Below are 112,746 nucleotides of genomic sequence, written 5' to 3' on the forward strand. Positions count from 1 at the left end.
CGCTCGTCCGCTCGGTCGCCTTCTTCGACGGGGGCGGCGCGATCTCGCACCTCGTCGTCCTCGCCGTGTGGATCGTCCTCGGCGTCGCGCTCGCGGGTCTCGGGGTCGCGCGGCAGGGGCGTGGCACGCACGTCGCGACGGCCGAGCGCGAGGAGGCGCTGGCCTCGGCCTGAACCCGATGTGCCATCACCGTGGCATACTTGTGGCATGGCCAAGGTCAGGGTGAGCACGACGGTTGACGCCGACCTCCTCGAGCGGGCTCGCGCGGCGCACGGGGCAGCGACGGATGCGTCGCTGGTCGAGGCCTCCCTGCAGGCCCTGCTGCGCACCCACCGGGCGGCCGAGATCGACGAGGCCTACCGCAGGGCCTACCGCGAGACACCTGCAGACCTGTCGGACGACTGGGGCGACCTCGGGTCCTTCCTCGACGAGGCGGCGAGGCGCTGAGGGTGGCACTGCCCGCGCGAGGTGAGCTGTGGTGGGCGGACCTGGCGGATGCCGGGGCCAGGCCGGTCGTGGTGCTCAGCCGGGGGGCGGCCATCACGGGTCGCCGCCGGACCCTGGTCGCGCCGTGCAGCACGGTGGTCCGCGACCTGCCGAGCGAGGTGCTCCTCGAGCCCGGCGAGGAACCGGTCGACCGTCTCTGCGCGGCACAGCTGGACGCCGTCACGGACCTGCCGGTGGCCCTCCTCACGCGACGGCTCGGGCGACTGAGCGACGAGGCGGTGCGTCGGCTGTGCGCCGCGCTGGGGGTGGCGACCGGCTGCTCGGACTGACGTCGGCGACCTGACTCGTAGACTTCATCCGATGACCACCTACCTCGACCACGCGGCGACCACGCCGATGACTCCCGCTGCCCGGGAGGCGATGGTCGAGCAGCTCGGGCTCACCGGCAATGCCTCCAGCCTCCACGGCCCCGGGCGCGACGCCCGCCGGGTCGTCGAGGAGTCGCGCGAGCGCATCGCGACCGCCCTCGGGGCCCGACCGAGCGAGATCGTCTTCACCTCCGGCGGGACCGAGGCCGACAACCTCGCCATCACCGGCTCGCTCCGTGCGGCCCGTGCGGCGGACCCCCTTCGCCATCGGGTCGTCGTGAGCGGCGTCGAGCACCACGCCGTCCTCGACGTCGTCGACCACGCGGTGGAGCACGAGGGCGCGCAGGCGACCTTCGTGGCGCCGGGGGAGTGCGGCACCGTCCAGCCCGACGCGGTGCGCGCCGCGATCGAGGAGGACCCCGCGAGCGTCGGTCTCGTCTCGGTCATGTGGGCCAACAACGAGGTCGGCACGGTCCAGGACGTCACGACGATGGCGGCGATCGCCCACGAGCACGGGCTGGCCTTCCACACCGACGCGGTCCAGGCGGCGGGCCACCTGCCCGTCGACTTCGCCGGCAGCGGCGTCGACCTGATGAGCGTCAGCGCGCACAAGTTCGGCGGGCCGCTCGGCATCGGGGCGCTCGTCGCCAAGCGCGATGCGCGGCTCGTCGCCCTGAGCCACGGCGGCGGCCAGGAGCGCGGCGTGCGCTCGGGCACGCTCGACGTGCCGGCGATCCGGGGCTTCGCCGTCGCCCTCACCGAGGCCGTGGAGCAGCGCGAGGCCGAGGCGGCGCGCGTCGGTGCGCTGCGCGACCGCTTCCTCGCCGGCACCCAGGCCCTCGACCTCGGCATCCGGGTCACCGGCTGCTGGGAGCCCGGGGACGTGACGACCCGGCTGCCGGGCAATGCCCACATCACCATCCCCGGGTGCGAGGGCGACTCCATGCTCTACCTGCTCGACGCCGCGGGCATCGCCGTCTCGACCGGCTCGGCCTGCCAGGCCGGCATCCCGCAGCCCTCGCACGTCGTGCTCGCGATGGGGCGCTCCGAGGAGGAGGCACGCGGCTCCCTGCGCGTGTCCTTCGGCTGGACCTCGACCGAGGCCGACGTCGACGCCGTGCTCGCCGCCCTGCCCGAGGCCATCGCCCGCGCGCGACGGGCCAGCGGGGCCGCGTGATGCGCGTCGTCGCCGCGATGAGCGGGGGCGTCGACTCGGCAGTCGCCGCCTCGCGGATGATCGAGGCCGGGCACGACGTCGTCGGGGTCCACCTCGCCCTGGCCAAGAACGCCAAGACGCTGCGCGAGGGCGCCCGCGGCTGCTGCACCATCGAGGACGCCGGTGACGCGCGACGGGTCGCCGACCGACTCGGCATCCCCTTCTACGTCTGGGACATGGCGACCCCCTTCGCCCGGGACGTCGTCGACGACTTCGTCGCCGAGTACGAGGCCGGCCGCACGCCCAACCCCTGCCTGCGCTGCAACGAGAAGATCAAGTTCTCCGCGCTCCTCGACAAGGCGCTGGCCCTCGGCTTCGACGCCGTGGCGACCGGTCACTACGCGCAGATCGTCGACGGTCCCCACGGTCGCGAGCTGCACCGTGCGGTCGACTCCGCCAAGGACCAGTCCTATGTCCTCGGCGTGCTCGACGAGGAGCAGCTGGCGCGCGCCTTCTTCCCCCTCGGCGACACGACGAAGCCGCAGATCCGCGAAGAGGCCGCCGCGCGCGGCTTCGCCGTGGCCAAGAAGCCCGACAGCCACGACATCTGCTTCATCTCCGACGGCGACACCCGGGGCTGGCTGACCCAGCGGCTCGGCGAGCAGCCGGGCGAGATCGTCGACGAGGGCTCCGGCGAGGTCGTCGGCGAGCACCGCGGGGCCTACGGGTTCACCGTCGGTCAGCGGCGCGGGCTCGGCCTGGACCGCTCAGACCTCGACGGCCAGCCGCGCTACGTCACCCGGGTCGAGGCCGCGTCCAACCGGGTCTTCATCGGCACCGCGGACCTGCTCGGCACCGACGAGATCGAGGCCGACCACGTGCGCTGGTGCGGGCCGGCGGCCTCAGGGCGGCACCGCCTCGGCGCGCAGATCCGGGCCCATGGCGAGGAGATCGCGGCGACCGCCGAGGTGGTCACCGATGCTGCTGCCGAAGGGGGTCTTCGTCTCGTGGTCCGTCTCGACGAGGCCGTGCGCGGTGCCGCCCCCGGTCAGTCGATCGTCCTCTACGACGGCACCCGTGTCGTCGGCTCGGGCACCATCGCGCGCGCCGGGCGCGCCGGGCGCGCCGCGAGGGCGAGCGCGTGACCCGGGCGTCCGGTGTCGGGTCCTGGCCCGGCACGCGATCCCGCGAGGCCGTCGTCGCCGTCCGCGACCTGCTCGGCGACGGCATCCCGCACCTGCCCGAGCTGCCGGCGCGGGGCGTCGGCGCCGACATGGTCGGCCGGGCCGCGGCGCTGCTCGAGGGGCTGCACGTCGAGACCCAGCCCTACGGGTGGCGCTTCGCGGGTCGTCCCGGCCATGACGAAGGGAGGGCCCGCGCCCTCCTGCGCGAGGACCTCGACGAGCTCGCCGAGGCCTACGACGGGTGGACCGGCCCGCTGAAGATCCAGGTCACCGGACCGTGGACGCTCGGCGCGACGATCGAGCTGCCGCGCGGTGAGCGGGCGGTCGCCGACCACGGTGCGCGCCGCGACCTCGTCGGGTCTCTCGCCGAGGGACTGCGCGCGCACATCGCCGACATCGAGCGCCTCGTGCCCGGTGCCGAGGTGATCGTCCAGGTCGACGAGCCGGGGCTGCCGGCGGTGCTCGAGGGGCGACTCCCGACCGCCTCGGGCTACGGCACGCTGCGCGCGGTCGACCGCTCGGAGGTCCGTGACGGGCTGCGCGAGGTGCTCGCCGCGGCCGGGGAGCGGACGACGCTTGTGCACTGCTGCGCCGGCGAGGTGCCGGTGCAGCTGGTGCGGGAGAGCGGTGCTCGTGGCATCTCGCTCGACACCTCGCTGCTCGACGGCGCCCGCTGGGAGCAGACCGCCGAGGCCGTCGAGGCGGGCCTGACCCTGTGGGCCGGCGCCGTGCCGACGACCGGCGGCGACTGGCGCACGGCACGGGAGCGGCTCGTCGGTGCCTGGCAGCGGATCGGCCTGCCGGTCTCCGCGCTCGCGGACGTCGTCGTCACACCGGCGTGCGGACTGGCGGGGGCCTCCCCTTCGTCCGCCGTGGCCGTGGCAGCGGTGCGGACCACGACGGATCTTGCCTCGGCCCTCACCGACCTCGCCGCCGGCTGAGCCACCTGCCCCGGCCGGGAAAACTGCGAATGGCCGGGAAAACCGCAGATGACCGCGCAATTGCACGGTCATCTCCGGTTTTCCCGGCCAGCTCAGGATTTCCCGGCCAGAGGCTCGCGGGCCAGAGGCGTCAGGCGGTCGGGGCGTGGATCTCCCGCTTGAGGATCTTGCCCGTCGGGCCCTTGGGCAGCTCGTCGAGGACCCAGACGGTGCGCGGGTACTTGTAGGCCGCGACCCGGTCCTTGACGTACTGCTTGATCTCCTCGAGGTCACCCGAGGCGCCCTCGCGCAGCGACACGGCGGCGCCGACGTCCTCGCCGAGCTCGGGGTGCGGCACGGAGACGACCGCGCACTCGAGGACGTCGGGGTGGGTGTAGAGCACCTCCTCGACCTCGCGCGGGTAGATGTTCATGCCGCCGCGGATGATGAGGTCCTTCTTGCGGTCGACGATCGTGTAGTAGCCGTCCTCGTCGACGCTCGCGATGTCGCCGGTGCGGAACCAGCCGTCCGGGATCGCGGCCTCGGTCGCCTCCGGCTTGTTCCAGTAGCCCTTCATGACGTTGTCGCCGCGGATCGCGATCTCGCCGACGCCCTCGCCGGGACCGACCGCCTGGCCGTCCTCGCCGATGAGCTTCATCTCGCAGCCGGGGATCGCGCGGCCGATCGTGCCGGGCTTGGTCGGCTGGTCGAGCATGTTGAAGGACGCGACCGGCGAGGTCTCGGAGAGGCCGTAGCCCTCGAGGAGGCTGACCTTGAAGGTCTCCTCGAACTCGCGCAGGGTCTCGCCGGGCAGGGACGAGCCACCGGAGACGCAGGTGCGCAGGCTCGAGGTGTCGGTGTCGGCGACCGACGGGTGGTGGAGCATCGCGCCGTACATCGTCGGCACGCCCTCGAAGATCGTCACCTGGTCGCGGGCGATGACCTCGAGCGCCTTGCCGGGGTCGAAGCGGGGGATGAGGGTCAGGGTCGCGCCCTGCAGCACCGCGGTGTTGAGCCCGCAGGTCAGGCCGAAGACGTGGAAGAGCGGCAGGCAGCCCATGATGACGTCCTCGGGCCGGATCCCGATGATGTCCTCGGCGGAGCGCTGCGCGTTGAGCCGCAGGTTGTCGTGGGTGAGCTGGGCCCCCTTCGGCCGGCCGGTGGTGCCGGAGGTGTAGAGGATGACGGCGTCGTCGTCGCCGGCGCGCTCGGTGGGCACGGCGATCGGCTCGCCGGCCGGCAGCGCGTCCTCGGCCGGGCCGACGGGGCCCGAGACGATGACCTGGGTGTCGGTGCCCTCGGCGCCGGCCTGCGCCTCCGCGGCGAAGTCGCCCCAGACGAAGGAGAACTTCGCGCCGGAGTCGGTGTAGAAGTACTCGATCTCGTTGGCCTTGAGCAGGGGGTTCATCGGCACGACGACGCCACCGGCGAGGAGGGTGCCGTAGAAGAGCACGGGGAAGGCCGGGATGTTGGGCAGGATCAGCGAGACCCGGTCGCCGGGCTCGAGGCCGGCAGCACGAAGGGAGCCGGCCGCCTTGGCCGCGAGGCCGTGCAGCTGTGACCACGTCAGCTCGGCATCGTCGAGCTTGATCGCCACCTTGTCCGGGTGGGCCTGGGCTGTGGTGACGAGGTTGCTCGCCAGATTCGTCATCGTCGACTCCTGAATGCTGGTTCGGGTGGACCCATCCAACACGGTCTCCCGCGTGGAGGGAAGAGGTGTCGGGGGTGTGCGGCAGGATGGTCCGGTGAGCGAGATCCCCGAGACGGACGAGTCCGCAGCGCACGCGCAGCCGGAGACCCCCGCCGACGTGCCCGACGAGCTGCGTCAGGAGTGGACCGACCTCGCCGAGCAGGCGACGGCCGCGCAGTTCGCCTACCACGTCAGGGACGCCCCGACGATCAGCGATGCCGAGTACGACCGGCTCATCCGACGGCTGCAGGAGATCGAGGAGGCGCACCCCTCCCTTCGCACGCCGGAGTCGCCGACGCAGCAGGTGGGCGGGGCGATCTTCTCCACCGACTTCACCGCGGTCGACCACCTCGAGCGCATGCTCAGCCTCGACAACGCCTTCGAGGGCGACGACCTGCTCGCGTGGGCGCAGCGCGTCGAGGCCGAGGTGAGCGGCTTCCACTACCTCTGCGAGCTCAAGATCGACGGCGTCGCGATCAACCTGCTCTACGAGGGCGGCAAGCTCACCCGGGCCCTGACCCGCGGCGACGGGCGCACTGGCGAGGACGTCACGCTCAACGTGCGCACCATCGAGGGCATCCCGACCCAGCTCGACGACAGCGTGCACCCCGTGCCCGACCTCGTCGAGATCCGCGGGGAGGTCTTCTTCCGGCTCGAGGACTTCGCCGAGCTCAACGCCGGCCTCGTCGAGGCCGGCAAGGCCCCCTTCGCCAACCCGCGCAACTCCGCCGCGGGATCGTTGCGGCAGAAGGACCCCCGAGTCACGGCCCGCCGCTCGCTCCACATGCTCGTGCACGGCATGGGGCGCCGCGAGGGCTTCGACATCGACAGCCAGAGCCACGCCTACGAGCTCATGGCCGCGTGGGGGCTGCCGACCTCGGCGCACTACCGCGTGCTCGACTCGATCACCCAGGTGCGCGACTTCATCGCCGACGTCGAGCGGCAGCGCCACGACTACGACCACGAGATCGACGGCGTGGTCGTCAAGGTCGACGAGATCGCCGTGCAGCGCCGGCTCGGGTCGACCTCGCGGGCGCCGCGCTGGGCCATCGCGTGGAAGTACCCGCCCGAGGAGGTCAACACGACCCTGCTCGACATCCAGGTCAACGTCGGGCGGACGGGGCGGGTCACCCCCTTCGGCGTCATGGAGCCGGTGACCGTCGCCGGCTCGACCGTCTCGATGGCGACCCTGCACAACGGCCACGAGGTGAAGCGCAAGGGCGTGCTCATCGGCGACACCGTCGTGCTGCGCAAGGCGGGCGACGTCATCCCCGAGATCCTCGGTCCGGTCGTCGAGCTGCGCGACGGCACCGAGCGGGAGTTCGTCATGCCGACGCACTGCCCGGCCTGCGGGACGAAGCTCGCCCCGCAGAAGGAGGGCGACAAGGACATCCGCTGCCCCAACTCGCGCACCTGCCCGAGCCAGCTGCGCGAGCGGCTCTCCTCGCTCGCCGGGCGTGGGGCCTTCGACATCGAGGCGCTCGGTTGGGAGGGCGCCGTCGGGCTGCTCGACTCGGGCGTGCTCACCGACGAGGGAGGCCTCTTCGGCCTCACGGCGCAGGACGTCGCGCGGGTCCCGCTCTTCACGCGGGCCGCCAAGAAGACCGACCCGGAGGAGGCCGTCCACGACGGTCGGGTCCTCTCGGCCAACGGCGCCAAGCTCGTCGACAACCTCCAGCAGGCCAAGCAGCAGCCGCTGTGGCGGGTGCTCGTCGCGCTGTCGATCCGGCACGTCGGGCCGACCGCGGCCCGGGCGCTGGCGCAGCACTTCGGCTCGATGGCCGCGATCCGCGAAGCCGACGAGGAGGCCCTGGCCGACGTCGAGGGCGTCGGGCCGACGATCGCGGCCTCGGTGCGTGAGTGGTTCGACGGCGAGGGCAATGACTGGCACCGCGGCATCGTCGACCAGTGGGCGGCCGACGGTGTGCGCATGGAGGACGAGCGCGACGAGTCGATCCGGCAGACCCTCGAGGGTGTCACCGTCGTCGTCACCGGTTCGCTCGAGCGCTACTCCCGCGACTCCGCCAAGGAGGCGATCCTCGAGCGCGGCGGCAAGGCCTCGGGCTCGGTGAGCAAGAAGACCGACTGGGTCGTCGTCGGCGACAACGCCGGCACCAAGGAGGCCAAGGCCCGCGAGCTCGGCCGTCCGATCCTCACCGAGGACGAGTTCACCGAGCTGCTCGAGACGGGTGCCGTGGCGCGTTTCGCCGACGGTGATGGCGAAGGGGGCGACCGCGCCGGTGACACGGGTGGCGCCGACGGATGAGCGGCATCGACCGGGCCACCGCCCAGTGGTACGTCGACACCGCCCTGGCCAAGCTGCTCGCCCGGGCCGACGAGCTCGCCGACGCCGGGGGAGACGAGCTGCTCTGCCGGCGGCCCGACGTCGAGGGGGCCAACAGCGTCTACGCGCTCGTCGTCCACTGCTGCGGTGTCATGGAGCGCTGGGGCGGCGAGACGATCGCCGGTCGCGAGATCCATCGCGACCGGGCTGCGGAGTTCACCGCGACGGGCAGCATCGACCAGCTCGAGGCGCTCGTCGCCGCGCAGCGGCGGCGCTGGGTCGAGGACCTCGCCGACTACGACGCCGGCGCGGCGCCGCGGGGCCCCGACGGCTGGGAGGAGGGCGACCCCGAGCCGACGACGCAGGGCTTCGTCGTCCTGCACGTCATCGAGGAGCTCTACCAGCACCTCGGCCACGTCGACCTGACCGTCGACCTCGTGCTCGGCCGCTGAACCCGGGAGCGGGTCACCCTGCAAAACCCTAGGGTCGTGCAGGGTTGGAGCCGGACGACGAAAGGGGATGGGCCCCCTTCGCCAACCCCGCCGTTGGCGCACAGGGGCCCGACCTCACTACGGTCGGGGGGTGAGCACCGAGAGCACGACCCCTGACGCGCCCGAGACGACCGAGACGACCGAGCCGGAGGGGCCCACCTTCGCCGACCTCGGCCTCGACGATCGGGTCGTGCGGTCCCTGCGGGACATCGGCTACGAGCGGCCATCTCCGATCCAGGCCGCGACGATCCCGGCGCTGCTCGAGGGACGCCACGTCGTGGGCCTCGCACAGACCGGCACCGGCAAGACGGCGGCCTTCGCGCTGCCGGTCCTCAGCCGCCTCGACCCCAAGCAGAAGGCGCCGCAGGCGCTCATCCTCGCGCCGACCCGCGAGCTCGCGCTGCAGGTCTGCGAGGCGATCGAGAAGTACTCGGCCCGCATGCCCGGCGTGCGCGTGCTCCCGGTCTACGGCGGCCAGGGCTACGGCGTGCAGCTGAGCGCCCTGCGGCGCGGCGTGCACATCGTCGTCGGCACGCCGGGGCGGATCATGGACCACCTCGACAAGGGCACGCTCGATCTGTCGCAGCTGCGCTTCCTCGTGCTCGACGAGGCCGACGAGATGCTCAAGATGGGCTTCGCCGAGGACGTCGAGACGATCCTGTCCGCGACGCCCGAGGACAAGCACGTCGCCCTCTTCAGCGCGACGATGCCCGCGCAGATCCGCCGGATCTCGAAGAAGTACCTCACCGACGCCCTCGAGATCACCGTCGAGCGCAAGACGACGACGGCGCCCAACATCACCCAGCGCCACCTTTTCGTCTCCTACCCGCAGAAGGTCGAGGCGCTCACCCGCATCCTCGAGGTGGAGAACTTCGAGGCGATGATCGTCTTCGTCCGCACGAAGAACGAGACCGAGATGCTCGCGGAGCGGCTGCGGGCGCGGGGCTTCTCCGCCGCCGCGATCAACGGCGACGTCGCGCAGGCGCAGCGCGAGCGGACGGTCAGCCAGCTCAAGTCGGGCAAGCTCGACATCCTCGTCGCGACCGACGTCGCCGCCCGCGGTCTCGACGTCGAGCGGATCAGCCACGTCGTCAACTACGACATCCCCACGGACACCGAGTCCTACGTCCACCGCATCGGCCGCACCGGTCGCGCCGGCCGCTCCGGCGACGCGATCTCCTTCGTCACCCCCCGCGAGCGGCACCTGCTCAAGGCGATCGAGAAGGCCACGCGCACGACGCTGACCGAGATGTCGATGCCGAGCGTCGAGGACATCAACGCCAGTCGGCTGGGCAAGCTCGACGACCGGATCACCGCGGCCCTCTCCTCGCCCGACCTGGCGACCTTCCGCGACGTCGTCGGCCACTACGTGCGTGAGCACGACGTGCCCGAGGGCGATGTCGCGGCCGCGCTGGCGATCGTCCTGCAGGGCGACGAGCCGATGCTCCTCGACCCCGACCCGGTGCGCCCGCCCCGTCGCGAGCGCGACGACCGTGCTCCCCGACGTGACCGTGAGGGCGAAGGGGGGCGCCGCGGTGACCGTGGTCCGCGCGGCTCCTCGGGCCCCATGGGGTCCTACCGGATCGCCGTCGGCCGCCGGCACAAGGTCGAGCCGCGGCAGATCGTCGGTGCCCTGGCCAACGAAGGGGGTCTGCGTCGCGAGGACTTCGGCCACATCGACATCCGGGGTGACCACTCGATCGTCGAGCTGCCGGCGACGCTGCCCGAGGGCACGGTCGAGCGGTTGCGCAGCACGCGGATCTCGGGGCAGCTCATCGAGCTGCGCGAGTGGCAGGAGCGCGGTGGCGGTCGCGGCGGGCCGCGCCGTGACAAGCCGCCCTACGGCAAGAAGTCCTTCGACAAGAAGCCGCACCGCAAGGGCCGACGCGACTGATGGTCGCCGAGCTCGACCCGGTGGACCGGCTGCTCCTCGACGAGCTGGGTGAGGTCCCCTCCGGGCGGGTCGTCGTGCTCGGCGACGAGACCGGGGCTCTCGCCCGGGCGCTCGTCGAGCGGGCCGGGGCGTCAACTCTGCAGGACCCTAGGGTCTTGCAGGGTTGGGCGGGTGCAGGGGAGCAGGTCGTCGCGCACAGCGACTCGCTCGTCGCCGAGCGGCAGGTGGCGCAGGCGCTCGCCGGTGCATCGGGCGGGGGCGAGGTCGTGCCGGACCTCGCCGAGGCCCTCACCGGCGCCGCGCTCGTCGTGCTGCGGCTGCCGAAGTCGCTCGACGCCCTCGACGAGATCGCCCGCACCGCAGCGTTGCTCGGCACGGACGACGTGCGCGTCGTCGCCGGTGGTCGGGTCAAGCACATGACGCCGTCGATGAACGAGGTGCTCGGCGCGAGCTTCGAGCAGGTGCACGCCAGCCTCGGCCGGCAGAAGTCACGTGTCCTGCACGCCGCTGGCCCGCGGACCGTCGAGCAGGTCTGGCCGAGGCAGCGACACCACGCCGACCTCGACCTGACGATCCACGCGCACGGGGCAGCCTTCGCCGGCACACGCATCGACGCGGGCACCCGGCTGCTCCTCGGTCAGCTCGACCGGCTCTCCGGCACCGACGGCACCGTCGTCGACCTGGGTTGCGGCACAGGGGTGCTCGCGTCCGTGCTCGCCCGGCGCTTCGACGACGTCGTCGCGATCGACGTCTCCGCGGCCGCGGTCGCGTCTGCGCAGCTGACGACCGCAGGGGCAGCCGACGTCCGCCGAGGTGACGGGCTCACGGACCTGGCCGACGCGTCCGTCGCCACGATCGTGAGCAATCCCCCCTTCCACGTCGGCACCGCGAAGGACTCGACCCCGACGCTGGCGATGATCGCCGACGCGAAGCGGGTGCTGCGGCCCGGCGGCGAGCTCGTCCTCGTCTACAACTCGCACCTGCCCTACCTGCCGCGGCTGCGCGAGGTGGGGCCGACGGAGATCCTCGCCCGCGACCGCAGCTATCTCGTCACCCGCACCGTGCGGGCATGACGAAGGGGGGCGCACCGACCGGTGCACCCCCCTTCGCTCTCGTGGAGTCGGGTCAGCCGAGGGCCTTGACCGCGGCGTCGTAGTCCGGCTCCTGGGTGATCTCGGGAACGAGCTCGGTGTGCAGGACCTTGCCGTCGGCGTCGACGACGACGACCGAGCGGGCGAGCAGGCCAGCCATCGGGCCGTCGGCCATGGTCACGCCGAAGTCCTCGCCGAAGGAGGAGCGGAAGGCGGAGCCGACCTTGACCTTGTCGATGCCCTCCGCGCCGCAGAAGCGGGCCTGGGCGAAGGGGAGGTCCTTGCTGACGTTGACGACCGTCGTGTTGTCGAGGCTCGCGGCGAGCTCGTTGAACTTGCGCACGCTCGCGGCGCAGACGCCGGTGTCGATGCTGGGGAAGATGTTGAGGACGACGCGGCCGGGCACGTCGGCGGTGGTCAGCGCGGACAGACCGTCGCCGACGAGGTCGAAGGACGGCGCATCGGCGCCGGGGGCCGGCAGCTCGCCGACGGTGGTGACGGGGTTGCCCTTGAATGCGGTGGTAGCCATGCCCCCATGCCTACACCCCGAAGGGGGTCGTGGCCACATGCGGTCTGCGGAGCGGTCAGCCGACGAGGGCCTTGATGCCCAGGGCGAGGGGGACGAGCAGGAGCGCGGACAGGCCCATCGCGCCCATGACGAGCGCCCCCTTCGTCTCGGAGTCGAGCGCCTCGCGCCAGCCGGCGCGCCGCATGATCTCCTTGACCGGCACGTTGATCTCGGCGGTGGAGAAGTCGTAGTCGACCTGCTTCTTGAAGCCGTCGAGCCCGAGGCCGTACTCCACCCGCCTGGTGCGGCTGAACTCGCGGCCGGAGCGGACCTCGATCTGGGCGCCGAGGCCGGTGGCCCCGGCGTGCGACTCGACCTGCCGCGACTCGTCGGTGCGCTTGACGACCCCGGGCTTGTCCGTGGGGGTGAAGCGGGCGACGAAGGCGTGCTCGAGGTGGCGCCGGGTCGCCAGGTGCTGCCAGCGCGCGTCGGCCAGATCGGCGTGCACGAGCACGGAGTGGCCGTTGGAGCGCACGACGTAGGGCGTGCCCTCGAAGGCCGTGGCGAGCGCCGGTGCCAGCCACTCGTAGGGCCACGGGGCGCTCTTGTCGGTCGCCGGGGGCAGGGGTGTGGTCGGCGGCGCCACGACGACGTGGTCGCCGGCGATCCCGTCGGGGTTGGTCTCGCGGAGGAAGCCGATGAAGGCGACGAGGGTGACGGTGACGACGGTGCCCCAGAGGACGCCCCAGAAGAGCGCGGGCCAGACGTCGCCGGAGGAGAGGAGGAGCCACACCCCACCGACCCCCGCGAAGCCGAAGGCGGCGATCGCGGCGAGGAAGGTGAGCAGCTTGCTCAGGCGGGACGTCATGCGGGCAGTGCCCCCGGGCCGGGGACGTGCTCGCCGTGGCCGTCGGCCCGCAGGCGCGCGCGCAGCCGCTCGGCGGCGGCCTCGAAGCGCTCGTCGCTGACGTCGCGCATCGGGGCGTGCGGGTCGAAGTCTTCGGGGGAGAAGGCCGGCCAGGTGTGGATGTGCAGGTGCGGCACCAGGAAGCCCTCGAGGAGCATGCCGACCCGCGGCGCCTCCCACTCGGCTTGCTGGGCCCGACCGACGATGCCGGCCACGCGCTGCAGGTGCGCCCAGGTCTGCTCGTCCGCGTCGGTCCACTGCTCGATCTCGGCGCGCGGCACGATCATCGCGTGGCCGTCGGTCAGCGGCTCGATCGTCAGGAAGGCCACGCAGGTCTCGTCGGACCACACGAACCGTCCGGGAATCTCACCCTCGATGATCTTCGTGAAGAGAGTCGCCATGCCGCCCACCCTAAGGTGGAGGCATGCCGCAGGTCAGCGCAGATGTGCACGTGCCGGTCCCGCCGGAGCTCGCCTACGCCGTGTCGCAGACGACGGGGTCGGTCCGCAGGCGATGGGACCCCTTCATCCGCGAGCAGCACTTCCTCGACGGGGCGAGCGAGCCGGGCGTGGGGGTGCGCACCTTCACCCGGACCTCCTTCCTCGGACCGCTGTCGCCGTCGATGGTCAGCGAGTACGTCTCGTGGCGCCCGCCGACCTCCGTGGGCATGACGATGGTCAGCGGCCCGTGGTTCTTCGAGCGCTTCGGCGGCGGGTGGCGCTTCCAGCCCGACGGCGACGGCGCGCTCGCGGTCTGGAAGTACACCTACGACGTGCGGCTGCGTCCCCGTCTGCTCCAGCGGATCGCCCACGCCATCGGCCAGCGGCTCCTCGGCCGGGAGATCTCCCGTCGCATCGAGGGCTTCGCGGCCGGGTGCCGTGACGAGGTGGTGCTCGCCGCGGCCCGGGCGGACATGGCCCGTCGTGCCGGGGCCGACTCCAGTTCGAAGGGGGGAGCAGCGTGACCTCCCCTTCGTCCGTCATGCGTCTGGCCGGATGCCAGTGGTCCGCCACCGGTGACCCGGCCGCCAACCTCGTCACGCTCGGGGAGTGGACCGCCCGGGCCGCGGACGCCGGTGCCCGGCTCGTCATCCACCCCGAGGCGGCGATGGCCTCCTTCGCCGGTCGGCTCGACACCGCCGCCGAGCCCCTCGACGGGCGCTTTGCCGACGGGGTGCGCGAGGTGGCTGCGCGGCACGGCGTGACCCTCGTCGTCGGCATGTTCACCCCCGCCGACGAGATCACGACCGCCGAGGGCAGGGGGCGCTCGCGGGTGCACAACACGCTGCTCGTCACCGGCGGTGGCGTCGAGGAGACGACCTATCGCAAGATCCACCTCTACGACGCCTTCGGCAGCCGTGAGTCCGACACGGTGGCGCCCGGCGACGAGGTGCGCACCGTCGAGGTCGACGGCTGGTCCGTCGGCCTGGCCACCTGCTACGACGTGCGCTTCGCCGACCACTTCACCGAGCTGGGTCGGCGTGGTGCCGAGCTCGTTGTGCTGCCCGCCTCGTGGGGGGACGGGCCCGGCAAGGCGAGCCAGTGGGACCTGCTCACCCGGGCTCGCGCGCACGACGCCCAGGCCTGGTTGCTCGCCGTCGGGCAGGCCTGGACCCCGGAGTCGGTGCGCGGTCCCTATGGCATCGGTCGCTCCGCGCTCGCCGACCCGACCGGCGAGGTGCGGGCGCGGCTCGGTGGCGGGGAGGACCTGCTCGTCGTCGAGGTCGACCACGAGACGGTGTCCCGCACCCGCGAGACCATCCCGGTCCTCTAGCGAGCGCCCGTCGCTCCCGCAGACCTGCGTCCCGGGGTTGCCTGCGGGTACGACGATCAGGTGCCGACATGAGTGTGCCGGGGCCCCTGACCTTCCAGGGGTTGTTCGGAGGTGTTGCGCAGAGGTGATCGTCGTACCCGCAGGTCACTCCGCTCGGCCTGCGGGCAGGTCTGACCGTGGGCTGTGGACAAGCGGGAGCACGCGGGCGGCCGATGCCCGCAAGATCGAGGCATGCAGCCGGAGGAGGTCATCACACAGCTCGGGGGAGTTGCCACGCGAGCAGAGCTGCTGACCCATGTCACCGAGGGTGCACTGCGTCGGGCCCTGGCCGGGCAGCGCGTCGTCCGGCACAGCCGGGGCCGCTACGCCCTCCCCTTCGTGCCATCGATCGGGGAGCGCGTCTCGCTCGAGGACGTGGCCCAGACCGCGCGCCGGGCCGCTCACCAGATGTCTGGGACGGCGGTCCTGCAGTCCGCGGCGGCTCGCTGGGGGTGGCGGATGAAGTGGTATCCGACCCGCCCACAGGTGGCCGTGCCTCGCGGGCGTGCCGTTCCAGCGAGCGTCCGCCGGCGCATTGACGTGCGGTACCGCGATGTCCCCGCAGGTGATCGCGACGACGGCTGGGTCACCGACCGGGTCCGGACCGCGCTCGACTGCGCCGGTCAGCTACCCCAGGACGAGGCGCTCGCGATCGTCGACTCGGCGCTGCGCGAGGGCATGGTGACCCAGGACGAGCTCCTGCTGGCTGCTGCAGGTCTGCCCAACCTCTACCGCTCTCGTGCCGAGTCGGTCATCGGCATGGCCAGCTCCGAGGCCGCCAATCCCTTCGAGTCCGTCCTGCGCTGGATCGTGTCGGACATCCCCGGTCTGCAGGTCAGACCACAGGTGGAGATCCATGACGACGAGGGCAAGGTCGGCACCGTGGACCTGGCGGACGAGGAGCTGCGTCTCGTGCTGGAAGCGGACTCCTTCGAGTGGCACGGCCAGCTCGACGGCCTCGAGAAGGACTGCTATCGCTACGACCGGTTCATCGCGCAGGGATGGTTGGTGCTGCGCTTCACCTGGGAGATGGTGATGTACCGGCCCGAGTGGGTGCGGGCGGTGGTCATCCGCACCATGGAGCAATGTGACCTGCGGGTACGACGACCAGGTCCCGGTCGCCGACCCGGCGAGCCCTGACATCCCGGTGGAGAGTCGGGCCCCTCCGACGCAGGTGATCGTCGTACCCGGAGGTCACCTCTGGGTCCGCGACGACCGGGGACGCCGCCCCCTTCGCCGGAACCTAGACTGTCCTTCATGGCTGACCTCTCTCGCGACGACGTGGCCCATCTGGCCTCGTTGGCCCGTATCGACCTCTCCGACGCCGAGCTCGACCGCATGGTCGGCGAGCTCGCGACCATCATCTCCTCCGTCGAGGCCGTGCAGCAGGCTCCGATCGAGGGCGTCGAGCCGATGAGCCACCCGATGCCGATCGTCAACGTCACCCGCCCGGACGAGGTGCGCCCGTCGCTGACCCCCGAGGAGGCCCTGGCCATGGCGCCGGCCTCCGAGGTCGAGCGCTTCGCCGTGCCGCGCATCCTCACCGAAGACTGAGCCGAAGGACCCCACGTGAGCGACCCCACCCGCATGACCGCTGCCGCGCTCGCCGACGCGCTGGCCTCCGGTGACCTCTCCTCCGAGCAGATCACCCGCGCCCACCTCGACCGCATCGAGGGTGTCGACGAGCAGGTCGGCGCCTACCTCCACGTCGCCGGCGAGTCCGCCCTCGCCGAGGCCCGCGCCGTCGACGAGCGCCGGGCGAAGGGGGAGAGCCTCCACCGCCTCGCCGGTGTCCCGATCGCCGTCAAGGACGTCATGACGACGACCGGCATCCCGACGACCGCCGGCTCGAAGATCCTCGAGGGCTGGATCCCGCCCTACGACGCGACCGTCGTCAGCAAGCTCAAGGCGGCCGGCCTGCCGATCCTCGGCAAGACCAACATGGACGAGTTCGCCATGGGCTCCTCGACGGAGCACTCGGCCTACGGCCTGACCCGCAACCCCTGGGACCTCGAGCGCATCCCCGGCGGCTCCGGTGGTGGCTCCAGCGCGGTCGTCGCCTCGTGGCAGGCGCCGCTGGCGACCGGCACCGACACCGGTGGCTCGATCCGCCAGCCCGCGGCCGTCACCGGCTCGGTCGGCGTCAAGCCGACCTACGGCGGCGTCTCCCGCTACGGCCTCATCGCGATGGCCTCCTCGCTCGACCAGGCCGGCCCCTGCGCCCGCACCGTCCTCGACACGGCGCTGCTGCACGAGGTCATGGCCGGGCACGACCCGCTCGACTCGACCTCGGTCGACCAGCCGGTGCCCGATGTCGTCGGTGCCGCGCAGCGTGCCGACGTCGCCGGGATGAAGATCGGCATCGTCCGCGAGCTCACCGGCGAGGGCTTCTCGCCGCTCGTCCAGGCGCGCTTCGACGAGTCGGTGCAGCACCTCGTCGACGCGGGTGCCGAGGTCGTCGAGGTCTCGATGCCCAACGTCGTCCACGCGCTCGGCGCCTACTACCTGATCATGCCGAGCGAGGCGAGCAGCAACCTCGCCCGCTTCGACGCGATGCGCTACGGCCTGCGGGTCGGGCCCGAGGGCGTCGACGCCCCGAGCGCGGAGCAGGTCATGGCCGCCAGCCGTGACGCCGGCTTCGGCGACGAGGTCAAGCGCCGCATCATCCTGGGCACCTATGCCCTCTCGTCGGGCTACTACGACGCCTACTACGGCAGCGCGCAGAAGGTCCGCCGCCTCATCGCCGACGACTTCGCGCGGGCCTTCGAGACCGCCGACGTCCTCGTCTCGCCGACGGCCCCGACGACCGCCTTCCGCTTCGGCGAGAAGTCCGACGACCCGCTGGCGATGTACCGCGGCGACATCGCGACGATCCCGGCCAACCTCGCGGGCGTGCCCGGCATGTCCCTGCCGAGCGGTCTCGCCGAGGACGGTCTGCCCGCGGGCTTCCAGGTCCTCGCGCCGGCCATGGCCGACGACCGCCTCTACACCGTCGGCGCCGCCCTCGAGCAGCGCCTCGTCTCCGCCTGGGGTGGGCACCTGCTCGAGCAGGCCCCAGAGCTGGCCATCACGAAGGGAGCCTGAGACATGGCGACGACCACCACCGACGCGGTCCTCGGCTACGACGAGGCCCTCGCCACCTTCGACCCCGTCATGGGTCTCGAGGTGCACGTCGAGCTCGGCACCGCGACGAAGATGTTCTGCGGCTGCGCCACGGTCTTCGGCGCCGAGCCCAACACCCAGACCTGCCCGGTCTGCCTCGGCCTGCCCGGCGCGCTGCCGGTCGTCAACGCGACCGGTGTCGAGTCCGCGATCCGCATCGGCCTGGCGCTCAACTGCCAGATCGCCGACTGGTGCCGCTTCGCCCGGAAGAACTACTTCTACCCGGACATGCCGAAGAACTTCCAGACCTCGCAGTACGACGAGCCGATCGCCTTCGACGGCTACCTCGATGTCGAGATCCCGGCCGCCTCGGGCGAGGGCACGGAGACCTTCAGGGTCGAGATCGAGCGCGCCCACATGGAGGAGGACACCGGCAAGAGCATGCACATCGGTGGCTCCACCGGTCGCATCCAGGGCGCCGAGTACTCGCTCGTCGACTTCAACCGCGCCGGCATCCCGCTCATCGAGATCGTCACCCGCCCGATCGTCGGCGCGGGCGAGCGGGCTCCCGAGGTGGCGAAGGCCTATGTCGCCGCGCTGCGTGATCTGCTGCGCGCCCTCGACGTTTCCGACGTGAAGATGGAGCAGGGCTCGATGCGCTGCGACGTCAACCTCTCGCTTCGCCCGAAGGCGGGCGACCCGGCTGATCCCTCCAACCAGGCCCAGCTCGACGTCCCGCTCGGCACCCGTACCGAGACCAAGAACGTCAACTCCCTTCGCTCCGTGGAGCGCGCGGTCCGCTACGAGGTCTGCCGCCACGCGGCCGTGCTCACCGAGGGCGGCTCGATCCTGCAGGAGACGCGCCACTGGCACGAGGACACCGGCGTGACGACGAGCGGCCGCGAGAAGTCCGACGCCGAGGACTACCGCTACTTCCCCGAGCCCGACCTCGTGCCGGTCGCCCCGAGCCGTGAGTGGGTCGAGGAGCTGCGCGCCACCCTGCCCGAGCCGCCGGCGCAGCGCCGCAAGCGGCTGCAGGGGGAGTGGGGCTACTCCGACCTCGAGATGCGTGACGTGCTCAACGCCGGTGCCACCGAGCTCATCGAGGCCACCGTCGCGGCCGGCGCCAAGCCGCAGGCTGCCCGCAAGTGGTGGCTCGGCGAGCCCTCGCGTCGCGCCAACACCGAGGGCGTCGACCTCGCGACCTATGCCGAGCAGACGGGTGTGACGCCCGAGCACGTCGCCGAGCTCGAGTCGCTCGTCGGCTCCGGTCGCCTCAACGACAAGATGGCCCGTCAGGTCCTCGAGGGTGTCCTCGACGGCGAGGGCACCCCGACCGCCGTCGCCGACGCCCGCGGGCTCGAGCTCGTCCAGGACGACGGTGCGCTCGAGGCAGCGATCGACAAGGTCATCGAGGCCAACCCCGACGTCGCCGACAAGATCCGCGGCGGCAAGGTCCAGGCCGCGGGTGCGCTCATCGGTCAGGTGATGAAGGAGATGAAGGGCCAGGCCGACGCCGGCAAGGCCCGCGAGCTCATCCTCGCCAAGCTCGGCGCCTGACGCAGGCAGCACGAAGGGGGGGGGCGGTGCCGGGTCGACCCGGCACCGCCCCCTTCGTCGTGGAGCCGGCCGTGGAGCGGTCAGCCCCCGCGCGGCTGTCCGTCCGGCAGCAGGAGGCGTTCGACCGCCCCGGTGGGAACCGACGGCGGCAGCGGGATCTCGAGGATGTGCTCCTCGCCGCGGAAGACGCTCACCCCACCCGATCGGTCGGCAGCCACCTCGCCGTACGTGCCGTCGTGCCGACGCACCCAGGTGATCTGCGACAGCGGCAGCGTCTCGTCCCCGACGCTGACCGTCGTGGCCGTGACCCGGACGACGGGCTGCTCGCCTCTGACGACCTGCCGCGCGAGGACAGGGATGCCGAGGACCCCGAAGAGGAGGACCCCGGCCCACATGAGCGCCGTGCGCAGCCACCAGCCGTCGCCACGGAGGAGGACCCAGACGCAGACGGCGGTGAGCCCGACGACGAGCAGGAGGTAGCCGACGGCCTGGGCGCGGCTCTGCCGGATGACGACCGCGTCCCCTGCGGCGATCGTCGCGCGCCAGGCGGCGAGGGTCTCGTCCGGGTCCGGGGTGCGCGACATGGCCACAGGGTAGGCGACGTGCCGTCGGCGGGGAGTGCTCCCCATCGTCGTGGACGGTCCCGATGGCTAGCGTGGTCCGGGACGATCGCAGAAGGAGAGCGCATGACCGTCACGCACGGGATGGACCCGGTCCGGGTCCGGCAGATCGGTGGCCAGCTGCGCCGCGAGGCGCGTCGCGCCGCAGAGGTCGGCGAGGCGGGCACGGCCGGGCTGACCACGTTGCAGGGCGCGTGGGAGGGGCCGGACCTCGAGGCCTTCGCCACGAGCTGGGCGCGGGCCCAGCCAGCGCTGGAGTCAGCGTCTGCGCGCCTGTCGAGCTTCGCCGACCAGCTCATCGAGCAGGCCGACTCGCAGGACACGACCTCGCAGGGCAGGGGGATCGGCGGTGGTCCCGGCGGTGGGCTCCACGCCGGCCCCGGTGGCCTGCCGGCTGGCCCGGGCGGTCCCGGCTCGGCCAACACGATGTGGGACGACGTCGGCAACATCCTCGACCACCTCGGCTTCGGGCTCGACCGACTCGGCGACCTCGGTGGCATCCTCGCCGGCGTCGGTATGTGGAAGTACGGCCAGTTCAACCCCCGTGGCCGCCTGCCCAACGGCCGATACGGCTTCCTCGGGCACAAGCCCGGCAGCCCCTTTTCCAAGCTCCCGTGGATGCAGCGCGCCTCGCTCTTCGGCAAGGACTCCAGCTGGATCCCGAAGGGGGGATCGCAGGCGGCCCGCAACGTCGCCGGCTTCGCCCGGTGGAGCAAGTTCGCCAAGGTCTCCGGCCCGGTCGGTGCGGGCCTGTCCGGTCTCATCGGTGGGTTCGGGCAGTGGGCCGAGGACATGGGCGACCCGTCGATCGGTGACGCCGAGCGCGGCACCCGGGCGGTGACCAACGGCCTGGTGTCCGGCGGCACCACGCTGGGCATGGCCATGGCCGGGGCGAAGGGGGGAGCCATCGTCGGTGGACTCATCGGCGGCCCGGTCGGAGCCGCCATCGGTGGCGTCGCCGGAGGCATCATCGGTGGTGTCGCGGGCAGCGAGCTCGGCTCGGCCATCGGCAGCGCCGCGGCCGACGGCGCCTCGTGGGTCGGCGATAAGTTGGGCCTGTGGTGACCGACGAGCTGCAGCGACGCGACATCCCGTCGATCGGGGCGAGCCTGCTCGTCCCGGCAACCTGGGAGGACCTCAGCGACGACGTCGACGACGTCGTCGCGGCGTGGGGCGCCCCCTTCGAGCCGGTCGCCTTCCGCAGCAACGTCGTCGTCACCCAGGACCAGGTCCCCGCGGACACCCCGTGGGCGACGCTCGCCGAGCAGACGTGGCAGGCGATGGGCGCCATGCTCACCGATGCGCACCTCGTCGACGAGACGCAGTCCGACGCGAGTCTCGTGCGCTGGGTCCACCACCGGGTCGCCGAGGTGGGCGTCGTGCTCCACCAGGTGACCCTCCGGCAGGGCGACCGCGTGATCACCACGAGCGTGACGGTGCCGGTCCTGGCCCTGCCCGATGTCGTGGACGCCGTGCGCGAGGTCGCCGCCGGTCTGCGCGTCGACAGGGAGGCGCAGGCATGAGCGGCACGACCGGTGTGCGCTTCGACGACGGCCGCCTGCTCGTCGACGACGACGGCTGGGTCGCGCTCGTCGACACCGCGGCGGCTCCCGACCCCGAGGCCTTCGCGGCGCTGCTCGGCGCCGATCAGTCCTCGCCCGTGACCAGCGAGGTCCACTGGAGCCTGCGCGCCCACATCGAGGCCACCCTCGGCATCGACATGGTCGGTCGCAGCAGCGACGGCGTGGCGGTCGGGGCCTCGGCGAGCTCCGACGGCGCGCGGGGACTGCTCCTGCTCGACACACAGCCCGGCCGCTGGGACGGCGGCGGGGCCGAGGTGCCGGAACAGGAGCGCCAGGTGCTCCCCGTGCTCGCGACGCTCCTGCCGATCTCCCTGCTCGAGATGATGCAGGTGGGTGCCCGGCGCGGCCTCGGGCTCGGCGAGGCCGTGGCCCTCCCTTCGTCCCAGGTGACCGCCCTGCTCTGGCGCGACTCCGAGGTGGCACTGCCCGCAGACGCGACCGCCGGGCAGATCGCGATGCTGCTGCAGCAGGAGTCGTGGCGCCACTGGCGGGTGCGGGTGACCGGCCGCCTCCCCGACGGGGAACTCGTCGAGGACGGTCTCGACGTCGTCGTGCTGCGCAACGGGGTGCTCGCGATCGACGCCGTGGGCGGTGACGCGCTCGAGATCCGAGAGGTCAGCCCCGTGTCCGTTCTCGTCCGGCTCGTCGAGGCGATGCGTCCCGGGCTGGTCACGGGTCGGACGCCGCCGCCTGCGTGACCTGCGCCACCTAACATGGCGCGCATGGTCACCGTCTCCTTCCCCGACAGCAGCTGGCGCGACGCGGTGGGTCCGGTCGACGGCGTGAACTCCGTCGTCTGGGACCCGCAGGAGGCTCCGCCGCAGGAGCCGGTGGACGTCTACATCGCGCCCTACATGACCAAGCCCGCGGGCGTCGCCGTCGTGGCCGAGCAGCCGTCGGTGCGGCTCGTGCAGCTGCTGTCGGCCGGCTTCGACAACATGCTGCCGGTCCTGCCGCAGGGCGTCTCCCTCGCCAACGCGAAGGGGGTCCACGACGCGGCCACCGCAGAGCTCGCCCTGACCCTCGTCCTCGCCTCGCAGCGTGGGTTCGACGACTTCGCGCGCGCCCAGGCGCAGGGGGAGTGGACCTCCCGCCACGTGCGCCCGGGCCTGGCCGACAAGCGGGTGCTGCTCCTCGGCTACGGCTCGGTGGGTCGGGCGATCGTCGAGCGACTCATGCCCTTCGAGGCGTCGGTCACGGCGGTGGCCTCGCGGGCGCGCGCCGGGGACGACCTCGTCGAGGCGGTGCACGGGGTCGACGAGCTCGCCTCTCTCGCACCGCAGCACGACATCATCGTCTCGGTCCTGCCCGGCTCCGACGCGACGCACCACATCCTCGGCGAGGAGCTGCTGTCCTCCCTGCCCGACGGCACGCTCGTCGTCAACGTCGGCCGCGGGCCGGCGCTCGACACCGAGGCGGCCCTGCGCCACGCGGGCCGGTTGCGCTTCGCGCTGGACGTCACCGACCCCGAGCCGCTGCCCGACGGCCACCCGCTGTGGAGCGCGCCGGGCGTCATCATCAGTCCCCACGTCGGCGGTGTCACCGAGGCCTTCCGCCCCCGGGCGGTCGCCATGCTGCGCCGTCAGCTCGCCGCGCTCGGTGCTGGCGAGGCCCCGATCAACATCGTCCACGCGGGCTGATCCGCCGCACGACGCCCGCCGCATGACCTCGGCGGCGTGCGCGCCGGGTTGAGCAAACGTCGTCCCCGGCACGCAGGCGCACCGGGGACGAGTCGTGGGTCGGCCGCCTCGTGGGTCAGCCCTTGACGAACCAGGCGTAGCGCGGCGAGGACTGCAGCGAGCGGTCGCCGACGGTGCCCCGCAGCTCGTAGGGGTCGCCCTCGTGCGCGAAGATCGACAGCTCGACCCACAGGTCGCGCTGCGCCGTGGAGTTGACGCTCTTGCCGCGCACTTCGCCGATCTGCTGGGCCGACCGGCCCGTCGAGCTCACCGTGCCGATGTCATACGGATACCCCTCCTCGACGAAGTTGACCAGCTTGTATGTCGAGCGGAGGGTGCAGCGCGACGAGGCCCAGGTCGGCGTGATGCTCGCACCGCTGGGGCAGTACCACGAGCGGATCTTGCTGCCGCTGTCGATGTTGCCGTAGGTGGTGCTGAGGGCGAACTGGTGGCGGTTGCCCCTGAAGCCGTCGATCGACCCCACGACGACTGCCTCGCTGTAGGTCGAGTTGGCGAGCTCGGAGGTCTGGGCCTGGGCCGGGGTGGCCGCTGCGGCCAGGCCGGCGGCGACGGCGGTGGCGGACAGGACGGTGGCGGCGGTGCGCGTGAGCTGCATGGTGTGTCTCCCTGATGTCATCCACCGAGCCCCTTGCTCGGTGTGTCGGCAGGGGAGACGTCCTCGGCGCGGGTTCGGTTGCGCCGCAACGAAAACCTGACTGATTGCTTACTCTTCAGTCCAGCGGGTAGACGCGGGTGCCGACCCGCAGCACACCCTCGGCGATGCTCGAGTCGCCCTCTGGCCCGGCGCCGGCCCCGTCGAAGGGCCCGTGGACCGTGCCCTCGGGCGAGACCGCCCAGGTCGAGGGGATGCGCGTGCCGACGGCATCGGTCGTCTCGCCGACGACGGCGGCCCAGCCGCTCGTGTCGGCCTCGGCGACGTCGATGCGCTCGGTGCCGGGCACGGTGACGACCCGGCTCGTGCCCACCTGCCACAGGCCGGCCCGGCCGGGCGCGTGCACCGGCTGCCAGAGCACGTCGGCGCGCTGGCGACCGATGGTGTCGCGGTCGACGGTCCAGCCGGCCGGCGGCGCCGAGCGGCCCTCGTCCCCGGTGTGCAGGTTGAGCGTGCGGTAGGCCTCGATGCGACCCTTGCTCTCCTCGGCCACGTAGATGACCCCGCCGGCATCGGCGAGCTGCACCTCGCGCAGGCTGCCGGTGTCGGGCCGCTCCCACGTGACCTCGCCGGTGAGGGCCGAGCGGCCGATGAGCCGGTCGGTCCCGTGCTGGACGATCGTGGAGTCGATGACCCGGCCCGCGTCGGCGCAGCCGAGGTCGCGGGCGATGGCGGTGCCGTCGCTGACCCGCACGGCGTCGACGGTCGTCGACCCCCGCAGGGACGAAGGGAGGAAGACGGCCCGTTGCTCGAGGTCGGCCCCGCTGATCCGGCGGGGTGCACCATGTCGGCACTCGGTGCCGCCCACCCGTGGGGTGGTCCACACCTCCACGCCGGAGGCGAGGTCGAGGCCGGTCGTGCCGCGGCGCGAGGTGACGACGAGGACACCCTCGAAGTCCGCGACCGCCGCGACCTTGGCCCCCACCTCGGCCCACCAGACCTGGTGGCCGGAGTCGAGCTTGCGGGCGATGACCCGCGGCTGGTCCGGGTCATCGGTGGGCTCGCTGAGGATGACGACCTCGTCCGTCGTCGTGAGCACCCGGCTGCCCTTGGGCACCCGCCAGAGCACGGTGCCGGTACTCACCTCCTGGGCGGTCCCGTCGTTGAAGAGGACGTTGCCGTCACGGAAGGTCCCCTCGGCGAGGTGCCGGTTGCCGGTGGTCGTGTCCTCCCAGTGGTCGGGCTCGCCCGGCAGCCCGTGCAGACCGAGCCAGGCCCCGGCCCCGACGACGAGGGCGACGGCGACGCAGGAGGCGAGCAGGGCCGTGCGGTGGCGGACCAGCCGCACCAGCACGAGGCACAGACCGGTGGCCAGCAGGACCGCACCGGCGACATAGGGCGCCGGGCCGAGCTGGGCGGCGACGGCCGCGACGAGCAGTGCCGCGCCGAGGATCGCGACGCCGATGCCGCCGAGGAGGGCGTGCCGCTCGAGACGGTCGAGGGCAGCGCGCTTCATGGTGCCCGAGTCTAGGTCTGCTGCCGCGCGCTTCCCGGGCGCCGCGCCGCGCCGCGGCGCCCGGGTGCGACCACCCGGCGCCACACCTGCGGCCCGGCTGTCAAGGAGTGGCGCGCTCGTGTGCTCCGGGCCACACTCGGATCATGACGACGTCAGCAGAGGACCGGACCCTGATCCTGCTGCGGCATGCGGACCCGGAGCCGGGCCGCGCCGGCCAGGACGATCGCGAGCGGCCGCTCTCCGACCTCGGTCGGGACCAGGCCCAGGACCTCGGCCGGTGGCTGCGCGAGCAGGGGCTGGGGTGCGACGAGGTCATGTGCTCGCCCTCCCTGCGGACCCGCGAGACGATGCAGGAGCTCGCGGCCGCGGGATGCCCCGAGGCGGAGGTGCAGATCGAGCACCGGCTCTACAACGGCGATGCCGACGACGTGCTGTCGGTGATCCGCGGCTCGACCAACGACGCGAGCGTGCTGCTCGTCATCGGGCACGCTCCCGGTCTGCCAGCGGCGGCCAGCCTGCTCGCCGACGGCGAGGGCAGCGAGGAGGCGCACGACCGGCTCAGCGACGGGTTCCCGCCCGGCGCGGCGGCGGTCCTGCGATTCTCCGGGCACTGGGAGGACCTCGCCTTCGGCGCGGCGGCCCTCGACGACTTCCGCACCCCCTGACCGACGCTTCGTGGTGGCCGACGTCCATGGGGAGCGCTCCCCATGGACGCCGTCGTGACCGGGCGCAATACTGCGCGTGGCGGCCACAGGGGACGCCACATCACTCGGGGAGTCACCACATGAAGTCACTCATCACCCGCGCCGCAGTGCTCGGCGCCTCCGTCATGACCGCCGCCACGCTCGCCACGCCCGCCCAGGCCGCGCCCACCGCCGAGACCACGGCGACCCGCAGCTACTACGGCGCCATCGCCATCAACTCCCGTACGCTCGCCGTCGGGCTCATGAACGACTCGTCGACCCGCTCGGGTGCCGAGCGGCTCGCGCTCACCCGCTGCAAGAACTACAGCTACTCGTCCTACTGCAAGAACGTCGTGTGGGTGCGCAACGGCTGCGCCGCCGTCGCCGTCAAGTACGACAGCAAGGGCCGCCCGGTGCGCTACGCCAGCGCCTACGGCTCGTCGAAGTGGCCCACGATCCGCCTCGCGCAGAAGCGCGCCAAGGGCTACTCGACGAGCGGCACGGTCAAGACCCGCGCCTGGCTGTGCACCACGCGCTACTACTGATCGGCCGCGCTCCGCACGCAGGGCCGCCCCGGCACCACGCCGGGGCGGCCCTGCGCCGTCCCGTCAGCGGGCGAGCGTCGTCGCAGCGGCCAGACCGCCGAGCTTGTGCGGGTTGCGCACGATGTAGACGGCGCTCACCCGCCCTTCGGTGAGGGCGAAGGTCGCCACGGCCTCGAGCTCCCCGTCGATCTCGAGACGAAGGGAGGGGGAGCCGTTGACCTCCACCGCCTGGGCCCGCGTCGCGGAGACGTAGACACCGCGGAGGAAGCGCAGCACCTTGTCGACCCCGAGGATCGGTCGCAGCGCGGCCTGCTTGACCCCACCACCGTCGGTGAGCAGGACGACGTCGGGAGCGAGCACGTCGACGAGCGACTGCAGGTCGTCGCCGGCCACGGCGGCGAGGAAGCGCTCGACGACCGCCGCCTGCTCGTCGGCGGTCACCTCCTGTCGTGGGCGACACGCGGCGACGTGCTGCCGGGCGCGGTGGGCGGTCTGGCGCACGGCATCGGTGCTCTTGCCGACCGCCGTCGCGATCTCGTCGTAGGGCAGGTCGAAGACCTCGCGCAGGACGAAGACCGCCCGCTCGATCGGGGCGAGGGTCTCGAGGACGAGGAGCATCGCCGTCGACACGCTCTCGGCGAGCTCGACGTCCTCGGCGACGTCGCGGGTGGTGAGCAGGGGCTCGGGCAGCCACGGCCCGACGTAGTCCTCGCGCCGCCGGCTGGCCGAGCGCAGGTGGTTGAGCGCGAGGCGGGTGGTGATCCGCACGAGATAGGCCCGGGGGTCGTGGACCTCGTCGGTCACCCGCGACCAGCGCAGCCACACCTCCTGCAGCACGTCCTCGGCGTCGGCGGCGGAGCCGAGCATCTCGTAGGCGACGGTGAAGAGCAGGTTGCGGTGGGTGACCCAGGCGTCGGTGGCGCGGTCCGTGCTCACCCGATCACCGTCCCACGTCGCCGGAGGTGGGTGCGAGCGGCAGCTCGCAGACGTCGGAGTAGCCCTGGCTGGCCAGTCCGGCGGCGGCGTTGAATCGGGAGCGCTCGTTCTCCACCGCCACCATCATCGTCAGCTCGACGAGGGCCGCGGTGCCGAGCTGCTCGCGCAGGCTGTCCGACATCTCGTCGGTGACCTGCGGCGGGGTCGCGGTCATCGCCTCGGCATAGCCCATGACCTCGCGCTCGAGCGGGGTGAAGACCGCCGACTCGCGCCAGCGCGGCACCTCGCGCACCTTGTCGAGGTCGAGCCCGTCCTCGTGGGCCGTGTAGTAGCCGAAGTCGAGGCACCACGAGCAGCCGATCGTCGCCGCGGTGGCCATGACGGCGAAGGCCTTGAGGTGGGGGTCGAGCGCGTCCCACCGGGCGACCTTGCGCTCGAAGCCGAAGACGCTCCACGCCACCTTGCGGTCGTGCGCCAGGACGTAGGCGTTGTCGGGCACCTCGCCGTAGAGACGTCGGCAGATGGCCACGACCACACGGCCGAAGGGGGAGGACATGTCGTTGCGGGGGATGCGGAAGGAGCTGGGCACGGTGGTTTCCCTTCGTCGGTGCGGGCCCCGGTCGGGCCGCTCGTCATGGAGACACCGCCCGCCCCGCCCGTGTGACAGGAGGCCGTCGCTCAGACCGGCAGGGCGAGGCGGCGGAAGGTCGCGGTCACCTCCATGCCAACGTGCTCGTAGAGCCCGAGCGCGCCGGTGCGCGAGTCGGTCGACAGGCCGGACCGGGGCAAGCCGCGCCGGCGCCCCTCGGCGAAGGAGTCGGCGAGCAGGGCGCGGGCCAGGCCCAGGCCCCGACGGTCGGCGCGCACGGCGAGCTCGTCGACCCAGAGCATGCCGTCGCTGCTGCCGATGACCATCGCGACGCCGACGACGACACCGTCGGGGTCACGGACGACCCGGCAGTGCCACGGCGCCGCCTCGTCGCCGTCGAGGAAGTCGGCGGCCCACTGCTCGTAGGTCGTCGGCTGCCGTCCCGGCCACTCGCCGAAGGCGTCCTCGATGACCCGGTGGACCGTGGTCATCTCGTCGGGCCGCCCCTCGCCGAGGTCGTGGCCGTGGGGGAGCGGTTGGGGCTCCAGCCGACGCTCGGCGGGCAGCTCGAGCACCCACGCGTCGAAGTCCGGGTGCGCCCCGGCAGCGACGAGGAAGGCCTCGGCCGCGCTGCCGACCGGCACCGTCTGGGCGACCTCGCGCTCGCCGAGGGCAGCGGCGGTCGTCCGCGCCCAGCGGTGCAGCGCGGTGCCGATTCCTCGACCGCGCAGGCGGGCCGGGACGACGGCGTCGAGCCGACCGTGCCTGCCGACGACGACATAGGCCACGAGGTCGTCACCGTCGACGAGGCCGAGGCTGCGTCGCCCGAGGTCGGCGTCCGGCGCCCGCCACGAGCGCTGCACGTCGACGAGCTCGGTCATCGGCTCCGGCAGGGACTCCGCCTCGTCCGCACGGGCGAGGGCGACGACCGCCTCCGCGTCGTCCGGCCGGAGCGGCCGGGGGTGCAGGTCGATCCCACGGGGGAGCGCGAAGGAGGTGCCGGTGGTCATGGGAGCCAGCGTCCTCCCTTCGTCCTGCTGTCGTCACCCGAGTTTGCGTGGGGACCGCGCAGCCAACTCTGCAAAACCCTAGGGTTTTGCAGAGTTGGGGTGTCCCCATGGGTTGCGTCAGGCGCCTGTGGCTGGGTGGTCCCAACAGCCGCGTCCCACATGGTGGGCGCGGTTGTCTCATTCATTGACACGGTGGCCGCGGCGGGAGAGAGTGTCCGCATGGCCCTCCTCCTCGTACTTCCCCGGCGCGCTGCCTGAGCGACGACCCGTTCGTCGACGCAGCGCGCGCCCTTCACGTCCGGACCAGGACTGAGGGGCTTTTTCATGCCGGGAGAAGATGTGAGGAGCAGGACGGATGGCACGGCAAACCGAAGGACACACGGTGACTGACACGACCAGCAGCGCCCCGACCCCGGCAGCGCTGGCGCGCCGGGCGGAGGCCCGACCGACCCCAGAGCAGGTGACCGGAGCGCAGAGCCTCGTCCTCGCGCTCGAGAGCGTCGGTGCCGAGGTCGTCTTCGGGATCCCCGGCGGGGCGATCCTGCCCGCCTACGACCCGCTCATGGACTCGGTCAAGGTCCGCCACATCCTCGTGCGCCACGAGCAGGGCGCCGGCCACGCGGCCGAGGGCTATGCCTCCGCGACCGGCAAGGTCGGCGTGTGCATGGCGACCTCCGGCCCGGGCGCCACCAACCTCGTCACGGCCATTGCCGACGCCCACATGGACTCGGTCCCGATGGTCGCGATCACGGGGCAGGTCGCCTCGAGCTCGATCGGCACCGACGCCTTCCAGGAGGCGGACATCCGCGGCATCACCATGCCGATCACCAAGCACAACTACCTCGTCACCGACGCCGCGGAGATCCCGCGGGTCATCGCCGAGGCCTTCCACATCGCGAGCACCGGCCGACCCGGCCCCGTCCTCGTCGACATCTCGAAGGACGCGCTGCAGGCCACCACCACCTTTGCGTGGCCGCCGCAGATCGCCCTGCCGGGCTACCACCCGGTGACGCGTCCGCACGCCAAGCAGATCCGTGAGGCCGTGCGCCTCATGGCCGGCTCCCGCCAGCCGATCCTCTACGTCGGTGGCGGGGTCATCCGCGCCGGTGCCGATGCCGAGCTGCGTCGCCTGGCCGAGCTCACCGGCATCCCGGTCGTCACGACCCTCATGGCGCGTGGGGCCTTCCCCGACGGCCACCCGCTGCACCTGGGCATGCCCGGCATGCACGGCTCGGTCGCCGCGGTGACCGGGCTGCAGCGCAGCGACCTGATCATCGCCGTCGGCGCGCGCTTCGACGACCGGGTCACCGGGCAGCTGTCGTCCTTCGCGCCGGGGGCCAAGGTCATCCACGCCGACATCGACCCGGCCGAGATCTCGAAGAACCGCGTCGCGGACGTCCCGATCGTGGGCGACGCCAAGGCGATCATCAGCGAGCTCATCGCCGCGGTCGAGGCGGGCGAAGGCGAGGGCGCCGGCATCGGTCCTGACCTCTACCGCGAATGGTCGGCGACGACGACGCGGTGGTCGCAGGACTACCCGGTCGGCTACACCTCGCACGGCGAGGGCGCCCTCATGCCGCAGCAGGTCATCGAGCGGCTCGGCGAGATCGCCGGCCCCGAGGCCGTCTACGCCGCGGGCGTGGGCCAGCACCAGATGTGGGCCGCGCAGTTCATCGGCTACCAGCGCCCGAAGTCGTGGCTCAACTCCGGTGGTGCCGGGACCATGGGCTACTCGGTGCCCGCGGCCATGGGCGCCAAGGTCGGCGAGCCCGACCGGGTCGTGTGGGCCATCGACGGCGACGGCTGCTTCCAGATGACCAACCAGGAGCTCGCCACCTGCGTCATCAACGACATCCCGATCAAGGTCGCGATCATCAACAACTCGAGCCTGGGCATGGTGCGCCAGTGGCAGTCGCTCTTCTACAACGAGCGCTACTCCAACACCGACCTGCACACCTCGGTCGGCAGCCGGATTCCCGACTTCGTCAAGCTCGCCGAGGCCTACGGCTGCGTCGGCCTGCGCTGCGAGCGCCCCGAGGACCTCGACGCGACGATCGAGCAGGCGATGGCGATCAACGACCGCCCGGTCGTCATCGACTTCGTCGTCGAGCGCGACGCCATGGTCTGGCCGATGGTTCCGGCCGGCGTGAGCAACGACGCCATCCAGATCGCCCGTGACGCCGCGCCCGTGTGGGACCGCGAGGAGTCCGAGGCCATCGAGCAGTCCACCGACGCCGACCACGACGGCAAGTGAGGTAGCGACCCGTGAGCACGAAGCACACCCTCTCCGTCCTCGTCGAGAACAAGCCCGGCGTCCTCGCCCGGATCTCGGCCCTTTTTTCCCGCCGCGGGTTCAACATCGACTCCCTCGCCGTCGGCCCGACCGAGCACCCCGAGGTCTCCCGGATGACCGTCGTCGTCGACGTCGACCAGCTCCCGCTCGAGCAGGTGACCAAGCAGCTCAACAAGCTCGTCGAGGTGCTCAAGGTCGTCGAGCTCGACCCGCTCGCCTCCGTGACGAGCCAGATCGTCCTGGTCAAGGTGCGCGCCGAGGCGAGCAACCGCAGCGGGATCCTGGAGACCGCGCAGATGTTCAAGGCGAAGATCGTCGACACGACGACCGACGCGATGACCCTGCAGGTCTACGGCAACTCCGACAAGATCGCCGCGATGCTCGAGATCCTCGAGCCCTACGGCATCAAGGAGCTCGTCCAGTCGGGTGTCGTGGCCATCGGCCGCGGCCCCCGCTCCATCACCGACCGCTCCCGACACTGACCCCCTTCGTCCCTCGTCCGACGTGGCGGGAGACGATGACGACCACCCCACGACTGCACCACCACGACACCAGGAGAATCACCATGGCCGCCGAACTGATCTACGACGACGACGCCGACCTGTCCATCATCCAGGGCCGCAAGGTTGCCGTCATCGGCTACGGCTCGCAGGGCCACGCCCACGCGCTCAACCTGCGCGACAGCGGCGTCGACGTGCGCGTCGGCCTCAAGGAGGGCAGCAAGAGCCGCGCCAAGGCCGAGGCCGAGGGGCTGAAGGTCCTCACGCCGCGAGAGGCCGCCGCCGAGGCCGACGTCATCGTCATCCTCGCGCCCGACCAGGTGCAGCGTCACCTCTACGCCGACGACATCGCGCCGGAGCTCAAGGAGGGCGACGTCCTCGTCTTCGGCCACGGCTTCAACGTGCGCTTCGGCTACATCCAGGCGCCCGAGGGCGTCGACGTCATCCTCGTCGCGCCCAAGGCACCGGGTCACACCGTCCGCCGTGAGTACGTCGACGGCCGCGGCATCCCGGACATCATCGCCGTCGAGCAGGACGCCTCCGGCACGGCCTGGGACATCGCCGCCTCCTACGCCAAGGGCATCGGCGGCACCCGCGCCGGCGTCATCAAGACGACGTTCACCGAGGAGACCGAGACCGACCTCTTCGGTGAGCAGGCCGTCCTCTGCGGTGGCATGTCGCACCTCGTCCAGGCGGGCTTCGAGACGCTGACCGAGGCCGGCTACCAGCCGGAGATCGCCTACTTCGAGGTCCTCCACGAGCTCAAGCTCATCGTCGACCTCATGTGGGAGGGCGGCATCGCCAAGCAGCGCTGGTCGATCTCCGACACCGCCGAGTACGGCGACTACGTCTCCGGCCCGCGGGTCGTCGACGCCAAGGTCAAGGAGTCGATGAAGGGCATCCTCGCCGACATCCAGGACGGGTCCTTCGCCAAGCGCTTCATCGAGGACCAGGACAAGGGCGCCGTCGAGTTCCAGCAGCTGCGCGAGCAGGAGGCCGGTCACCCGATCGAGGCCACCGGCAAGGCGCTGCGCTCGCACTTCGCGTGGCAGTCCGGCGACGACGACTACACCGAGGGCTCGGCCGCTCGCTGATCCTCCACGCTCCCTGAGGTGCGAGGCCGTCCACGGCCGAGCCTCGAAGGGACGGCGACCCGAGATGTCCCGCCCGCACACCCCGCGGCGGGTCCCCGACGGGGGCGCCCACCGGCTCACCAGCCGGGGCGCCCCCCTTCGTCATGCCGGGACGTGGCGAATGCCGGGCCTCCTGCGCACGGTCAGCCGGCGAGGTGACCCCACGTCGGGGCGAGGTCGGCCCACGGGCCGCTGGCGGCGGCCCGGCCGCCGACGAGGACGACGACCCGGTCGGCCTGCTCGAGCGCCGCGCGCTTCGAGGTCGCACCGATGACGGTGGCGCCACGCTCGCGCAGACCCCGCCACAGGGCGATCTCGGTCGTCGCGTCGAGCGCGGAGGACACGTCGTCGGCGAGGAGCAGCTCGGCCTCGGTGGCGAGCGCCCGCGCCAGGGCGAGGCGCTGGACCTGCCCACCGGACAGGCGCACACCACGGTGACCGACGACCGAGTCGGGGCCACCGGCCGCGGCGACGTCCTCGCTCAGCCGCGCGAGGGCGACCGGCTCGTCGAAGGGGCGCTCGTGCCCGAGCCGCACGTTGTCGACGAAGGTGCCGGACAGCACCCGCGGCACCTGCGCGACGTGGGCCACCCGGCCCGGGCGCAGGGTGCGCTGCGCGTTGGTGACGGGAGAGCCGTTCCACAGCAGCTGACCACGGTGGTCGACGAGACCGGCGAGGGCCGCGAGCAGGCTCGACTTGCCGGAGCCGACCTGGCCGACGAGCAGCACGAGCTGACCGCGCTCGATGCTCAGGTCGATGTCGCTCGCACCCACCGTGCCGTCGTCGTGCACGACGCTGACATCGCGCAGCTCGAGGCGCCGTAGCGGCTCGCGCTCGCCGGCGACCGGCGTGGGGGCGGTGCCCTCGACGAGGTCGACGCCCTCGGGCAGGTCCATGAGGTCGACACCGCCGGCGAAGCGCGCGGTCTCGACCTGCCAGGCCCGCGTGCCGGGGGCCTCGGTGACGACCATGCTCGCGACGCGGCCGAACCAGTCGAAGCCCATGACCGCGCCCGAGACGAGGATCGCGGTGCCCAGCCCCCAGCCGCCGGAGACGTGGATCCACCACGTCGCGACGACGCCGCACTGGACCATGACGAGCGGGACGGCGTCGAGCACGGCCTGCACCCGGTGCTCGCGCACGGCCGCGTCGACCCGGCCACCGTCGACCTGCCGCAGGTGACGGCGGACGAAGGGGGTCGCCGCGGCGAGCTTGATGGTGCGCACCGACTCGAGGGTGGAGACGACCGCGCGGCCGAAGCGTGCGCGGGCCGCCGACGCCGCGGCGGCGGAACGCCCGGCGATCGGCCGACCGAAGGTCGCGGCGACCGCCGAGGTCACCATGACGGCGAGCAGCACGGCGCCGGCGACCCACGTGCCCGCGAGCACCGCGGTCAGCGCGGCGATGACCATGCCGTTGATGAAGTCGACCCACCGGTCGGCGTAGCGCGCGTAGCGGTCGGCATCCATCGAGCGGGCGACGACCTCGCCCGGGGGCGTGCGCGGCAGGCGCTCGGTGCGGGTCTGGCCGACGAGCACCGCCATGCGGGTGCGCAGCATGACCTCGATCCACCAGCGCGGGTAGCGGAAGAAGGCCGATGCGGTGAGGAAGGGCACGACGAGCAGGCAGCCGACGAGCACACCGCCGAGCAGGGTCGGGGTGCGCCCGGCCTGCAGGTCCTCGACGACCGTGCCCCAGACGAGCCCGGTGACCGCACCCTGCGCGCCGAGCACCGACATGAGCAGGAAGCACAGCGCGCCCGCGATGCCCCACGTCGGCTTCACCGACAGCGCGTGCGCGATGCCGCGGGCGAGCGTCGGCCCGGAGCCGACCTCGGGCAGGTCCGGGGGAGTGGTCGTGCGGCGGCGCCCGCCGACCGGGTCGAGGTCGGCGTGGTCGACGTCGGGGCCGGACGAAGGGGGGCGCTCGCCCTGCGCGGACGCCGACGCGTCGACGTCGGCCTCGGCACGGCTGTCGAGCAGGAGCGTGCGGAAGGGGCCGTCCGCCTGGGCGAGCTCGGTGCGGCGCCCGTGCTGGATGACCCGACCGTGGTCGAGGACGACGACGTGCGGTGCCCGCTCGATGGTGTTGAGCCGGTGGGCGATGAGGATGCCGGTGCGCCCGACGAGCAGGCGGTCGGCGGCCGAGACGACCCGGCGCTCGGTGAGCGGGTCCATCCGGGCGGTCGCCTCGTCGAGGACGACGACGCGCACGTCGCGCACGAGCAGCCGGGCGAAGGCGACGAGCTGCTCCTCGCCGGAGGACAGGGTCGTGCCGCCGGGGCCGAGCAGGGTGTCGAGCCCCTCGGGCAGACCCTCGACCCACTCGCCGAGCCCGAGCTCGCGCACGGCGTCCTCGACGTCGGCGCGCGGGGTGTCGTCGAAGAGGGTGATGTTGTCGGCCAGGGTGCCGGCGATGATCTCGGTGCGCTGGGTGACGACGCCGACGTCGGTGCGCAGCAGCTGCAGGTCGATGTCACGCACGTCGACCCCGCCGACGAAGACGCTGCCGCGCGGCGGCTCGACCGCCCGCGAGATGAAGGAGGCGAGCGTCGACTTGCCCGAGCCGGTGCGCCCGACGAGGGCGACCGTCTCGCCCGCGGGCACGTCGAAGGTGACCTCGCGCAGCGCGAAGCTGCCCTCGGCGTAGGAGAAGTCGAGCCCACGCACCTCGACCGCGAGCTGGGCGCCGGCGGGGACGGGGGCACCCCCCTTCGGCTCCGGCTCGACGGCGAGCATCTGGCGCAGTCGGATCACCGCACCGAGCCCGGCCTGCAGGTCGGGCAGGTGGTGCGAGAGCTGGCTGATCAGGCCGACGAAGGTCGAGGTGACGATGAAGAGGGTGACCAGCTCGCCGACGGAGATCGCCTCGGTCACGGCGAGCGCGATGCCGGCCACGCCGATGCCCGCGAGCAGGGCGTGGAGGAGCAGGCCGGCGCGACGGGCGAGCCGGCTCTCGAGGACGACGACGTCGCAGAAGCGGGCGTGCACCCGGGCCGTGAGCGTCGCGAGGCGCTGGACCATGTGGGCCTGACCCAGGCTCGTGCGCAGGTCGTCACGCCCGGCGATGCCCTCCTCGAGAGCGCTCGCGTGATCGGTCCAGGCGGCCTCCTCGATGACCTTGCGCCGGGCGATCTCGCCGAGCAACGGGCGCACCGCGAGCCAGGTGAGCGCGGCGAGCAGCGGGAAGAGCAGCCACGCCGGCCACCACGTCACGCCGGCGACGATCCACATCGGCAGGACGGAGAAGGCGGTGCGGGCGAACATCCACACCTGCCACCGCATGAGGTTGCCGACCTCGTGGGTGTCGTCGTCGACGCGGTCGAGGATCTCGCCGGCCGCCTGCTCGGAGAGGGTCGCGACCGGCTGGGCGAGTGCGGCGTCGAGCAGGTCGTCGCGCAGGACGCCCTCGGCCCGGTCGGACAGGCCGACCCACACGACCTTGCCGATGTTGTCGACGAGGGCGCCACCGATGACGAGGACCGCGAGGAGCTGGACGAGGGAGGTCGACGGGGTCTCGGCGAGCCGGCCGACGACGACCGTGCCGAGGGTGAGCGAGATCGCGGCCAGGGCCGAGCACACCAGCGCCGCGGCGGCGGCGGGCGAGCGCATCCGGCGCCAGTCGACGGTGCGCTCCGGGGGCTGGGGCTCGGCGGTGGTCTGGGGCGTCGCGGCGGTCCGCTCGAGGGTCTGCGTCATGGCCTGTCAAGGCTATGTCCGCCCACCGACACCGCGCCTCCGATTTTTCGGCCCCGGTGCCCACGGTGTGGGCGTACCAACTCTGCAAGACCCTAGGGTTTTGCAGAGTTGGTGGCCCGGCGGCACCCTGCTGGGGGTCGGCTCCCACCCCGCGAGACGGCCGTCCAACGACTGGACCGGGGGTTCCGTCCACTCACCCGGCCCGCGTACCGTCGGACGATCGGCGCCACACCCGGCTCCACCCCCTTCGCACCCGCGGCACCCCCACCCACGTCGTGCCTGACCTGCACCACCGCACGACCACAGGAGCCGTCATGAGCGACGAGGCCAACGAGGCACGCCGCGCCCTCCAGGAGAGCCTGGACCGCCGCGACAGCGGCGAGTGAGCGCAGCCCGCAGCACCGGGCCGCCCCCGCACCCTCGAGGTGCGGGGGCGGTCTGCATGTGAGACGCGGTATCAACCTCCGGACCGGCGGCATACCGTGGATCCCATGCCGCAGCTTCGATCCCGCACGACGACCCACGGACGCAACATGGCCGGTGCCCGTGCCCTCTGGCGCGCCACCGGCATGGGCGAAGGGGACTTCGGCAAGCCGATCGTCGCGATCGCCAACTCCTTCACCCAGTTCGTCCCCGGGCACGTGCACCTCAAGGACATGGGCCAGCTCGTCGCCGGCGCCGTCGAGGAGGCCGGGGGAGTGGGCAAGGAGTTCAACACCATCGCCGTCGACGACGGCATCGCGATGGGCCACGACGGCATGCTCTACTCGCTGCCGAGCCGCGAGGTCATCGCCGACTCCATCGAGTACATGGTCAACGCGCACTGCGCCGACGCCCTCGTGTGCATCTCCAACTGCGACAAGATCACGCCCGGCATGCTCCTGGCCGCGCTGCGGCTGAACATCCCGACCGTCTTCGTCTCCGGCGGCCCGATGGAGGCCGGCAAGGCGATCATCGGCGACGACGGCGAGACCTACACCCGGCTCGACCTCGTCGACGCGATGGTCAAGGCCGTCGACGACAACGTCAGCGACGACGAGATCACCGCGATCGAGCAGTCCGCCTGCCCGACGTGCGGGTCCTGCTCGGGCATGTTCACCGCCAACTCGATGAACTGCCTCACCGAGGCCCTCGGGCTCTCCCTGCCCGGCAACGGCTCGACGCTCGCGACCGCCTCGGCCCGCCGCGACCTCTTCCTCGACGCCGGCAAGCTCGTCGTCGACCTGTGCCGCGACTACTACGACGGCGACGACGAGTCCGTGCTGCCGCGCTCGATCGCGACGAAGCCCGCCTTCGCCAATGCCATGCGCCTCGACATCGCCATGGGCGGCTCGACCAACACGATCCTCCACCTGCTCGCCGCGGCGCAGGAGGCCGAGGTCGACTTCGACCAGAGCGACATCGACGCCCTCTCGCGGGTCACCCCCTGCCTGGTCAAGGTAGCGCCCAACAGCGGTGACTACTACATGGAGGACGTCCACCGCGCCGGCGGCATCCCCGCGATCCTCGGCGAGCTGTACCGCGGCGGCATGCTCGACGCGAGCGTCCGGTCCGTGCACAGCCCCGACCTCGAGACCTGGCTCTCCGACTGGGACATCCGCAGCGGCGCCGCCACGAGCAAGGCCACCGAGCTCTTCCACGCCGCGCCGGGTGGGGTGCGCACGACCGAGGCCTTCTCCTCCACCAACCGGTGGGCGAGCCTCGACACCGACAGCGAGGACGGGTGCATCCGCTCCGTCGAGCACGCCTACACGAGCGAGGGGGGCCTGGCGGTCCTCCACGGCAACCTCGCGCCGGACGGTTGCATCGTCAAGACCGCCGGCGTGCCCGAGCACCAGTGGAACTTCTCCGGTCCCGCCCGCGTCGCCGAGTCGCAGGAGGCCGCGGTCGAGATGATCCTGTCCAAGCAGGTGCAGGAGGGCGAGGTCGTCGTCATCCGCTACGAGGGCCCCAAGGGCGGCCCCGGCATGCAGGAGATGCTCTACCCCACCTCCTACCTCAAGGGCACCGGCCTCGGCCCCAAGTGCGCCCTGATCACCGACGGCCGCTTCTCCGGTGGCTCGTCGGGTCTGTCGATCGGGCACGTCTCCCCGGAGGCTGCCTCCGGTGGCGCGATCGGCCTGGTCCGCGACGGTGACGTCATCGAGTTCGACATCCCCGGTCGCCGGGTCAACCTGCTCGTCGACGACGACGAGCTGCAGCGTCGCCGCACCGAGCAGGACGCGAAGGGGTGGGCACCCGCCGCCCCCCGGCCCCGCCAGGTGACCCCGGCCCTGAAGATCTTCGCGAAGTTCGCCCAGTCCGCCGACAAGGGCGCCGCCCGCAAGGTCGACTGACCACTCTTGCCCCTTGGGTCCGCAGGTGGGCCGGGACGTCGCCGGCCACCTGCCGCAGGACGAAGGGAGATGTCGGCGCACATCAAGCCGAAGTCGGGCACGACAACTGCCGCTCCTCCACGATCGAAGGACTTCGGCGGGCGCCGACATCTCCCTTCGTCCGGAGGCGCCACACCGGCAAGGAAGGACCACAGAGGCGGCGCCCACATGCCGGGACACGGATTTCACATGTCGGGACGCGCGCCTAGCCTGAGGCCATGAGCACCGACGCAGCGCAGACCAGCTTCGACATCGCCGTCATCGGGGGCGATGGGATCGGCCCCGAGGTGGTGGCCGAGGGGCTCAAGGTCCTCGGCGCCAGCGGTGTCGACCTGCGGACGACCGAGTACGACCTCGGCGCGGCCCGCTGGCACCGCACCGGCGAGACGCTGCCGGACTCGGTCGTCGAGGAGCTGCGCGGCCACGACGGCATCCTGCTCGGCGCCATCGGCGACCCGACCGTGCCCTCAGGCGTCCTCGAGCGGGGCGTGCTGCTCCCCCTTCGCTTTGCGCTCGACCACTACGTCAACCTGCGCCCGGCCAAGCTCTTCCCCGGCGTCACCAGCCCGCTCGCCGAGCACGTGACGAGCAAGGGACTCGACTTCGTCGTCGTCCGCGAGGGCACCGAGGGCCCCTATGTCGGCAACGGCGGCGCGCTGCGCGTCGGCACCCCGCACGAGGTCGCGACCGAGGTCAGCGTCAACACCCGCTTCGGCATCGAGCGCGTCGTGCGTGACGCCTTCGCCCGCGCCCAGGCCCGCCCGCGCAAGCACCTGACCCTCGTCCACAAGCACAACGTGCTCACCCACGCCGGCCACCTGTGGCGCCGCACCGTCGAGGAGGTCGGCGCGGAGTTCCCCGATGTCGAGACCGCCTACCAGCACGTCGACGCGGCGACGATCTTCCTCGCCACCGACCCGGCACGCTTCGACGTCATCGTCACCGACAACCTCTTCGGCGACATCATCACCGACATCGCCGCGGCCGTCGCCGGCGGCATCGGTCTCGCCGCGAGCGGCAACATCAACCCCACCCGCGAGGCCCCGAGCATGTTCGAGCCGGTCCACGGGTCCGCCCCCGACATCGCCGGCCAGGGCAAGGCCGACCCGACCGCCGCGATCCTCTCCGCGGCGATGCTGCTGGACCACCTCGGCCTCGCCGACGACGCCCAGCGGATCGAGGCCGCCGTCGCCGGCGACCTCGCCGAGCGCGCGGGGGAGCGGTCCACGAGCCAGATCGGGGATGCCATCGCTGCCCGCGTATGACGTGTCCCACATGGTGGGACTACCCTGCGAGCAGACCCGCACCCCCGAGGAGACGTACCCCAGATGACCGCCGAGCTGACCTTCACGACCACCCGCAGCGACGCCCCCCTTCCTGACGCCGACCGCGAGGCCGTCCTGGCCAACCCCGGCTTCGGTTCGACCTTCACCGACCACATGGCCGTGGCCACGTGGACGAAGGGGGAGGGCTGGCACGACGGGCAGGTGCGGGCCTTCGGTCCGCTGCAGCTGAGCCCCGCCGCGGCCGTCCTGCACTACGCGCAGGAAGTCTTCGAGGGGATGAAGGCCTACCGCCACGAAGACGGCTCGGTGTGGACCTTCCGCCCCGACCGCAACGCGGCCCGCATGGCCCGCAGCTGCGAGCGGCTCGCGCTGCCCGTGCTGCCGGAGGAGGACTTCGTCGGGGCGATCCGCGCGCTCGTCCAGGCCGACGAGACGTGGGTCCCCGCCTACGGCACGGGGGAGACGAGCCTCTACCTGCGGCCCTTCATGTTCGCCTCCGAGGCATTCCTCGGGGTGCGCCCGGCCAACGAGGTGACCTTCTCGGTCATCGCCAGCCCCGCCGGCGCCTACTTCTCCGGCGGCCTCAAGCCGGTCAACCTCTGGGTCAGCCAGGACTACGCCCGCGCCGGCGAGGGCGGCACGGGCGACGCCAAGTGCGGTGGCAACTACGCCTCCTCGCTCGCCGGCCAGCTCGAGGGTCAGGCCCAGGGCTGCGACCAGGCCGTCTTCCTCGACTCCTCGACGCACACCTACATCGAAGAGCTCGGCGGGATGAACCTCTTCTTCGTCACCAAGGACGGCCGCCTGCGCACCCCCGCGCTCACCGGCTCGATCCTCGAGGGCGTCACCCGCGACTCGATCCTCGCGCTCGCGCCCGACCTCGGTCTGACGCCCGAGGAGTCGCGCATCGAGATCGACTGGTGGAAGGAGGGCGTCGCCTCCGGCGAGATCACCGAGATCTTCGCCTGCGGCACCGCCGCCGTCGTCACCCCGGTCGGCGAGCTGCGCTGGGCCGGCGGCTCGGCCCCGTCCACCGGTGGCGAGGGCGGTGGCGAGATGACCCGCACCATCCGCCAGAGCCTGCTCGACATCCAGTACGGCGTCGCCGAGGACACCCGCGGCTGGATGACCCGCCTCGTCTGAGCACCTCAGCACCGCACCGAGGTAGCCAGGTGACCCCTCGCCTCATCGCCACCGATCTCGACGGCACCCTCCTGCGCAGTGACGGGACCGTCTCCGCCCGCTCGGTCGACGCCCTTCGTGCCGTCGCCGACGCGGGTCTCGAGACGGTGCTCGTCACGGCCCGCCCGCCCCGTTGGCTCGACGAGCTCGCGCATGTCGTCGGCACGCGAGGGGTCGCCCTGTGCGGCAACGGCGCCTTCCGCTACGACGTCGCCGAGCGGCGGGTCTTCGGGGTGCGCTCGATCCCGCGCGAGGTCGTCACCGAGGTCGTGCGCGACCTGCGGGAGCAGCTGCCGGGCACCGGCTTCGCCGCCGAGAGGCACAGCGGGCTCGCCGCGGAGAGCATGTTCGCCGCGATCCACGACCACCCCGAGGAGCTCGTCACGACGCACGCCATCGAGCACCTCACCGACGCCGGCGTCGGCAAGCTCCTCGCCCGCAACCCTCACCTCGACGACGAGGAGTTCATCGTCGCGGTGACCGAGATCGTCGGCGACCGTGCGGTCGTCGCCTTCAGCGGCGCCGGTGGCCTGGCCGAGGTCTCGGCGAAGGGGGTCACCAAGGCCGCCGCACTCGCCGGCTGGTGCGCGGAGCTCGGGATCGACGCGGGGGAGGTGTGGGCCTTCGGCGACATGCCCAACGACCTGCCGATGCTCACCTGGGCGGGGCGCTCCTTCGCCGTGGCCAATGCCCACGACGACGTCCTCGCCGCCGCCACCGACCGCGCCCTGGCCAACGACGAGGACGGGGTCGCCCAGGTGCTCGAGGGGCTCCTGCGTCCATCCGGTCCCTGAGGGGCTCGCGGTTCCTGAGGAGGCGCGCCAGCGCCGTGTCGAAGGGCTGCGAGCGTCTCGCAGGGCGGACGCGGGATGACCGACTCGTGGGACGGTGCCATGGTGGTCGGGTGATGCCCCAGATGACGACCCGAGCTGCCACCGCAGCCGAGCTCATTATCTAGGCGCGACGAGCCACCTGCTCGTCGCGCGGACCTCCCACACCCGGGGGGTCTTTCGCTTTTCTCGGGCAGGGGACGAGACCAGCGGACGGGTCCGGAGCATCACCCCCGCCACGGACGGGCGCGACGAGCAGGTGTCACACTCCTCGAGGAGGCGAGCACGCCTCCCTTCGTCCGAAGCGAGAGATCCACATGCACGGCTTCCACGTCTACGACACGACGATGCGCGACGGCGCCCAGCAGGAGGGGATCAACCTCTCCGTCGGGGACAAGCTGACCATCGCCCGTCACCTCGACGAGCTGGGCGTGACCCACATCGAAGGGGGCTGGCCCGGGGCCAACCCCAACGACACCGAGTTCTTCCGCCGGGCCCGTACCGAGCTGGAGCTGCACTCCGCGACCCTCGCTGCCTTCGGCGCGACGCGCAAGGCCGGCGGCTCCGCCGCCACCGACCCGCAGGTGCAGGCGCTGCTCGACTCCGGCGCCGAGGTCATCACCCTCGTGGCGAAGATGCACCCCGGCCACGTCGAGCGCGCGCTGCGCACGACCCGCGAGGAAAACCTCGCGATGATCACCGACACCGTCGCCCACCTGCGCGCCCAGGGGCGCACGGTCATGGTCGACGGGGAGCACTTCTTCGACGGCTACCAGCTCGACCGCGACTACGCCCTCGCCTGCGTGCGCGCCGCCCACGAGGCCGGCGCCGAGGTCATCGCGCTGTGCGACACCAACGGCGGCATGCTGCCCGGGCAGGTGCGCGACGCCGTCGCCGACGTCATCGAGGCGACCGGTGCGCGGCTGGGTATCCACTGCCACAACGACACCGGGTGCGCCGTCGCCAACACGATGGCTGCCGTCGAGGCCGGCGCCGACCACGTCCAGGGCACGGTCAACGCCTACGGCGAGCGCACCGGCAATGCCGACCTCATCACCGTCGTCGCCAACCTCCAGCTCAAGCTCGGCATGGACCTTGTCGAGCCCTACCGGCTGCAGGACGCCACCCGGATCGCGCACGCGGTGAGCGAGGTGACCAACTTCCCGCACTTCTCCCGGCAGCCCTATGTCGGCTCGGGGGCCTTCGCGCACAAGGCCGGGCTGCACGCGAGCGCGATCAAGGTCGACCCCGACCTCTACCAGCACATCGAGCCCAAGGACGTCGGCAACGACATGCGCATGCTCGTCTCCGACATGGCCGGGCGGGCGACCGTGGAGCTCAAGAGCCGGGAGTTCGGCGTCGACCTCGCCGGCGACGACGCGGCCCTGACCCGCGTGCTGGCGAAGGTCAAGGAGCTCGAGCAGCGGGGCTACACCTTCGACGCGGCCGACGCGAGCTTCGAGCTCCTGCTGCGGCGCGAGCTGCAGGAGGAGGCGCTCGAGTACGCGCAGGTCGAGTCCTGGCGGATCATGATCGACGCCCGTGGTGGCGACGACGCCCTCTCGGAGGCGACGGTCAAGGCGGTCGCCGGCGGTCAGCGGCTCGTCGCGACGGGGGAGGGCAATGGTCCGGTCAACGCCCTTGACCAGGGCCTGCGGCAGGCCCTCGTCACCGTCTATCCCGAGGTCGAGCAGATCGAGCTCATCGACTACAAGGTGCGCATCCTCGACGCCGCCCACGGCACCGACGCGACGACCAGGGTGCTCATCGAGCACAGCGACGAGCACACGTCGTGGACGACGGTCGGCGTCGCGCCCAACATCGTCGAGGCCTCGTGGGAGGCGCTCGTCGACGGCATCACCTATGGCCTGATGCGCGCGGGTGTACCGGTGCGCTGACCGCGGGGTCACTGAGCAAGGGAAACTGCCCCTTCGCAAGAGTTTCAAACTCTTGCGAAGGGGCAGTTTCACGGGTCACCCGGAAATCGTTGGGCCGGTGGGGCCGGTGGGGCGGCGGGTCAGCCCGCCACGTGGCCGAAGCGGTGACGGGTGGTGCTCACCGCCTGCTCCCGGACGAAGGGGAGGACCTCACGTCGTCCCGTGGCCAGGACCTCGCCGGTGATGACGTCGACGCCTGCGGCGACGAGCTCGTCGACGAGCGTCGGGGTGACCGCACCGATCGCGCGGACGCGCGCGTCGGCACTGCGGGAGGCGCGGGCGACGAAGGCCGCGTCGTCCTCGCGCACGACCTGCACGTGCCCGATGCTGCTCGGCAGGTCGAGGCCCGGAGCCGCCGAGACGACGACGTGGGCGCCGGTGAGCGTCGCCGCGGCGACGAGGCGCAGCAGCTCGACGACCCGCGTGCCGTCGCCGGCGCGCACGAGCACCCGCGGGTGCGGGCGGTAGCGGAAGACATTGGACTCCACGACGAGGGCACTCTCGTCGTGCTCGACGCCGAGCTCGTCGTCCCACGCGGACGCGTCGCTGGCGAGTGCCGCGTCGAGCCAGGCCCGCTCGTCGTCGCTGACGGACGAGCCGAGGGTCGCGAGCTGGGCGTCGACGGTGCTGCGCACGGCGGAGGCGACGGGCGCCCCCTTCGTCGGCAGGCCGTTGCCCGTCCACGTGCCGAGCTGGGCGATGTAGTTGGGGCCGCCGGCCTTGGCGCCGGGGCCGATCGAGCTGGCCTTCCACCCGCCGAAGGACTGGCGGCGCACGATGGCGCCGGTGATGTGCCGGTTGACGTAGGCGTTGCCGACGGCGACCGCCTCGGTCCAGTGGGCGATCTCGCCCTCGTCGAGGCTGTGCAGGCCGCCGGTGAGGCCGAAGTCGGTGGCGTTCTGCAGCTCGATCGCCTCGTCGAGAGAGTCGGCGCGCATCAGCCCGAGGACCGGGCCGAAGACCTCGGTGAGGTGGAAGAAGGAGCCCGGGCGCACGCCGTCCTTGACGCCCGGCGACCACAGCCGGCCGGTGTCGTCGAGCTGGCGCGGCTCGACGAGCCAGGTCTCACCCGGCTCGAGCGTCGTGAGGGCACGACGCAGCTTGCCGGTCGGCGCCTCGATGACCGGACCCATGCGGGTGCCGAGGTCGGCGGGCCAGCCGACGGCGATCGACTCGACGGCGTCGACGAGCTGACGGCGGAAGCGCGGGCTGTCGGCGATGGAGCCGACGAGGATGCCGAGGGAGGCGGCCGAGCACTTCTGGCCCGCGTGACCGAAGGCCGAGCTGACGAGGTCGGCGACCGCGAGGTCGATGTCGGCGGAGGGGGTGATGACCAGGGCGTTCTTGCCGGAGGTCTCGCCGAGGACGCGGGCGCCGTGCTCGCGCCCGGCACGCCAGCCGGCGAAGAGCCGTGCGGTCTCGCTCGCGCCGGTGAGCACGACGGCGTCGACGTCCTCGTGCGCGACGAGGTGCTGGCCGACCTCGTCCTCGTCGGTGCGCACGACGTGCAGCACCTCGCGCGGGATGCCGGCGTCGTGCAGGGCGGCGACGGTGACCTCGACGCACACGGGCGTCTGCGGGGCGGGCTTGATGACGACCGAGGACCCGGCGGCCAGGGCCGCGAGGACGCCACCGATCGGGATGGCGACGGGGAAGTTCCACGGCGGTGTCACGAGCGTCAGGGCGAAGGGGATGAAGCTCGCCCCGTCGACCATGGCCCCGTCCTCGAGCTCGAGGGCCCGGTCGGCGTAGTAGCGGGCGAAGTCGACCGCCTCGGAGATCTCGGGGTCGGCCTCGGCGACGGTCTTGCCGGCCTCGGTGGCCATGACCGCGAGGATCTGCTCGCGCCGGGAGTCGATCTCGCGAGCGGCCTTGCGCAGCAGGTCCGCCCGCTCGGCGGCGGGGCGAGCCGCCCAGCCCGCGTGCGCGGTGCGCGCCGTGGCGACGACCTCGTCGACCGCGGCGGTGCTCGTCAGGTGCGGGGAGGTCGGCTCCGGCCGGGCCGCGGCGACGGCGCGGGCGGCCCACGCGCGGTGGCCGGGCAGGGCGGCGTCGGAGTCGGGCGTGTTGTCGAAGGTGTCACCGATCGGCGGGCGCTCGGCGGAGCGGCGCGGGCCGACAGGGGTGTCGCCGATGGCCTCGACGCTCGCCCGGAAGCGGGCCTCCTGGTCGGGGATCGCCGCGGCATCCTCGGAGAAGAAGGCGTGGATGTAGTTCTCCGGGGAGGCGCTCTCCTCGAGGCGGCGCACGAGGTAGGAGACGGCGGCGTCGAAGTCCTCGGGGGCGACGACCGGCGTGTAGAGGATGACCGTGCCGACCGCGTCGCGCACCGCGCGGGCCTGCGCCGGCGACATGCCCTGGAGCATCTCGATGTCGAGGCTGTCCTGCACCCCGCGGTCGGTCGCGAGCAGGTGCGCCGCGGCGACGTCGTAGAGGTTGTGCGAGGCGACACCGATGCGCAGCGCGCCGACGGCGTCGGGGCGCAGGGCGCGCTCGACGCAGCGCAGGTAGTTGGCGTCGACGTCGGCCTTGGTCGTGTAGGGCGCCTGCTCCCAGCCGTGCATGACGGCCTCGACGCGCTCCATCGCGAGGTTGGCGCCCTTGACGAGACGCACCTTGATCGGGGCGCCACCGGCGGCGCGACGGGCGACGGCGAAGTCGATGAGCCGCTCGAGGGCGGGCAGCGCGTCGGGCAGGTAGGCCTGCAGGACGATGCCGGCCTCTAGGTCGTGGAACTGCGGCTCGGAGAGCATCCGGGTGAAGACCTCGATGGTCATCTCGAGGTCGCGGTACTCCTCCATGTCGAGGTTGACGAAGGAGTGCGGGCTGGACGACTTCGCGGTCTCGTAGAGCGGGCGCAGCCGGGTCAGGCAGCGCTCGACGGTGCCCTCGGTGTCCCACGTGCTGATCTGGCTGACGAGCGAGGAGACCTTGATCGAGACGTAGTCGACGTCGGGGCGCTCGAGCAGCTCGCGGGTGCGCTCGGTGCGGCTGGCGGCCTCGCCCTCGCCGAGCACGGCCTCGCCGAGGAGGTTGATGTTGAGGCGGAACCCGTCCTCGAGGGCCTTCGCCAGGTGCTTGCCCAGACGCGGGTCGCGGGCGTCGACGAGCAGGTGGCCGACCATCTGCTTCATCCGGGCGCGGGCGGCGGGCACGACGACCTTCGGCGCGATCTTGGCAGCGCGGGCGCCGAGCCCGAGCAGACCGCGGTCGACCGGGCCGAGGAAGGAGGCCGAGTCGGACGCGGTGATCCGGCTGAGCGCGTTGGCAGCGACGCGGTCGTCCTCCGGCCGCGCGACGCGGTCGACGAAGAAGACCGCCATGTCGAGGCCGGCGTGGTCGGACAGGAGCGCGGCGAGCTGACCGGTCGACTGCGCCTCACGCTTCGTCTCGCCGGCGTGGGCGGCGGCGGCCCAGCGGTCCGCGAGACGCACCGCGTCCTCGACGAAGGGGGCGAAGGCGGCAGTGGCCGGGTCCGTCAGGGAGGGAGTCGTCGTCATGCTCTCGACGGTAGGCGCGCGACGTGGCGATGACCACAGCCAGATGTTTGCCCCAAGCCGTCCATCGACATACATCTGTCTGATCGGCACGGTCGGCGGGCCTGTGTGAGACGCGCCCTGTCTCCACCCCTTGGGAGGTAGTGCCTCGGGCACCCCGTGCCTAGCGTCGAAGGGAGACGTCGACCCGGCCACGGGTCTGCTCAACGTCGCCAGCCTGAGGAGCTCATCTCGATGCCCACGACGAAGCGCACCACCTCCCACGACGCGGATGCACCTGCCCACGACCGCGTCGGGGCCGGCGGCGAGACCCACCAGCGAGCAGGCGGCGATAGCCCGGTCATGACGTCGGCGCACGGCGTCCCGATCGAGGACGACAACAACTCACTGCGAGCGGGTGAGCGTGGTCCGACCCTCATGTCCGACCACGCGTTCCGCGAGAAGCTCTTCCACTTCGACCACGAGCGCATCCCCGAGCGAGTGGTCCACGCGCGTGGCTACGGAGCTCACGGGGTCTTCGAGTGCCACGAGTCGCTCGCCGACATCACGCGTGCCAGCATCTTCGCCTCGGCCGGCAAGAAGACCGAGACCTTCGTCCGTTTCTCCACCGTGGCTGGCAACCTCGGCTCCTTCGACCTCGCGCGGGACGTGCGCGGGTTCGCCACGAAGTTCTACACCGACGAGGGCAACTGGGACCTCGTCGGCAACAACATCCCGGTCTTCTTCATCCAGGACGCCGTGAAGTTCCCCGACCTGGTCCACGCAGTCAAGGAGGAGCCGGACCGCGGTTTCCCGCAGGCGCAGAGCGCCCACGACACCTTCTGGGACTTCGCCTCGCTCATGCCCGAGTCGACCCACATGACGCTGTGGCAGATGTCGGACCGAGCCATCCCGCGCTCTTTCCGCATGATGGAGGGCTTCGGTGTCCACACCTTCCGCTTCATCAACGACGCCGGCGACAGCTCCTTCGTGAAGTTCCACTGGAAGCCCGTGCTGGGCATGCAGTCCGTGGTCTGGAACGAGGCGGTCAAGATCAACGGCGCCGACCCCGACTTCCACCGCCGCGACCTCTTCGACGCCATCACCGCCGGCGACTTCCCGCAGTGGGAGCTGGGTGTGCAGGTCTTCGACGACGCCTTCGCCGACGAGTTCGACTTCGACGTCCTCGACGCGACCAAGCTCATCCCCGAGGAGCTCATCCCGGTCCGGGCTGTCGGCACGATGACCCTGAACCGGCTCGTCGACAACGTCTTCGCCGAGGTCGAGCAGGTCGCCTTCATGACGCAGAACGTGCCGCCGGGCATCGACTTCAGCAACGACCCCCTGCTCCAGGGCCGCAACTTCTCCTACCTCGACACCCAGCTGAAGAGGCTCGGCAGCACCAACTTCAGCCAGCTGCCGGTCAACGCGCCCCGGTGCCCCGTCGCTCACTTCCAGCGCGACGGTCACATGCAGATGTCACCGCAGCCTGGTCGGGCGGCCTACGAGCCGAACTCCTTCAGCGGCGAGGACCGAGGGCCGCGCGAGGTGGGTGCGCAGGGGCAGCAACCCTTCCCCGACGAGGTCGAGGGCCAGACCCGGCGCGTGCGCAGCGCGTCCTTCGCCGATCACTACAGCCAGGCCCGGCAGTTCTACGTCAGCCAGACTCCGGTCGAGCAGGAGCACATCGTCCTCGCGTACACCTTCGAGCTGGGCAAGTGCGAGATCCCGGCCATCAGGTCACGGATGATCGCCAACCTGCGCAATGTCGACGAGGACCTCGCCGCTGGCGTGGCCGCGGGCCTGCGGATGCCCCTCCCGGAGGCCTCCGTCCCGGCCGCGGAGCCCATCAGGGATCTGCCGCCGAGCCCCCCTCTGAGCATCCTCGCCAACGCCAAGGAGACCTTCGCCGGCCGCAAGCTGGGGCTGCTGGTCGGCGACGGCGCGGACGCGGCCGCGGTCAAGCGTCTGCGCAAGGCCGTGACGAAGGCAGGCGGCATCTGCGAGGTCGTCGCCAAGGCCGTCGGGGGCGCCACGCTGTCCGACGACTCGCTGCTCGAGGCGACGCAGGCCGTCGCCGGTGCCCCCTCGGTGCTGTACGACGCGATCGCCGTCCTGACAGGGCCCGACGGTGGAGCCGTCCTGGCCGACGAGCCAGCAGCGCGTGACTTCCTCACCGACGCCTTCAACCACTACAAGGTCATCGGGCTCGGCGGCGCCACCGATGCTCTCGTCGCGGCGGCCGGTCTCAGCGACAAGCTCGACGCGGCCTGCTTGGGCCTGGACACGGCCAACGACAACACGACATTCCTGTCGAGGATCGCCGGACCACGCCAATGGGACCGCGACCTCGACGCCTGAGGCACCACGACAGAGAGGCACCACATGAAGGCACTCACCTGGCAAGGCCGAAGCAACGTCCGCATTGACGACGTCCCCGACCCTCGGATCGAGCGCCCGACCGACGCGGTCATCCGTGTCACCTCGACCGCGATCTGCGGATCCGACCTCCATCTCTACGACCCACTCGGTCCCTTTCTGTCGAAGGGAGACATCCTCGGCCACGAGACCATGGGCATCGTCGAGGAGGTGGGGTCGGAGGTCACCCACATCTCGGTGGGCGACCGGGTCGTCGTCCCCTTCAACATCTCGTGCGGGCACTGCTGGATGTGCCAACGCGGATTCATGGCCCAGTGCGAGACCACGCAGGTGCGCGATCAGGGCATGGGGGCCTCGCTCTTCGGCTTCACCGAGCTCTACGGCTCCGTCCCGGGGGGCCAGGCGGAGTACCTGCGCGTCCCGCAGGCACAGTTCGGCCCGATCCTCGTCCCCGAGGGCGTGGCCGACGAGCGGTTCCTGTACCTCTCCGACATCCTCCCGACCGCCTGGCAGGGGGTGGAGTACGCCGACGTGCCCAACGGGGGCAGCCTCGCCGTCATCGGGCTGGGACCAGTCGGCCTGATGGCGGTCGCCATCGCGACCCACCGTGGCCTGCAGGTCATAGGCGTGGACAACGTGCCGGAACGGCTGGCACGGGCGCGCCAGTACGGCGCGACAGTCATCAACACCGACGAGACCGATGACGTGCCCGGAGCGATCCGCGAGCTCACCGACGGCCGCGGGGTCGACGGCTCCCTGGACGCGGTCGGGATGGAGGCCCACGGCGCACCAGTGGCCGAGACCGCCATCAAGGCCGTCGGCCTGGTCCCGGATGTCCTGGCCAAGCCGATGATGAAGACGGTCGGCATCGACCGCCTCGCCGCACTGCGCACGGCGATCGGCGCCGTCCGACGTTCGGGCACGGTCTCGGTGAGCGGGGTCTACGGCGGGATGGCCGACCCCCTGCCGATGATGGAGATCTTCGACAAGGGTCTGGCTCTGCGCATGGGCCAGTGCCACGTCAAGCGGTGGATCGACGACATCATGCCGCTCGTGCTCGAGGACGGCGACCCCCTCGGTCTCGAGGCGTTTGCGACCCACCGCCTGCCGCTGACGCAGGCCTCTGACGCCTACTCGATGTTCCAGAAGAAGCAGGACGGCTGCATCAAGGTCGTGCTGAAGCCGTGACCGCAGCACGAGTGGCCGGGGCCTCACGGGCCTCGGCCACTCGTGGCTGTGGCCGCGATCGACCTGACGCTGGGCGGGCCGATCCACCTGTGCCTGTCCGTCCTGCTCCTCTCGATCCCGGCGCAGAGGGCCGCTCGACGACTCGTCGACGCGGTGCTGGCCGGTCGCTCGCCGATCGAGCTCACACCCCTGTCGTGGGTGGGCAGGCCGGTACACGGTCTCGCGCCGCGCGCCGGCTCAACCCGATCGATCCGGGCGAAGGGCCCGCAGCGCGCAGCGCGTCGGGTCAGTAGTCGGCGGGCGTGGGCGGCGCCTCGAGGACGATCCGCTTGCGTGTCGGGGCCATGCCGTTGTCGATCCCCCAGAGGACGGCTTGGCTCCGGCTGTCCACGCCCATCGTCCGGTACGCGGAGCGGATGTAGGACTTGACCGAGTTGATGCTCAGGTACGTCCGCTCCGCGATGGCGTTGTTGCTCAGCCCGGCGGTCACGAGAGCGATGATCTCTGACTCACGAGGCGTCAGGCCCGCCGCGCGGCCGGGCCAGGAGTTGGTGGGGAGCGTGGGGTCCGGCTCGAAGGGGATGACCCGCAGATGCCCTTCGTGAGCCCTGGTCAGCTCCATGACGAGATCCTCCGCGCCGACCGACTTGGAGATCGCGGAGGTGACCCCGCGGGCCCGAGCTGACTCGATGAGCTCCTCGGAGAGATGCCAGGTGAAGAGGACCACCTGCCCGATGTGGGGGGCGGCGCACAAGACGTCGAGGTCGTCACCGTCGAACCCGGTGCGGGCGTAGGTGTCGTACAGCGCGATGTCGACCGGTTGAGCGACCGTGGTCCCTGCATCCAGCTCGACGACCCTGACGACGTCGGCGTAGGGCTCGAGCATGGCGGCGACTCCTTGGATGATCAGCTCGTGATCGTTGATCAGGGCGACCCTCAAGGGGCCACGTGCAGGGGCGCTCATGCCCTGACCATAACCGCGGCTACCGACTGAGTCAGGCTCGGGTCTCGTGACCGTCCGCCCTCGCGACGAGCACGATCTCGCCGGGACGACGGATGATGCGGCCCTGCCTTTCGAACTCGTCGAGCCACCCCGACATGGGCCACTCGTGCCAACGTCGCCAGTAGATCGATGCATTGCGCACGATGTCGACGAGGTGCTCGACCGGCGGCCGTGACACCGGGTGATGCTGGTGGTAGGCATGGGCGCCTCCGACCCAGACCAGCTCGACACCTCGCTCGCGGGCGACCCGACCGAGGTCGGTGTCCTCGGCCCCGTAGCCGACGTACTCCTCGGCAAAGCCTCCCAACAGGTCCCAGGTGGACGCTTTCACCGCGAAGCTCAATGACCAGAAGAGCTCGTGCGAGCCGTCGCGCTGGATCGTGCCGGGCGATGGTGCCGGCCGGGCGGGGTGGGGGTCGGTCAGGTCGTCGAGCCGGCGGGCGTCGTCCGGGACCCGGACGCCTTCGTCGAGGTAGGTCACCGGTCCGCAGAGCAGGGCCTGAGGAACTCTCTCGGCAGCGCTCTCGTACGAGCTCACCAGACGTGGTCCGGGCACACAGTCCACGTCGAGCAGGACCACCAGGTCCGCGCCGGAGCGCAGCGCTGCCCGCACCCCGATGTTGCGTGCCCGCGCGAGGGGGAGACCGCGAGGATCGCGCTCGACGTGCATGACGGTCACGCTCGGCTGACCAGCGACGACGTCGTCGATGGCGTGGTCGTCCATGGCCACGATGATGTGCGGCATCCCGGGGGAGACGTCGCGCAGGATCCTGCGCTGCTCGCGCAGGTGCGCGTGCCGACCGTGGACGACGGTCACGATCACGATGTGCTCAGCCACCGGCCACCGCCTCGACCAGTGCGGCCGCCCGCTCGACGGCACCTGCGCACTCCCACCGCACCCACCCCTGGCCGCCTCGCGCCAAGGCCGTGTCGAGCGCGCAGGCCCAGTCGATCGTGTCGAGGTCCTCGGGCCGGACCGCGGTCGCGAGACCTGCGGCGTCGAGGGTCGCGGCCATGTGGTCCTGCTCGTCGTGGGGCCGGCGCTGTGGCACGACCAATGCCGCCACACCGGCGGCGGCGACGTCAGCCACGGCGTTCTGCCCGCCGTGTGTGACCACGACGTCCGCGCGAGCGATCAGGCTGCGCACGTCGGGGACCCAGACGTCTCCGCCCGCGACCTGCCAGTCGAGGTGTGGGGCCGAGCGGACGATGGTCATCGGCAGGTCTCCCCGGTCGAATCCCTCGGAGCCCGAGAGGATGAGACCCCTGGCGCGACGCACGCCGTCCCAGGCGTTCGTCCGGTGCCGGTCTGCCGAGGCGATGGCTGCGCGCGGGCTGCGGGCGAGTCCTCCCACGGCCACGACGCGGGCGGCGGACGTCCCGGTCGACCACAGCTGCGTGTGGGCCCACTCCGGCCATGGGGCGAGAACGGCGGTGGCTGCGGCCAGAGCGCTGTGGTGCGGCGCGTCGTGCCGCAGTCCCGGCTGTGCCACGACGATGACCGGGACACCGAGGAGCCGGACGAGCACGGTCACCTCGCACGAGACGTCTACGACGACGACGTCGGGCTGGTGCACCTGGATCCACCGTGCGATGGTCGTCATGCGCTCGCTGAATCCCCGGTGACCCAACGGTGCCCAGTGCATGAGGCCGCGCATCGTCACGTCGGCGTCGCTGGCCGATGTGCCTTCTGCGAGAGGAGCGTCGTGGGCCAGTAGCACGGACTCGAGTCCGGCGGCTCGCGTGGCGGCCTGGTCCAGCTCTGAGCCGAGGAGGGTCACATCGACCCCGTCCGTGGCCAGCCGACGGCCCACGATCATCGCTCGGGTGCGGTGCCCGGAGCCGTGGTGGTGCACGTACCAGCCGACCTTCACGCTCGGCCTCGTCCCGAGCCGACGAGCTCGCGGTACAGGCTCGCGTACTCGTGCACCATCCGCTCCCAGCCCAGGTCCCTCAGGGCGGCGAGGCGAACGCCCTCGCGGGGGAGCGAAGCCGCTGCGTCCACGCCGTCACTCAGTCCCCGGACGATGCTGTCGGCGTCCCCCCGGGCACTCACGAGAACGCCGATCTCTGGGGTGACGAACTCTGCGAGACCACCCCGATCCAGAGCGATGACCGGGGTTCCCCACGTGGCGGACTCCGCCGCGACGAGGCCGAAGGGTTCTTCCCATCGCGGGGTGACCAAGGTCGCCGCGCTGGCGCGCACGAGCGCGGCCAACTCGGAGTGCGGCAGATGTCCGGCGTACCTCACACGATCGTCGAGCTGGGGCGCGATGACGTCGTCGAACCACGCCCGCTCGCTCACCGGGCCGACGATGGTCAGACGCCTCCCGGCTCGTCGCGCGGCGGAGATGGCGAGGTCGCATCCCTTGGTGTGCGTCAGGCGGCCGACCCACACCAGGTCGTCGCCCCCTGCGCCCGAGCCGCCGCCGTCGTCGTCGACCCCGTTGTGGATGACCCTCGGGCGGGTGGGCAGCGTGCTCCAGTCTGCCGCGTTGGTGCGGCTGACGCAGACGTACTCGACGCGCGGGCTCGCCAGGGCGACCCCGAGCTCCATCCAGGGGAAGGGGGGAGTGTGCAGTGTCGTCACCAGTGGTGCGGCCACCGCTGGGCTGAAAGCCAGCGGGAGGAAGTTCAGGCTCTGGTTGTGGACCACGTCGACGGGCCTGGCGAGGAGGTCGACGACAGCCGCGGTGAAGGCCGCGTGGTCGCGCAGGAAATCGGGCTCGGGCAACTGGGGGTCGAGCGCGGCCACGGCACTGAGGTCGGGCAGACCGCGATAAGGGACGAGCTCGTCGGCGACACCGGGGTCGCTGCCCGCGGGCGCGTACATCCGGACGTGGTGCCCGAGCTCGCGCAGTCCGCGCGCCAGCAGCGCAGTGTGCGACTCCTGGCCACCGGCATAGGGCTCGGCGACGGGGTGACGCGAGGTGGCGAGCATGGCGATGCGCACTAGCCCACCTCGTCCTCGAGGTCGGTGAGGTACCCCGCAAAACCACCGTGGCACCGACCGGTCCGACGGGCCGAGGAGGACACTCGCACCGTGTCCGTCGCCACCCATGACGGCGTGTGAGCGCGGATGCGCCGCACGAGGTCGACGTCCTCGTCGCTCGCCATCGCGCGGAACCCTCCGATGGCGAGGTAGGTGCTCGCACGCAGGCCCAGGTTGGCGCCGTGCACGTGAGGGTGCCCTTCGACCAGGTGGTGCCGGGCGCGCCATTCCATCAGCACGCGGGAGTCGGTCAGACCGCGCGGCTCGACGGTGCCGATGACCGCGTCATGAGTCCGGGAGAGGTCGATGTGTCCGACCAGCCAGTGCGGGGGGACGACGGTGTCGGCATCGGTCGAGGCGAGCCAGAGGTCATCGACACCGACCTGAAGGGCCGTGGCGGTTCTCAGGGCAGCGGTGGCCCCACTGCGTCGGGCGGCGCCGACATTTCCGTGGTCGACGCTGAGGCTGCGGACACCCGCTCGGCGGACGACCGACGCGGAGCCGTCGACGGAGCGGTCGAGCACGACCGTGACGTCGATCATCACCTCGGGATGGACGATGCTCGCCCGGCGCCGAGCGGCGTCGATGCTGGCCAGTGCCTCGGGGAGCAGCACCTCCTCGTTGCGTGCGGGAACGACGACGTGCAGGGCGCGGATCATCGGGACGCCTCGTAGACGTCGATGAGGACGTCCTCCTCGACGAGGGTGACCACCGACCAGCGGTCACACACGGCGCGGACCTGAGCGTGCACGCGGGGGCCGTCCAAGGGGATCTCGCGGGTCGCGTGCCGCCAACTCACCAGGACGAGCTCACCGCCGGGAGCGAGCCGCTCGATGAGACCGCCGAGGGTGAGCCACAGCTCGAAGGGCGTGAGGAAGTAGCCGACCTCGGACATCACCACGAGGTCGAAGGGTCCGCTCAGCTCGGTGATGATGGAAGGGGCCTCGCCCCTGATCCAGGTCAGGCCGCTCGGTGCGTCGCGAGCAGCGATGTCGAGTGCGCGCTGACTGACGTCGATCGCCACGACGTCACCGGACCGCGACGCGAGGTCGCGCGTGAGCGTACCCGTGGAGCAACCGAGGTCGAGCACCCGTTCGTACCGCTCGCGTCGCAGGACGGCAGTGGTCAGGGCACGTTTGCGCCGCTCGTACCAGGTGTCGCTCGACCAGGGGTCCTCGCCGCAGTCGAACATCGCGTCAAACGTGGCGGGTCGCTGCGAACTTGGCGCATCGGGGCGCAGGTTGCCGCGCTCGGACAGGACCAGGGTGGTGAAGCCACGCACGGTCGGCGCCAGCACTGCGTCCGTCAGCAAGGCCTCGTCACCCGCGGCCGTCGAGAGCGGCTGGACCTGGCTGTGATGCCGCCGGACCGCCCGCGTGCGACGGGACTGGGCGTCCAGGGTCGCGTCGACGGCGACGAGGTCCGACCACGGCAGCAGGTCGGGTTCGCTCCAGTGCCAGAACCACACCAGGTAGTGGGCCAGGCTGACCCCCGCCTCTCCGGCAGACGTCCGGGAGAGGACCGCGGTGCGGGTTGCGCGACCAGCAGCGTCATGATCGGGGTGTCCGTCCGACGTCCACGGGGCCAGGACGAGGGTGCCCGTGGAGCAGAAGGAGGCGACGGCAGCCGAGATCTCCTCCTGGCGCTCAGCGAGGCCGCCGTCGGGGAGCCCGACGTGCACGACGTGTGCGGCCGGCGCGAGTTCAGCGGCGGCTCGCTCGCCCTCGGCGCGCCGACGAGCACCCAGGTCCTCACGGCTCACCGTGGAGGAGCGAGGGTGCGACGCCTCCCCGCTGGTCAGGATCAGCAGCGTCACGTCCACGCCGAGCGCGGCGGCATCGGCGATGAAGGCCCCGGCGCCCAAGCACTCGTCGTCCGGGTGGGCTGCCACGACGAGCAGGTGGTGGTGGTGGCCGATGACGGCACGCGTCGTGGGTGTCGTCACCGATGACCATCGAGGGTCGCCCACCCACCGCAACTCGCCGTCGGGGTGGTCCAGGCGTGGTGTCCGGGTGGTCATCGTGCGGCTTCGACGAGCATCGCTCCGGTGCGCGCCAGGTCGCGGTCGCCATGGTGCTGCCGGACGTAGACGGTGAGGTCCGCGACCCGACGGGCGTGCTCCTCGTCGAAGGTCAGCGGAGCCGGCCCCAGCGCCCGAGCCACCTCGGTCAGGCAGACGTGGGCGGCGGACGCCGCCGCGTCGCGGGCGCGGGCGGCCATGAAGGCGCCCGCCGCACCCGCGGCCGTCCCCGCGTCGATCGCGGCGGCTGCCGCCCGCAGCTCGAGCTCGGCGGCCCGCAGAGCCCGGTCGAGGCGACCGAGGTGCCAGGTCGCGATCTGGTCGGGCTCCCGACGACATGCAGCGTCGAGCACGCGCTGCGCGAGGGCTGCCGCAGCTCCGAACCACACGGCCGCCACGGCGACCCCACCCCACGCGAATCCCGGTCGGGTCAGGTACCACCCGGCCGGGCCGACGGGGGTCGCGGGGACGTCGTGCAGGTCCAGGCCGGTGCTGCGCACGTCCACGAGCCCGCGCGATGCCCAGGACGCGTCGTCCCGTCGGACGCCGGGGTGCGACAGGTCGACGGCGAAGGCCTGCCGCCGCTCGTCGGACACGTGCGCGGTGATGATTGCGTGGCTGACGTGGGCCGCGAGCGAGCACCACGGTTTGCTCCCCGACAGACGCCAGCCCGCATCCGAGCGGGTGGCGTCCAGATGGGTGTCCGGGGAGTGGGCCGCGTAGACGCCCCAGGTGCTGCCCCGTGGTGCGCTGACGGTCACGTCGGCGCCAGGGTGTGCGTCGGCCGCCTGCTCCAGGATGCTCAGCGCATCGAGGTGCGGCTCGACGACCCGGGCGACGGTGAGATCGCCGGCGCCGAGGGAGCCTAGGGATCGCAGGTAGGACCACGTGCTCGTCCCCAGGTGGGAGGAGAGCGGGCTCAGGTCGATCGCCAGCGACAGTGCCGCCGGGATGTCTGCCGCCACATCGCGGGCTGCAAGGACGAGGTCCTGGTCCGCCCAAGCCAAGAAGCTGAAGGGCCGCGAGGCGGCGGTGCTGGTCGTCATGAACGTCGCAGCGACGACGCGCGATCGAGGAGACCAGCCGGACCACGCTGCTGCTCGCCGAGGGCGGCGTCCAGGACGAGCAGGCCGCCCGTCGCCATCGGGGTGGCCCACTGGAGCCAGCGCATACGGGCAGAGAGGTCGCGGACGCGCTGGGCCGACTCCGGGTCCCGGTCGCCGGCCTCTTGGGCGCGACCGAGCCGGGCGCCCTCGCGATACGCGGCGGCGCTCGCGACCAGCGCGATGCCGGTGAGAGCCGTCTTCACGACGACTGCAGCTGTGGTCGGTGGGTGGACCGCGACGCGCCGCTTGTTGTCGGCGACGATCGCCAGCCCGCTCAGGAGGTGCACGCCGATCGCGCCGGCCTGCACAGGTCCCCACGAGGTCCACCCTTCGTCGGCGATGCGGGAGCGCTCCTGAGCGCTGTCGCCCACTCGTGATGCGGGGTTGAGAGCGACGGCGCCCATGAGCGAGCCGCCGAACCAGGCGGCGTTGGTGACAAGGTGCGCGGCCCGGACAGTGGTGCTGTAGATCGTCATCTCTCGACAGTAGGGAGGGCGGGCTCGGGCTGCACCACCCCTAAGGGTGGCCTGGTGCAGTGGGCCGCTCCGCCTACATTTGTCCGATGGCCGATGTGCAGGACCTCGTCGACGAGGCATCCGCGATCCTCCTCGCCCCGGTGACCCTGGAGGACCGTCGTTTCCGGCTGCTTGCCTTCGCCGCGCACGCCGGTGACGTCGACAGCGTGCGGGCCGAGACGGTGCTCTCCCGCGGAGCGCGCCCGCGCACCCGTGAGTGGTTCGAGAGCTTCGGCATCGCGCGGGCGAGCGCGCCGGTCCACGTGCCCGGCGACCCGGAACGTGGCACGCAGGCGCGGCTGTGCCTGCCTGCACGGTGGAGAGGGGTCACCCAGGGCTACCTGTGGGCGGTCGAGCCCCCCGAGGGGCTGACGACCGACCGGGTCCGTGCCGCAACGGTGCTCGCCGACCAGGCGGGGGAGCACCTGGCCCGGCTCACCTCCCGTCGCCGCGAGACCGAGCGTCTCGTCCTCGACCTGCTCGACGCGGAAGCGGGCTCGCGCAGCGGCCCCGCCCGCGAGCTGGCCGACGAGCTGGCCGTGGACCCCGGCGCCCGGGCCGCGGTCGTCGTCCTGGGCGCAGCGCCCGGTGTCCGGCTGCGGGTCGACGAGGTGCACGGGCCTGGAGGTCTGCCGCGTCGTATCGGCGTCGCCGAGCGCTCGGGCGACCTCGTGCTCGTCGTCCCGGCGGCGACGGACCTGGAGGTCCATGACGCTGCCGAGTCGGCCCTGCGCACCCTCGGTCGGGTCGTGGAGGAGCACGTCGTCGCCGGGGTGGGCGATCTCGTGCCGCTGGTGGATGTGGCACGTTCCCTGCGCGAAGGGCGCGCCGCCCTGCGCGTCGTGCGTCCGTCCACCCCTGACCCGCCCGGCCAGTGCGCCGCCGCGCGAGTCCATGCGTGGTCGTCCCTCGGCATCGAGCGCCTGCTCGGCACGACGGCCGGCGACGACCTGCTCGAGGCGGTGCGCACCCCCGCGGTCGCGGAACTGCTCGCGGCCGCACCAGAGCTCGTCGAGACCGCCTGGGTCCATCTCGAGGAGGGTTGCTCAGTCGGCATCACCTCGGCTCGCCTCGGCCTGCACCGCCAGAGCGTCTACGCGCGGCTGCGGCGGATCGAGTCCGTGACCGGACTCGACCTCTCCCGTGGTCGCGACCGCCTCGAGCTGCACCTCGGCCTGCTCGTCCTGCGCCCCTGAGGCTGCATTGCCGTAGGGCAATGCAGCCTCAGGGGGTCGTCGCGCGGGTGACGAGGCGTTCGGCGACCTGGTAGACGCCGGTGAGCAGGGCGACGGCCGCCGTCACGTGGAGCAGCAGGGCCAGGGCGACGCCGGCGATGATGCCCGCGGCCCGCAGCCGCCCCCACGTGAGGCCGATCAGCACGGGGACGACGACGGCGCCGGCGGCACCGGTGAGCAGCTCGACCCACCAGGCCCGCTCGCCCATCCACGGCACGCCGCCGACGAGCGGCACCGCGACGTCGAAGAGGTCGAGCGTGGCCAGCACCCCCAGCACGGCGACGAGCCCCAGGGTCACCACGGCCGTGACCTGCCGGCGCAGCCGCTCGCCCGCCGACCACGTCCCGCTGCGGTCCTGGAAGATCGTCCCGAGGGTCACCGCGGTCCACATCAGCCACCGCCGGATCAGTCCGGTCCCGGTGTCCGCCATGGCCGCCCGGAAGACGAGGTCGGCGCGCTCGCGGTCGATCCGCACGCCCGGCGCCGCCACGAAGGAACCGCGCACCAGTCCGTCGTGCAGCAGGGCCGCGGGCAGGTGTCGGCCTGTGCGCGGCACGAGCCAGAGGAAGACCGACGGCACCGAGGTCAGGTCGGTCGTGAAGGTCGTCGGGTCGACGGGCACGAGCAGCTGCCCCAGCTCACGGTCGCGGTAGCCCAGCCGTCGCCCCATGCGGAACTCCTCGACCGACATGTCGAGCGTGCGCTCGAGGACGATGAGCGGCGGCGACGTGGGGTCGGGCTGCCCGTCGGGCGGCCCACCGTCGTAGAAGCGTCTCGCCTGGGTCTCCAGCGGCCGGTCCATGACCCCAGCGTGGCAGCGCGCGGTGTCAGCGGGGGAGCAGTCGGTCGCAGACCTCGACGATCCGACGACGAAGGGAGTTGGACGTCACCATGAGCTCGCGCTGGCGGGCGACGTACTCGGCCTTGCCCTCCGGCGTCTCGATGGCGACCGGGTCCAGCCCGAGCCCCGAGACGTCGTAGGGCGAGGCCTGCATGTCGAGGCGCCGCACCCGCAGCGCGTGCCGGAAGGCGTCGAGGGTCACCTCCGACGGCACCGCCGGCGCGAGCTTGAAGGCCCACTTGTAGGTGTCCATGCCCGCGTGCAGGCAGGCGGGCTGCTCGTGCTCGACCTGCTCCTCGCGGGTCGGGCGAAGGGTGTTGTGCCCCAAGGCCTCTGGCGTGAAGAAGCGGTAGGCGTCGAAGTGGCTGCACCGGATCCGGTGCCCGTCGACGACGGCGTCCGTCGCCTCCTGCCCCAGGCGAAGGGGGAGCCGCTCGTGCCGCTGCTCGCCGGGCTGGAGGCGGTAGACCATCGCCCACTCGTGCAGGCCGAAGCAGTCGTGGGTGCCGGGTCGCGACAGGGTCGCCGTGAGCAGGTCCCGGACGAAGGTGACGGTCCGCCCCCTTCGCCCGACGAAGTCGTCGACGTCGAGCCGGGCGCTGCCGTCCGCGTCCACCGTGTAACCGGACCGGCCGGCGAAGTCCTCGCCGGCGTCGAGCAGGGTCACGCCGGGGCCCGGGTGCCACCGGCGCAGGTGCGCCGGACGATGTGCGTAGTACTCGAAGAGGAAGTCCTCGACGGCGTGACGCTCACCCCGTGACCGGCGCTCACGGTGGCCGGCCGTCAGCTCGTCGACCGCCTGCTCGTGGGCGCGCGCACTGGCGGTCCACTCCTCGCGGGTCAGGGTCGTCATCGGGGCAAGGCTAGGCGGTCACTAGGGTGGTGCCGTGCGCATCGCGAGATACACCGAAGGTGACGACCCCGTCTACGGGCTCGTCGACGCAGACGGCAAGAAGATCGCCGAGGTGACCGGCGACCCGCTCTACCAGCGGATCGAGCTGACCGGTCGCACGACGACCGTCGACGAGGTGCGGCTGCTCGCACCCGTCATCCCCCGCAGCAAGATCATCGGCATCGGGCGCAACTACGCCGACCACGCCGCCGAGATGGGCAACGAGGTCCCGGCCGAGCCGATGATGTTCCTCGTGCCCAACACCGCGGTCGTCGGTCCCGGCGACCCGGTCGTCATCCCGACGGAGCTGACGTCCAAGGTCAGCTTCGAGGGCGAGCTCGCGGTGATCATCGGCCGGATGTGCAAGGACATCGAGCCGGAGGAGGCCAAGAAGGTCATCTTCGGCTACACGATCGCCAACGACGTCACCGCGCGCGACCTGCAGAAGGGCGACGGCCAGTGGGCCCGCGCCAAGGGGATGGACACCTTCTGCCCGCTCGGTCCGTGGATCGAGACCGACCTCGACCCGCAGGACGTCTCGATCGTCACCCGCCTCGACGGCGAGGTGGCCCAGGACGGCCACAGCTCCGACATGGTCCACGGTGTCGCGGCCCTCATCAGCCACGCGTCGAAGTCCTTCACCCTCCTGCCCGGCGACGTCATCCTCACCGGCACCCCGGCGGGCGTCGGCCTCGTCGACCCCGGGCAGCGGGTCGAGATCGACATCGACGCGATCGGGACTCTGTCCAACCCCTTCGTCGCCTCCGAGTGACGCGAAGCTGACGTGGACGTCGCCCGGTCGGTCCCGCTCTTCGTCCTCGCCGCGCTGCTCGAGATCGGCGGCGCCTGGCTCGTGTGGCAGGGTCTGCGTGAGCACCGCGGCTGGCTGTGGGTCGGCGCCGGTGTCATCGCACTCGGCCTCTACGGCGCGGTGGCGACCCTCCAGCCGGATGCGAGCTTCGGGCGGATCCTCGCCGCGTACGGCGGGGTCTTCGTCGCCGGGTCCCTGCTCTGGGGCATGGTCGTCGACGGGTTCCGCCCCGACCGGTGGGACGTCGCTGGTGCCCTCGTCTGCCTCGCCGGCGTCGCCCTGATCATGTACGCGCCACGCTCCGCCTGACCTCCCTTCGCTCCACGTCGACGCAGGGGGCCTCGAAGGGGAGTGCTCCCCATGTGCACCTTGTCACCTCGTCGCTAGCGTCGGGTCATCCACGGCGGGAGACCCTGATGACCCTGACCCACGGCGCCGATGCCGATCGACTGCGTGACATCGCAGCCCAGCTCGACGACCAGTCGACACGGATGACCCGCGTGGGCACGGAGGCGAGTGGCCGACTCGTCGTGCTGCGGGGTGCGTGGGAGGGCCCCGACCTCGAGGACTTCGACCGGGAGTGGCGCCTCGCCCAGCGCCAGGTCGAGGAGTGCGCGGCGCGGCTGGCCACCGCCGCGCGGCAGCTCACCGCGCAGGCGGACGAGCAGGGTGAGACGAGCGCCCAGGTCGGCGGGGGAGCGGGTGGCCATGCCGGTGCGCCGACGTCTCCCGGGCCGTCCGCTCCCGGGCCGCAGGCGCCGCCGTCCCAACCGGCACCGGGCGGCTCGAGCTTCGACGACGACGTGCGCGGCACCGAGGGGCAGCGGGTCGATCGTGACCTGTGGTCCCTGGCCCACCACGTCTACGGGAGCGACAACGCACTCTACGACGACCCGCTCATGCACGACGGGCAGCCCGACCTGCCGCCGGGCTACACGATGCCGACCGAGGACGAGATCCGCGCCCTGGGGCTCGACCCGGCGCAGTTCAACGACGACTCCTCGGGCCTCCAGTCGAGTCTCTACCGCACGCCCGACGGCGGCTACGTCCTCGCCTTCCGTGGCAGCGACGCCGACGAGCTGTCCGACTGGGTGGACAACGGCCTGCAGGGTGCCGGGCTGCCGGCTCGCCAGTACACGCAGGCCATGGAGCTGGCCGCGCAGGTCAACGCGGCGACCGGGGGCGAGGTCACCTTCACCGGGCACTCGCTCGGCGGTGGGCTCGCCGCCGCGGCGGCGATGGCGACCGGCCAGCCGGCGGTCACCTTCGACGCGGCGGGAGTCCACGAGCACACCGCCGAGGCCGCCGCCGCGCTGCGCGCCGACGGGTCGACCGGCGCGTCCGTCATGGCCGAGACGAGCGAGGGGCAGATCCGGGCCTACAGCACCTCGACCGACATCCTCACGACCCAGCAGCAGAGCGGGCCGCTCGCCGGCCTCCTGCCCGACGCCCCCGGCACGCAGATCGTCCTGGAGACGCCCCAGAGCGAGCGAGGCGACGCCGCCGCGCGGACGGGCGCGATCATCGGCTCCGTGGTCGGCGCCGTCACCTCCGGCTTCGACCTCAACCCCTTCGACACCGCGCGCGACATCGCCGAGGGTGCGCAGACCGGTGCCGACATCGGCACGGGGGTGTGGGGCCACCACTGGGACCCGATGGAGGAGGCGCTCGCGGAGCGCTACCCCGACTGACGCCGGACCCCCCTTCGTCATGGTTGCGTGCAGACGGGGATGGGGCGCGGTGACGGCGATACGATCGGGCCATCATGAGCGACTCCTCTGCACCCTCCACCGCCCCCGCACCGACCGAGGCCACCGCCCCTCGCCTGCGCGTCGCGCCGTCGCCGACCGGCGACCCGCACGTCGGCACCGCCTACATGGCCCTGTTCAACCTCGCCTTCGCGCGGCAGCAGGGCGGGCAGTTCGTCCTGCGCATCGAGGACACCGACCGGGCCCGCTTCAACGCGACGAGCGAGCAGCAGCTCTACGACACCCTCGGCTGGCTCGGCCTGCGCTGGGACGAGGGCCCCGACGTCGGCGGCCCCTACGCGCCCTACCGGCAGAGCGAGCGGCTGGAGACCTACCGGCCCTACGTCGACAAGCTCGTCGAGGACGGCCACGCCTACTACTGCTGGTGCTCCACCGAGCGCCTGACGGCGATGCGAGAGAAGCAGCAGAAGCTCAAGCTGCCCACCGGCTACGACCGCATGTGCCTGGGCAAGACGCGTGAGGAGCGCGCCGAGCTCGAGGGCTTCAACGAGACGCCGGTCGTGCGCATGCTCGTGCCCGACGACGCCCCGACGACCTTCGAGGACGTCATCCGCGGCACCGTCTCCGCGCCGCGCCCCGACGACCAGGTCATCCTCAAGGCCGACGGCTTCCCGACCTATCACATGGCCGTCGTCGTCGACGACCACGAGATGGGCATCACCCACGTCGTGCGCGGCGAGGAGTGGATCTCCTCGACGCCCAAGCACGTGCTGCTCTACCAGTGGCTCGGCCTCGAGCCGCCGAAGTTCGCGCACATGCCGCTGCTGCGCAACACCAACAAGTCGAAGATCTCCAAGCGCAAGAACCCCGAGGCGCGCCTCACGTGGTTCCAGGAGCAGGGTTACCTGCCCGAGGCCGTCGTCAACTTCCTCGGCCTGCTGGCCTACCCGCCGGCGAAGGGGGAGGACGGCCAGGACGTCGAGAAGTTCACCTTCGAGGAGTTCAGCCGCGACTTCGCCTGGAGCAAGGTCAACACCGTCGGGCCGATCTTCGACCTGAAGAAGCTCGAGTGGCTCAACGGCGCGTGGATCCGCGACCTCGAGCTCGGCGACTTCACCTCGCGCCTGCTGCCCTACCTGCAGGCCGACGGCGTCCTCGGCGACAACCCCTCGCTGGGCGAGCTCGCCCGGCTGAAGTCCGTCGCCGAGCTCATCCAGACGCGCATCGCGCTGCTCACCGAGGCGAGTGCTCTCGTGCGGCCCTTCTACACCGCCGACGCCGACCTGCAGATCGACGAGGACGCGCGAGCGGGCCTGAAGGACAACGCTGCCGAGGTCCTCGACGCGGCGATCACCGCGCTCGAGGCGCTGCAGGTGCCGGCCGGTGTCCTGTCGCAGGAGAGCCGCGACGGCAACGAGTGGCACGCCGAGCGGATCGAGGCGACGCTGCGCGAGGTCATCGTCGACGGTCTGGGCATCAAGCCGCGCTTCGCCTTCGGGCCGCTGCGCACCGCCGTCTCGGGGGCGCGGATCAGCCCGCCGCTTTTCGAGTCGATGGAGATCCTGGGCCAGGCGTCGACGCTCGAGCGGCTGCGCTCGCTGCGCTCCTCGCTGGCCTGAGCCGCGATTTGGGGAGTCGCCGATCGACGGGTAGCATCGTCTCTCGGTTCACAGGCCGCGCGGACTTCGGTCCAAAGGGTCGGTGATACCCCCTTGGGGTATGGTGTAATTGGCAACACGGCTGATTCTGGTTCAGTTGTTCTAGGTTCGAGTCCTGGTACCCCAGCGCTGAGAGCGGTCCGCCGCTCGATTTCGGAAAGAGCCCCCTTCGGGGTTAAGGTTCTCTCCGTTGCCCAGCCGGTCCGCCGGCCCGGGAAGCACATATGGCCCCGTTGTGTAGTGGCCTAGCACGCCGCCCTCTCAAGGCGGTAGCGCGGGTTCGAATCCCGTCGGGGCTACATCGGACGAAGGCCCCCGCTCGTCAGAGCGGGGGCCTTCGTCGTGTCCGGCCTCTCCCAAACCCTGCAGGACCCTAGGGTCTTGCAGGGTTGTGAGCGTGGGCGAAGGGGATGTCGAGGATGGGTCAAGAAGCTGGTCGCGGCGCCACCTGGGTGGGGCGGGCCCTGCTCGTTGCCTCGGGCGTTGCGCTCGGGGCGGTCAACGTCGCGGCGAACTTCGGGCTGGTGCCGGGGTCGTTCTGGCTGGCGAAGCTCGTGGGTGTTGCGTGGGGTTGGCTGATCGCAGGCTTTGCCGCGTGCTGGGCCGGGCGCACGTGGCGTGAGGCGTTCGCGCGGTCCATGACCCTGCTCCTGCCCGCCGTGATCGTCTACGTCATCGCTGACGCGATGATGATCGCCCGCACCGTCGACGACACTGGCCCCACGCCTGCTGCGGTCATCATCGAGGGCATCTTCTGGAGCGTCGCGTCGGTGGGTGCCTCCGCGGGCTTGGCGACGATCCGCCGCCTGATCCGAGTCGACGGACCCATCGGGGTACTCGCTGCGGCAGCGTTGCCGACCTACATCGCCTACTCGGCGTGGAGTGTCCGACGCGACCTCGCGCGCATGGACGGCGACGATCAGGCGATGGTCGACGTGGCCACCTTCCTGCTGCCGGCTGCAGTGGTCGTCGCGATCGTGGCCGCAGCAGCTCGAGGGCTGGCGTCACGCGACAGGTGACGCCCGAAGGCCCAGGCTGAGCTGACCGCACGCCGAGCCTGGCGTCGTTGTCGTCGCCCGGTGGCCCTTCTCCGGTCAGCCAAGTGGCGTCAACGACGACAGGTGCGCATGACGACGACAGGCAGGGCGAAGGGGGAGCGCCCCCCTTCGCCCTGTGGTCCCGTCGCGACCTCTCGTCACTCGGTGTCGCGGTCGGCGGCCTCGGCCGCCCTGGCGTGCTTCTCCAGGACCTCGGTCAGCTTGTTGGCGCCGGCGATGACGGTCGCGGCGTGCAGGCGACCGGGCTGGCGGGAGAGGCGCTCGATCGGGCCCGAGATCGACACGGCCGCGATGACCCGGCCGGAGGGGGAGCGGACAGGTGCCGAGACCGAGGCAACGCCCGCCTCGCGCTCGCCGACGCTCTGCGCCCACCCGCGGCGGCGCACCGCCGAGAGCATCGTCGCGGTGAAGGCCGCCTCCTGCAGGCCACGGTGCAGCCGGTCGGGCTCCTCCCAGGCGAGCAGCACCTGGGCCGCGGAGCCGGCGTGCATCGACAGGGTCGCGCCGACGGGGATCGAGTCGCGCAGGCCGACGGGGCGCTCGGCGGCCGAGACGCAGACGCGGTGCTCGCCTTGCCGGCGGAAGAGCTGGGCCGACTCGTTGGTGTGGTCACGCAGGGCACCGAGCACCGGGCCGGCCGCGACGAGGAGCTTGTCCTCGCCGGCCGAGGCGGCGAGCTCGCCGAGGCGTGGGCCGAGGACGAAGCGCCCCTGCATGTCGCGTCCGACGAGCCGGTGGTGCTCGAGCGCGACCGCCAGTCGATGTGCCGTGGGGCGTGCCAGTCCCGTCGCCGCCACGAGCTGGGCGAGGGTCGAGGGACCCGCCTCGAGAGCGCCCAGCACGACGGCTGCCTTGTCCAGAACGCCAACTCCGCTACCGTTGTCCATGGAGTGATACTGACATCTCATGTCGTGAGACGCAAGGTCCGGGGGGCCGGTGACGTGCGAATCTCGATGTGGGACACGGCCCACAGGCCGTGACAACCACCGCCGGGATGGGAAGAGAGAGATGGCTGGAACGCTGGCCGAGAAGGTCTGGGACGCACATGTCGTCCGACGCAACGACGGGGAGCCCGACCTCCTCTACATCGACCTGCACCTCCTGCACGAGGTGACGAGCCCGCAGGCCTTCGAGGGTCTGCGCCTCGCCGGCCGACCGGTCCGCCGCCCCGACCTCACCCTCGCGACCGAGGACCACAACGTCCCGACGACGCCGGGCCCGATCACCGACCCGGTGAGCAAGATCCAGGTCGAGACGCTGCGGGACAACTGCGCGGAGTTCGGCGTGCAGATCTATCCCATGGGTGACGCCGAGCAGGGCATCGTCCACGTCGTCGGCCCCCAGCTGGGTCTGACCCAGCCGGGCACGACCGTCGTCTGCGGCGACAGCCACACGAGCACCCACGGTGCCTTCGGCGCGCTCGCCTTCGGCATCGGCACGAGCGAGGTCGAGCACGTGCTCGCCACGCAGACGCTCTCGCTCAACCCCTTCAAGACCATGGCGATCAACGTCACCGGCCAGCTGCAGCCGGGCGTGACGGCCAAGGACATCATCCTCGCCGTCATCGCCAAGATCGGCACCGGCGGTGGCCAGGGCTACGTGCTCGAGTACCGCGGCGAGGCCATCGAGGCGCTGTCGATGGAAGCACGCATGACCGTGTGCAACATGTCGATCGAGGCCGGCGCCCGCGCCGGCATGATCGCCCCCGACGAGACGACCTTCGAGTACCTCAAGGGTCGCGACCACGCCCCGACCGGCGCCGACTGGGACGCCGCCGTCGAGGCCTGGCGCGAGCTGCGCACCGACGACGACGCCGTCTTCGACGCCGAGGTCGACATCGACGCCTCGACGCTCACCCCCTTCGTCACGTGGGGCACCAACCCCGGCCAGGGCTCGCCCCTCGGCGAGGCCGTGCCCGACCCCGAGGCCATGGGCGACGACAACGAGCGCTTCGCTGCGGCGAAGGCGCTCGAGTACATGGGCCTGACCGCCGGCACCCCGCTGCGCGAGGTCGCCGTCGACACCGTCTTCGTCGGCTCGTGCACCAACGGCCGCATCGAAGACCTGCGCGCCGCGGCCGAGGTCATCAAGGGCCGCCACGTCGCCGAGTCCGTCCGCATGCTCGTCGTGCCCGGCTCCGCCCGCGTGCGGCTGCAGGCCGAAGGGGAGGGCCTGGACAAGGTCTTCACCGACGCCGGCGCCGAGTGGCGCCTGCCCGGCTGCTCGATGTGCCTCGGCATGAACCCCGACACCCTCGCCCCCGGCGAGCGCTCCGCCTCGACGAGCAACCGCAACTTCGAGGGGCGCCAGGGCAAGGGGGGCCGCACCCACCTCGTCAGCCCGCTCGTCGCCGCGGCCACCGCCGTGCGCGGCACGCTGTCGAGCCCGGCCGACCTCGACGCCCTGCCCGCCACCGACCTCGTCACCGAAGGAGCCTGAGCCATGGACGCATTCACCACGCACACCGGCACCGGGGTCCCGCTGCGCCGCAGCAACGTCGACACCGACCAGATCATCCCGGCGGTCTACCTCAAGCGCGTCTCGCGCACCGGCTTCGAGGACGGCCTCTTCGCGGCCTGGCGCAATGACGAGACCTTCGTGCTCAACCAGCCGGCCTACCGCGAGGGCTCCGTGCTCGTCGCCGGCCCGGACTTCGGCACCGGCTCCTCCCGCGAGCACGCCGTGTGGGCGCTCAAGGACTACGGCTTCCGCGTCGTCATCTCCTCGCGCTTCGCCGACATCTTCCGCGGTAACTCGAGCAAGCAGGGGCTGCTCGCCGCGCAGGTGAGCCAGGACGACGTCGAGCTGCTGTGGAAGTACCTCGAGAACACCCCGGGTGCCGAGATCACCGTCGACCTCACCGCACGGACCGTCACCGCCGGTGACATCGTCTGCGCCTTCCACGTCGACGACTACACGCGCTGGCGTCTGCTCGAAGGCCTCGACGACATCGGCCTGACCCTGCGCCACGAGCAGGACATCACCGACTTCGAGGCGACCCGGCCGAGCTGGAAGCCGACGACGACGCCTGCCTGACCGGCGTGTCGTCGCCACGATGACGAAGGGGGTGCCGCGGCACCCCCTTCGTCATGTCGTCTCCGTGCCATGACGGTCGTGACGGGCGCGCTCGTCCCAATCCCGTTGTGCCGCAGGACGCCCCGCTGCCGGACGAAGGGGGAGCCCCTCGCCCCGCGGAGCGGGCAGGGTGCGAATGCGCTTGTGCGGCAAGAAAAGGCGACGTCCAAATGACCCACCGGAGGTCGTGACCCCAATACCGTCGGAACAGGTCGGGTGTACGGCTCGGCCTTCCCAGCCGGGGGACGACCGGCGCCGCACCGCTACGGGAGTGACCGTGAACAAGGCAGAACTCGTCAAGGCTCTCGAGGAAAGGCTCGGCAGCCGCAAGGCCGCCCAGGAAGCACTCGAGGTCGTGCTCGACACGATCGTCCGTGAGGTCGCCAAGGGCGGCCGCGTCGCCATCACCGGCTTCGGCACCTTCGAGAAGGCGGCCCGCGCCGCGCGCACCGGCCGCAACCCGCGCACCGGTGAGGTCGTCAAGATCAAGAAGACCAGCGTCCCCCGCTTCAAGGCCGGCACGAGCTTCAAGGGCTATGTCGCCGACCCGCGCTCGCTGCCCAAGGCCGCACCCGCAGCTGCGCGTGCTGCCGCCGGCACGGTGACCGGTGCGGCCGTCGCCGCCGGTGGCACCGCCCTGTCGATCGCCGAGGGTGCGCTGCCCGGGCGTCGCACGAAGAAGTCCGCCGCGAGCTCGACCCCGGCCAAGAAGACGGCGACGAAGACCTCCGCCGCGAAGAAGTCGACGGCCAAGAAGGCGACTCCGGCGAAGAAGACGTCGGCGGCCAAGACGACGACGAAGAAGGCGACTCCGGCGAAGAAGACGTCGGCGGCCAAGACCACGACGAAGAAGGCCACGCCCGCCAAGAAGACGTCGGCGGCCAAGACCACGGCCAAGAAGGCCACGCCCGCCAAGAAGACCTCGGCGGCCAAGACCACGGCCAAGAAGGCCACGCCCGCGAAGAAGACGTCGGCGGCCAAGACGACCACGAAGAAGGCCACCCCGGCCAAGAAGACCTCGGCGGCCAAGACCACGGCCAAGAAGGCCACTCCGGCGAAGAAGACCGCGTCCTCGGCCGGCAGCGGCAGCTGACCCGAGGAGCACGACGAGGGCCGACGACCACGTGGTCGTCGGCCCTCGTCATGTCGGCGCTGCTCGCACCGTCTCGTCAGGCGATCGTCTCGCCGTTGCCGATGCCGACGATCCACAGACGGGTGACCACGCCGTCGGCGACGATGATGCTCACCCGCTGCCCGGGGCGCACGAAGCGCAGCGAGCTCTCGGCGAAGACCTCGGGCGTCGCCTCGAGGCGCACACCCTCGTCGGTGACGACGACGGTGCCGTCGTCCGGGCTGTGGGAGAAGACCGTGGCTTGCACAGGTCGAGCGTATCCGTGGCCTAGGGTGTGCAAGGCCGAGAGCAAGAAGAGGTGACATGGTCGTCCACCGCACGCACACGCCCGTGATGTACCGGGTGGCTGCCGGGCTGCTGCGCGGGGCGATGCGCCTCGTCGCCCGCTACGAGGTGAGCGGTCTGGAGCACGTGCCCGAGCAGGGCGGCTTCATCATCACGCCCAACCACGTCTCCCACGTCGACCCCTTCCCGTGGGCGCACGTGCTCTACAACCGCGGCTACAGCCCCGTCTACCTGGCCAAGAGCACGCTCTTCGACACCCCCGTCGTCGGGTGGGTCCTGCGCCACGCCAAGCAGGTGCGCGTCGACCGCGAGACGACGTCGGCCGGCACCGCACTCGTCCACGCCGTGCGGGCGCTCGATGCGGGGGAGTGCGTCGTCATCTACCCGGAGGGTTCGCTCACCCGCGACCCCGACCTGTGGCCCATGCGGGGCAAGACCGGCGCAGCGCGCCTGGCCCTGCAGTCCGGTGCGCCGGTCATCCCCGTCGCCCAGTGGGGGCCGCAGGACCTGCTGCCCCGCTACGCCAAGCGCCCTCGCCTGTCGCGCCACCGGGTGCGCATGCAGGTGCGCTTCGGTCCGCCCGTCGACCTCGACGACCTGCGGGCACAGCCGGCGAAGGGAGCGGCCGTCACCGCGGCCACCGACCGGATCATGCAGGCCATCACCACCGAGCTCGAGACCATGCGCGGTGAGCGTGCACCGGCCGAGCGCTTCGACCCAAAGGCCCATGGCATGCGTGTCACGGGCGACTACCGATCAGGAGAGCAGTCGTGAGCCACATCGCAGTCTTCGGAGCCGGCAGCTGGGGCACCGCCTTCGCCTCGATCCTCGCCGACGGCGGCAACGACGTGCGGGTCTGGGGCCGACGCCCCGAGCTCGTCGAGCAGCTCAACCGCGGGGTCAACGACGACTACCTGCCGGGCGTGCAGCTACCGGGCGGGATCAGCGCCTCCACCGACCCCGCCGAGGTCACCGAGGGCGCCGAGATCGTCATCCTGTCGGTGCCGTCGCAGTCGCTGCGCACCAACCTCACCGAGTGGGCGCCGCTGCTCGGCGACAAGATCGTCGTGTCCCTGATGAAGGGCATCGAGCTCGGCACGACGAAGCGGATGAGTGAGGTCATCCACGAGGTCGCCGGGGTCCCGGCCGACCGGATCGGCGTCGTGAGCGGGCCCAACCTCGCCCGCGAGATCGTCCAGCGGCAGCCCGCCGCCACGGTCGTCGCCTGCCCCGACGTCTCCGCCGCCGACCGGGTCGCTGCGGCCTGCTCGACGAGCTACTTCCGCCCCTACACGAGCCAGGACGTCGTCGGCGCCGAGCTCGGTGGCGCGGTGAAGAACGTCATCGCCCTCGCCGTCGGCATGGCCGCCGGCCTCGGCTTCGGCGACAACACCAAGGCCACGCTCATCACCCGCGGGCTCGCCGAGACGACCCGCCTGGCGATGGCACTGGGCGCCGACCCGCGGACGATGGCCGGCCTCGCCGGTGTCGGCGACCTCATCGCGACGTGCATGTCGCCGCTGTCGCGCAACCACTCCTTCGGCGTCAAGCTCGGCGAGGGCCTGTCGGTCGCCGAGGTCACCGAGCAGACGAAGCAGACCGCCGAGGGCGTGAAGTCCTGCGCCTCGATCCTCGACCTCGCCCGCGCCCACGGCGTCGACGTGCCGATCACCGAGATGGTCAACCGCGTCGTCCACGAGGGCTTCGCCCCCGCCGACATGGTCGACGTCCTGCTCGCCCGCGCCCGCAAGCACGAGACCGAGTAGCCCCCCGGTCCCTGAGGAGCTTGCGCAGCAAGCGTCTCGAAGGGCCCGCTCCGGACGAAGGGGGACGACCGCGCCCGCCGAAGTCCTTCGTCTCCCCGCACGTCGCGTCGTCGTGCCTGACTTCGGCTTGATGTGCGCGGTCATCCCCCTTCGTCCTGCGCCTGCGCTCCTCCCCGGTCCCTGAGGAGGCCGTCCGCGGCCGTCTCGAAGGGCCGGTCCCTCAGCTGGCCCGGTGGAGGTGATGGCGACCGGCTATCCGGTCGTTTTTACCTCTACCCGAGCGAAGGGCCGTGCTCAGATCCGGTCGAGGGCCTGCTGCAGGTCGGCCCAGAGGTCGTCGACGTCCTCGACACCGACGGACAGGCGGACGAGGTTGTCGGGGACGGCGTCGGGCTCGCCGGGCTGGCGGCGGCGGCGCTCGAGCTGCGACTCGACACCACCGAGGCTCGTCGAGGGCGACCAGATGCGGGTGCCGGCGGTCATGGCCTCGGCCTCGGCGGCGCCATCACCGTCGCCGGCGACCTCGACGGAGACGATCGCGCCCCAGCCGGGGTAGCGCACGCGGGAGATGCGCGGGTGGGTGGCCAGGCGTTCGGCGAGGTCGGCGGCGTTGGCGCACGCCCGCTCCAGACGAAGGGAGAGCGTGCGCAGCCCGCGCAGCGCGAGCCACGCCTCCATGGGTCCGGCGATCGCCCCACCGAGGGTGCGGTGGCGGGCGAGGCGGGCGTGCAGCTCCCGGCCCGCGTCGGTGCCGGGGGTGACGGTCAGGCCGAGGATGACGTCGGAGTGGCCGGAGAGGTACTTCGTAGCGGAGTGCACGACGACGTCGACGCCGTCCTCGAGCGGGCGCTGCAGCAGCGGGGTGGCGAAGGTGTTGTCGACGACGACGAGCGCCCCCGCCGCGTGCGCGGCGTCGGTGAGGGCGGCGATGTCGGCGACCTCGAGCAGCGGGTTGGACGGCGACTCGAGCCACAGCAGGTCGGCGCCGGCCAGGGCCGCGGTCGTCGCCGCGGTGTCGGTGACGTCGACCCACCGGACCTCGAGCCGACCGTCGCGAGCCGCCTCGGTGAGCGTGACGACGACGCCGTTGTAGGCGGCAGCCGGCGCGACGACGGTGCCGCCGGTCGGCACGAGCGAGAGCGCGGCCTGCACCGCGGCCATGCCGGACGAGAAGAGGAGCGCGTCACCCCCTTCGAGCTCGCCGACCGCCTCCTCGAAGGGAGTCCACGTCGGGTTGCCGGCCCGCGCGTAGTTGACCGGCCCGTCCTGGATGTAGGTCGAGGTGAAGGTCACGGGCGGGTTGAGCGCCGCACCCGGGGTGCGCTCGGGGCGCCCGAGGGCGACCACCTTGGTGCGGGGGGAGAGGGCCTGTGCGGCGTCGTCGTGCTCCATGAGGGCGAGGCTAGAGGTTAGTCTCTCCCCGATGAGCAGCCAGTCCAGCCGCAAGCCCCGCGTCGCCGTCGTCTTCGGCGGTCGCTCCTCCGAGCACGCCGTCTCCTGCGCCACGGCCGCGGGCGTGCTGCGCGCGATCGACCGTGACGCCTACGACGTCGTCCCCGTCGGGATCACGACCGACGGGTCGTGGGTGCTCGCCGCCGACGACCCCGATGCGCTGGCGCTCACGCCGGGGCAAACGCCCGAGGTCACCGAGACCGGCACCGAGGTCATCCTGCCGACCCGCGTCGGCGACGCCACCCTCACGGTGCACCGAGCGGGGCAGGCGCTCGAGGCCCTCGGCGAGGTCGACGTCGTCTTCCCGCTGCTCCACGGCCCCTACGGCGAGGACGGCACCCTGCAGGGCATGCTCGAGCTCGCCGACATCCGCTACGTCGGCTCGGGCGTCCTCGCCTCCGCGGCCGGCATGGACAAGCACTACATGAAGGTCGTCTTCGCCGGCGCCGGCCTGCCCGTTGGGCCCTACACGGTCATCACCGACGCCCAGTGGCGCCGGGACAAGGCCGCCGCGATGGACGCCGTCAACGCGCTGACCTTCCCCGTCTTCGTCAAGCCCTGCCGGGCCGGCTCGTCCATGGGCGTGTCCAAGGTCGACACCCCCGACGGGCTCGAGGCCGCCATCGAGGCCGCCCGCGAGCACGACCTCAAGGTCATCGTCGAGTCCGGCATCGTCGGCCGCGAGATCGAGTGCGCCGTCCTCCAGGGACGCGGTCTCGACGCCCCCCGCACATCGATGCCCGGCGAGATCGTCGTCGAGTCCGGCCACGGCCACGACTTCTACGACTTCGAGGCCAAGTACCTCGACGAGGCCTCGGTCGTGCTGTCCTGCCCGGCGGACCTGCCGCAGGCCGCGATCGACGAGGTGCGCCACCTGGCGGCCGCGGCCTTCGAGTCGCTGGCCTGCGAGGGCCTGGCCCGGGTCGACTGCTTCGTCACCGAGGGCGGTGCCGTGGTCATCAACGAGATCAACACGATGCCCGGCTTCACCCCGCACTCGATGTACCCGCGCATGTGGGACGCGAGCGGCATCGCCTACCCCGAGCTCGTCGACGAGCTCATCCAGCTCGCCCTCGAGCGCCCCGTCGGCCTGCGCTGACCCCGTCCAACCCTGCAGGACCCTAGGGTCTTGCAGAGTTGGGGCAGGGCGAAGGGGAGTGGGCCATGGGCTCAGGAGCACTCGCGCCCGTTGGTCGGCAGCTCCTCGACCGCCTGCGTGAAGGCCGGCAGCAGCAGCGGCCCCGGTCCGTGCGCCTCGGGCACGATGACCTCGATCGCCGGGTCGCGCCCATAGGTCGTCAGGCGCGTGCCGTCGCCGAGCTCCTCCGCGACCCAGCCGATGTCGTCGACGACGACGCACTGCTCCTCGGTCGGTCCCAGCGCGGGCATCCCGCAGCGCGCGACGACCGCCGGGTCACCCCAGGCGCGCACCCCGGGGTCGCTCGGGTCGGTCTCGCGGGGCTCCAGCTCGCTCAGGGTCGAGGGCCAGTGCTCGGCGGCCGCGACGCACGGTGGACTGTCCGCCGCATCGGGCACGGCCACCTCCACGGCACCACCGCAGCCCGCGAGCAGCAGCGGCAACGCGCAGCCGAGGGCGAGGGCGGCACGAGGTCGGCGGGTGAAGGGCACGGCGGGGAGGCTACCGTGCGGTGCTGACCCCCTTCGCCTCGATGGAGCGTGACCGATGCACCCGACCCGCCTGTCCGACCTGTCGGAGGGGGAGCTGCTGCGGCGCCTCTTCCCGGTCTACGACACGGCGAAGGGGGGACCCGCCGAGGTCGTCCTCGGCCCGGGCGACGACGCGGCCGTCCTCACCGCACCGTCCGGTGCCGTCGTGCTCACGACCGACACGATGGTGCGCGGGCGCGACTGGCTCGACACGTGGTCCTCGCCGCAGGAGGTCGGGCACAAGGCCGTGGTGCAGAACGTCGCGGACATCGCCGCGATGGGCGCCACGCCCACCGGTCTGCTCGTCGCCCTCGCCGCCGACCCCAGGACCGAGGTCGACTGGGCGGTGGGCCTGGCGGAGGGCATCGCCGCGGCCGCCCGCGAGGCGGGTGCCCCGGTCCTCGGCGGCGACCTGTCGTCGGCGGGGGAGGGCAGCGTCCTCGTCGCCATCACGGCCATCGGCGACCTGGGCGGCCGCGCCGCGGTGCGCCGCGACGGTGCTCGCCCCGGCGATGTCGTCGCCGTCTGCGGGACGCTCGGTCGCTCGGGCGGCGGCCTGCAGCTGCTCCTGTCCGGTCACGGCCGCACCCACGACGACGGCGACCCGGGCGCCGGCGCGGACGCCACGCGGCGGGCGGCCCACGAGCTGTGCCTGGCCCACCGCACCGCCGGACGCCCCCCGTGGGAGCAGGGGCCGGTCGCAGCCGACGCCGGGGCGACCTCGATGATCGACCTCTCCGACGGGCTCGTGCGTGACCTCGGCCGGGTCGCCCGGGCCAGCGGGCTGCGCGTCGAGCTGTCGGGCGAGGCGCTGGCCGAGCACGCCGCCGGCCCGCTCACCGAAGCCCTCGGCGCCGACGAGGCACTGCGCCAGGTGCTGTCCGGGGGAGAGGAGCACTCGCTCGTCGCGACCTTCGCCCCCGGCGACGTGCCTGCGGGCTGGCAGGTCCTCGGCGCCTGCGCCGCCGGCGAGCCGACGGTCCTCGTCGACGGCACCGCGCCCGCCGTCACCGGCTGGGACCACTTCCGGGCGTGAGACCCCCTTCGTCCGGGGGAGGGCACGAAAAAGCCGCCGTCCCCCCGAAGGGGAGCGGCGGCGATGTCGTCAGCCTCGGGTCAGCGCTGGACCTTGCCGGCCTTGAGGCACGAGGTGCAGACATTGAGACGCTTCGGGGTCACCCCGGCGTCGCCCACCTTGGCCCGAACGCGCTGGATGTTCGGGTTCCAGCGACGCTTGGTGCGGCGGTGCGAGTGCGAGATGGAGTGTCCGAAGGACGGTCCCTTGCCGCAGACGTCGCAGTTGGCAGCCACGGGTATCTCCTGTGTTCGTCAGTCAGTGAGTGTCGCGCCCGGGCTGTCCACCACGAAGGGGGGACCCGTCACCGGGCAACCGGTACAGAGTAGCCGAGGTGGGACCGCGGAGCCAAAACGGTGTCGGCAGGCGGCCCGAGGGCCACCACATCGTGCCGCACCGGCCCGCCCTGACGCACCTCTCCACTAACGTGACCGACGTGCTGGAGGTCCTCGACACCGACTCTGTCCGCCGGTGGGTCGTCATGACCCGCGCGGCCCTCGCTGCGCGCCGGGCCGAGATCGATGCGCTCAACGTCTACCCCGTGCCCGACGGTGACACGGGCACCAACATGTACCTCACCCTCGACGAGGCCCTCGCCGGCGCGATGCGCGAGCAGGAGGCCATGGGCGTGGTCGGCACGGCCCCGCTCTCCCTGGAGGCCGCGGTGCTCTCCCGCTCGGCGCTGCTGTCGGCGCGGGGCAACTCCGGGGTCATCCTCAGTCAGCTCGTGCGGGGGGTGAGCGAGGTCGTCTCCTCGGAGGAGCTCGACGAGGTCGACGTCGCCGCGGTCGGCCGGGCGGTGCGGCAGGGTGCGCGTCGGGCCCGCGAGAGCGTCGTGCGCCCGCAGGAGGGCACGATCCTGTCCGTGGCCGACGCCACCGCCGACGAGGTCGAGCGGGTCATCGCATCCGGAGGCCGGCTCGGCGACGTCACCCGTGCCGCCGTCGACGCGGCGCGCGCGGCCCTCGCCCGCACGCCCGAGCAGCTCCAGGTCCTCGCCGACGCCGGGGTGGTCGACGCCGGGGCGGCCGGCTACCTGCTCTTCGTCGAGGCCCTCGACCAGGTCGTCCACGAGCAGAGCGCACCCTCGCGCTACGCGGTCGACGACTTCACGCTCAACCCCTCGCTGGAGCGCCGGCCCGACTGGTCGACGCCCACCACCGCGACGGCGGGCTCCCACGGCGCCGCTCGCGCCGGGTACGACGGGCCGGCCTACGAGGTGATGTACCTCGTCCACGACATGCCCGAGGAGGGGGTCGCCGAGCTGCGCCGCCGCCTCGACGAGATCGGCGACAGCGTCGTCGTCTCGACCGCCTGGGACGTGACCAACGTGCACGTGCACACCGACGACATCGGCGCGGCGCTCGAGGCCGGCCTGGCCCACGCGACTCCCCAGCGGGTGGCGGTGACCCTCCTCGAGACCGTCGACCGAGCGCCCCGGCTGGGGGTCTCGATCGTCGCCTGCGCCGCCGGGCCGGGCATCGCGCGCGTCGTCGAGGAGGCCGGCGCGGTCGCCGTCGCCTCGGGCCCAGGCCACCGCGCCTCGGCCGGCGAGATCGTCGCCGCCGTGCGCACCGCGGGTACGCAGGAGGTCATCCTCCTGCCCAACGACCGCGACACCCGCATGGCGGCTGACGCGGCAGCCCACGCCGCCGAGCAGGAGGGACGGCGGGTGCACGTCATCGGCTCGACGACCGCGGTGCAGGGGCTGGCCGCCCTCGCGGTCCACGACCCGACGCTGCCGACGCACCACAACGTCCTCGCGATGACCCATGCCGCGGCGGCCACCCGTCACGGCGCGCTGACCATCGCGGTCAAGGCGGGTCTGACGAGCGGAGGCATGTGTGCCGTCGAGGACGTGCTCGGCGTCGTCGACGGCGACATCACGATCGTCGGGTCCGACCTCGACGAGGTGGCTCGCGAGGTGCTCGGGGGCATCGTCGGCCCGGGCACCGAGCTGGTCACCCTCGTCGTCGGTGCTGACGCGCCCGACGGGCTCGTCGACCGCCTCGTCGAGTGGATCGAGGAGCGCCGCGAGGGCATCGAGGTCCAGGTCGTCGAGGGCGGGCAGCCGCACTACCTGCTGCTCCTCGGGGCCGAGTAGTGGCGACCGAGGAGACCCGGCTCAAGGGCCTGCTCGGCGGGCAGGCGGCGAGCAAGCTCGCGAAGCACCGCGACATCGAGACCGTCGGTGACCTGCTCGCCTTCGCCCCGCGCCGCTACCGCACGGCCGACGTCGACCTCGGCAACCCCCGGGTCGGCGACTTCCTCGTCGCCGTCGCGCGGGTCGAGTCGGCGCGCACCCGCCCGATGGCCAAGCGCCGCGGCCGGATGCTCGAGGCGACGATCACCGACGGGCGCTCGCGGATGCGGGTGACCTTCTTCGACGCCCGCGGCCACGAGCACAAGCTCGTCGCCGGGCGCGAGCTGCTCTTCGCCGGGACGGTCTCGCAGTTCCGCGGGGAGACCCAGCTCGCCCACCCGGGCTACGCCACCCTCGAGGAAGCCGCCGCCCTCGGCGAGCTCGGCGATGCCGACCACACCGGCCTCATCCCGATCTACCGCCACGTGCCCGGCGTGCACCCGTGGACGATCACCCGCTGCGTGCGGCTCGTCCTCGGCCAGCTCGACGGCGTCGTCGACACCGTCCCGCAGTCCCTGCGCAGCCGCCGCGGGCTGCTCGACCGGGGCGGCGCCCTTCGTGCCCTGCACGCACCTCGCGACCACGCCGACGTCGATGCGGCCCGCCGCCACCTGCGCTACGAGGAGGCCCTCGTCCTGCAGTGCCTGCTCGGGCAGCGCCGCATCGAGGCCGCGGCCGTCGCGACGACGAGCCGCAGCCCGCGCGAGGGTGGGCTGCTCAGCGACTTCGACGCCCGCCTGCCCTTCGAGCTGACGGCCGGCCAGCAGGAGGTCAGCCGCGAGATCCTCGGCGAGATGGCCCGCCCGACGCCGATGCACCGGCTGCTCCAGGGAGAGGTCGGCTCCGGCAAGACGATCGTCGCGCTGCGGGCGATGCTCGCCGCCGTCGACTCCGGGGGGCAGGCGGCCCTGCTCGCCCCGACCGAGGTCCTCGCCGCCCAACACGTCGCGTCGATCCGCGGGATGCTCGGCGACCTCGCCGAGGCCGGCATGCTCGGCGGCGCCGAGCACGCCACCCGCGTCACCCTGCTCACCGGGTCGATGTCGGCCGCCCGACGCCGCGAGGCGCTGCTCGAGATCGCCTCGGGCGACGCCGGCATCGTCATCGGCACCCACGCCCTGCTCGAGGACAAGGTGACCTTCGCCGACCTCGCGCTCGTCGTCGTCGACGAGCAGCACCGCTTCGGGGTCGAGCAGCGTGACGCCCTCCGGGCCAAGGGCCGCACCCCGCCGCACCTGCTCGTCATGACCGCGACCCCGATCCCGCGCACGGTCGCGATGACCGTCTTCGGCGACATGGAGACCTCGACGCTGCGTGAGCTGCCCCGCGGCCGGCAGCCGATCACCACCCACGTCGTCCCGGTGCTCAAGCCCGGGTGGGTCGACCGCACCTGGCAGCGGGTCGCCGAGGAGGTCGCCGCGGGCCGGCAGGCCTATGTCGTCTGCCCGCGAATCGGCGGCGACGCCCCCGACGACCTCGACGGGGTCGACCTCGTCGCCCCCGACGAGCCGGTCGACGACGAGGCCGACGGCGAGCGCGTCGAGGAGCAGGAACGGCCCGAGCGGCCGCTCGCGGCGGTCGAGGAGGTCATCGCCACGCTGGCCGAGCACCCGGCCCTGTCCGGGCTGCGCCTGGAGATGCTCCACGGCCGGATGTCGCCCGACGACAAGGACGCGGTCATGGCCCGCTTCACCGCCGGCCAGATCGACGTGCTCGTCTCGACGACGGTCATCGAGGTCGGCGTCGACGTGCCCAATGCCTCGGCGATGGTCATCCTCGACGCCGACCGCTTCGGCGTCTCGCAGCTGCACCAGCTGCGCGGCCGCGTCGGCCGCGGTGGTCACCCCGGGGTGTGCCTGCTCCTCACCGCCACCGAGAGCGAGACGGCGGGGGAGCGGCTCACCTCGGTCGCCGGGAGCACCGACGGCTTCGAGCTGGCGCGCCTTGACCTCGAGCAGCGGCACGAGGGCGACGTCCTCGGCCGCGCGCAGCACGGCACGCGCAACCACCTGCGCCACCTGTCGGTCGTGCGCGACGAGGCGATCATCGAGGAGGCCCGCGAGGACGCGCAGGCCCTCCTCGCGGACGACCCCGAGCTCGCCGACCACCCGCACCTGCGCGCCCGCGTCGACGACTGGGCCGGCGCGGAGGAGGCCGCCTTCCTCGACAAGGGGTGACTCGACCCCCTTCGTCCCGAGCGCCGGTTGGTCGCCGCGACCGGGCATGGCGCATCATGGTGGCGTGACTCGGATCATCAGCGGAGAGGCGGGCGGCCGACGGCTGCGCACGCCCACGGGCGATGGCACCCGGCCCACGACCGACCGCGTGCGCGAGGCCCTGTTTTCCTCGCTCGAGGCGCGTGACGTCATCGACGGGGCGCACGTGATGGACCTCTACGCCGGCTCCGGGGCCCTCGGCCTCGAGGCCGCCAGCCGCGGCGCCGCGAGCGTGCTGCTCGTCGAGTCCGACCGCGGGGCGTCCGCGACGATCCGCGCCAACATCTCCGACCTCGGCGTCGCCGGTGCGCGGTTGCAGTCCTGCTCCGTCGAGCAGGCGCTCGACCGGCCGGCCTCGCTGATGTACGACCTCGTCCTCGCCGACCCGCCCTACGACGTCACCGAGGAGTCCCTCGGCGCGGTCCTCGAGATGCTGCTCGCGCACCAGTGGCTCGCGCAGGAGCCGGTCATCGTCATCGAGCGCTCGTCGCGCTCGCCGGAGCCGTCCTGGCCCGACGGGATCGTCGCCGAGGGGTCGAAGTCCTACGGTGAGACGACCCTGTGGTTCGCGACCCGGGTCGCCCCCGACTACCAGATCTGAGCGCCCCGCATCCCGCCGCGGGACCGTGCATCCGGTAGGAATGGGGCCATGAGCGACTACACGATCCCGCGCCCGGCCGCTGGGGACATCACCGACCTCATCGCCGACGACCACCGCCTCTTCGAGGAACTCATGCGCGACATGCGTGATGTCAGCGCCGACCGCGACGGGGCCCGCAGCGCATTCGCCGCGCTTCTCATCGCGCACAGCGAGGCCGAGGAGGAGGTCGTCTACCCCAAGCTCGTCCGACGCGATGTCATCGAGGGCGAGGAGGAGCACCACGGGGAGAAGGAGCACGCCGCGACCAACGAGGCGCTGCTCCACCTGCTGCAGGCCAAGGGCACCGACACCCAGAAGTTCGACGACGCCGTGGAAGCGGTGGCCGAGGTGCTCAACCACCACATCGGCGAGGAGGAGCAGACCATCCTCAACCCGGCGCGCGAGGACGCCTCCGAGGAGCTGCGCCAGCAGCTGGGTGCCGACTGGGCCGCCCGACGCAACGAGCTGCTCGAGGACGGCGCCGGGTCGCTCGAGCAGGTCGAGTCGCTGGTGAAGCAGGCCTACGAGGACGGGCTCCTGCCCAACGACGACCAGCCGTCATGACGCGCGCCGTCTGCCCGGGCTCCTACGACCCGGTGACCGTCGGCCACGTCGACGTCTTCCGCCGGGCCGCCACGCTCTTCGACGAGGTCGTCGTGGCGATCCTGCACAACCCCGCGAAGCAGGGAACCTTCACCGTCGACGAGCGGGTCGCCCTCATCGAGGCGCAGGTGGCCGACCTCGACAACGTGCGGGTGCAGGCCTTCGCCAACCGGCTCGTCGTCGACGTGTGCACCGAGCTCGACGCCCAGGTGCTGCTCAAGGGCCTTCGCGGGGAGACCGATTTTTCCTACGAGTGGCCGATGGCGCTGATGAACCGGCACCTCACGGGTGTCGAGACCCTCTTGATCCCTGGAGACCCGCGCCACGAGCACGTCTCCTCCTCGCTGGTCAAGGAGGTCGCGCGCTTCGGTGGCGACGTCACCGGTCTCGTCTCCGACGAGGTGCGCGACGCCCTCGTCGAGCGTCTGCCCCGGCCCTGAGGCCCACTCCCTTCGTCGGTTTGGGACGAAGGGGGGATCGCCGGTAGTCTGGTGCGTCGGTCTACGTCGTCGTGTCGTGGACCGTTCTGTCGGAGACTGGAGCCATGAACCGCAACGCCCCCGCCTCGCCCCTGGTGCTCGATGCCAAGGATGTGGGCCGCCGACCCGGGTCGATGCACGAAGTGTCTCTCCAGGCCGACGCACCCGCCGACTTCGGCACGGATGTGCTGTCCGTCCCGCAGGGCCAGCCCATGGACCTGCAGGCGCGGATGGAGTCCGTGCACGAGGGCGTGCTGGTGAGCGGGACGGTCTCTGCCACGGCGACGGGCGCCTGCGTGCGGTGCCTGGACGAGATCGACCTGCCGGTCGACAGCTCGTTCCAGGAGCTGTTCGTCTGGCCCGATCGGGCGAAGCACCACCGCGAGGTGGACGCGGAGGCCGACGAGGAGGAAGAGCACCGGATCGAGGACGACATGATCGATCTCGAGCCGGTGCTGCGGGACGCGGTTCTGCCGAACCTGCCGTTCCAACCGGTGTGCCGGGACGACTGTCCGGGTCTGTGCTCCGAGTGCGGAGCCAGGCTCGAGGACGACCCGGAGCACCACCACGAGCTGATCGACCCCCGGTGGGCGGCACTCGAGGCGCTTGCGCCTCTGGCCACCCCGTCGGGGGATGAGGACAACGAAGAGAAGAGGAACTGACGTGGCCGTCCCGAAGCGGAAGATGTCGCGCTCCAACACCCGTAGCCGTCGGGCGAACTGGAAGGCGACGCCCACCGCGCTGTCGACCTGCCCGCAGTGCAAGTCGCCCGCGCCGGCCCACCAGGCCTGCCCGAGCTGCGGTACCTACAAGGGTCGCTACTACGCGACCGCGGACCGCACCGAGCACCAGGCCTGAGCCACCTGTCGCAATGAGCGACAGGACCTCACCGGAGCAGCGGCCCGTCGAGGAGCTCTCCCGATACCTCACCGAGGTGACCGGGGAGCCCGTCGACGAGCCGCTGCTCACGCGTGCCCTCACCCACCGGTCGTACTCCTACGAGAACGGCGGACTGCCGCACAACGAGCGCCTGGAGTTCCTCGGGGACTCGGTGCTCGGGCTCGTCGTCACCGACCACCTGCACGACGCCCACCCCGACCTCACCGAGGGCGAGCTGGCGAAGCTGCGTGCCGCGGTGGTCAACATGCGTGCCCTCGCGGACGTCGGGCGCACGATCGGCCTGGGTGACTTCGTCATGCTCGGACGCGGCGAGGAGAGCACCGGCGGGCGGGACAAGAACTCGATCCTCGCCGACACCGTCGAGGCGGTCATCGGGGCCGTCTACCTCTCGACGGCCAAGCCGGGCGGTCTCGACGCCGCGAGCCGGCTCGTCCACTCGCTGCTCGACCCGCTGATGCGGCGCTCGGCGACCCTCGGTGCCGGGCTGGACTGGAAGACCTCGCTGCAGGAGGTCGCCGCGGCCCAGGACCTCGGCGCGGTGCACTACCGCACCAGCGACGAGGGCCCGGACCACGACAAGACCTTCACCGCGGCCGCCGTCATCGCCGACGAGATCCGTGGTCGCGGCGTCGGTCGGACGAAGAAGGACGCGGAGCAGAAGGCTGCGGCCGACGCCTACGCGGCCCTCACCGCCGGCGCCGAGTCGGTCGCTGACGCGCCGGTCACCGACCAGCCGGCCTGACGTGCCGGAGCTACCCGAGGTCGAGGTCGTCCGGCGCGGCCTGGCCGACCACGTCAGCGGTCGCACCCTCGATCACGTCGTCCTCACGGGTGAGCGGGTGGCCCGCCGCCACGTGCCGGGCCCCCGCGACCTCGAGGACCGCCTCGCCGGACGCGCGGTCACCGGCGCCCACCGCCGGGGCAAGTACCTGTGGCTCGCCCTGGCCGACACCCCTGACGCCGTGCCCGACGAGGGACTGATCGTCCACCTCGGCATGAGCGGGCAGATGCTCGTCACCGACCCGGCGGACCCGCTGGCCAAGCACACGCACGGCCGCCTCGTCTTCACCGACGCGGGACACGAGCTGCGCTTCGTCGACCAGCGCACCTTCGGGGGCTTCGCCCTGGCCGACCTCGTCGACGGCGTGCCGGGCAGCGTCTCCCACATCGCGCTCGACCCCTTCGACCCGGGCTATGACCGCGACGCCGTCGTGCGGGACATCAAACAGCGTCGCAGCGGCATCAAGCGGGTGCTGCTCAACCAGACCGTCGTGTCGGGCATCGGCAACATCTACGCCGACGAGGCGCTGTGGCGGGCCCGGATCCACGGAGAGCGACTGGCGTCGTCCCTGACCAAGCCGGCCATCGCCCGCCTGCTCGACCACGCCCGCGACGTCATGGCGCAGGCGCTCGACCAGGGCGGCACGAGCTTCGATGCGCTCTACGTCAACGTCAATGGCGCCTCGGGCTACTTCGACCGGTCGCTGTCGGCCTACGGGCAGGAGGGGCGCCCCTGCCCGCGCTGCGGCACGACGATGCGCCGTGAGCAGTTCATGAACCGCAGCTCGACGAGCTGCCCCCGCTGCCAGGTGCGCCCGCGCACGGCCCGGAACTGACCCCCCTTCGCCCCGGCTCAACTCCGCAAGACCCTAGGGTTTTGCGAAGTTCGACCCAGACAACCCTGCAAGACCCTAGGGTCCTGCAGGGTCAGGGGCGGGGGAGGTCCTTGAGCCAGACCTTGGTGCCGGTGTGCTTCTCGGAGAGGTCGGCGAAGGCCCGGCGGATCGTCGCGGCGTAGGTGTGGGCACCGCCGAGCGAGGGGTGGATGCCGTCGGACTGCAGGTCCTCGGCGGTCACGGCCTTGTCCCAGTCGGCGAGGGCGACGTTGGGGTGCTTGTCGGCGATGCGCTTGAGGGCGGCGTTGTCCTCGTCGATCCGCGAGAGCCGGTCGGCGTGGAGGTTGACGATGACGACCATCCGCTCGTCGCCGATCGCGGCCAGCGTCTCCTCGATGGTCTCCGGGTCGGTGCCGGCGTTGGTGCCGAAGGCGAGGACGACGGCGCGGCGCAGCGAGGGGCCCGCCGACTCGACGGCGGCCAGGCCGGCCGACCACTGCCGGTTGGAGCGGGCGTCGATCTGGATGCCGGGGAAGTAGTACTCGAGTGCCGGGACCGAGCCGACGACCATCGAGTCTCCGAAGACGTCGATCTCGTCGCCGGTCGGCATGGTGAAGCTCTTGGTCCCGGCGAAGGTCGGGGCGGGCTCGGTCTTGCGCGGCGCGGCCGCCTTGGCCTGGTTGGCCTCGATCGTCTGCTGGGTGGACGTGCGGTCGGGGGCGGTGACGAGCACGAGCGTGAGGACGAGGGCCGCGACGACACCGGTGCCGAGCACCACCCGGCGGGTGCGCACCGAGCGCAGGTGGGCGAAGGCCCCGACGATGCGTCGGCCCGTCTCGCGGAAGCCCAGTCGCCGCACCGGCGTCTCGACGAAGCGGAAGGACAGGTCGGCCAGGGCCAGCGTGACGACGACGGCCCACACGCGGGTCCAGACGAAGGGGGCGGTGCCGGCGCTCGTCGGGATGTCCTGGGCGATGATCAGGATGACCGGCCAGTGCCACAGGTAGATGCCGTAGGACCGCTGGCCGATCCACGTCAGCGGGGGCAGCTCGAGGGTGCTGCGCAGCCGGCCGGGGCGGTCGACGGCGCCGAGCAGGAGCACGGCGGTGGCCAGCGAGATCAGCGGGATGCCGAGGCGGAAGGTCCACACGTGCTCCTCGCCCGCGAGGACGAGCAGGGCCGCGACCGTGACCGCCGCGGCGCCGACGAACCACGGCCGGCGCTCGCGCCAGACCCGGGTGGTCGTGAAGGCGCGTCCGGGGCCGGTCCACAGCAGGGCCAGGCCGGCGCCGAGCATGAGCCCGACGAGGTGGGTGTCGGTGCCGTAGTAGGCGCGCGTCGGGTTGTCGGGGTCGTAGGTGATCGCCATGAGCAGCGCCGAGGCGAGACCGATCGTGCCGACGATGCAGGCCATGGCGCCCTCGGCCAGACCGGTGCGCCGGTGCAGCGCCATGAGCCCGAGGACCGCGAGCGGCCAGAAGAGGTAGAACTGCTCCTCGACCGCGAGTGACCAGAAGTTCATGAAGAGCTGCGGCGAGGTCGCGGCGAAGTAGTTGGACCCGCCCGCGATCTCGAGCCAGTTCGTCGAGAAGGTCAGCGCGCCGAGCGCCTGCCGGCGCACGCCGACGAGCAGGTCGGCCTCGACGGTGCGGGCGATGAGGATCGCGGCGGGCACGACCACGAGCAGGGCCGGCAGCAGCCGGCGGGCCCGGCGGGTCCAGAAGCCGCGCAGGTCGACCCGGCCGCGCTCCCGGCGCTCGCGCACGAGCAGCGTCGTGATGAGGAAGCCGGAGATGACGAAGAAGATGTCGACGCCGAGGAAGCCGCCGGGCAGCCACTGCGGGTCGAGGTGGAAGACGACGACGGCGACGATCGCGAGGGCGCGCAGGCCGTCGAGACCGGCCAGGTGGCCACGCAGAGGTCGCCCCTCGGCCGTCGTCGTGACGGCGGGGGCGAGCTCGTCAGGCGCGGACGTGGCGGCGACGGTGGCAGGAGGCTGACCCACGGTCCCGACGCTAGGCACTCGCGGGCCCGGGGTGGTGGAGGCGCACCGAGGGGCGGGTAGTTTCGCCGCCATGAGCAGCACGCAGCGCGCCACGTGGTTCGTCCGCGGCCGGGTCCAGGGGGTCGGATTCCGTTGGTGGACGAGGTCCCGGGCCCTCGAGCTGGGCCTCGTCGGCCACGCCCGCAACACCGCCGACGGCCGCGTCGAGGTCGTGGCGGAGGGCCCCCCTTCGTCCCTCGACGGTCTGGACCGGCTGCTGCGGGAGGACCCGTCGACCACGCGTCGGCCCGGGCAGGTCACCTCCGTCGTGCGTCAGGAGGCGACGGCGAAGGGAGGGATCGCCGGCTTCGTCGAGAAGTGAGACGGCCGCTCGGGCGCCCGTGACCGGTGACCTAACCTTGAGCGGGTGAGCGAGACACCCCCCGAGCTGCTGCGGCTGCGTCAGTCCATCGACAACATCGACGCCGCCCTGATCCACCTGCTCGCCGAACGCTTCAAGGCGACGCAGAGCGTCGGGGTGCTCAAGGCGCGCATCGACCTGCCGCCGGCCGACCCGGCCCGGGAGGAGCGGCAGATCGCGCGACTGCGCGCGCTGGCCGACGACGCCGGTCTCGACCCGGTCTTCGCGGAGAAGTTCCTCAACTTCGTCATCGCGGAGGTCATCCACCACCACGAGCAGATCGCCCACCAGCAGGCGGCCGAGGGGGAGACCCGATGATCGAGCTGAAGACCCCGGATGAGGTCGAGGCGATGCGCCCGGCCGGCCGCCTCGTGCGCGACGTGCTCGCGGCGCTCACCGAGGCCGCGGACGTCGGCGTCAACCTCCTCGAGCTCGACGCCCTCGCCCACCGGATGATCGACGCCGCGGGCGGGACCTCCTGCTACATCGACTACCACCCCTCCTTCGGGGCCAGCCCCTTCGGCAAGGTGCTGTGCACGTCGGTCAACGACGCCGTGCTGCACGGGCTGCCGCACGACTACCGGATGCGCGACGGCGACCTGCTGTCGGTCGACTTCGCCGTCTCCGTCGACGGCTGGGTGTGCGATGCCGCGAAGTCCTTCGTCGTCGGTACGGCCGACCCCGAGGACCTGCGGATCATCGACACGACCGAGCGCGCCCTGGCCGCGGGCATCGCGCAGGCCCGCAGCGGCAACAAGATGGGCGACATCAGCGCCGCCATCGCCGCCGTCGCGCGGGCCGAGGGCTACACGATCAACACGCAGTTCGGCGGCCACGGCGTCGGCCGGGAGATGCACGGCGACCCGCACGTGTCCAACGACGGGCGCGCGGGCCGGGGCATCCCCCTTCGTCCCGGGCTCGTCATCGCCATCGAGCCGTGGTTCATGGCCGGCACCGACGAGATCTACACCGACCCCGACGGCTGGACGCTGCGCAGCGTCGACGGCTCCCGCGGCGCCCACAGCGAGCACACGATCGCGATCACCGACGGGGACCCGATCATCCTCACGGCCTGACGGCCAGCTCAAGCGTCATGAAGACGCTGTTGGGGTCCTCCCGGTACCTACCGAAGGGAGGGCACGGGCCGAATCCGTGCCGCCCGTACAGCGCACGCGCCGGGGCGAAGAAGTCCATGCTCCCCGTCTCGAGGGAGACCCGGGTGACCTCGCGCGCCCGCGCGTCGGCGAGGGCATGCTGCAGGAGCGCACCGGCGACCCCGTGACCGCGCAGGTCGGGTGCGGTGCGCATGCTCTTCAGCTCCTCGTGCCCGGGCGTCAGCGGCGCGAGGGCTACCGTCCCGGCGAGCGCGCTGCCGAGGTGCCCGATCCACACGCGCACTCCACCGGTCTGCAACCCCGAGAGGTCCAGGGCGTGACGGCTTTCCGGAGGGGCGGTGGGCTCCATTTCGCGCAGGTGCTCGGAGAGGAAGGCCGGGAGCCGAGGGTCGTCCCAGTCGGCCGGGGAGATGGTGAGGTTCACCTGGGCGAGTCAACCACCGTGCGCGCTTTCCCTGGGTGTGATGCGGCCGGAAAGTAGAGTGGCCCGCACTGGCCGGCCCACACCCGCCCCAACCCGACCACCGTCTGCCCGAGGAGCGCCCCGCTCGTGTACGTCAAGAGCCTCACCCTCAAGGGCTTCAAGTCGTTCGCCTCGGCGACCCACATGCGGCTCGAGCCGGGCATCACGTGCATCGTCGGGCCCAACGGCTCGGGCAAGTCCAATGTCGTCGACGCCCTCGCCTGGGTCATGGGCGAGCAGGGGGCCAAGTCCCTGCGCGGCGGCAAGATGGAGGACGTCATCTTCGCCGGCACCACGGGTCGTGCGGCCCTGGGCCGCGCCGAGGTGACGATGACGATCGACAACTCCGACGGCGCGCTGCCGATCGACTACACCGAGGTGACGATCAGCCGCACGATGTTCCGCAACGGCGGCTCGGAGTACGCGATCAACGGCACCTCGTGCCGGCTGCTCGACATCCAGGAGCTGCTCTCCGACTCCGGCATCGGCCGCGAGATGCACGTCATCGTCGGGCAGGGCCAGCTCGACGCCGTCCTGCGGGCCACGCCCGAGGAGCGCCGCGGGTTCATCGAGGAGGCCGCCGGCGTCCTCAAGCACCGCAAGCGCAAGGAAAAGGCGATCCGCAAGCTCGAGGGGATGGAGGCCAACCTCTCGCGCGTCGCCGACCTGACGACCGAGATCCGCCGCCAGCTCGGGCCACTCGGCCGTCAGGCCGAGACCGCCCGCAAGGCCGCCGTCATCCAGGCCGATGCCCGGGACGCCCGCCACCGACTCCTCGCCGACGACCTCGTGCGGATGACCTCGGCGCTGCAGCAGGAGGTCGCCGACGAGCAGGCGATGCTCGAGCGGCGCAAGGCGCTCGAGGCCGCGGTGCTCGCCGCCCGCACCCGGATCACCGAGCACGAGGAGGCTGGTGCCTCGGCGGCTGCCGAGCTCACCGCCGCCCAGCAGCGGGCCGTCCGACTGGCCTCGCTCACCGACAAGCTGACCGCCACCGCCTCCCTCGCCGCCGAGCGGGTGCGCCTGCTCGGGCAGGACGAGGAGGTCGAGACGACGAGCGGCCGTGACCCGGAGGCGCTGCGCGAGCAGGCGGCCCGGGCCCGCGCCGACGAGGAGGAGCTGCGCGCCGACATCGCCCGCGTGGGGGAGGAGCTCGCCGCAGCCGTCGCCGCCCGCGAGGCGGCCGAGCAGGCGCACGCGGCCGAGCAGCAGCGCGTCGCGGCCCTCGCCCAGCGCGCGGCCGACCGGCGTGAGGGCCTGGCCCGGCTCGCCGGTCAGGTGGGCGCCCGCCGCTCGCGCATCGAGGCGCGCGAGGCCGAGATCGGTCGCCTCGAGGAGGTCGTCACCACGGCCCTGGCCCGGGCCGACGAGGCCGAGCGCGAGTTCACCCGGCTCGAGAGCACCATCGCCGACGAGGAGGGCAGCGAGGAGGGGCTCGACGAGACCTACGAGCGCGCCGCCGAGGCCCACGACACCGCCGCCGCCGAGGTCGAGCAGGTCGTCGAGGCCGGCCGGGTCGCCGACCGCGACCGGCAGTCCGCGCAGGCCCGGCTCGAGGCCCTCGAGCTCAGCCTGCGACGCAAGGACGGCGTCGAGGCGCTGCGCGAGGCCGCCGACGACGAGCACGAGATCCTCGGGTCCGTCGCCGAGCTCGTCACCGTCACCGGTGGCCACGAGGCCGCCGTCGCCGCCGCGCTCGACCAGGCCGGCAATGCCCTGGCCCTCGGCAGCATCGACGCGGCCGCCCGCGCGGTCGAGCGGCTACGCACCGACGACGCCGGTCGGGCGACGCTCGTCGTCGGTGCCACGGCCCGCCCCTCCGACCGCTCCGGGTGGCCGACCCTGCCGACGGGTGCCGTGTGGGCCCTCGACGTCGTCGAGGCCCCCGAGTCCGTGCGGCCCGCCGTCGATCAGGTGCTCGAGCGGGTCGCCATCGTCGCCGACACCCCCGCTGCCCTGGCCCTGCTCGAGCAGGCCGGCGACCTCACCGCCGTCACCGAGGAGGGCGACGTCTACGGGCCCGGCTTCGTGCGGGGTGGCTCGAGCGCAGCGCCCAGCCTGCTCGAGCTGCAGGCAGCCGTCGACGAGACCCGGGCCGCGCTCGAGGACGCCACCCGGCGCAGCGAGGAGTCGACCTTCGCCCTGACGCGCGCCCGCGCCACCCTCGCCGAGCGGGTCGAGGCCCGCGATGCCGCGATGGAGGCGCTCCACGAGTCCGATGCGCGCATGGCCGCCGTCGCCGAGCAGCTCGGCGGCCTCGGCACGACGACCCGCACCGCGCGCTCCGAGGCCGAGCGCACCCGGGCCAAGATCGCCGACGTCACCACGGCCCTCGACGCCGACCGCACCGAGCTCGCCGAGCTCGAGCAGCGGCTCGAGGATGCCTCGGCCGAGCCCACCGACGACGAGGGCGAGGACGCGGGCGACGACCGCGAGCGGCTCGAGCTCGAGGCGAGCTCGGCCCGCACGGCCGAGACCGAGGTGCGTCTCGCCCTTCGCACCAAGGAGGAGCGGGCGCGCTCGCTGCACGGACGCGCCGAGTCGCTCGAGGGCGCCGCCCGCAACGAGATCGCCGCCCGCGAGCGGCTGCGCGCGCGGCGTGAGCGCCGCCGCCGCGAGGCCGAGGTCGCCGCCGCCGTCGAGACCGCGGCGACATGGTCGGCCGAGCGGGTTGCGGCCGCAGCCGTGGTCGCCGCCGAGCGTCGCGACGCGGGGGAGGCCGCCCGGGCCGAGCGTGACGAGGCCCTGCGCGGCCTGCGCACCGAGCTGACCGAGCAGCAGGACGCCCTGCGCGAGCTGACCGACGAGGTCCACCGCGACGAGGTCGCCCGGGCCCAGCAGATCGCCCGCATCGAGCAGCTGCAGACCAAGGCGATCGAGGAGCTCGGCGTCGACCCCGACGTGCTCATGGAGGAGTACGGCCCGCACCAGCTCGTCCCGCACGTCGCGGGCCCCGACGAGGACCCGGAGTCGGAGGACTTCCCCGAGCCCCAGCCCTATGTGCGCGAGGTGCAGGAGAAGCGCCTGCGCACCGCCGAGCGCGGGCTCAAGGCCCTGGGCAAGGTCAACCCGCTGGCGCTCGAGGAGTTCGCCGCGCTCGAGGAGCGGCACACCTTCCTCACCACCCAGCTCGAGGACCTGCGCCAGTCGAAGAAGGACCTCCTCGAGATCGTCGCCGAGATCGACGAGCGGGTCGAGCAGGTCTTCTCAGAGGCCTTCGCCGACACCGCCGAGCAGTTCGAAGGGGTCTTCTCCCGCCTCTTCCCCGGCGGCGAGGGGCGCCTGGTGCTCACCGACCCGAGCGACATGCTGACGACCGGCATCGAGGTCGAGGCCCGGCCTCCGGGCAAGAAGGTCAAGCGGCTGTCGCTGCTCTCCGGCGGCGAGCGGTCGCTCGTCGCGGTCGCGCTGCTCGTGTCGATCTTCAAGGCCAGGCCCTCGCCCTTCTACATCATGGACGAGGTCGAGGCGGCGCTCGACGACACCAACCTCGGCCGCCTGATCATGCTCTTCGAGGAGCTGCGCGACTCCAGCCAGCTCATCGTCATCACGCACCAGAAGAAGACGATGGAGGTCGCTGACGCGCTCTACGGCGTCTCGATGCGCGGCGACGGCATCACCACCGTCGTCAGCCAGCGGCTGCGCGACGTCGCCCCCGACGAGCAGGCGCAGCCGGCCTGATCCGGGATGGGTCGCCCGGTCCCACCCCTCGGTCGCACCTCGGGACGACCGGCGGGTCGAGTTGAGCCGGTCGCCCGCTCGGGGGACGATGGGGCCATGACCGCCATGATCGTGGGCCTGCTGATCTGCCTCGCCCTGTCCGTCCTCGTCATGGGGCTCGTCGCCGTCCCCGCCCGCCGCGAGGGGCGTGAGATCCTCACCGCTCGGGGCGAGCGCGTGGTGGTCAAGGTCCGCGAGAGCGCCGACGGCGCCGCGAGCCGCACCTCCGGCCTCATCTCCAGCGCGACGCCGGGCAAGCGCAAGGCCTCATGACGGCCGGCACCGACCCGACAGGATTCCGCGGCCCGGTCGACCCGGGGGTGCGTCCGCAGGACGACCTCTTCGGGCACGTCAACAACCACTGGCTCGACCGTGTCGAGATCCCGTCCGACCGCGGTCGCTACGGCGTCTTCGACGTGCTGCGCGAGCGGGCCGAGGAGGACGTGCGCGTCCTCATCGAGGAGGTCGCGGCCGCTGTCGAGTCCGGTGCCGCCGACGACCCGGTCGCGGCCAAGGTCGGCGCCCTCTACAGCTCCTTCATGGACGAGGCCCGGGCCGACGAGCTCGGCGCCCAGCCGATCGGCGAGCTGCTCGCCGCGGTCGACGAGGTGACGAGCGTGCCCGACCTCGTCGGGCTCACCGGGCGCCTGGCCCGCGACGGCGTGAGCGGCGCCGTCCTCCCCTTCGTCAACACCGACGACCGTGACTCGACCCGCTATGTCCTCTACCTCGAGCAGGGAGGTCTCGGGCTGCCCGACGAGTCCTACTACCGCGAGGAGCAGCACGCCGAGGTCCTCGCGGCCTACCGCGGGCACGTCGCGCGGCTGCTCGCGCTCGCGACCGGGCTCGACGAGACGGCTGCCGCCGAGACCGCGGAGCGGGTCGTCGACCTCGAGGTGACGCTCGCCGGCCACCACTGGGACCGCGTGACCAACCGCGATCCCGTCAAGACCTACACGCTCGTCGACGCCGCAGGGCTCGCCGAGCTGGCGCCCGCGGTCGACTGGAGCGCCTGGGCCCGAGGGCTCGGGGCCGATGCTCCTTTCGCCGAGGTCGTCGTGCGCCAACCCGACTTCCTGCGCGGCCTGTCGGCTGCGCTCGAGTCGGTCGACCTGGCGACCTGGCAGGACTGGCTGCGGCTGCGCATCGTCCAGTCGCACGCGGCCTACCTCGACGCGTCCGTCGTCGCCGAGGAGTTCGACTTCGTCGGCCGCACCCTCTCCGGCATCCCCGAGCAGCGTGCCCGGTGGAAGCGCGGGGTCTCGCTCGTCGACGCCTCGCTCGGCGAGGCCGTCGGCCGGCTCTACGTGGAGCGGCACTTCCCGCCGGCAGCCCGCGAGCGGATGGAGGAGCTCGTCGGCCACCTCGTCGAGGCCTTCCGGCGCTCCTTCGCCCAGTCGTCGTGGATGGGGGAGGAGACCCGCGCCGAGGCCGCGGCGAAGCTCGAGGCCTTCACGCCCAAGGTCGGCCACCCGGCCTCGTGGCGCGACTACTCCGCGCTCGAGGTCGACGCCGACGACCTCGTGGGCAATGTGCGGCGGGTGGCGGCCTTCGAGGTCGACCGCGCGCTGCACAAGCTCGGTGGCCCGGTCGACCGTGACGAGTGGTTCCTCACCCCGCAGACGGTCAACGCCTACTACAACCCCGGGCTCAACGAGATCGTCTTCCCCGCGGCGATCCTCCAGCCGCCCTTCTTCGACGCCGACGGCGACGACGCGGACAACTACGGCGGCATCGGGGCGGTCATCGGTCACGAGATCGGGCACGGCTTCGACGACGTGGGCTCGACCTACGACGGGCAGGGCAACCTGCGCGACTGGTGGACCGAGGAGGACCGGGCGGCCTTCGAGCAGCGCCGCGACGCCCTCGTCGAGCAGTTCGACGGCTACACCACCCGCAATGCGCCCGGACACACGGTCAACGGCGCCCTGACGGTGGGGGAGAACATCGGCGACATCGGCGGCCTGGCCATCGGGCACGCGGCCTACCGGATCGCCGTCGGCGACGCGGCGGCGGAGGTCGGCGAGGACGGGCTGACCGGTGACCAGCGGTTCTTCAGCAACTGGGCGCGAGTGTGGTGCGGCGACGCGCGCACCGAGGAGGCCGTGCGGCTGCTGTCGATCGACCCGCACAGCCCGCAGGACGTCCGGGCCAATGCCGTGCGCAACATCGACGCCTTCCACGAGGCCTTCGGCACCGCCGACGGCGACGACATGTGGCTCGACCCGCACGAGCGCGTCTCCCTCTTCTGAACCGATGACCCGCGAGGTGCCGTCAGCGCGTGACCGGGATGCGCTCGGCCGCGCGGAGAACTCGCGTCCCCGGGACGGCCTCGGCCGACCGCTGCCGCACGGCAGCGCGGGCGTGGCGCGAGTGGAGGCGCGCGAGCGCACCCCCGACGAGGCGCTGGCCGAGGCCCAGGAGTACCTCGACGCCGAGATGCCCTTCCACGCACACGAGGTGCTCGAGGAGCAGTGGAAGCGTGCCCCCGAGCCCGAGCGTGCCCTCTGGCAGGGGCTGGCCCAGCTCGCCGTCGGCCTGACCCACCAGCGCCGGGGCAACTCCCGCGGCGCGGTGAGCGTGACGAGCCGCGGCGCCGATGCCGTCGAGCGCTATGTCGCGATCGCCCCCCACGGGATCGACGTCGGTGGCCTGGTCCTCTGGGCGCGGGCGCTGGCCGCCCGGCCCGACGGCGAGGTGCCGGTGCCCTCCCTTCGCCTGGTCTGAGGGGAGCGCCCGCCCACGGGTTCGGCGAGGTCGGTGGGGCCTGCGAAGATGACCCCGTGATGGGAATCGACACGCTGACCGAGTACATCGCCGTCGCGATCGGGCTGCTGGTCCTCCTCGGGGGGCTCGCGGTGGGCCTGCTGCGCGGAGGCCGGGGCAAGAGCAAGGAGCTGCCGCCGGAGCACCGCCCGCCGGAGCGCCCCAAGGGCACCACCGACCACCGCAGCGGCACGATCGTCCTCGACCGGCCGAGTGACCACGCCCAGCCCCAGGCTCCGCCTGCCGAGGCGAAGGGGGAGACCCCGCCGGCCGAGACGACGGCCGAGGAGCCGACCGCTGAGGCGGCTGCGCCCGAGACGACCCAGCCCGAGACCCCGGCCGAGGACGTCACGCCCGTCGAGGCCGACGCCGGCGCCGAGCGGACCACCACCGCCCCGCCGGCCACGACCGAGCCGGCCACCGAGACCACGCCGGAGGCCGCCGAGGCGCCCGTCGAGCCCTCCGCGCCCGAGACGGCCGAGCAGGCCGCCGTCGAGCCCGAGCTCGACACCCCCGCCCCGACCAAGGACCGGATGCGCTCGCTGCGCACCCGCCTGGCCCGCTCCAACGGCGCGATCGGCAAGGGCCTGCTCGCGCTGCTGTCGCAGGGCAAGCTCTCCGAGGAGGACTGGGAGGAGGTCGAGGACACCCTGCTCGTCGCCGACCTGGGCATGGAGCCGACGACCGAGCTCGTCGACTCGCTGCGCGAGCACGTCTCCGTCGACGGCACGACGGACCCCGAGGTCGCCAAGGACTGGCTCTACGCCGACCTGCTGCGCCTCGTCGACCCGACCATGGACCGCGGCCTGGCCGCCTCGCGCGTCGACGGTCGCCCCGCCTGCATCCTCGTCGTCGGGGTCAACGGCACCGGCAAGACGACGACCGTCGGCAAGCTCGCCCGCGTGCTCGTCGCCAACGACCGCGACGTCGTGCTCGGAGCGGCCGACACCTTCCGCGCCGCGGCGGCCGACCAGCTCGAGACCTGGGGCGCCCGGGTCGGCGTCCCGACGATCCGCAGCGACCGTGAGGGCGCGGACCCCGCGGCCGTGGCCTTCGACGCGGTCAAGGCGGCCGCGGACACCGAGGCCGACGCGGTGATCGTCGACACCGCCGGTCGCCTGCACAACAAGGTCGGCCTCATGGACGAGCTGGCCAAGGTCAAGCGCGTCATCGAGAAGCAGACCCCCATCGACGAGGTGCTCCTCGTCCTCGACGCGACGACCGGGCAGAACGGCCTGGCCCAGGCGAAGATCTTCGCCGAGGCCGTAGACGTCACCGGTGTCGTGCTCACGAAGCTCGACGGCACGGCCAAGGGCGGCATCGTCGTCGCCGTGCAGCGCACGCTCGGGGTGCCGGTGAAGCTCGTCGGCCTCGGCGAGGGGCCGGACGACCTCGCGCCCTTCGTGCCGGAGGCCTTCGTCGACGCCATCGTCGGCTGATCCGGCAGCACCACGACGACGAAGGGGGCGCCCGCCGCGACATCGCGGCGGGCGCCCCCCTTCGCTGTGCCCGGGGCCGGGCGGGGTGATCAGGTGCGCTGGTTGAAGGTCAGGTAGTAGCGCAGCTGGGTCGAGGTCTGGATCGCCCAGGCGACCTCGACGTTGACCGTCGAGGTGCGGCTCGAGTCACCGGGGACGGGCGCGGTGCACGTGGCCGTGCGGCCCTTGATGAGGACGATGCCGCCGATGCAGTTGATGTCCGACTTCGTGTGGCCGTACTGGCTCATGCCACGCGCGATCTGCCCCTCGAGGTCGTCGGCGCTCAGCTGGTGCCGGCTGCTCGTGTTGGGCGTGCCCGCGGGGGCCGGGGGGACCGACTGCGTGGACGACGGCGAGTAGGTCGACGAGGGCGTGGTGGTCGTCGACGGGGTCGTCGGCTCCGTGGTCGGCTCGGTGGTCGGCTCTGTGGTCGTCGTGGGCTCTGTGGTCGTCGTGGGCGGGGCCGTCGACGAGGCCGTGGTCGTCTCGTCGTCATCGTCGCCGAGCGCCACCAGACCGATCCCGCCGCAGCACACGAGGGCCAGGACGAGGGCGACCGCGCCAGCGATCCAGGCCCACGCCGGGACGCCACCCTTGGTCGGCGGGGTCCCGCCGGGGTGACCTCCGTAGGGGTTGGTGCCCTGCTGACCGTACGGCTGCTGGCCGTAGGGCTGCTGACCGTACGGCTGCTGCTGTCCCTGCGGCTGGCCGTAGGGCTGCTGACCATGGGGCTGCTGGCCGTAGGGCTGGTGGGGACCGGGCTGGCCCGGAGGGGTGGGCGGCTGCGTCATGACTCTCCCTGCTCGTGGTGCGCCGGGAGGCTGCATGCTGGTGTTCCCCCCGGAAATGCCTGTCTGTGTCCTGCAACCCAACGGTAGGCCAGACCCGCGAGCGCGTGCAGGCCGGGCAGGCGGAGCGCCGCCCCGACGGGCCGCACCCACCAGCGCGAGGCGAGGAGCACCGCCGCGACGGCGTCGTGGCCGGAGGCGATGGCGCCGTCGGCGCCGACCCACTGCAGCGCCTCGTCGCACTGCTCCTGCGTCAGGCCGAGCGAAGGGAGGTCCAGCCGCTGGCTCGGGGCGACGTCGTAGTCGGCGGGAGAGCGACGCAGGCGCCGGACGACGAGGTCGGCGCAGGTCGTGCACATGCCGCAGTCGCCGTCGAAGACGAGGATCGGACGCATGGACCGATCGTCCCACGTGCTGGGACGGATCCGGCCGCGTCACAGAGGATTAACGCGCACGGGCGAGCGGAAACAGCGCCGTAACATCGCGCGCCCGGAGCCGAAACGGCGCCGCACGAGGGTTCATCCCATGAGTCCAGCCATCACGCCCCTTGCGGCGAACCCACCAGCGATCGACACGTCGGCGACGGCCTTCATGATCATCTGCGCAGCGCTCGTGCTGCTGATGACTCCGGGCCTGGCCCTCTTCTACGGCGGCATGACCCGCGCCAAGTCCGTGCTCAACATGATGATGATGAGCTTCGGCGCCATGGGCGTCGCGGGCGTCGTCTACGTCCTGTGGGGCTACTCGATGTCCTTCGGCGGGTCCGACATCGGCGGCATCTTCGCCAACCCCTTCGACAAGTTCGGCCTGCGCGGTGTCGCCAGCACGGTCGAGGGCGTCACCGGGACCGTCGGGGCCGACGGCATGCCGGTCATCGACGTCTTCGGCGCCGACGTCTTCATCCCCGAGGTCCTCTTCGCCGGCTTCCAGCTGACCTTCGCGATCATCACGGTCGCGCTCATCAGCGGTGCGATCGCCGACCGGGCGAAGTTCTCCACCTGGCTGGTCTTCTGCGCCATCTGGCTGACCGTCGTCTACTTCCCGATCGCCCACATGGTCTGGGGCGGCGGCCTGCTCTCCGGCGCCGAGACGAGCGTCGCCTCGTGGCTCTTCGGCAGCACCGACGGCGCGGCCACCATCGCGCCCATCGACTTCGCCGGCGGCACCGTCGTGCACATCAACGCCGGCATCGCAGGCCTCGTCCTCGCGCTCGTCGTCGGCAAGCGCCTCGGCTTCGGCAAGACCGCGATGCGCCCGCACAACGTGCCGCTCGTCATGATCGGCGCGGGCCTGCTGTGGTTCGGCTGGTTCGGCTTCAACGCCGGCTCGGAGCTCGCCGCCGATGGCATCGCCAGCCTCGTCTGGGTCAACACCACCGCCGCGACCGCGGCCGCGATCCTCGGCTGGCTGCTCGTCGAAAAGCTGCGTGACGGTCACGCGACCTCCGTCGGTGCCGCCTCCGGTGTCGTCGCCGGCCTCGTCGCCATCACCCCGGCCTGCGGCGCCCTGTCGCCCGTCGGCTCGCTCGTCCTGGGCCTCGTCGCCGGTGCCCTCGCCGCGCTCGCCGTGGGTCTGAAGTTCCGATTCGGCTACGACGACTCGCTCGACGTCGTCGGCGTGCACCTCGTCGCCGGGCTCTGGGGCACCGTCGGTGCCGGCCTGCTCGCCACCGACGGCGGCCTGCTCTACGGCGACGGCTTCGACCAGACGCTGCTGCAAATCGTCGTCGCGCTCATCAGCCTGGTGATCTCCGCCGTCCTCACCTTCGTCATCGCGATCGCCCTCAAGGCCACAATGGGCTGGCGCATCGCCGAGGACGACGAGGTCTCCGGCATCGACTCCGCCGAGCACGCCGAGTCCGGCTACGACCTGGGCGGTGTCGGCGCGAGCCGGGCCCGCTCGGTCCTCGGCTCCACCCTCCCCACCCGCGCCGACACCGTCACCGAGAGCGAGGTCCGGGCATGAAGCTCGTCACCGCCATCATCAAGCCCCACCAGATTGACGACGTGAAGGAGGCGCTGGAGTCCTTCGGCATCACCGGCATGACGGTGAGCGAGGCCAGCGGCTACGGACGCCAGCGCGGCCACAGCGAGGTCTACCGCGGCGCCGAGTACACCGTCGACTTCGTGCCGAAGATCCGCCTCGAGGTCCTCGTCGAGGACATCGACGCCGAGTCCGTCGTCGGGGCTGTCGTCAGTGCCGCCCGCACCGGTCGGATCGGTGACGGCAAGGTCTGGGTCACGCCGATCGAGGACGTCGTGCGCGTGCGCACCGGGGAGAAGGGAGTCGAGGCGATCTGAGCCTCGGACCCCACATGACCCGCACCGGAAGCGACATGCGATCCGCGCGGCTCGACCTCGCCGGCACCCGGGAGTTCACCCTCCCCGGTGCCGGCGAGGCACGCCGGGCGGCCATCGGCGAGGCGACCCGCAGCTGGCTGACCGACCTCTACCGGGAGGCCGTGGGGGAGCGCGAGGGGATCGCGCTCGCCGCCGTGGGCTCACTCGGCCGCGGCTGGTCCGGGCCGCTGAGCGACCTCGACCTCGTGCTCGTCCACGACGGGCGCAGCATCCGCCCCGGCGATCTCACGGCCATGGCCGACCGGCTCTGGTACCCGATCTGGGACTCGGGCCTGGCCCTCGACCACTCCGTGCGCTCGTCCGCCGAGTGCCGGGCCGTCGCCCGCGACGACCTGTCCGCGGCCGTCGGCCTGCTCGACCTCTCCCTCGTCGTCGGTGACGAGGAGCTCGTCGCCGGTGTGCGCTCCACCGTCGCGCACGACTGGCGCTCCGGGGCCCGCACCCGGCTGCCGCAGTTCGTCGAGACGGTGCGGGCCCGTCACCACCGGCACGGCGACCTCAGCCAGCAGGTCGAGCCGGACCTCAAGGAGGCCCTGGGCGGCCTGCGCGACGTCACCGTCCTCGACGCGCTCACCCGCGCCTGGCTCACCGACCGCCCCCACGGCGCGGTCGGGCCGGCCCTCACCCGGCTGCTCGACGTCCGCGACGCGCTGCACGTCGTGAGCGGCCGCGGTCGTGACCGGCTCCTGCGCGAGGAGCACGACGCCGTCTCCGCCCTGCTCGGCTTGGCCGACCCCGACGACCTGCTGACGCAGGTCTCGAGCTCGGCCCGGACCATCGCCTGGGCGCTGGAGTCGACGATGCGGCGTGCCAGCCAGAGCCAGCGGGCCCGCACGCTGCGGGTCGGACCCCGCCGACCGACGATGACCCCGCTCGGCCACGGGCTCTTCGCGCACGACGGCGAGGCGGTCCTCGGCTCGACCCGGCTCGTCGGGGTCGACGCGAGCCTCCCCCTTCGTGCTGCCGTCGTCGCGGCCCGCCACCGGCTGCCGCTCGCGCCGCAGACCCTCGCCAACCTCGCGGCCTGCCCCGACCTGCCGACACCGTGGGACGAGCAGGCCCGCGACCTGCTCTCCGACCTGCTCGCCGCCGGCCCCGGGCTCGAGGCCGTCTGGGAGGGCCTCGACCAGGTCGGCGTGGTCGAGCGCTGGCTGCCGGAGTGGACCGCGGTGCGGTGCCGCCCGCAGCACAACCCCGTGCACCGGCACACCGTCGACCGGCACCTGCTCGAGACCGTCGCCCGGGCGGCGGCGCTCGCCCGCGACGTCGCCCGGCCCGACCTGCTGCTGCTCGCCGCCCTGCTCCACGACATCGGCAAGATCGCTGGTGCCCGCGACCACTCGCGCACGGGCGCCGACCTCGCCGACGGCGTGCTGCGGCGCTGGGGCCTGGCCGAGGAGGACCGCGAGGTCGTCGTGCTGCTCGTCCGCGAGCACCTGACCCTCATCGAGATGGCCACCCGGCGCGACCTGTCCGACCCCGCGACCGCGGCGGCCGTGGGCGACCTCGTCGGGCAGGACGCGCAGACCTTCGAGCTGCTGCGGGCGCTCACCGTCGCCGACGCCCGGGCTGCCGGGCCCGCGGCCTGGACCGACTGGCGCGCCAGCCTGCTCGACACGCTCACGGGACAGGTCCGCGCCCGGCTCACCGGGGTCGCGCCGCCCGTGCCGCCCCTCGCGCCCGCCCCACGGGTCGACGACGAGGCCATCGGCGACGTCGTCGCCGGCCGACCGCACGTGCGCGTCGAGCCGGGGCCGGGTGGGTGGACGCTCACCGTGCACTGCCGGGACCGGACGGGCCTCTTCGCCGACACCGCGGGCCTGCTCGCCGCGCACGGCATGACGGTCCGTCGGGCCCGCCTGGCGACCGTCGACGGCATCGCCGTCGACGAGTGGTTCGTCGAGTCGCCCGGAGGCGACCCGCCGGAGCCGCTGCGGATCACCGCCGGCCTCACCCGCCTCGAGGCAGGTGACCGTGCGGCGCTCGGCTCCCTCGCCCGGCGCCGACGCGCCCCGGAACGGTCCGGGACGGCCGGCGGCGCCCGCGCCTTCGTGCTGCCGAGCGCCGGCAGCGGGGCGACGGTCATCGAGGTGCGCGCGCAGGACCGACCGGGGCTCCTGCACGACCTCGGCCTCGTCCTCGCGGGGGAGGGGCTCAGCGTCCGGTCGGCGCACATCTCCACGCACGCGGGCCAGACCCTCGACACCTTCTACGTCACCGACCGCGATGGTCGTGAGCTCGGGCCGGCCGCCGTGGCCCGGGCCGTCTCGGCCGTCATCGACGGGTGTGACGGAGACGGTGACGAAGGGAGCGCCGCGGGCAGATAACCTTGGCCGGGTGTTCACCAGCCTGTCCGACCGCCTGACCGCGACCTTCAAGAACCTCCGCGGCAAGGGGCGCCTGTCCGAGTCCGACGTCAACAAGACCGTCCGGGACATCCGGATGGCCCTCATCGACGCCGACGTGGCGCTGCCCGTCGTCAAGGAGTTCACCGCCGCGGTGCGCGAGCGTGCCACCGGCGCGGAGGTGAGCCAGGCCCTCAACCCCGCCCAGCAGGTCATCAAGATCGTCAACGACGAGCTCGTGACGATCCTCGGTGGCAACACCCGCACGATCCAGTTCGCCAAGCGGCCGCCGACGGTCATCATGCTCGCCGGCCTCCAAGGCTCCGGCAAGACGACCTTCGCCGGCAAGCTCGGCGCCTGGCTCAAGGAGCAGGGCCACACCCCGCTCCTCGTCGCGGCCGACCTGCAGCGCCCCAATGCCGTCACCCAGCTCGAGGTGACCGGTCAGCGTGCGGGCGTCCCGGTCTTCGCGCCGGAGCGCGGCAACACCGGCGGCCACGACGCGGTCCTCGAGTCGGGGGAGGGCACCCGCTCCTTCGGTGACCCGGTCTCGGTCAGCCGCGCCGGCATCAGCCACGCGCAGGCCCAGCACCACGACGTCGTCATCGTCGACACCGCCGGCCGTCTCGCCGTCGACGCCGAGCTCATGCAGCAGGCGGCCGACATCCGCGCCGCCGTCGAGCCGGACGAGGTCCTCTTCGTCATCGACTCGATGATCGGCCAGGCGGCCGTCGAGACCGCGCGGGCCTTCGCCGAGGGCGTCGACTTCACCGGTGTCGTCCTGTCGAAGCTCGACGGTGACGCCCGCGGTGGTGCCGCGCTGTCGGTTGCCGGCACGACCGGGCGGCCGATCATGTTCGCCTCCACCGGCGAGCAGACCAAGGACATCGAGGTCTTCCACCCCGACCGCATGGCCGGCCGGATCCTCGACATGGGTGACGTCCTGACGCTCATCGAGCAGGCCGAGCGCGCCTTCGAGCGCGGCGAGGCCGAGGAGATGCAGCGCAAGTTCCTCGCCGAGGAGGACTTCACCTTCGACGACTTCCTCCAGCAGATGTCCGCGATCAAGCGGATGGGCTCGCTGAAGTCGATGCTCAAGATGATGCCGGGTATGGGCCAGATGTCCGCCCAGCTCGACAACCTCGACGAGCGCGAGTTCGACCGGGTCGAGGCGATGGTCCGCTCGATGACCCCCTTCGAGCGCACCCACCCCAAGCAGATCAACGGCTCGCGTCGCTCGCGCATCGCCAAGGGCTCGGGCGTGACCGTCTCCGAGGTCAACCAGCTCCTCGAGCGCTTCACCGAGGCGCAGAAGATGATGAAGCAGCTCGCCCGCGGCGGCGGCATGCCGGGCATGCCCGGTGTCCCCGGCATGGGCGGCGGGCGCAAGAAGCAGACCAAGCAGCCCAAGAAGAAGGGCAAGTCGGGCAACCCCGCCAAGCGCGCCCAGCAGGAGCGCGAGGCCGCCGAGAAGGCGGCCGGGCGCGGTCCCGCCGGGTCCGCCTTCGGCGGCGGCGGTGCTGCCGGTGGCCAGGGCGGCCTGCCGGCCGACCTCGACCCGAGCCAGCTGCCGAAGGGCTTCGAGAAGTTCCTCGGCGGCGGCAGCTGATCGACCGATGGGTTCGCCGACGCTCCACGCGGTGACCTCGGGGACCTCCGGCCCCCGGGTCGCCTTCTGCCACGGGCTCTTCGGCCAGGGGCGCAACTGGACCCAGATCGCCAAGGGGCTGGCCGACATCAGCCGGCCGACCCTGCTCGACATGCCCGACCACGGACGGTCGCCGTGGACCGAGCGCTTCGACTACCCGGCGGCCGCCGACATCGTCGCCGACAACCTGCGGGCGATCGACCCGGAGGAGCCGTGGATCGTCGTCGGGCACTCGATGGGCGGCAAGATCGCGATGCTCGTGGCCCTGCGCCACCCCGAGCTCGTCGACCGGCTGTGCGTCGTCGACATCTCGCCCGCCGCGACGAGCAGCTTCAGCGAGTTCGAGACCTACATCGCCGCGATGCAGGCGATGGACCTCGGCAGCATCACCACCCGTGAGCAGGCCGACGAGGCGATGCGCGAGGCCGCACCCGACCCGGGGGTCCGGGCCTTCCTCCTGCAGAACCTGCGCCGTGAGGGCGAGGGCTGGCGCTGGCAGCCCAACCTCGAGGTGATCGGCCGCGACATCGCCACCATCGGCGGCTGGCCCACCGACGAGGTGGCGGGTCTCGCCCCCTTCGACAAGACGGTGCTGTGGCTCGCCGGCGAGCGCTCCCTCTACGTCACCGACGACGAGCTCGCCGAGATGCGACGGCTCTTCCCCCGGGTGCGGCTCGTGACCGTCAAGGGCGCCGGGCACTGGGTGCACTCCGAGGCGCCCGAGGTGACGCTCCAGTCGCTGCGGGCGCTCATCACCTCGTCACGCTGACGCCGGGGTGTGATGGAGTGGAGGTGTCCGGCGGTCATGCCGGGCACCCCGACCGAGAGGACCCGATCATGTCCCACATCGTCGTCATCGGTGGCCACGGCAAGGTGGCCCTGCTGCTCGCCCCGATCCTCGCCGAGCTCGGGCACTCGGTGACCTCCGTCATCCGCAACCCCGATCACGCCGCCGACGTCGAGGCGGCAGGGGCGACCCCGCACGTCGCCGATGTCGAGATGCTCGACACCGACGGCATCGCTGAGGTCCTCGCGGGCCACGACGCGGTCGTGTGGTCCGCCGGCGCCGGCGGGGGAGACCCCGAGCGCACCCGGGCCGTGGACCAGGACGCGGCGATCCGCTCGATGGAGGCCGCGCGACAGGCCGGCGTGCGGCGCTACGTCATGCTGAGCTACTGCGGCGCCGGGCCCGACCACGGCGTCGACCCGAGCAACCCCTTCCACGCATATGCCGAGGCCAAGGCCGCGGCCGACGAGCACCTGCGCGGCACCGACCTCGACTGGACCGTCCTCGGGCCGAGCAGCCTGACCCTTGACCCGCCGACCGGCAAGATCCAGGTCGGCCGGGAGGGGAGCGGCCAGGTCTCGCGAGCCAATGTCGCCCGGGTCATCGCGGCGACCCTCGAGGCCAACGGCACCGTGCGGCGCACCATCGAGTTCCACGACGGCAGCACGCCGATCGACGAGGCCCTGCGCTGACCCGAGCAGTCTGGATAGCCTGCCGACATGGCTGATGTGCTGCACGTCAAGGGCGAGGTGCTGGTCTCCGAGCAGGAGAGCGTGCCGGAGCTGTGGGTCATCGACGGCAAGGTCTCCTTCACGCCGCCGACCAGCGGTGACGTCGAGACGGTGACCGGCTACGTGCTGCCGGGCTTCGTCGACGCGCACTGCCACGTCGGACTCGACGCCCACGGGGCGGTCGACGACGCGACGAGCGAGCAGCAGGCGCTCACCGACCGTGACGCGGGGACCCTGCTCATCCGCGATGCCGGCTCCCCGGCCGACACGCGATGGATCGACGAGCGCGACGACCTGCCCAAGATCATCCGCGCCGGCCGGCACATCGCTCGCACCAAGCGCTACATCCGCAACTACGCGCACGAGGTCGAGCCCGAGCAGCTCGTCTCGCGGGTGCGGGCCGAGGCCCGCGCCGGCGACGGCTGGGTCAAGCTCGTCGGCGACTGGATCGACCGCGGGGTCGGCGACCTCGCTCCCTGCTGGCCGCGTGAGGTGCTCGTCGAGGCGATCGCTGCCGCCCACGAGGAGGGGGCGCGGGTGACCGCCCACTGCTTCGGCGAGGAGTCCCTCGCCGACTTCGCCGCGGCGGGCACCGACTGCATCGAGCACGCGACCGGGCTCGTGCCCGAGACCGTCGCGGCCTTCGCCGAGCAGGGCATCGCCATCGTGCCCACCCTGGTCAACATCGAGACCTTCCCGCAGATCGCGGCCCCCGCCGCGGAGAAGTTCCCCGACTACCACCGGCACATGCTGCAGCTGCACGAACGGCGCTTCGAGACGATCGCCGCAGCCCACGACGCCGGCATCGACGTCTTCGTCGGCACCGACGCGGGCGGCTCGCTGCCCCACGGTCTCGTCGCGCAGGAGATGGAGCTGCTGACCCGGGCCGGATTCACCACTCGTGAGGCGCTCGCCGCCGGCACCTGGCGCTCCCGTGACTGGCTGGGTCACCCCGCCATCGCCGAAGGGGAGGACGCCGACCTCGTCGTCCTCGCCGATGACCCCCGTGAGGACGTGCGGGCCTGCGGCACACCGGCGCACGTGATCCTGCGGGGCGCTCGGGTCGGAGGCGGCTGAGCCCCGGGACCATCGGGTCGTCCGATGATCCCGGGGCTCGCGGGGGAGACGCTCAGGCGGGCTCGGCGACGAGCTCGCGCTCGTCCTCGGGGGAGTTGGCCTCGGCCGCGACCTCCGCGCGGTGGGCGCGGTAGCTGTAGGCGACGGCGGCGATCCAGCCGACCCAGATGACGGCGTAGATGCCCCAGACGGCGCTGCTGCCGAGGGCGAGGCCGTCGCCGCCGATGATCGTGCGGGCATTGGTCAGGACGATCAGGCCGCCGACGAGCGAGCCGAGGATGCGCGGCGGGATGGTGCGCACGAGCCAGGCGGCGATGGGGGCGGCGATGGCGCCACCGATGAAGAGCATCGCGACCCAGGAGAAGGCGATCCCCTGCGACCCGAGGGCGGCGAGGAAGCCGATGCTCGCGGCGACGGAGATGAGGAACTCGCTCGTGTCGATCGAGCCGATGACCTTGCGGGGCTCGAGCCGGCCGCTCGCGAGGATCGCGGGGGTGCCGACCGGGCCCCAGCCGCCACCGCCGGTCGCGTCGACGAAGCCGCCGAAGAGCCCGAGCGGCGCGAGGAAGCGCTTGCGCAGCGGCGTGCCGAGGCGGTCCTTGCGCAGACCCTTGAAGGTGAAGCGGAGCAGGACGTAGAGGCCGAGGGCGAGCAGGATCCCGGACATGACCGGCTTGGCCGTCGAGGTGTCGAGGCTGGCGAGGAAGGTCGCGCCGGCGAAGGCGCCGACGGCGCCGGGGACGCCGATCTTGAGCACGACCGGCCAGTCGACGTTGCCGAAGCGCCAGTGCGAGGCGCCCGAGACGAGGGTGGTGCCGATCTCGGCGAGGTGGACCGTGGCGGACGCGGCCACCGGGTTGGTGCCGATGGCCAGCAGCAGCGTCGTCGTCGTGACGCCGTAGGCCATGCCGAGGGACCCGTCGACGAGCTGGGCGAGCAGGCCGACGACGGCCAGGAGGACGAGCTTGCGCATACGGAGGACTCTTTCCGTGAGGAGTGTGCGGCGCCCGGGCGAAGTCACTGCTTCTCCCATGGGACTAGGGGGAGTTTTGCCCACGGTCTGCTTATGGGTCAAGTAACGGTCAGTTATGTCTCAGGGTGTGGTCTCCCGGGAGCGTGCCCCAAGGGATACTGGGCGGCATGGACATCTCGGCCCGATCGGACTACGCCGTCCGCGCGATGCTCACCCTCGCGGCGGCGAGCGAAGGGGGCGGCCCCGTCTCGGTCGTCCGGCTCGCCGCGGACCAGGAGCTCCCGCGCAAGTTCCTCGAGGCGATCCTCGCGGACCTGCGCCGCTCCGACCTCGTCACGAGCCGCATGGGTGCCAGCGGGGGCTACCTGCTCGCGCGGCCCGCCGACCAGATCGCCGTCGGTGACGTCATCCGTGCCGTCGACGGCCCGCTCGCCGAGGTGCGGGGGGAGCGTCCGCAGGCCACGAGCTACGAGGGGGCTGCCACCCACCTGCGCACGGTGTGGGTGGCCGTGCGCTCCAGCGTCCGCTCCGTCCTCGACGGCACCACCCTCGCCGACGTCCTCAGTGGTGACTTCCCGGACGCGGTCACCGAGGCCGTCGCCGCCCCGGGGGCTTGGGAGAACCGCTGAGAGCGCTGTCTGGGCCGAGGTGATCCCTGCGGCGGGTGACGTCCCGCCCCTTCGTCCTGACGTGTTTTGGCCGGGGGTGGCCCCTCGTGGAAGAATCGCCGCCGTACCCGTCCGCGCTGCTGCGCGCCGGATGCCTACACCCCGAGCTCGATACCCCGTGCGAACCGCGCACGGTCTCGCCGTGCTCACGAAACGAAGGGACCACTCACGTGGCCGTCAAGATCCGTCTGAAGCGCATGGGCAAGATCCGCGCTCCGTTCTACCGCGTCGTCATCATGGACTCCCGCGCCAAGCGCGATGGCCGGGCGATCGAGGAGATCGGCAAGTACCACCCCACCGAGGAGCCCTCGGTCATCGACATCGACAGCGAGCGCGCGCAGTACTGGCTCGCCCAGGGCGCCCAGCCCACCGAGGCCGTCGCCGCGCTGCTCAAGGTCACCGGTGACTGGCAGAAGTTCAAGGGCGAGGCCGGCGCCGAGGGCACCCTGAAGGTCAAGGAGCCCAAGACCTCGAAGAAGGACCTCTACGAGGCCGCTCTCGCCTCCTCCGACAAGGAGGGTGCCGAGCACGAGGCCATCACCGCGAAGAAGAAGGCCGACAAGGAGGCCGCCGACAAGAAGGCGGCCGAGGAGAAGGCTGCTGCGGAGAAGGCCGAGGCCGAGGCTGCCGAGGCCCCCGCCGAGGAGACCCCGGCCGAGGCCGAGACCACCACCGAGGCCTGACATGCTCGACGAGGCGCTCGAGCACCTGGTCACCGGCATCGTCGACCACAAGGACGACGTCGTCGTCCGGAGCAAGAACCTGCGTCGCGGCCAGATCCTCGAGGTGCGCGTGCACCCCGACGACCTGGGTCGCGTCATCGGTCGCTCCGGCCGCACCGCCTCCGCCCTGCGCACCGTCCTCGGTGCGCTCTCCGGCGGGGAGAACGTGCGGATCGACATCGTCGACACCGACCGCGAGCGCTGAGGGCAGCGCCCACGTCATGACGGATGGCCGTCACCCTGCGGGGTGGCGGCCATTCGCCATGTCGGGCCGCGGGTACATATCTTGTCCGGCATGACTTCCACGCAGGGCCACGTCGTCGCCCGCATCGGCAAGCCGCACGCGCTGCGCGGCGAGGTGACCGTCCAGCTGCACACGGACGACCCGGAGAGCCGCCTCGTCCCGGGCGCCGTCTTCGAGACCCGGGCCCAGCCCGGCTCGGGCGTACCGCGCCGGCTGACCCTGGCGACGACCCGCGTGCACCGGGGCATCTGGCTGCTCGGCTTCGAGGAGATCCCCGACCGCACGGGCGCGGAGTCGTTGCGCGGCACCCGCCTCGTGCTCGCGGAGGGCGAGCCGGACCCGACTGAGGACGACGAGGGCTGGTACGAGGAGGACCTCGTCGGCCTGACCGCGGTCGCGCCCGACGGCGCCGTCGTCGGTGAGGTCGTCGCCCTCGAGCTCGGCGCCGCCCAGGACCGGCTGCGACTGCGGCGACCGGACGGCAGCGAGGCGCTCGTCCCCTTCGTCGAGGCGATCGTCCCCGAGGTCGACCCCGAGGCCGGCCGGCTCGTCGTCGACGCGCCCCCCGGTCTGCTGGACCTCGACGCGAAGGGGGAGTGAGCCGTGCGCATCGACGCCGTCTCGATCTTCCCCGACTACCTCGGCGCCCTCGACATCTCGCTCATCGGCAAGGCACGCCGGGACGGGATCATCGACCTGCGGGTGCACGACCTGCGCGACTTCGCCCACGACCGGCACCGCACCGTCGACGACACCCCCTACGGCGGGGGAGCGGGCATGGTCATGAAGCCGCAGCCCTGGAGCGAGGCCCTCACCCACGTGCTCGACTCCGCCGACGAGACGACCGGCCCGGCGCCGGTTCTCGTCGTGCCCGGCCCGGGGGGTGAGCGCTTCACCCAGGCGACGGCGCGCGAGCTGGCGCAGGCACCGTGGCTCGCCTTCGCCTGCGGTCGCTACGAGGGCATCGACGAGCGGGTCTACGAGTGGGCCGCCGAGCGGATGCCGGTGCGGGTCATCTCGCTCGGCGACTACGTGCTCAACGGCGGCGAGGTCGCCGTCCTCGCGATGGTCGAGGCCATCGGCCGGTTGCTGCCGGGGGTCGTCGGCAATGCCGAGTCCCTCGTCGAGGAGTCGCACGAAGGGGGTCTGCTCGAGTACCCGATCTACACCAAGCCCGCGGTGTGGCAGGACGGCGACGGCGTCGAGCGAGCGGTCCCCGAGATCCTCCTCGGTGGCCACCACGGGGCGATCGCGCAGTGGCGCCACGAGCAGCGCCTCGCCCGCACGGCGGCGCGTCGCCCCGACCTGCTGCACGTCGCGGCGACCACCTCGGAGCTCGCCGGCCTCGAGCACTCGGTCGCCACCCGCGCCGACGCGGCCGAGCTGACGGTGCTGCAGAAGGCCTGCTGGATCGAGATGGTCACCCCGCAGCAGCACTGGTGGGGCGCGCCGGCCGAGGACGCCGCGACGGTCGCCGACAACCTCGAGCACTGGACGACGCACCTCTTCCGCTCGCAGGGGCGGCTCGTGGGGTCGGTACGGGTGCGCCGCGACCCGCAGGAGCCGACGACCTGGCAGATCGGGCGGCTCATGGTCGCCCCCGACCTGCAGGGGCGCGGCCTCGGGCGGGCGCTGCTCGCGCACGCCGAGGCCCTGGCCCCGTCCGACACGAGCACCTACTGGCTCAACACCGGAGCAGACCAGGAGCGGCTGCTGCGGCTCTACAAGAAGGCCGGCTACCGCGTCTGCGGGCCCGGCGAGGGCCCCGGCACGGTCGACCTCACCCGGCGGCGCCGCTCCTGAGGAGGCGAGGGACGAGTCGTCTCGAAGGGCTACAGGCAGCCGGGCAGCCACACCCGCAGGGCGACCTCGAGCCCGGCGGTTCCGACGAGCACGAGCAGCAGCCACACCCAGCCCTGGGCGCGGTGCCCCAGGGAGAGCAGCGCGCCGGGGATCGCGAGCAGCAGGAAGACCGTCGGCAGGCCCAGCTGCAGGACCCGGCCGACGACGGCGGCGCCCTCGCAGGCCGGGGCGCTCCCGTCCTCGAGGGTGAGCAGGCCACGCACCCGCGAGGCGAGCAGCGCGGCGGAGGGGGCGAGCA

The 112,746-nt window shown here is 72.3% G+C and carries 107 protein-coding genes and 2 tRNA genes (2 of these 109 cut by a window edge); 76 read left to right on the forward strand and 33 right to left on the reverse strand.

The genetic code is table 11. The features are described 5' to 3' along the window. The 6 genes in view from ACQBJO_RS05000 to ACQBJO_RS05025 are tightly spaced (at most 34 nt apart) and all read left to right on the forward strand, a layout consistent with a single transcriptional unit that may run on beyond the window. Positions 1-173 carry the 3' portion of an ABC transporter permease gene (locus tag ACQBJO_RS05000; RefSeq protein WP_421006937.1) on the forward strand. Its footprint begins 832 nt before the window's first position, so the window shows 173 of its 1,005 coding nt (coding positions 833-1,005); the start codon falls outside the window, past its left edge; its stop codon occupies positions 171-173. A gap of 34 nt (positions 174-207) precedes the next feature. Then, positions 208-447: an antitoxin MazE5 gene (locus tag ACQBJO_RS05005; protein ID WP_421006936.1), complete on the forward strand. Its 240-nt coding sequence runs from the start codon at positions 208-210 to the stop codon at positions 445-447. A gap of 2 nt (positions 448-449) precedes the next feature. Then, positions 450-776 (forward strand): type II toxin-antitoxin system PemK/MazF family toxin, encoded by a 327-nt coding sequence (locus tag ACQBJO_RS05010; protein ID WP_421006935.1) that lies wholly within the window; start codon positions 450-452, stop codon positions 774-776. Positions 777-807: 31 nt separating this feature from the next. Beyond that, positions 808-1,992: a cysteine desulfurase family protein gene (locus ACQBJO_RS05015; protein WP_255185664.1), complete on the forward strand. Its 1,185-nt coding sequence runs from the start codon at positions 808-810 to the stop codon at positions 1,990-1,992. Then, on the forward strand, positions 1,992-3,116 hold the full coding sequence (gene mnmA / locus ACQBJO_RS05020) for a tRNA 2-thiouridine(34) synthase MnmA (protein ID WP_421007267.1): 1,125 nt from the start codon (positions 1,992-1,994) through the stop codon (positions 3,114-3,116). Before ACQBJO_RS05015 ends, mnmA begins: the two co-directional genes overlap by 1 nt. Further along, positions 3,113-4,096 (forward strand): methionine synthase, encoded by a 984-nt coding sequence (locus ACQBJO_RS05025; protein WP_421006934.1) that lies wholly within the window; start codon positions 3,113-3,115, stop codon positions 4,094-4,096. Before mnmA ends, ACQBJO_RS05025 begins: the two co-directional genes overlap by 4 nt. Positions 4,097-4,226: 130 nt before the next feature. Here the strand turns inward: ACQBJO_RS05025 and ACQBJO_RS05030 are convergent, their stop codons facing one another. After that, the gene (locus tag ACQBJO_RS05030; RefSeq protein ID WP_421006933.1) at positions 4,227-5,726 is read right to left on the reverse strand and encodes a long-chain-fatty-acid--CoA ligase; all 1,500 of its coding nucleotides are present in this window, start codon (positions 5,724-5,726) and stop codon (positions 4,227-4,229) included. A 94-nt stretch (positions 5,727-5,820) separates the two neighbouring features. On the opposite strand from ACQBJO_RS05030, the gene ligA reads away from it, so the two are divergent. The 4 genes from ligA (at position 5,821) to ACQBJO_RS05050 (ending at position 11,507) form a co-directional block, all read left to right on the forward strand. After that, entirely contained in the window at positions 5,821-8,031 is a 2,211-nt protein-coding gene (gene ligA, locus ACQBJO_RS05035) for an NAD-dependent DNA ligase LigA (protein WP_421006932.1), read from the forward strand. Continuing rightward, the gene (locus tag ACQBJO_RS05040; protein WP_421006931.1) at positions 8,028-8,501 is read left to right on the forward strand and encodes a DinB family protein; all 474 of its coding nucleotides are present in this window, start codon (positions 8,028-8,030) and stop codon (positions 8,499-8,501) included. The genes ligA and ACQBJO_RS05040 overlap by 4 nt, the downstream gene beginning before the upstream one ends. Before the next feature lie 130 nt (positions 8,502-8,631). Beyond that, a complete protein-coding gene (locus ACQBJO_RS05045; RefSeq protein WP_421006930.1) occupies positions 8,632-10,434 on the forward strand; it encodes a DEAD/DEAH box helicase in 1,803 nt (600 codons plus the stop codon). Then, on the forward strand, positions 10,434-11,507 hold the full coding sequence (locus ACQBJO_RS05050) for a class I SAM-dependent methyltransferase (RefSeq protein WP_421006929.1): 1,074 nt from the start codon (positions 10,434-10,436) through the stop codon (positions 11,505-11,507). Before ACQBJO_RS05045 ends, ACQBJO_RS05050 begins: the two co-directional genes overlap by 1 nt. A gap of 52 nt (positions 11,508-11,559) precedes the next feature. Here ACQBJO_RS05050 and tpx read toward each other — a convergent pair whose 3' ends face one another. From tpx to ACQBJO_RS05065, 3 genes are read right to left on the reverse strand one after another with little or no spacing between them, the layout of a single operon-like run. Beyond that, positions 11,560-12,054: a thiol peroxidase gene (gene tpx, locus ACQBJO_RS05055; protein ID WP_255185671.1), complete on the reverse strand. Its 495-nt coding sequence runs from the start codon at positions 12,052-12,054 to the stop codon at positions 11,560-11,562. Between the two features lie 55 nt (positions 12,055-12,109). Next, the gene (locus ACQBJO_RS05060; RefSeq protein WP_421006928.1) at positions 12,110-12,901 is read right to left on the reverse strand and encodes a hypothetical protein; all 792 of its coding nucleotides are present in this window, start codon (positions 12,899-12,901) and stop codon (positions 12,110-12,112) included. Continuing rightward, complete coding sequence (locus tag ACQBJO_RS05065) at positions 12,898-13,341, reverse strand: HIT family protein (protein ID WP_255185673.1); 444 nt, start codon at positions 13,339-13,341, stop codon at positions 12,898-12,900. Before ACQBJO_RS05065 ends, ACQBJO_RS05060 begins: the two co-directional genes overlap by 4 nt. A 23-nt stretch (positions 13,342-13,364) precedes the next feature. Between ACQBJO_RS05065 and ACQBJO_RS05070 the strand changes: the two genes are divergently transcribed. The 6 genes from ACQBJO_RS05070 (at position 13,365) to gatB (ending at position 19,414) form a co-directional block, all read left to right on the forward strand. Further along, positions 13,365-13,904 carry a type II toxin-antitoxin system RatA family toxin gene (locus ACQBJO_RS05070; RefSeq protein ID WP_421006927.1) on the forward strand — a complete coding sequence of 180 codons (540 nt, stop codon included), beginning with the start codon at positions 13,365-13,367 and terminating at the stop codon, positions 13,902-13,904. Beyond that, on the forward strand, positions 13,901-14,713 hold the full coding sequence (locus ACQBJO_RS05075; RefSeq protein ID WP_421006926.1) for a carbon-nitrogen hydrolase family protein: 813 nt from the start codon (positions 13,901-13,903) through the stop codon (positions 14,711-14,713). Before ACQBJO_RS05070 ends, ACQBJO_RS05075 begins: the two co-directional genes overlap by 4 nt. Positions 14,714-14,944: 231 nt before the next feature. Further along, a complete protein-coding gene (locus ACQBJO_RS05080) occupies positions 14,945-15,892 on the forward strand; it encodes a DUF559 domain-containing protein (protein ID WP_255185675.1) in 948 nt (315 codons plus the stop codon). A 117-nt stretch (positions 15,893-16,009) separates the two neighbouring features. Beyond that, positions 16,010-16,306 carry an Asp-tRNA(Asn)/Glu-tRNA(Gln) amidotransferase subunit GatC gene (gatC, locus tag ACQBJO_RS05085; RefSeq protein WP_255185676.1) on the forward strand — a complete coding sequence of 99 codons (297 nt, stop codon included), beginning with the start codon at positions 16,010-16,012 and terminating at the stop codon, positions 16,304-16,306. 15 nt (positions 16,307-16,321) lie between these two features. After that, positions 16,322-17,836, forward strand: a complete 1,515-nt coding sequence (gene gatA / locus ACQBJO_RS05090; RefSeq protein ID WP_421006925.1) for an Asp-tRNA(Asn)/Glu-tRNA(Gln) amidotransferase subunit GatA — start codon at positions 16,322-16,324, stop codon at positions 17,834-17,836. A gap of 3 nt (positions 17,837-17,839) precedes the next feature. After that, positions 17,840-19,414 carry an Asp-tRNA(Asn)/Glu-tRNA(Gln) amidotransferase subunit GatB gene (gatB, locus tag ACQBJO_RS05095; protein ID WP_255185678.1) on the forward strand — a complete coding sequence of 525 codons (1,575 nt, stop codon included), beginning with the start codon at positions 17,840-17,842 and terminating at the stop codon, positions 19,412-19,414. An 80-nt stretch (positions 19,415-19,494) separates the two neighbouring features. Here gatB and ACQBJO_RS05100 read toward each other — a convergent pair whose 3' ends face one another. Next, positions 19,495-19,998: a hypothetical protein gene (locus ACQBJO_RS05100; protein WP_421006924.1), complete on the reverse strand. Its 504-nt coding sequence runs from the start codon at positions 19,996-19,998 to the stop codon at positions 19,495-19,497. Between the two features lie 102 nt (positions 19,999-20,100). Here ACQBJO_RS05100 and ACQBJO_RS05105 point away from each other — a divergent pair, with 102 nt between their 5' ends. Genes ACQBJO_RS05105 through ACQBJO_RS05120 form a run of 4 tightly spaced genes read left to right on the forward strand, consistent with a single transcriptional unit; the run spans position 20,101 to position 23,257 of the window. Further along, positions 20,101-21,099, forward strand: a complete 999-nt coding sequence (locus ACQBJO_RS05105; protein WP_255185680.1) for a WXG100 family type VII secretion target — start codon at positions 20,101-20,103, stop codon at positions 21,097-21,099. Continuing rightward, positions 21,096-21,557, forward strand: a complete 462-nt coding sequence (locus tag ACQBJO_RS05110; RefSeq protein ID WP_255185681.1) for a hypothetical protein — start codon at positions 21,096-21,098, stop codon at positions 21,555-21,557. The genes ACQBJO_RS05105 and ACQBJO_RS05110 overlap by 4 nt, the downstream gene beginning before the upstream one ends. Further along, complete coding sequence (locus tag ACQBJO_RS05115) at positions 21,554-22,315, forward strand: hypothetical protein (protein WP_255185682.1); 762 nt, start codon at positions 21,554-21,556, stop codon at positions 22,313-22,315. Before ACQBJO_RS05110 ends, ACQBJO_RS05115 begins: the two co-directional genes overlap by 4 nt. 24 nt (positions 22,316-22,339) lie before the next feature. Then, the gene (locus tag ACQBJO_RS05120) at positions 22,340-23,257 is read left to right on the forward strand and encodes a 2-hydroxyacid dehydrogenase (protein WP_369694847.1); all 918 of its coding nucleotides are present in this window, start codon (positions 22,340-22,342) and stop codon (positions 23,255-23,257) included. 115 nt (positions 23,258-23,372) lie between these two features. On the opposite strand, the gene ACQBJO_RS05125 is transcribed toward ACQBJO_RS05120, so the two are convergent. Together ACQBJO_RS05125 and ACQBJO_RS05130 are read right to left on the reverse strand one after the other, a co-directional pair. Continuing rightward, positions 23,373-23,912, reverse strand: a complete 540-nt coding sequence (locus tag ACQBJO_RS05125) for a hypothetical protein (RefSeq protein ID WP_421006923.1) — start codon at positions 23,910-23,912, stop codon at positions 23,373-23,375. Between the two features lie 115 nt (positions 23,913-24,027). Beyond that, positions 24,028-25,425 carry a PQQ-binding-like beta-propeller repeat protein gene (locus tag ACQBJO_RS05130; RefSeq protein ID WP_421006922.1) on the reverse strand — a complete coding sequence of 466 codons (1,398 nt, stop codon included), beginning with the start codon at positions 25,423-25,425 and terminating at the stop codon, positions 24,028-24,030. Between the two features lie 143 nt (positions 25,426-25,568). On the opposite strand from ACQBJO_RS05130, the gene ACQBJO_RS05135 reads away from it, so the two are divergent. Both ACQBJO_RS05135 and ACQBJO_RS05140 read left to right on the forward strand, forming a co-directional pair. Further along, positions 25,569-26,090 carry a SixA phosphatase family protein gene (locus ACQBJO_RS05135; RefSeq protein ID WP_255185686.1) on the forward strand — a complete coding sequence of 174 codons (522 nt, stop codon included), beginning with the start codon at positions 25,569-25,571 and terminating at the stop codon, positions 26,088-26,090. A 119-nt stretch (positions 26,091-26,209) separates the two neighbouring features. Continuing rightward, positions 26,210-26,653: a DUF4189 domain-containing protein gene (locus ACQBJO_RS05140; RefSeq protein WP_255185687.1), complete on the forward strand. Its 444-nt coding sequence runs from the start codon at positions 26,210-26,212 to the stop codon at positions 26,651-26,653. A gap of 63 nt (positions 26,654-26,716) precedes the next feature. Here ACQBJO_RS05140 and ACQBJO_RS05145 read toward each other — a convergent pair whose 3' ends face one another. From ACQBJO_RS05145 to ACQBJO_RS05155, 3 genes are all read right to left on the reverse strand, one after another. Then, entirely contained in the window at positions 26,717-27,589 is an 873-nt protein-coding gene (locus ACQBJO_RS05145; protein WP_421006921.1) for an RNA polymerase sigma-70 factor, read from the reverse strand. Positions 27,590-27,593: 4 nt separating this feature from the next. Beyond that, positions 27,594-28,178, reverse strand: a complete 585-nt coding sequence (locus tag ACQBJO_RS05150; protein ID WP_421006920.1) for a carboxymuconolactone decarboxylase family protein — start codon at positions 28,176-28,178, stop codon at positions 27,594-27,596. A gap of 89 nt (positions 28,179-28,267) precedes the next feature. Then, positions 28,268-29,188 carry a GNAT family N-acetyltransferase gene (locus ACQBJO_RS05155; RefSeq protein WP_421006919.1) on the reverse strand — a complete coding sequence of 307 codons (921 nt, stop codon included), beginning with the start codon at positions 29,186-29,188 and terminating at the stop codon, positions 28,268-28,270. 355 nt (positions 29,189-29,543) lie between these two features. On the opposite strand from ACQBJO_RS05155, the gene ACQBJO_RS05160 reads away from it, so the two are divergent. The 3 genes from ACQBJO_RS05160 to ilvC all read left to right on the forward strand — a co-directional run bounded on the left by ACQBJO_RS05160 (position 29,544) and on the right by ilvC (position 33,075). After that, positions 29,544-31,442: an acetolactate synthase large subunit gene (locus ACQBJO_RS05160; protein WP_421006918.1), complete on the forward strand. Its 1,899-nt coding sequence runs from the start codon at positions 29,544-29,546 to the stop codon at positions 31,440-31,442. 11 nt (positions 31,443-31,453) lie between these two features. Beyond that, on the forward strand, positions 31,454-31,963 hold the full coding sequence (gene ilvN / locus ACQBJO_RS05165) for an acetolactate synthase small subunit (RefSeq protein WP_255185692.1): 510 nt from the start codon (positions 31,454-31,456) through the stop codon (positions 31,961-31,963). 83 nt (positions 31,964-32,046) lie between these two features. After that, positions 32,047-33,075, forward strand: a complete 1,029-nt coding sequence (gene ilvC / locus ACQBJO_RS05170) for a ketol-acid reductoisomerase (protein ID WP_255185693.1) — start codon at positions 32,047-32,049, stop codon at positions 33,073-33,075. Between the two features lie 182 nt (positions 33,076-33,257). Here ilvC and ACQBJO_RS05175 read toward each other — a convergent pair whose 3' ends face one another. Beyond that, positions 33,258-36,812 carry an ATP-binding cassette domain-containing protein gene (locus ACQBJO_RS05175; RefSeq protein WP_421006917.1) on the reverse strand — a complete coding sequence of 1,185 codons (3,555 nt, stop codon included), beginning with the start codon at positions 36,810-36,812 and terminating at the stop codon, positions 33,258-33,260. A gap of 491 nt (positions 36,813-37,303) precedes the next feature. On the opposite strand from ACQBJO_RS05175, the gene ilvD reads away from it, so the two are divergent. From ilvD to cimA, 5 genes are all read left to right on the forward strand, one after another. Further along, on the forward strand, positions 37,304-39,148 hold the full coding sequence (gene ilvD / locus ACQBJO_RS05180) for a dihydroxy-acid dehydratase (RefSeq protein WP_421006916.1): 1,845 nt from the start codon (positions 37,304-37,306) through the stop codon (positions 39,146-39,148). 257 nt (positions 39,149-39,405) lie between these two features. Further along, on the forward strand, positions 39,406-40,452 hold the full coding sequence (locus ACQBJO_RS05185) for a 3-isopropylmalate dehydrogenase (RefSeq protein ID WP_421006915.1): 1,047 nt from the start codon (positions 39,406-39,408) through the stop codon (positions 40,450-40,452). 63 nt (positions 40,453-40,515) lie between these two features. Beyond that, positions 40,516-41,616: a branched-chain amino acid aminotransferase gene (locus tag ACQBJO_RS05190; protein WP_421006914.1), complete on the forward strand. Its 1,101-nt coding sequence runs from the start codon at positions 40,516-40,518 to the stop codon at positions 41,614-41,616. Between the two features lie 29 nt (positions 41,617-41,645). Then, positions 41,646-42,449 (forward strand): HAD family hydrolase, encoded by an 804-nt coding sequence (locus ACQBJO_RS05195; RefSeq protein ID WP_421006913.1) that lies wholly within the window; start codon positions 41,646-41,648, stop codon positions 42,447-42,449. 353 nt (positions 42,450-42,802) lie between these two features. After that, a complete protein-coding gene (cimA, locus tag ACQBJO_RS05200; protein ID WP_421006912.1) occupies positions 42,803-44,383 on the forward strand; it encodes a citramalate synthase in 1,581 nt (526 codons plus the stop codon). A gap of 119 nt (positions 44,384-44,502) precedes the next feature. Here cimA and ACQBJO_RS05205 read toward each other — a convergent pair whose 3' ends face one another. Beyond that, positions 44,503-47,922, reverse strand: coding sequence for a proline dehydrogenase family protein (locus ACQBJO_RS05205; protein ID WP_421006911.1), 3,420 nt, complete (start codon positions 47,920-47,922; stop codon positions 44,503-44,505). A gap of 231 nt (positions 47,923-48,153) precedes the next feature. Here ACQBJO_RS05205 and ACQBJO_RS05210 point away from each other — a divergent pair, with 231 nt between their 5' ends. Next, positions 48,154-50,259, forward strand: a complete 2,106-nt coding sequence (locus ACQBJO_RS05210) for a catalase (RefSeq protein WP_421006910.1) — start codon at positions 48,154-48,156, stop codon at positions 50,257-50,259. Between the two features lie 24 nt (positions 50,260-50,283). Then, on the forward strand, positions 50,284-51,465 hold the full coding sequence (locus ACQBJO_RS05215) for a zinc-dependent alcohol dehydrogenase (protein ID WP_421006909.1): 1,182 nt from the start codon (positions 50,284-50,286) through the stop codon (positions 51,463-51,465). A gap of 286 nt (positions 51,466-51,751) precedes the next feature. On the opposite strand, the gene ACQBJO_RS05220 is transcribed toward ACQBJO_RS05215, so the two are convergent. The 8 genes from ACQBJO_RS05220 to ACQBJO_RS05255 all read right to left on the reverse strand — a co-directional run bounded on the left by ACQBJO_RS05220 (position 51,752) and on the right by ACQBJO_RS05255 (position 59,062). Then, entirely contained in the window at positions 51,752-52,429 is a 678-nt protein-coding gene (locus tag ACQBJO_RS05220) for a response regulator transcription factor (RefSeq protein ID WP_255185703.1), read from the reverse strand. Between the two features lie 31 nt (positions 52,430-52,460). Then, positions 52,461-53,306, reverse strand: coding sequence for a glycosyltransferase family 2 protein (locus tag ACQBJO_RS05225; protein ID WP_421006908.1), 846 nt, complete (start codon positions 53,304-53,306; stop codon positions 52,461-52,463). Beyond that, on the reverse strand, positions 53,299-54,342 hold the full coding sequence (locus ACQBJO_RS05230; protein ID WP_255185705.1) for a glycosyltransferase: 1,044 nt from the start codon (positions 54,340-54,342) through the stop codon (positions 53,299-53,301). The genes ACQBJO_RS05225 and ACQBJO_RS05230 overlap by 8 nt, the downstream gene beginning before the upstream one ends. Beyond that, positions 54,339-55,421 carry a glycosyltransferase gene (locus tag ACQBJO_RS05235; protein WP_421006907.1) on the reverse strand — a complete coding sequence of 361 codons (1,083 nt, stop codon included), beginning with the start codon at positions 55,419-55,421 and terminating at the stop codon, positions 54,339-54,341. The genes ACQBJO_RS05230 and ACQBJO_RS05235 overlap by 4 nt, the downstream gene beginning before the upstream one ends. Continuing rightward, positions 55,421-56,119, reverse strand: coding sequence for a glycosyltransferase (locus ACQBJO_RS05240; protein WP_421006906.1), 699 nt, complete (start codon positions 56,117-56,119; stop codon positions 55,421-55,423). Before ACQBJO_RS05240 ends, ACQBJO_RS05235 begins: the two co-directional genes overlap by 1 nt. Further along, positions 56,116-57,405 (reverse strand): PIG-L family deacetylase, encoded by a 1,290-nt coding sequence (locus tag ACQBJO_RS05245; RefSeq protein WP_421006905.1) that lies wholly within the window; start codon positions 57,403-57,405, stop codon positions 56,116-56,118. The genes ACQBJO_RS05240 and ACQBJO_RS05245 overlap by 4 nt, the downstream gene beginning before the upstream one ends. A gap of 71 nt (positions 57,406-57,476) precedes the next feature. Further along, complete coding sequence (locus ACQBJO_RS05250) at positions 57,477-58,526, reverse strand: acyl-CoA dehydrogenase (RefSeq protein WP_421006904.1); 1,050 nt, start codon at positions 58,524-58,526, stop codon at positions 57,477-57,479. Then, positions 58,523-59,062 carry a hypothetical protein gene (locus ACQBJO_RS05255; protein WP_255185710.1) on the reverse strand — a complete coding sequence of 180 codons (540 nt, stop codon included), beginning with the start codon at positions 59,060-59,062 and terminating at the stop codon, positions 58,523-58,525. Before ACQBJO_RS05255 ends, ACQBJO_RS05250 begins: the two co-directional genes overlap by 4 nt. An 86-nt stretch (positions 59,063-59,148) precedes the next feature. Between ACQBJO_RS05255 and ACQBJO_RS05260 the strand changes: the two genes are divergently transcribed. Next, positions 59,149-60,297 (forward strand): PucR family transcriptional regulator, encoded by a 1,149-nt coding sequence (locus ACQBJO_RS05260; protein ID WP_255185711.1) that lies wholly within the window; start codon positions 59,149-59,151, stop codon positions 60,295-60,297. A gap of 28 nt (positions 60,298-60,325) precedes the next feature. Here ACQBJO_RS05260 and ACQBJO_RS05265 read toward each other — a convergent pair whose 3' ends face one another. Then, positions 60,326-61,138 carry a DUF1353 domain-containing protein gene (locus tag ACQBJO_RS05265; RefSeq protein WP_421006903.1) on the reverse strand — a complete coding sequence of 271 codons (813 nt, stop codon included), beginning with the start codon at positions 61,136-61,138 and terminating at the stop codon, positions 60,326-60,328. A gap of 25 nt (positions 61,139-61,163) precedes the next feature. Beyond that, positions 61,164-62,030 (reverse strand): 3-methyladenine DNA glycosylase, encoded by an 867-nt coding sequence (locus ACQBJO_RS05270; protein WP_421006902.1) that lies wholly within the window; start codon positions 62,028-62,030, stop codon positions 61,164-61,166. A 34-nt stretch (positions 62,031-62,064) separates the two neighbouring features. Here ACQBJO_RS05270 and ACQBJO_RS05275 point away from each other — a divergent pair, with 34 nt between their 5' ends. From ACQBJO_RS05275 to ACQBJO_RS05305, 7 genes are all read left to right on the forward strand, one after another. Further along, a complete protein-coding gene (locus ACQBJO_RS05275; protein WP_421006901.1) occupies positions 62,065-62,841 on the forward strand; it encodes a fumarylacetoacetate hydrolase family protein in 777 nt (258 codons plus the stop codon). A 12-nt stretch (positions 62,842-62,853) separates the two neighbouring features. Continuing rightward, entirely contained in the window at positions 62,854-63,189 is a 336-nt protein-coding gene (locus ACQBJO_RS05280) for a YnfA family protein (RefSeq protein ID WP_421006900.1), read from the forward strand. A gap of 107 nt (positions 63,190-63,296) precedes the next feature. Further along, positions 63,297-64,571, forward strand: a complete 1,275-nt coding sequence (locus tag ACQBJO_RS05285) for an Mbeg1-like protein (protein WP_421006899.1) — start codon at positions 63,297-63,299, stop codon at positions 64,569-64,571. Between the two features lie 74 nt (positions 64,572-64,645). Further along, on the forward strand, positions 64,646-66,208 hold the full coding sequence (gene gltX, locus ACQBJO_RS05290) for a glutamate--tRNA ligase (protein ID WP_421006898.1): 1,563 nt from the start codon (positions 64,646-64,648) through the stop codon (positions 66,206-66,208). Positions 66,209-66,302: 94 nt separating this feature from the next. Continuing rightward, positions 66,303-66,374: transfer RNA gene (locus tag ACQBJO_RS05295), tRNA-Gln, on the forward strand. Positions 66,375-66,473: 99 nt separating this feature from the next. Beyond that, positions 66,474-66,546 (forward strand) — tRNA-Glu (locus ACQBJO_RS05300). Positions 66,547-66,699: 153 nt separating this feature from the next. Then, positions 66,700-67,266: a hypothetical protein gene (locus ACQBJO_RS05305; protein WP_430407154.1), complete on the forward strand. Its 567-nt coding sequence runs from the start codon at positions 66,700-66,702 to the stop codon at positions 67,264-67,266. A 176-nt stretch (positions 67,267-67,442) separates the two neighbouring features. On the opposite strand, the gene ACQBJO_RS05310 is transcribed toward ACQBJO_RS05305, so the two are convergent. After that, positions 67,443-68,192: an IclR family transcriptional regulator gene (locus ACQBJO_RS05310; protein ID WP_255185718.1), complete on the reverse strand. Its 750-nt coding sequence runs from the start codon at positions 68,190-68,192 to the stop codon at positions 67,443-67,445. 121 nt (positions 68,193-68,313) lie between these two features. On the opposite strand from ACQBJO_RS05310, the gene leuC reads away from it, so the two are divergent. From leuC to ACQBJO_RS05325, 3 genes are all read left to right on the forward strand, one after another. After that, positions 68,314-69,744 carry a 3-isopropylmalate dehydratase large subunit gene (leuC, locus tag ACQBJO_RS05315; protein ID WP_255185719.1) on the forward strand — a complete coding sequence of 477 codons (1,431 nt, stop codon included), beginning with the start codon at positions 68,314-68,316 and terminating at the stop codon, positions 69,742-69,744. A gap of 3 nt (positions 69,745-69,747) precedes the next feature. Further along, entirely contained in the window at positions 69,748-70,341 is a 594-nt protein-coding gene (leuD, locus tag ACQBJO_RS05320; RefSeq protein WP_255185720.1) for a 3-isopropylmalate dehydratase small subunit, read from the forward strand. 316 nt (positions 70,342-70,657) lie between these two features. Further along, entirely contained in the window at positions 70,658-71,473 is an 816-nt protein-coding gene (locus ACQBJO_RS05325; protein ID WP_421006896.1) for an HU family DNA-binding protein, read from the forward strand. 76 nt (positions 71,474-71,549) lie between these two features. Here ACQBJO_RS05325 and ACQBJO_RS05330 read toward each other — a convergent pair whose 3' ends face one another. Then, on the reverse strand, positions 71,550-71,759 hold the full coding sequence (locus tag ACQBJO_RS05330) for a hypothetical protein (RefSeq protein ID WP_421006895.1): 210 nt from the start codon (positions 71,757-71,759) through the stop codon (positions 71,550-71,552). Positions 71,760-71,815: 56 nt separating this feature from the next. On the opposite strand from ACQBJO_RS05330, the gene ACQBJO_RS05335 reads away from it, so the two are divergent. Further along, the gene (locus tag ACQBJO_RS05335; protein ID WP_255185723.1) at positions 71,816-72,571 is read left to right on the forward strand and encodes a lysophospholipid acyltransferase family protein; all 756 of its coding nucleotides are present in this window, start codon (positions 71,816-71,818) and stop codon (positions 72,569-72,571) included. Beyond that, positions 72,568-73,563 carry an NAD(P)H-dependent glycerol-3-phosphate dehydrogenase gene (locus ACQBJO_RS05340; RefSeq protein ID WP_421006894.1) on the forward strand — a complete coding sequence of 332 codons (996 nt, stop codon included), beginning with the start codon at positions 72,568-72,570 and terminating at the stop codon, positions 73,561-73,563. Before ACQBJO_RS05335 ends, ACQBJO_RS05340 begins: the two co-directional genes overlap by 4 nt. Positions 73,564-73,857: 294 nt before the next feature. On the opposite strand, the gene ACQBJO_RS05345 is transcribed toward ACQBJO_RS05340, so the two are convergent. After that, positions 73,858-74,955: a trans-sulfuration enzyme family protein gene (locus tag ACQBJO_RS05345; protein ID WP_421006893.1), complete on the reverse strand. Its 1,098-nt coding sequence runs from the start codon at positions 74,953-74,955 to the stop codon at positions 73,858-73,860. Between the two features lie 31 nt (positions 74,956-74,986). Here ACQBJO_RS05345 and ACQBJO_RS05350 point away from each other — a divergent pair, with 31 nt between their 5' ends. Continuing rightward, positions 74,987-76,114 carry a D-alanine--D-alanine ligase family protein gene (locus ACQBJO_RS05350; protein ID WP_421006892.1) on the forward strand — a complete coding sequence of 376 codons (1,128 nt, stop codon included), beginning with the start codon at positions 74,987-74,989 and terminating at the stop codon, positions 76,112-76,114. 71 nt (positions 76,115-76,185) lie between these two features. On the opposite strand, the gene ACQBJO_RS05355 is transcribed toward ACQBJO_RS05350, so the two are convergent. Beyond that, positions 76,186-76,644, reverse strand: a complete 459-nt coding sequence (locus ACQBJO_RS05355; protein WP_255185727.1) for a DUF3515 family protein — start codon at positions 76,642-76,644, stop codon at positions 76,186-76,188. 55 nt (positions 76,645-76,699) lie between these two features. Here ACQBJO_RS05355 and thiL point away from each other — a divergent pair, with 55 nt between their 5' ends. Continuing rightward, entirely contained in the window at positions 76,700-77,719 is a 1,020-nt protein-coding gene (thiL, locus tag ACQBJO_RS05360) for a thiamine-phosphate kinase (RefSeq protein WP_421006891.1), read from the forward strand. A gap of 80 nt (positions 77,720-77,799) precedes the next feature. Here the strand turns inward: thiL and rpmB are convergent, their stop codons facing one another. Next, positions 77,800-77,994 (reverse strand): 50S ribosomal protein L28, encoded by a 195-nt coding sequence (rpmB, locus tag ACQBJO_RS05365; protein ID WP_255185729.1) that lies wholly within the window; start codon positions 77,992-77,994, stop codon positions 77,800-77,802. Between the two features lie 191 nt (positions 77,995-78,185). On the opposite strand from rpmB, the gene ACQBJO_RS05370 reads away from it, so the two are divergent. From ACQBJO_RS05370 to mutM, 9 genes are all read left to right on the forward strand, one after another. Beyond that, the gene (locus ACQBJO_RS05370) at positions 78,186-79,862 is read left to right on the forward strand and encodes a DAK2 domain-containing protein (protein ID WP_421006890.1); all 1,677 of its coding nucleotides are present in this window, start codon (positions 78,186-78,188) and stop codon (positions 79,860-79,862) included. Then, entirely contained in the window at positions 79,862-82,078 is a 2,217-nt protein-coding gene (locus ACQBJO_RS05375; protein ID WP_421006889.1) for an ATP-dependent DNA helicase RecG, read from the forward strand. The genes ACQBJO_RS05370 and ACQBJO_RS05375 overlap by 1 nt, the downstream gene beginning before the upstream one ends. A gap of 64 nt (positions 82,079-82,142) precedes the next feature. Next, a complete protein-coding gene (gene rsmD / locus ACQBJO_RS05380) occupies positions 82,143-82,718 on the forward strand; it encodes a 16S rRNA (guanine(966)-N(2))-methyltransferase RsmD (RefSeq protein ID WP_421006888.1) in 576 nt (191 codons plus the stop codon). A 48-nt stretch (positions 82,719-82,766) separates the two neighbouring features. Further along, complete coding sequence (locus ACQBJO_RS05385) at positions 82,767-83,321, forward strand: hemerythrin domain-containing protein (RefSeq protein ID WP_255185733.1); 555 nt, start codon at positions 82,767-82,769, stop codon at positions 83,319-83,321. Next, positions 83,318-83,800, forward strand: coding sequence for a pantetheine-phosphate adenylyltransferase (gene coaD, locus ACQBJO_RS05390; RefSeq protein WP_255185734.1), 483 nt, complete (start codon positions 83,318-83,320; stop codon positions 83,798-83,800). The genes ACQBJO_RS05385 and coaD overlap by 4 nt, the downstream gene beginning before the upstream one ends. Before the next feature lie 104 nt (positions 83,801-83,904). Further along, positions 83,905-84,501: a YceD family protein gene (locus ACQBJO_RS05395; protein ID WP_072624107.1), complete on the forward strand. Its 597-nt coding sequence runs from the start codon at positions 83,905-83,907 to the stop codon at positions 84,499-84,501. A gap of 1 nt (position 84,502) precedes the next feature. Further along, positions 84,503-84,697 carry a 50S ribosomal protein L32 gene (gene rpmF, locus ACQBJO_RS05400; RefSeq protein WP_007927847.1) on the forward strand — a complete coding sequence of 65 codons (195 nt, stop codon included), beginning with the start codon at positions 84,503-84,505 and terminating at the stop codon, positions 84,695-84,697. A 13-nt stretch (positions 84,698-84,710) separates the two neighbouring features. After that, positions 84,711-85,481 carry a ribonuclease III gene (gene rnc / locus ACQBJO_RS05405; RefSeq protein WP_421006887.1) on the forward strand — a complete coding sequence of 257 codons (771 nt, stop codon included), beginning with the start codon at positions 84,711-84,713 and terminating at the stop codon, positions 85,479-85,481. A 1-nt stretch (position 85,482) separates the two neighbouring features. Further along, on the forward strand, positions 85,483-86,355 hold the full coding sequence (gene mutM / locus ACQBJO_RS05410) for a bifunctional DNA-formamidopyrimidine glycosylase/DNA-(apurinic or apyrimidinic site) lyase (protein WP_421006886.1): 873 nt from the start codon (positions 85,483-85,485) through the stop codon (positions 86,353-86,355). 91 nt (positions 86,356-86,446) lie between these two features. Here mutM and ACQBJO_RS05415 read toward each other — a convergent pair whose 3' ends face one another. Continuing rightward, positions 86,447-88,360 carry an acyltransferase family protein gene (locus ACQBJO_RS05415; RefSeq protein WP_255185737.1) on the reverse strand — a complete coding sequence of 638 codons (1,914 nt, stop codon included), beginning with the start codon at positions 88,358-88,360 and terminating at the stop codon, positions 86,447-86,449. 70 nt (positions 88,361-88,430) lie between these two features. Between ACQBJO_RS05415 and ACQBJO_RS05420 the strand changes: the two genes are divergently transcribed. From ACQBJO_RS05420 to map, 3 genes are read left to right on the forward strand one after another with little or no spacing between them, the layout of a single operon-like run. Then, positions 88,431-88,721 carry an acylphosphatase gene (locus ACQBJO_RS05420; protein WP_255185738.1) on the forward strand — a complete coding sequence of 97 codons (291 nt, stop codon included), beginning with the start codon at positions 88,431-88,433 and terminating at the stop codon, positions 88,719-88,721. A 45-nt stretch (positions 88,722-88,766) separates the two neighbouring features. Then, positions 88,767-89,078: a chorismate mutase gene (locus tag ACQBJO_RS05425; RefSeq protein WP_255185739.1), complete on the forward strand. Its 312-nt coding sequence runs from the start codon at positions 88,767-88,769 to the stop codon at positions 89,076-89,078. Next, positions 89,075-89,836 (forward strand): type I methionyl aminopeptidase, encoded by a 762-nt coding sequence (gene map, locus ACQBJO_RS05430; RefSeq protein WP_421006885.1) that lies wholly within the window; start codon positions 89,075-89,077, stop codon positions 89,834-89,836. Before ACQBJO_RS05425 ends, map begins: the two co-directional genes overlap by 4 nt. On the opposite strand, the gene ACQBJO_RS05435 is transcribed toward map, so the two are convergent. Next, positions 89,826-90,299 carry a GNAT family N-acetyltransferase gene (locus ACQBJO_RS05435; RefSeq protein WP_421006884.1) on the reverse strand — a complete coding sequence of 158 codons (474 nt, stop codon included), beginning with the start codon at positions 90,297-90,299 and terminating at the stop codon, positions 89,826-89,828. The two genes, map and ACQBJO_RS05435, sit on opposite strands and share 11 nt — an antisense overlap. A gap of 126 nt (positions 90,300-90,425) precedes the next feature. Between ACQBJO_RS05435 and smc the strand changes: the two genes are divergently transcribed. The 5 genes from smc to ftsY all read left to right on the forward strand — a co-directional run bounded on the left by smc (position 90,426) and on the right by ftsY (position 98,263). After that, entirely contained in the window at positions 90,426-94,019 is a 3,594-nt protein-coding gene (smc, locus tag ACQBJO_RS05440) for a chromosome segregation protein SMC (protein ID WP_421006883.1), read from the forward strand. A 96-nt stretch (positions 94,020-94,115) separates the two neighbouring features. Beyond that, a complete protein-coding gene (locus ACQBJO_RS05445) occupies positions 94,116-94,331 on the forward strand; it encodes a hypothetical protein (protein WP_421006882.1) in 216 nt (71 codons plus the stop codon). After that, positions 94,328-96,310, forward strand: a complete 1,983-nt coding sequence (locus ACQBJO_RS05450; protein ID WP_421006881.1) for a M13 family metallopeptidase — start codon at positions 94,328-94,330, stop codon at positions 96,308-96,310. Before ACQBJO_RS05445 ends, ACQBJO_RS05450 begins: the two co-directional genes overlap by 4 nt. A 4-nt stretch (positions 96,311-96,314) precedes the next feature. Continuing rightward, positions 96,315-96,785, forward strand: coding sequence for a DUF309 domain-containing protein (locus ACQBJO_RS05455; RefSeq protein ID WP_421006880.1), 471 nt, complete (start codon positions 96,315-96,317; stop codon positions 96,783-96,785). A gap of 59 nt (positions 96,786-96,844) precedes the next feature. Continuing rightward, positions 96,845-98,263, forward strand: coding sequence for a signal recognition particle-docking protein FtsY (gene ftsY / locus ACQBJO_RS05460; protein ID WP_421006879.1), 1,419 nt, complete (start codon positions 96,845-96,847; stop codon positions 98,261-98,263). Between the two features lie 89 nt (positions 98,264-98,352). Here the strand turns inward: ftsY and ACQBJO_RS05465 are convergent, their stop codons facing one another. Together ACQBJO_RS05465 and ACQBJO_RS05470 are read right to left on the reverse strand one after the other, a co-directional pair. After that, positions 98,353-99,093 carry a hypothetical protein gene (locus ACQBJO_RS05465; RefSeq protein WP_421006878.1) on the reverse strand — a complete coding sequence of 247 codons (741 nt, stop codon included), beginning with the start codon at positions 99,091-99,093 and terminating at the stop codon, positions 98,353-98,355. Then, a complete protein-coding gene (locus tag ACQBJO_RS05470; protein ID WP_421006877.1) occupies positions 99,090-99,485 on the reverse strand; it encodes a thiol-disulfide oxidoreductase DCC family protein in 396 nt (131 codons plus the stop codon). Before ACQBJO_RS05470 ends, ACQBJO_RS05465 begins: the two co-directional genes overlap by 4 nt. Positions 99,486-99,615: 130 nt before the next feature. On the opposite strand from ACQBJO_RS05470, the gene ACQBJO_RS05475 reads away from it, so the two are divergent. The 7 genes from ACQBJO_RS05475 (at position 99,616) to ACQBJO_RS05505 (ending at position 108,038) form a co-directional block, all read left to right on the forward strand. Then, positions 99,616-101,055: an ammonium transporter gene (locus ACQBJO_RS05475; RefSeq protein WP_421006876.1), complete on the forward strand. Its 1,440-nt coding sequence runs from the start codon at positions 99,616-99,618 to the stop codon at positions 101,053-101,055. Beyond that, positions 101,052-101,390, forward strand: coding sequence for a P-II family nitrogen regulator (locus tag ACQBJO_RS05480; protein ID WP_255185749.1), 339 nt, complete (start codon positions 101,052-101,054; stop codon positions 101,388-101,390). Before ACQBJO_RS05475 ends, ACQBJO_RS05480 begins: the two co-directional genes overlap by 4 nt. A gap of 14 nt (positions 101,391-101,404) precedes the next feature. Continuing rightward, positions 101,405-103,777 carry a [protein-PII] uridylyltransferase gene (locus tag ACQBJO_RS05485; protein ID WP_255185750.1) on the forward strand — a complete coding sequence of 791 codons (2,373 nt, stop codon included), beginning with the start codon at positions 101,405-101,407 and terminating at the stop codon, positions 103,775-103,777. 10 nt (positions 103,778-103,787) lie between these two features. Then, entirely contained in the window at positions 103,788-105,404 is a 1,617-nt protein-coding gene (gene ffh, locus ACQBJO_RS05490; protein ID WP_421006875.1) for a signal recognition particle protein, read from the forward strand. A 31-nt stretch (positions 105,405-105,435) separates the two neighbouring features. Next, positions 105,436-106,212: an alpha/beta fold hydrolase gene (locus ACQBJO_RS05495; RefSeq protein ID WP_421006874.1), complete on the forward strand. Its 777-nt coding sequence runs from the start codon at positions 105,436-105,438 to the stop codon at positions 106,210-106,212. 68 nt (positions 106,213-106,280) lie between these two features. Beyond that, the gene (locus tag ACQBJO_RS05500) at positions 106,281-106,922 is read left to right on the forward strand and encodes an SDR family oxidoreductase (protein WP_421006873.1); all 642 of its coding nucleotides are present in this window, start codon (positions 106,281-106,283) and stop codon (positions 106,920-106,922) included. Between the two features lie 27 nt (positions 106,923-106,949). Beyond that, complete coding sequence (locus tag ACQBJO_RS05505; RefSeq protein WP_255185754.1) at positions 106,950-108,038, forward strand: amidohydrolase family protein; 1,089 nt, start codon at positions 106,950-106,952, stop codon at positions 108,036-108,038. A gap of 52 nt (positions 108,039-108,090) precedes the next feature. On the opposite strand, the gene ACQBJO_RS05510 is transcribed toward ACQBJO_RS05505, so the two are convergent. After that, positions 108,091-109,011 (reverse strand): sulfite exporter TauE/SafE family protein, encoded by a 921-nt coding sequence (locus tag ACQBJO_RS05510; RefSeq protein WP_421006872.1) that lies wholly within the window; start codon positions 109,009-109,011, stop codon positions 108,091-108,093. A 167-nt stretch (positions 109,012-109,178) separates the two neighbouring features. Here ACQBJO_RS05510 and ACQBJO_RS05515 point away from each other — a divergent pair, with 167 nt between their 5' ends. The 5 genes from ACQBJO_RS05515 (at position 109,179) to trmD (ending at position 112,448) form a co-directional block, all read left to right on the forward strand. Next, positions 109,179-109,640, forward strand: a complete 462-nt coding sequence (locus tag ACQBJO_RS05515) for an RrF2 family transcriptional regulator (RefSeq protein ID WP_255185756.1) — start codon at positions 109,179-109,181, stop codon at positions 109,638-109,640. 209 nt (positions 109,641-109,849) lie between these two features. After that, entirely contained in the window at positions 109,850-110,362 is a 513-nt protein-coding gene (rpsP, locus tag ACQBJO_RS05520) for a 30S ribosomal protein S16 (RefSeq protein ID WP_255185757.1), read from the forward strand. A gap of 1 nt (position 110,363) precedes the next feature. Continuing rightward, positions 110,364-110,606 carry an RNA-binding protein gene (locus ACQBJO_RS05525; RefSeq protein ID WP_068319604.1) on the forward strand — a complete coding sequence of 81 codons (243 nt, stop codon included), beginning with the start codon at positions 110,364-110,366 and terminating at the stop codon, positions 110,604-110,606. A gap of 90 nt (positions 110,607-110,696) precedes the next feature. Further along, complete coding sequence (gene rimM, locus ACQBJO_RS05530) at positions 110,697-111,245, forward strand: ribosome maturation factor RimM (protein ID WP_421006871.1); 549 nt, start codon at positions 110,697-110,699, stop codon at positions 111,243-111,245. Positions 111,246-111,248: 3 nt separating this feature from the next. Beyond that, complete coding sequence (gene trmD / locus ACQBJO_RS05535; RefSeq protein WP_421006870.1) at positions 111,249-112,448, forward strand: tRNA (guanosine(37)-N1)-methyltransferase TrmD; 1,200 nt, start codon at positions 111,249-111,251, stop codon at positions 112,446-112,448. 29 nt (positions 112,449-112,477) lie between these two features. On the opposite strand, the gene ACQBJO_RS05540 is transcribed toward trmD, so the two are convergent. Then, on the reverse strand, positions 112,478-112,746 hold the 3' portion of the coding sequence (locus ACQBJO_RS05540; RefSeq protein ID WP_421006869.1) for a hypothetical protein. It continues 109 nt past the right edge of the window; 269 of the gene's 378 nt are visible here — the last part of the coding sequence; the start codon falls outside the window, past its right edge; it ends in the stop codon at positions 112,478-112,480.

The organism is Janibacter zhangyanbonis (genome assembly GCF_050507325.1).
In the GTDB taxonomy this organism is placed as follows: Bacteria; Actinomycetota; Actinomycetes; order Actinomycetales; family Dermatophilaceae; genus Janibacter.

Coding starts and splice junctions, on each gene's coding strand:
- ACQBJO_RS05445 (WP_421006882.1), top strand. CDS start 94,116: ATGACCGCCATGATCGTGGGCCTGCTGATCTGCCTCGCCCTGTCCGTC.
- ACQBJO_RS05040 (WP_421006931.1), top strand. CDS start 8,028: ATGAGCGGCATCGACCGGGCCACCGCCCAGTGGTACGTCGACACCGCC.
- ACQBJO_RS05345 (WP_421006893.1), bottom strand. CDS start 74,955: ATGGAGCACGACGACGCCGCACAGGCCCTCTCCCCCCGCACCAAGGTG.
- ACQBJO_RS05210 (WP_421006910.1), top strand. CDS start 48,154: ATGCCCACGACGAAGCGCACCACCTCCCACGACGCGGATGCACCTGCC.
- ACQBJO_RS05240 (WP_421006906.1), bottom strand. CDS start 56,119: ATGATCCGCGCCCTGCACGTCGTCGTTCCCGCACGCAACGAGGAGGTG.
- ACQBJO_RS05115 (WP_255185682.1), top strand. CDS start 21,554: ATGAGCGGCACGACCGGTGTGCGCTTCGACGACGGCCGCCTGCTCGTC.
- ACQBJO_RS05255 (WP_255185710.1), bottom strand. CDS start 59,062: ATGACGATCTACAGCACCACTGTCCGGGCCGCGCACCTTGTCACCAAC.
- ACQBJO_RS05120 (WP_369694847.1), top strand. CDS start 22,340: ATGGTCACCGTCTCCTTCCCCGACAGCAGCTGGCGCGACGCGGTGGGT.
- tpx (WP_255185671.1), bottom strand. CDS start 12,054: ATGGCTACCACCGCATTCAAGGGCAACCCCGTCACCACCGTCGGCGAG.
- ilvC (WP_255185693.1), top strand. CDS start 32,047: ATGGCCGCCGAACTGATCTACGACGACGACGCCGACCTGTCCATCATC.
- ACQBJO_RS05030 (WP_421006933.1), bottom strand. CDS start 5,726: ATGACGAATCTGGCGAGCAACCTCGTCACCACAGCCCAGGCCCACCCG.
- ACQBJO_RS05015 (WP_255185664.1), top strand. CDS start 808: ATGACCACCTACCTCGACCACGCGGCGACCACGCCGATGACTCCCGCT.
- ACQBJO_RS05465 (WP_421006878.1), bottom strand. CDS start 99,093: ATGACGCAGCCGCCCACCCCTCCGGGCCAGCCCGGTCCCCACCAGCCC.
- ACQBJO_RS05270 (WP_421006902.1), bottom strand. CDS start 62,030: ATGACGACCCTGACCCGCGAGGAGTGGACCGCCAGTGCGCGCGCCCAC.
- ACQBJO_RS05070 (WP_421006927.1), top strand. CDS start 13,365: ATGCCGCAGGTCAGCGCAGATGTGCACGTGCCGGTCCCGCCGGAGCTC.
- ACQBJO_RS05265 (WP_421006903.1), bottom strand. CDS start 61,138: ATGGACCGGCCGCTGGAGACCCAGGCGAGACGCTTCTACGACGGTGGG.
- thiL (WP_421006891.1), top strand. CDS start 76,700: ATGCACCCGACCCGCCTGTCCGACCTGTCGGAGGGGGAGCTGCTGCGG.
- ACQBJO_RS05310 (WP_255185718.1), bottom strand. CDS start 68,192: ATGGACAACGGTAGCGGAGTTGGCGTTCTGGACAAGGCAGCCGTCGTG.
- ACQBJO_RS05050 (WP_421006929.1), top strand. CDS start 10,434: ATGGTCGCCGAGCTCGACCCGGTGGACCGGCTGCTCCTCGACGAGCTG.
- ACQBJO_RS05135 (WP_255185686.1), top strand. CDS start 25,569: ATGACGACGTCAGCAGAGGACCGGACCCTGATCCTGCTGCGGCATGCG.
- ilvD (WP_421006916.1), top strand. CDS start 37,304: ATGCCGCAGCTTCGATCCCGCACGACGACCCACGGACGCAACATGGCC.
- leuC (WP_255185719.1), top strand. CDS start 68,314: ATGGCTGGAACGCTGGCCGAGAAGGTCTGGGACGCACATGTCGTCCGA.
- map (WP_421006885.1), top strand. CDS start 89,075: ATGATCGAGCTGAAGACCCCGGATGAGGTCGAGGCGATGCGCCCGGCC.
- ACQBJO_RS05060 (WP_421006928.1), bottom strand. CDS start 12,901: ATGACGTCCCGCCTGAGCAAGCTGCTCACCTTCCTCGCCGCGATCGCC.
- ACQBJO_RS05080 (WP_255185675.1), top strand. CDS start 14,945: ATGCAGCCGGAGGAGGTCATCACACAGCTCGGGGGAGTTGCCACGCGA.
- ACQBJO_RS05505 (WP_255185754.1), top strand. CDS start 106,950: ATGGCTGATGTGCTGCACGTCAAGGGCGAGGTGCTGGTCTCCGAGCAG.
- coaD (WP_255185734.1), top strand. CDS start 83,318: ATGACGCGCGCCGTCTGCCCGGGCTCCTACGACCCGGTGACCGTCGGC.
- ACQBJO_RS05185 (WP_421006915.1), top strand. CDS start 39,406: ATGAGCACCGACGCAGCGCAGACCAGCTTCGACATCGCCGTCATCGGG.
- ACQBJO_RS05250 (WP_421006904.1), bottom strand. CDS start 58,526: ATGACGACCAGCACCGCCGCCTCGCGGCCCTTCAGCTTCTTGGCTTGG.
- ACQBJO_RS05220 (WP_255185703.1), bottom strand. CDS start 52,429: ATGAGCGCCCCTGCACGTGGCCCCTTGAGGGTCGCCCTGATCAACGAT.
- ACQBJO_RS05065 (WP_255185673.1), bottom strand. CDS start 13,341: ATGGCGACTCTCTTCACGAAGATCATCGAGGGTGAGATTCCCGGACGG.
- ACQBJO_RS05190 (WP_421006914.1), top strand. CDS start 40,516: ATGACCGCCGAGCTGACCTTCACGACCACCCGCAGCGACGCCCCCCTT.
- ACQBJO_RS05475 (WP_421006876.1), top strand. CDS start 99,616: ATGAGTCCAGCCATCACGCCCCTTGCGGCGAACCCACCAGCGATCGAC.
- ftsY (WP_421006879.1), top strand. CDS start 96,845: ATGGGAATCGACACGCTGACCGAGTACATCGCCGTCGCGATCGGGCTG.
- ACQBJO_RS05480 (WP_255185749.1), top strand. CDS start 101,052: ATGAAGCTCGTCACCGCCATCATCAAGCCCCACCAGATTGACGACGTG.
- ACQBJO_RS05515 (WP_255185756.1), top strand. CDS start 109,179: ATGGACATCTCGGCCCGATCGGACTACGCCGTCCGCGCGATGCTCACC.
- ACQBJO_RS05215 (WP_421006909.1), top strand. CDS start 50,284: ATGAAGGCACTCACCTGGCAAGGCCGAAGCAACGTCCGCATTGACGAC.
- ACQBJO_RS05005 (WP_421006936.1), top strand. CDS start 208: ATGGCCAAGGTCAGGGTGAGCACGACGGTTGACGCCGACCTCCTCGAG.
- ACQBJO_RS05130 (WP_421006922.1), bottom strand. CDS start 25,425: ATGAAGCGCGCTGCCCTCGACCGTCTCGAGCGGCACGCCCTCCTCGGC.
- ACQBJO_RS05420 (WP_255185738.1), top strand. CDS start 88,431: ATGAGCAGCACGCAGCGCGCCACGTGGTTCGTCCGCGGCCGGGTCCAG.
- ACQBJO_RS05205 (WP_421006911.1), bottom strand. CDS start 47,922: ATGACGACGACTCCCTCCCTGACGGACCCGGCCACTGCCGCCTTCGCC.
- leuD (WP_255185720.1), top strand. CDS start 69,748: ATGGACGCATTCACCACGCACACCGGCACCGGGGTCCCGCTGCGCCGC.
- cimA (WP_421006912.1), top strand. CDS start 42,803: ATGCACGGCTTCCACGTCTACGACACGACGATGCGCGACGGCGCCCAG.
- ACQBJO_RS05350 (WP_421006892.1), top strand. CDS start 74,987: ATGAGCAGCCAGTCCAGCCGCAAGCCCCGCGTCGCCGTCGTCTTCGGC.
- ACQBJO_RS05455 (WP_421006880.1), top strand. CDS start 96,315: ATGACCCGCGAGGTGCCGTCAGCGCGTGACCGGGATGCGCTCGGCCGC.
- ACQBJO_RS05285 (WP_421006899.1), top strand. CDS start 63,297: ATGACCCTGACCCACGGCGCCGATGCCGATCGACTGCGTGACATCGCA.
- ACQBJO_RS05385 (WP_255185733.1), top strand. CDS start 82,767: ATGAGCGACTACACGATCCCGCGCCCGGCCGCTGGGGACATCACCGAC.
- ACQBJO_RS05160 (WP_421006918.1), top strand. CDS start 29,544: ATGGCACGGCAAACCGAAGGACACACGGTGACTGACACGACCAGCAGC.
- ACQBJO_RS05175 (WP_421006917.1), bottom strand. CDS start 36,812: ATGACGCAGACCCTCGAGCGGACCGCCGCGACGCCCCAGACCACCGCC.
- ACQBJO_RS05525 (WP_068319604.1), top strand. CDS start 110,364: ATGCTCGACGAGGCGCTCGAGCACCTGGTCACCGGCATCGTCGACCAC.
- ACQBJO_RS05260 (WP_255185711.1), top strand. CDS start 59,149: ATGGCCGATGTGCAGGACCTCGTCGACGAGGCATCCGCGATCCTCCTC.
- ACQBJO_RS05395 (WP_072624107.1), top strand. CDS start 83,905: ATGAACCGCAACGCCCCCGCCTCGCCCCTGGTGCTCGATGCCAAGGAT.
- ACQBJO_RS05155 (WP_421006919.1), bottom strand. CDS start 29,188: ATGACCACCGGCACCTCCTTCGCGCTCCCCCGTGGGATCGACCTGCAC.
- ACQBJO_RS05105 (WP_255185680.1), top strand. CDS start 20,101: ATGACCGTCACGCACGGGATGGACCCGGTCCGGGTCCGGCAGATCGGT.
- ACQBJO_RS05470 (WP_421006877.1), bottom strand. CDS start 99,485: ATGCGTCCGATCCTCGTCTTCGACGGCGACTGCGGCATGTGCACGACC.
- ACQBJO_RS05450 (WP_421006881.1), top strand. CDS start 94,328: ATGACGGCCGGCACCGACCCGACAGGATTCCGCGGCCCGGTCGACCCG.
- gltX (WP_421006898.1), top strand. CDS start 64,646: ATGAGCGACTCCTCTGCACCCTCCACCGCCCCCGCACCGACCGAGGCC.
- rnc (WP_421006887.1), top strand. CDS start 84,711: ATGAGCGACAGGACCTCACCGGAGCAGCGGCCCGTCGAGGAGCTCTCC.
- mnmA (WP_421007267.1), top strand. CDS start 1,992: ATGCGCGTCGTCGCCGCGATGAGCGGGGGCGTCGACTCGGCAGTCGCC.
- gatC (WP_255185676.1), top strand. CDS start 16,010: ATGGCTGACCTCTCTCGCGACGACGTGGCCCATCTGGCCTCGTTGGCC.
- ACQBJO_RS05100 (WP_421006924.1), bottom strand. CDS start 19,998: ATGTCGCGCACCCCGGACCCGGACGAGACCCTCGCCGCCTGGCGCGCG.
- gatB (WP_255185678.1), top strand. CDS start 17,840: ATGGCGACGACCACCACCGACGCGGTCCTCGGCTACGACGAGGCCCTC.
- ACQBJO_RS05485 (WP_255185750.1), top strand. CDS start 101,405: ATGACCCGCACCGGAAGCGACATGCGATCCGCGCGGCTCGACCTCGCC.
- ACQBJO_RS05510 (WP_421006872.1), bottom strand. CDS start 109,011: ATGCGCAAGCTCGTCCTCCTGGCCGTCGTCGGCCTGCTCGCCCAGCTC.
- rimM (WP_421006871.1), top strand. CDS start 110,697: ATGACTTCCACGCAGGGCCACGTCGTCGCCCGCATCGGCAAGCCGCAC.
- ACQBJO_RS05500 (WP_421006873.1), top strand. CDS start 106,281: ATGTCCCACATCGTCGTCATCGGTGGCCACGGCAAGGTGGCCCTGCTG.
- ACQBJO_RS05125 (WP_421006923.1), bottom strand. CDS start 23,912: ATGCAGCTCACGCGCACCGCCGCCACCGTCCTGTCCGCCACCGCCGTC.
- ACQBJO_RS05140 (WP_255185687.1), top strand. CDS start 26,210: ATGAAGTCACTCATCACCCGCGCCGCAGTGCTCGGCGCCTCCGTCATG.
- ACQBJO_RS05335 (WP_255185723.1), top strand. CDS start 71,816: ATGGTCGTCCACCGCACGCACACGCCCGTGATGTACCGGGTGGCTGCC.